Here is a 115,343-nt window from a genome sequence, read left to right as displayed (position 1 = left end):
AACGGGTTCATGCGGCGTTCTTACCGATATGCCTGAGAATGCATTTATTGTTCCCACAAAAGCGCTAAGGGGCGAGGGTACATCCTATATGTATCAGCCTGCTTCAAGATACATAGAGCTTGATAAAGTGCCGATAGAAGCTATTGAGAAGACTTTTGAAAAGCATGGACTTCCTTTTACTACCTGCACCACCTGGACTACGGACGGTTTTTTCAGAGAGACGAAGGATATGGTTAAATATCGACTTGAAGAGGGATGCTCGGTTGTAGAGATGGAGTGCTCTGCCCTTGCAGCCTGCAGCAGGAAAAGAGGTGCAAGCTTTGGACAGTTCCTGTTCACCGCGGATTCACTTGCAAATGTCCATGAGTATGATGCCAGGGATTTCGGCGGAGATTCCCACGAAAAGGCACTTTTGCTTGGCCTGGATATTCTAAGAAACTTCAAGTGATTTTGTTACGTATGGCATCTTTTGTTTTCTGATCCAAAATGTCATAATACTGAGTATAAAGGAGAACAATTATGGCAGTAAGATTTATGAGAACAGGGCAGCAGGGTATTATTTTGCAGAATACCGAAACAGGATACAAGATAGGTATTGATCTCTTTTTGTCCGATGATCCTGACAGACAGGTTCCTAATGTTGTGAATGCAGAGGATCTCACAGATGTCTCACTTATCTTTGGAACCCACGATCATCTTGATCATATCGACAGAGAGGCCTGGAAGAAAATCGCGAAGGTGAATCCGGATATCAAATTCGTGGCACCTAAGTTTTTTGAGAAAACACTACCGGGTGAACTTGGAATAGAAGAAGGTCGCTTTATATTTGTAGATGAAGGAGTAAGTGCTGATGAGGGAGAGGCTCATATTGAAGCAATCCCGGCAGCTCATGAATTCCTTGATGAATCTCCCGAAGGACTTCATCCATACCTCATGTATATTGTGACTATTAGTGGGAAAAAGATTTGCCATATGGGTGATACCTGTCTGTATGAAGGCGTCTATGCAAAGCTCAGAAAGATTGGGCCCTTTGATGTGATGTTTCCGCCGATAAATGGCAGAGATGCCAGAAGGTACAGCGAGAACTGCATTGGAAATATGACGTTCCAGGAGGCAGCAGACGTTGTAGGAGCCATGAAGCCTGCACTGGCAGTTCCGGGGCACTATGATATGTTTGCGGGAAACAGTGCAAATCCGGTAGATTTTACAGACTATGTTGAGGTTAAGTATCCCGGACAGAAGGTCATGATAGCTGAGCCCGGCGAGTTTATTGAAATCTGAAAACATCGCTGCTGCAATAAGCATTAATTGAATACATTAAGGCAAATAATGAGAAGAGTTTTGCAACAATCTAAGATAAGTTAATAATGAAGAACACACCAGAGTTCCGGGAAGGTTTTCTTCCCGGAATCGTTTTTTTATTAGGAGGAATTATGCTTAGACCCGACAAAATATCCGAGAACGGCCGTTTCAATAATTTTGATAATAAAGAGATTTTATATGGAAAAAAGAAGCAGCATCTTCCGGCTATGGGATGGAACAGCTGGAATGCTTTCGGAAGTGGCAACACAGAAGCGCTCACCAAAGCAATGGTAGATAAGATGGTGGAGCTTGGACTGGATAAGCTGGGCTATCAGTATGTGGTTCTCGATGATGGCTGTTATAAACCTGAGAGAGTCGATGGGAAGCTTACAAGTGAAGAGACCAAATTTCCCAGTGGCTTTAAGGCTATTTCAGACTATGTTCATGGCAAGGGCCTTAAGTTTGGTATGTATAACGACATAGGTGTTAAGACCTGCTCAGGAGCAAGAGTCGGCATCTGCGGCTATGAGGATGTAGATGCAAAGAGCTATATCGAGTGGGGTGTAGATTTTATGAAGGTTGATAACTGCTATTATCCTTTCGATAACGCGACCTTCTCAAACTCTGAGAATGCAGCATATACCTTCACTCCGAATATCAAGGCTATAAAAATCTGTGGCGATAATGAGGTTACTTTAAGCGCAGTAGCTGACGGAAAAATTACCGGAGATCGTGCAGTGGTAGAGGGTGATCATGTAACCGGACTTGGAACCTTTGATGGCACTGGCCCGGATGCATCACCTGTGGGAGTAAGAAGCAGTGAGCTTGTTTTTGAGTACGATGCTGCCAAGGCCGGAGAGTATAAACTTCAGGTTGAATATCAGTCCGGAAGAGTAGAAGGCTGCGGTGACTGGCTTCAGCTTGCAGTTGATGAAGAATACTTCTACGATGACTTCCTTACAGAGGGCCTTGCTGAAGAGCTTTCCGATAAGAACTTAAATGATCCGGACAAGAGAGATAATCCGGTGGATAACAATATGCCTGATCTTGATGAAGAGAATGCTAAGAAGGATGCAGCCGATAATGCATATAACTGGAGCGCGCCCATAAAGGTTACTCTTAAAAAGGGCGTAAATCATATAAGAGTAATGAATCACAGAAGACAGGAGAATACTCTGAATTCATATTCCAGAATTCTTAAGGCGCTAAACGATGCAGCTCCTGATCATGACATTTATTATTCAGCTTGTGAGTGGGGTAAGAGCCATCCTCAGAACTGGGCGTACAAGGTGTGTGATTGCTGGAGAATTCTTAATGACATCACATTCCGTGTTGGAAGTGATGGAGATCCGGGACACGGTGACTGGAAGGATGATTACACTCCCAGTGTGACAACACAGTACAACAAGGCGGTTATCATGGATGAGTTTGCAGGACTCGATAAGGGCTGGAATGACCCGGATATGCTTATGGTAGGAATGAACGGCCTTGATGAGACGCAGTGCAAGAGCCATATGACACTGTGGAGCGTGATGAATTCACCTTTGATGCTTGGACTTGACCTTAGAAGAGTGGAAAAAGGAGACTGGATATATAACATTATCGCCAACGAGGATCTGATAGCTCTTAATCAGGATGCTCTTGGAATCCAGGCTAAGCGTGTTTATTCAACCCTGGCAAAGGGAAGACCTGACAAGGAGTATATCAGAGATATTAACCGCGTTGATATTCTTGTGAAACCTCTTACAGGTGACAGATTAGCAATAACCTTCTTCAATGTCAGCCAGGAAGACAAGACCGGGACATATAAAGTAAGCATTGATGAGATTAAGAAGGCATTTGGAGACAAGATAAAAACCGGCGCTAAATACAGTGTTAAAGATGTATGGACCAAGGAAGAATCTGAGAATACAAGTGGTGTATTCGAGGCTAATGGTTTAAAGGCCTGCGACAGTATAACGGTTGTTGTGACACCAAACTGATTTTTATTTAATTAAGAAGTATGAAAACAGCTGAATTTATAGATTACATAATTGAACAATCTCCTGCTTCGGCAGGAGATACAGCTGCATTTTTTAAACATATGATGGCAGATAATTCAGATGCTATGTTGGAACAGTCTGTCACAAAGAAAAAAGCGGCTATGATTATTTATGCATTCATCAAAGATGTTCTGGGTTTAAAAGACATAGACTGGGGAGTTTCAAAAGCTCTTCGGGATATTTATGATTGCAGAATCTGTGCCAATGCGATTGCGCAGGTAGTTGAGAGAGGTATTTTAACACCTCAAAGCGAAAACCTTTTTGGAGGGGACATTATCATGAATGATGATGGGCTTCGCCTCGCGGCACAAAAACTGAAGGCATGCATCATATAAATATTATTTTGTGTTTATATAATTATTAGATTTATCTGCTACAGTAATGATAGATGTATATTGGCATGTTATGTGGATTCGAATAAGAGGACAGAACATGACTGCTCAAAGTCTGAATCATTACGGGTATGATAAAGCAATTGCAGATGAATGCTCAGAGCTCATTAACAGCACCAATAAGAAACATGTAATCATTTTGAATGTATGGTTTTTTATTGTTAATGTTCTTTGTGCGATTTTTTCTGCATTAGATATCTTTAGCGTAAATCAGAGTGGAATGGGACTGTATATAATCTATGCAGTTGTTTCTGCTTTGTTTTTTATTATATGCAGAGTTGTAGGAAAGAAGCAGACAACTGCCAGGATTACGGTTCTTGTTATTGCTAATATTATTATCTGGATTACATATGCAACTCAGATTTCCTGTGATCAGCCATACATGACAGCTACATTATTTATGGTTATGATTGTTGTTTTGTCATTTTCTTTTATTTCCACTATGCTTAGAACTTTAGCGGGTATCATAATTTGTTCTGCAATATTCCTCTTTTCATCATTTACTGTGAAAACAGCTTCTATAGCGAATCAGGATCTTTATAATATGATCATTTTTGTTTCGTTATCCATAGTTCTGCATTTTGCATTCCAAAGGACAAGAATGCAGCAGTTTGTTACCCTTCAAAGAAATATCCAGATTCAGCGGGAGCTTGAGATAAAATCAAGCTTTGACGCGCTTACCTCTCTGCTTAACAGAGGCAGATTCTTTTCAATTGCAAGTAATATTCTCTCAAATCCTCATGATGAATATATGGCAATGTGTCTCATAGACCTTGATGAATTTAAGCAGATAAATGACAAGCTTGGTCATCAGATGGGTGATAAGGCTATACAGATTGCAGGGCAGGCTATAATTGATGGCCTTCACCTGGATTTGTCTGAAAAGTGGGCTTTTCAGGAGAAGGTCCTGAAAGAGAAAAGCAGTTTTCCCGGAAGGCTTGGCGGAGACGAGTTTATTCTATTTCTGCGTGGAATGGAAAATCGTGAAAATGTTAAGAGGGTCTTGCAGAATATTTTGAAGACGCTTAATAGCGTTGAAGTCGGAGAGCTTCACGGGATACATGCATCTCTCGGAGTTACTGAGATAACACCAAACGACAGAGACATTGATTCTGCATATACGCGTGCTGATGAAGCTCTGTATGAATCAAAGCGTGCAGGTAAAAATCAGATACGCTTTATGGATGCGACAGAATAGGGCGGGGGAGGATACTTATGGATAATAGACTGATTGACCTGCTCATGTTTTTCCTTTTTGTATTTATTGCTTTATCAGGGGTAACTTTGTACAAAATACATGTTAGGAAAAAGAGAACAGCAGACATACTGGAGCTTTTGGTGGGTATCATCGAAGCTGAAAATCCTAATCTTGAAGGTCATTCACTTCATGTACATAATCTTACAATGCTGTTGTATGAGTTTATGCCACTTTGGGACAGACTGAGAGTGAATCAGACGGACCTTCATTATGCGTCACTGCTTCTTGACATTGGAAAAAGCGGAATACCGGATTCAATCATCGAGCGAGCAGGAAAGCTTGGAAAATCTGAATGGGAAATTGTCAGGCAGCACCCGGATATAGGTGTAAAAATGCTTGAGAATACGCCGGGAATGGGAAAGGCGCTTTCATATATTCAATATCATCATGAGAGAATTGATGGTAAGGGTTATCATCAGCTGGCAGGAGATCAGATTCCTTTAGGTGCCAGGATGATAGCGATAGCGGATACTTATTCCGCTATAACAATGAATCGTTCATATAAGGCATCATTACCTTATGCTGAGGCTATATCCGAGCTGAGACTTGCAGCAGGCACACAGCTTGATGAAGGATTAGTAGCATGTTTTTGCAATATTCCAATGAGCAGGATCGATGCATGCCGTGATGATGTTATGGATAAAATGCAGCGATATCTGGATGATAGAAAGGAGAGTGCGGAAGTATGAAGTTTAAACGGGCTTTGTGCATCATACTGGTGACTGTCATGGTCATGTGTGCACTGTCCTGTGGGAAGAATCAGAAGAGTCAGAGCGTTTCGAATGTTGATCCTGACACAGCAGAGCATATCACTCTTGCTTTGCGATCCGGAGTCTATTCTGATGCCATTAAATCGTGCCTTGTACCCTTTGAAGAAGAGCATCAGGTTATTTGTGACGTGCTTGAATTAGGAGAAGAAGAGCTTCATAAAGGTATCCTTGAAGAAGCTGAAAAACCAGAGGGACAGTATGATCTTTGTATGGTAGATGGATCATGGAAGGGCGAAATGACCGCGAAACAAGCGCTCATCAGTCTTACAAAGGAAGGCTATGAGCTTGATGATGATATTATAGATGCCACTAAGACGATCTGTTATAGCGAAGGCGAAGTCTATGTTGCGCCGTATTATGGAAATGTGACGGTATTGCTTTTCAATAAAAAGGTAGTTGAAAAGGCAGGATATGGCGTAGATCAGCTGACATCTCTTAGCGAGATTCATGATGTTTGTAAGGCGGCAAAAGAGAAGGGGAATCTTGGTTTTATGTACCGCGGTGATTCTCCCAATAATTATGTTGTGGATTTTTTGCCGATACTTAGATCCTTTGGTGGATGGGTTGTTGATGAAAACAATAATCCCACAGTTGATACAAAAGAATTTAAAGAAGCTCTGAATTTTTATCTTGAACTCATAGGAACAGGGAAATCTGAGAGCAGAGATGACCTCATAATGGCAATAGCTAATGGAGCTGCAGCCATGGCAATAGGATGGCCCGGGTGGTATACACCCACAGCCAGATCCTCGTCTGACTATATTGCACTCACAGGTAAAGCATCTGATGATGCGGAGGCACATAATGCCAATGTCTATGGAATATGGACAATAGGAGTTCCAAGGAGCAGCACAAAGAAGGAATTGGCAGTAGAGCTTCTAAAGTATCTGATGGACCCTGAGGTGCAAAAGAAAACAGTGGAATACGGCGGAGTACCATGCAGATATTCGAGTCTTGCCGATGAAAAAATTGTAGCAGAGAATCCTCCATTCAAGGCTGTATGTGCAGCATTGGAGAACGGGGTATACAGACCTGATATGGTTGAGTGGACAGATTTTTATACAATTCTCGGCAACGAGATGGGCAAGATAATTGACGGGGAAAAGACAGTTGATGCGGGTCTTGCGGATGCACAGGCTGAGCTTGAAAAAATGCTTGGAAAATAGATGGGCCTATAGATTTATGAGAAAAGAAAGTCACCCAAGAGGCAGAATTAAAATAGTGCTTCCTGGGTGATTTTTAAATTCTTGCAGTGATTCCAAGCTTTGCATGCATCAGCTTTTTGTTCTCATACATTCTCTTATCCGCAAGAAGATAAACGCTGTGAGAGTCCTGGCCTTCGACCTCGGTGCTGAATGCATAACCGGTTGCCACACTTCGCCTGTAATCCGGGTAAAGAACATTTTTTACCTCCAGAGCATCTTTGAGTCTCGTCAGCAAACTGTCGACTTCGTCAAAGTACTCTTTTTTCATAATGGCTACAAATTCATCTCCGCCAATTCTGGCTATGAAAGCCTTGTTCTCAAAGCACTGCTTAAGCACTGAGGAAAATTCCAAAAGATACTTATCACCTGTAGCGTGGCCGTCATGGTCGTTGATCTCTTTAAGTCCATTCAGATCCAGACTTATGATGCAATAATCTTCATTTCCAGAATCAAGATCGTTCATATACTTGTCGTATCTTGAACGATTTGGAAGGTCTGTAAGGCCATCTGCATATGCAAGGTGAGTAAGGGAAGCATATTCCTTTCTCATTGCAAAGGATTCTGAGATATAGATGAAGTAGTTGATCAGATTTGCAAAGACAAAGATAAGCCCTGCCATGGGGATCAGCCTTGTTGACAACAGGGATGAAGGCACGATATATCTTATTTCCAGTGAATACGTAACGAAATTAACCAGATACGATAAGGCAAAAAATGATAATCCTGCCAGCTGTATCTGCTCTGATTTCGAAAGCTTTTTCTGAACCAGCTCTCTGCGGAATATCGTCAGTATAAAAACTGAGCACATAATGGATACGCACTGGAAAAAGGGCAGAGTGCGGCTCATATGGATCACGTTAAGGAAATGAAGTGCTATAAGTAAAATACAGATAAATGAGCTTGTACAGGACACAACGAGGAAAATCCAGTTTTTATAATGCTGCTGAATACATCCTACTATAAGATAGATCATAGGAACCATCAGATAGAGGCATATGTATTCAACTTCAGTTGATCTGCTATTCGTGTAGACAAAGTAATCGATCAGTTTGAAATAGCAAAGAAGCCATATTCCCAAATTGATAAACAGAATTGAGGAAAACAGCTGCGAAAGAATATTTGGCAGGGTTTTGTAGAAACCCAGTGTTATTATGAAAAAGGCAGCACCGAATATGATAAGGAAAATACCTGTTGCCAGAGGAAACATATTATAAAAGACATTTGCCCTTACCACATCATGGTAATCTCCGTAAACCGGCGCAACAAAATAGTTATATGTGGCATCCTCTTCAATATACATGGTCATCTTAAGTAGGAGAGAATTGTCACTGTCGGGTACGCTCAGAACATTGTAGCTGCAGCCAATGTACTCATCTTTTTCTAAGAGATCCTTAAATCTTGACATAACAAGTTCGCCATCAATATAAATATCGAAAGCAGAATATCTTGAAAGGAACATAAGAGTTGGAAATGAGTAAACATTACTTGCAGGCAGGGATGTTGAGAGTGTTATTATATCTCCTTTTTTCGCACCATAGCCAAGTTTCTTCGGAATATCACGAAGCGAAATATCTGTATAAGCTTCACCTTTGTATTCGACAGACCATCCGTTTTCAATGTTATAAACATTCCCGCTAATAATGGGGCGGAAAAGAAAATGGCATATAGTGACAAGCAGGCAAAAAGTAAGGAAGGCTATCAGCAAAAATTTTATTCTTTTATACATTGTTCGTAGCACCTCCTTTCCCTGAAGGTGCATCGCCAATGATATCATTTACGAATCTGCCAAGCTTCATGGAGTGATGGATATCTTTTTCCTTATACATGCGGTTATCAGCCAGGACAAAAACACTATTAGCGTTGTTATCCGGTACTTCAAAGCTATAAGCAAAACCACAGGATGCAGAGAGGTTCAAGGTGGTCTCATGGCTGTTGAAGGCCTCAAGCCTTGATCTTAAGTCACTTATCATTTCTTCACATATGCCCGGGCGAGGATTCTCTATTGCAACCAGGAATTCGTCACCACCTGTTCTTCCCACAAGTTCTGCACTTGAAAAAGACTGCTTCATAATGTCTGCGAAGGTTTTTAGCATTCTGTCGCCTTCCTGATGACCAAGTGTATCATTAACAGGCTTCAGGTTGTCCATATCTATTGAAATTATTGCAAATTTGCCCTGCACAGCTGCCATATACTGCATGCATTTTGCACGGTTCATTAGACCTGTAAGGGAGTCCGTATAGGCAAGGCCTTCAAGGTGTTCACGCATGTAGGCAGAATTAATATGTTCAATTCCATGATAAAAATAGAATACGAACAGGCACAGAACAAAGCATAGTGCACCGATTGTCATGAAGCTGATGTCTGCATAGGCTTCACCACCGGCCAATAGGAATTTGAGAACGTTGTATTTAATTATGTCAATTACTGAGCAGACTATGAAAATAGCAAGGCCCATAATGAGGACACTATCGGAGGTCATTCCTGCGTATTCCGGAGAGTTTTTGCGTTCTCTGTAATGCTTTAGCACATTCGCTATGAGCTGAGGGAGAACTATTATAGTCTCGATCAGCGCAATGACATGTAAGGTCGAAACAAAAATATTTATATGAACAATCTTGAGAACATGGAGAATAGTAATGACTATCGGGAAAAGGAAATTGATTCCAACAAGGGATTTGTTCAGGTTCGAAGCAAGCTCCTTGTGGGAGGAAATAAGGAAGGCGATGATGGCGAACGGTATAGAGTAAAGCGTAAAATACTCAAGGAAATTAAAAAATGCTTCGTAATCCGAGAGGAAACAGAACAGGTCGTTAAAGGCCACATTATATGCGCCAAGAACGAAGGCAATGATAGATGTGAAGATCAAAGAAAGATCATGCCCATGATACATATAAAGATATGATGATAACGTCAGTAAAAGTAAGGCAAAGACGATTTGGAATCCGCCTATGAAAAGAGGAAGCCTTTTCTTTTGTAAGAAAGAGCGTTCAAGCTCATATCGATTTCCGAAGTAAACAGGAGATAATCCTGAAAAAGCTTTATTTTCCGTTACATCAAGAGTGATGGTGACATTTTTTCCGCAATAATCTTCGGGACTTCCTAAAGAAACAAAATTATAATGCTTGGGGATAAGTCTGTTATCTGCAAGATAATCATCTCCATACTTATAGATTTCCTGACCATCTACAGTAACTGTGACAACAGAGAGAACTGTCCTGAACATTAGACATGCTTGAGGAACCTGTTCCTCGGGTAAGGTATGACTCAGTATTACGACATCGCCTTTGTTGGCGCTGCCAATGTTTATTTCTTCAAGAGATGCGCTGCCTACGAAAAAATCACCATGCTTTACAGACCATCCCTCTTTTATGGTGGTCTGATAAAATGCGTTTGGTGTGGTCATGTAGGAACTGCCGAAAACTATGAGGATAACAGGGATAAGTACGATGAGTATAGGCAACAACCACACATTTATATGCATATAATCACGCAGTCGCATATTTGGTCACCTCAATAAACCATAATATAAGTATAGCAATAAATATATGCGTCTTTTATTAAAAAACACTTTAAAATTCTGAATTTTATATTATCAAAGCCGCATGAATGCAAAGAAAAAGGCCTCATTCCATAAGTGGACGAGGCCTTTAGATACGTATTTAGTTTTTAAAAATGTCCGCTGCTTCCACCATGGCTGGTTCCTGAAGAACCTGTATGAGTTGAGCTGCTTTCCTTCTGTATTTTGGTTCGGCTTGTGGTCTTTCTTACAAATCTGTCATGCTTTCCGGTAAGAGAAAGACCTTGCTGTGAGTAATTGGCAGCACCCTTTTCGGGATGAACTGTATGAAGCTGACCAATGAACCCCAACAGCGGAATCAGAGCCAGTAATAATCCGGCAATAATACAGATGGTGAGTTTTCCTGATGTGAAGGTGTGTGAATCCAAATCGGATTGCAATATCTTGTTACATTCGCTTATAAATTCGTCAAAGGACTGATAATAATTACCTTGTGACAGATTATATTTACAAGCGTCTATCAGATCTTCCTGAGCTGAATCGTTGTATACACCTATTGCTGAGCCGGTAGTTGTTATATGCCAGGATCTCGTTTCCATATCGATCAGGAAAAGGATACCGTCATGATTTTCTCCAAAGCCATATCCGTTGTAGTCATAGAAATCATCACCATATTCTTCAACAGTCCTTGTACCTAAGGTATCCACTGTGACCATAACGATAGCTGACTGAAACTGTTCTTCCACATCATAGATATGAGATGCAAGTGCGTTCTCTTCATCATCAGTAAGGAGATCCGCGGCATCTACAATGGGAAAGAGATAGCCGTCCACTGTCAGAACAGGCTCTACCATGCCTTGGCCGTCTGCCTTCACATTAAATGACAGGAGGACAGGCAATGCCAATATGATGCATACAAGCATGGCTGTAATAAAATTAAAATGTTTCTTATTCATGTTCCTATCCTTTAATGTGTTAAAAAGTAATTATAATGAGGCATACGATTATTGCCAGAAGCGTAAATCCCACTGCTGAGAGCACATACAGCAGTAAAGCCTTGAATTTATCCACAGGAAGGTTTCCAACAAATTTTCCGGTCTGTGCATTCATTGCAAAGAGGAAGTTTTTGCCGTTCCAGGATGTATTCAGAAGCCAGACAGGATATAGGGCATATTTATGAGAAAGTGATCTCACATTGTGATTTTTTGAAAGTACTCTTAGTGATGAGTAGCCACCTGCGGTTTCTCTTATGTCACTTTCTATTGTGTTGCCCATGCGTTCAACAATGTGGTCCTTTGTCGCCTCAGCATTAACGTCATACCTGTTTGCAAGAAAGCCTGCCAGGTAACCGCTGTTAAATGGAATTGCATCGGAAAAATCGAAGGGCTCGATTGATTCCATAAGGTCATCCGGCATCTCTTTTGATGCGTCATGAGGTACATGTGCAAAATCTTCAGAACCTGTCCTTGTGACATCGTAATAGCTGGTTTCTGTGTAGTGATAATCACTGTCACTCCAGGTTCTTACCTTTGTTCCTTCAAAGTGATAATCAGCATCTATTTTTGCATCGTAGAGCCAATAAGGAATGTAAATACCACGAATCTTATCGATGTGATTCTCAGCAAAGAAAACCTTTGGTAAAAGAAGCTTTCCCTTTACATAGCCGGCATAGGCATCCATAGCGTCCTTCTTGCTCTTCTTGAAGGGGATGACATAGTCCGGGCGAAGATCACCTGAAAACTTTTCCTTTACAACAACATTGTTGCTGCAGAAGGGACAAGTCAGGGAGCCCTCTGTTTCTGATGCGACAATCTCTCCACCGCAGGACTGGCAGGAGTAAACTACCATGCCATCGGTTTCGCCGGGCTTCCACTCATTTCCTTCATTAAGCCATTCATTACTGTCGGCCTTGGCGTCCTTATCCTGTTCCTCTTTTCTCGGAGCAGTATAATCGCTTACCTTGATCTTGGTGTCGCAGTACGGACACAAAAGCATCTGGCTTGCGGCATCAAAATTCATCACCCCTCCACAGGAGGGGCATTCATATTCGGTTAATCCCATAGATACTTTCCTAAATTATTCTATCTGCTCTTAAGTTATGGTCTGGGCTGACCGCAGTTTGAACAGAACTTGCCGCTGTTAACAGTTCCGCAAGAACATGTCCAGTCTGCACTGGGTCTGGGCTGACCGCAATTGGAGCAGAAATTGCCATTGTTAACGGTTCCACATGAGCATGTCCAGCCAGCCTGGCTCTGAGGCTGCATCTGAGGCGCCTGCTGAGGTGCACTCTGACCCATTGCAAAAAGGTTAGCAGCATTTGCGCCGCCTGCCTGCTGTGCCATGTTCATTCCTGCAAATGCCATCATAGGGCCTGTTGCAGTGTTCTTGGCAGCGTCCTGCATTGCCTGAGCTTGTGCACCGACAAGTGTAGCTGCAGCCATGTTGGGATTGGTAAGAACAGCATTTTTCTGCAGTTCTTTGATCATCTTCTCATCTTCTTCAGATGCGTTTACTGAGTTGATTCCGAAGGTTGAGATCCGGATACCATAGGTATCGCCCCATTTTGCTGAAAGAACTTCATTGAGAGCATCTGCGATCTCATTTGTATGTCCGGGAAGTGCGCTGTAACGAACACCTGTCTCGGAAATCTTAGCGAAAGCGGGCTGAAGTGCTGTAAGAAGCTCGCTCTTTAGCTGAGATTCGATGTTTTCTCTCTTGTATTCTCCTGTGAAATTGCCGCAAAGGTTTGTGTAGAAGAGAATAGGATCTACGATTTTGTAGCTGTATTCACCGTGGCAACGGATAGAAATATCAACGTCAAGACCGATGTTTCTGTCCACAACGCGGAAAGGAACCGGATTAGCGGTGCCATACTTGTTGCCGATGATATCCTTGGTATTGATATAGTAAATGCGCTGATCGTTTGCTGCATCTCCGCCGAAGCTGATACGCTTACCGATCTTCTTAAAGGTTTCTTTGATGTTCGAAGAGAGACTTCCATAGAAAAGAGAAGGCTCTGTGCTTACATCGTATACAAATTCGCCGGGCTCTGCGCAGATTTCAGTTACTTTTCCCTGATCAACGAGAATCATGCACTGTCCGTCTGCAACAGCAATGATTGAACCGTTTGAAATGATGTTGTCATTACCCTTGGTGTTTGAACTTCCTCTTCCTGTGCGCTTTACACCCTTTACAGCAAGTGTATCAGCGGGAATTGAATCGCAATAGAAATAATCTCTCCAGGAATCAGCGAGAACACTTGAAGCAGCTCCGACTCCAGCTTGTAAAATACCCATACAAAAATTTCCTCCTTATAAATAAGATTTAAATAAGATTATTTTTAGAATGATCTTTTTGTCAGACCATTCTTGAATACTGATAAAAATTATACCACAATTAAGATATAATTATTGAAAAAGATGGGCATAATAGAGCTTGTTAAGTGTATTTTGTAAGAAAAATACAAGATGATTGACAATAAGTTGTTGCGAGAAAGAATAAAACTTCTTTGGTGCAATGAATTTATAAATTGATTTATGACTCTGTTATACTTATAATAGAACGATAAAGTAAGAATCATTAGTTTGATATTTAATGAGGTAAGCAATGGATAACAACTATAATAACAACAATGGGGCCGGAGGTGAAGGAGGCCCTAAGAAACAAAATATATTGCTTCTGGTTGTAGCTGCTCTTGTGTCGGTTCTTTTCATGACATATATAATGCGTGCGGTTACAGGCACCAGCAATAAGGAGGTCACCTACTCCGAGTTTATAAAAATGATCGAGGACAAAAAGGTTGAGAGCGTCGTGATTGAGAGTGACCGCATCAACATTATCCCCAAGGTCAGTTCGGATGAGCTGAAGTTTAATCCTTTTTCGGGTTCGACAACAGTTCTGACATATTACACAGGAAAGGCGGAGGACGATTCCACTCTTACAAAGAGACTTCTCGATGCGGGAATCCCTGTAAGCAGTGAGGTTCCTGATTCTTCGAGCGCGATCATCTCCTTTGCGGTTTATTACGTGCTCCCTATTCTGCTGATGTGGCTGATTCTTTCGTTTGTTTTCAGGCGAATGTCCAAGGGAGGCGGACCGCTTGGTATCGGAAAAAACAATGCCAAGGTTTATATGCAGCGTGAAACCGGTGTCACCTTTAAGGATGTCGCAGGTGAGGACGAGGCTAAGGAATCCCTGGTGGAGGTTGTTGATTTCCTCCACAATCCCGGAAGATATGTGAAGATTGGTGCGAAGCTTCCCAAGGGTGCGCTCCTTGTAGGACCTCCCGGAACAGGAAAGACCCTTCTCGCCAAGGCAGTTGCAGGTGAGGCACATGTTCCGTTCTATTCACTTGCAGGTTCCGATTTCATAGAGCTTTATGTCGGTGTCGGTGCGAGCCGTGTTCGTGAACTTTTTGCAGAGGCCAGTAAGAATGCTCCTTGTATTATTTTCATAGATGAGATTGATGCAATCGGTAGAAGCCGTGACAGTAAGTACGGCGGCGGTAATGAGGAGAGAGAGCAGACGCTGAATCAGCTCCTTTCCGAGATGGATGGATTCGATTCTTCAAAGGGTGTACTGGTTCTCGGTGCTACAAACAGACCGGAGATACTTGATAAGGCACTTCTTCGTCCCGGTCGTTTCGACAGACGAATCATAGTTGATAAGCCTGATCTCAAGGGTCGTGAGGAGATCCTTAAGGTTCACTCCAAGGACGTTAAGATGGATGAGACCGTTGATCTTAAGGGTATCGCACTTGCAACCAGCGGAGCTGTTGGTTCTGATCTTGCAAACATGATCAACGAGGCGGCCATCAATGCTGTTAAGGCTCACAGAGAATATGTATGCCAGCAGGATCTTATGGAAGCTGTTGAGCAGGTTCTTGTAGGAAAAGAGAAGAAGGACAGAATCCTTAGTAAAGAGGAGAGAAAGATTGTCTCCTATCATGAGGTCGGTCATGCACTTATAAGTGCTGTTCAGAAGAATACCGAGCCTGTGCAGAAGATTACAATCGTACCCAGAACCATGGGCGCTCTCGGATACGTAATGCAGGTTCCCGAGGATGAGAAATACCTTGAGACCAAGGATGAGATCATCGATGATATCATCGTATCCCTTGGCGGACGTGCTGCAGAAGAGGTTATCTTCAACACTGTTACAACCGGTGCCGAGAATGATATCGAGAAGGCAACCTCAATGGCTCGCAGCATGATAACCATGTTTGGTATGAGCGATAAGTTCGGTCTTATGCAGCTTGAGTCCATACAGAACAGATATCTGGATGGAAACAGAGTGCTCAACTGCAGCCCTCAGACAGAGTATGAGGTTGATGAAGAGGTTAAAAAGCTTCTTGCCGACTGCTATGATAAGGCAAAGCAGATCATAAGAGATCATATCGATACAATGGATAAGATCGCACAGTTCCTTATCGAGAAGGAAACGATAACAGGTAAGGAATTCATGAAGATCTATCGTGAGGTTGAGAATATTCCCGAACCTACAGAAGAGGAGATGGAGGCTGCAAAGCATGGAAGAATCTATGCAACACGTCCCGAGTCTGCTGCAGTAGGTGAGAACGTTCCGATCAAGGAAAAGGAGAAAAAGTCAGAGGAGCCTGTTCCGGTAGCGACTGAGCCGCAGCCTGTGCAGCAACAGGGCTATATCAACTGGCAGCAGCCTCAGGGTGGAACCTTTGGTCAGCCCCAGGGCGGCAACTACGGTCAGCAACAGCAGGGCACTACTTTTGGTCAGCCGAACTATAATCAGCAGCCCTATGGCCAGCAGGGAACATCATATAACGGACAGCCTCAGAATAAGGACGAGGCAGATAGTCAGCAGACAGGTGGCGGACTTTTCTCACATGTTCCGGATGATTTTGATGAGAAGAAGTAAAAATGTTTATAAGCTTACGGTTTGGCAAATAGGTGAGAAGAAATAAGCGGGGCATATGCAATAAATACAATAAAAGCCTTCCCCCTGGGGGGAAGGTGGCACGAAGTGCCGGATGAGGGGAAAGGCTGTCGCGAAGCGGCAGCCTTTCTGATATTATGAGATTATGGAAGAGAAATTTAACGTACAGGAAGAACTGAAAAAGCTCCCCAATCAGCCAGGTGTCTACATCATGCGAGATGAATATGACACCATAATCTATGTGGGAAAAGCCGTGAACCTCCACAACCGCGTGAGGTCTTATTTTCGTAAGATTGTGGGAAGAGGACCGCAGATTGACCGCATGGTGCAGCAGATTGCGCGTTTTGAATATATAGTTACCGACTCAGAGTTGGAAGCTCTTGTTCTAGAGAACAATCTGATCAAGGAAAACAGCCCCAGATATAATACAATGCTCAAGGATGATAAGACCTATCCCTATATAAAGGTCACGGTATCTGAGGAGTTTCCGAGAATCCTTTTTTCGAGACTGATGAAGAAGGATAAATCCAAGTATTTTGGACCCTTTACAAGTGCTGCAGCTGTAAAGGATACGATTGAGCTGATAAATAAAATATATGGACTAAGGACCTGCAACAGGGTTTTGCCGAGGGACATAGGTGTGGACAGACCATGCCTGAATTTTCATATGAACAGATGCTCCGCCCCCTGTGACGGCAGGATATCCAAGGAAGAATACGCTGAGAGAATACAGGGCGCCCTCGATTTTCTTGAGGGGAATTACACTCCGATCATTAAGGACCTCACCGATAAAATGGAAGCGGCTTCCGAGGACCTCAATTTTGAAAAAGCAGCAACCTATAGGGATCTTTTATCGAGTGTCAGACAGGTTGCTCAAAAGCAGAAGATGACGGATGCTGCGATGGAGGATAAGGATATTCTGGCTATTGCAGCGGATGAAAATGATGCCGTGGTTCAGGTGTTTTTTGTAAGAGACGGAAGGCTCATCGGCAGAGAGCACTTCTATATGACGCATGTGGCTGAAAATCCCACCGCGGAGATTCTTCTGAATTTTGTAAAACAGTTCTATGCAGGTACGCCTTTTATACCAAGAGAGCTAATGCTTCCGGAAGCCATTGAGGACATGGAAATCATTGAAAAATGGCTTTCCCAGAGAAAGGGAAGCAGAGTGTATCTTAGTGTCCCTGAGAGAGGTCAGAAGAATAAGCTTATGGAGCTTGCTGCACAGAACGCTGAGCTTGTCCTTAGTAAGGATAAGGAGAGACTAAAGCGCGAAGAGGGCAGGACCATCGGAGCTGTCAAGGAGATAGAGAAGCTTCTTGGAATTAAGGATATTATCAGAATGGAAGCTTATGATATATCCAATATCAGCGGTTTTGCCAACGTAGGATCGATGGTGGTTTATGAAAAGGGAAAGCCTAAGCGCAGTGACTATAGAAAGTTCAGAATAAAGTCCGTTTCAGGGCCCGATGACTACGCATGCATGAAGGAAGTGCTGACGAGACGACTGATGCACGGACTTGAGGAAAAGCATGAACTGGAAGTTCGTGAGATAGATGCAAGGTATGGAAGCTTTACAAAGTTTCCGGATCTTATTCTTATGGATGGCGGCAGAGGTCAGGTTAATATCTGCCTTCAGGTGCTTGAAGAGCTTGGGATATCTATTCCTGTTTGCGGCATGGTCAAGGATGATAATCACAGGACAAGAGGACTGTATTTTAATAATGAAGAACTTCCGATAGACAGGAGATCCGAAGGCTTTAAGCTGATTACAAGAATACAGGATGAGGCCCACAGGTTCGCGATAGAGTATCACCGTTCACTAAGGAGTAAGGCTCAGGTAAAAAGCTCTCTGGATGAAATACCCGGCGTAGGTCCCGCAAGAAGGAAGGCTCTTATGAGGCATTTTAAGTCAATAGAGGACATTCGTAATGCTGACATTGATACATTGAAGCAAGTGCCTGAAATTCCTGAAAATCAGGCAAGGCAAATATACGAATTCTTTCATTCCTCTGAATTGTAAAAGCCCAGTGGGTGTGCTAAACTGTGGTAAGTTAAAAGGGGGTATTGTATGGCAACGGTAAAGCTTAAAACAGTCATTAAAAAGATGGAGCTTGAAAACCTCACCCCGGAGCTGGATGTTTCCAAAATCAGGATTCATCAGCCCGATATCAACAGACCTGCGCTTCAGTTGGCAGGTTACTTTGAGCATTTTGAGGCGACAAGACTTCAGGTAATAGGATTCGTAGAATATACCTATATGGAATCCATTCCGGCAGAGGATAAGGAAAGAGTATATCGTGAGTTTCTGGCATTTGATATTCCTTGCGTTGTTTTCTGCAGAAATCTGATTCCGGATCCGCTCTTCGTGAGAATTGCGATTGAAGAGAAGGTTCCGATAATGGTTACCAAGAAGCCTACATCATCATTCATGGCTGAGATCATCAGGTGGCTCAATGTTGAACTTGCTCCCTGCATCTCTATCCACGGAGTTCTTGTAGATGTTTACGGCGTAGGTGTTCTTATTACAGGTGAGAGTGGAATCGGTAAGTCAGAGGCAGCTCTTGAGCTTATTAAGAGAGGTCACAGACTTGTATCGGATGACGTTGTAGAACTTAGAAAGGTAAGTGATGTTACTCTGATCGGTACTGCACCTGATATAACAAGACATTTCATCGAGCTTAGAGGTATCGGAATCGTTGATGTTAAGACACTTTTCGGTGTGTCCAGTGTCCGTGATACACAGAACATCGACCTCGTTATCAAGCTTGAGGAGTGGGACAAGGATAAGGAATACGACAGACTCGGTCTTGAAGAAGAGTATACAGAGTATCTTGGCAATAAGATCGTATGCCACAGAATTCCGATCCGTCCCGGTAGAAACCTTGCGATAATCTGTGAATCTGCAGCTGTTAACCACAGACAGAAGATGATGGGATATAATGCGGCACAGGAGCTCTATAACAGAGTTCAGAATTCACTTGCCAAGGGTCGCGATGACGATGATTGATAAATTTTTAGAAAGAGGAAGTAATACACATGGAAAACCAGACAACAAGTTTAATTGAAAGATATGTATTCGGAGTAGATATAGGAGGAACAACCGTTAAGATCGGTCTCCTTGATATGGACGGTCATAAGATCGAGGTGTGGGAGATACCCACAAGAACAGAGGACGAGGGTAAAAACGTTCTTCCTGACATTGCTGAAGCAATCAGAAATAAGATGGAACAGAGAGGAATCAAGGACTCTCAGGTTGTCGGAGTAGGCGCAGGTGCACCCGGACCCTTCGGCGATGACGGAACAATCTTTAAGGCTGTAAACCTTGGATGGAGCGAATTCAATATGAAGGATGAGCTTCATGACCTCGTTAAGATTCCTGTAAAGTGCGGTAATGATGCTAATGTTGCAGCACTTGGTGAATATTGGTTAGGCGGTGGCCAGGGCTACAAGGATATGCTGATGGTTACTCTTGGAACCGGTGTTGGCGGTGGAATCATCCACAATGGCAAGATCTTCAACGGAGCAACAGGTTCAGGCGGAGAGATTGGTCACATTCATATCAATGATGATGAGACTAATGTATGCGGATGCGGTAACAGAGGATGTCTTGAGCAGTATGCCAGTGCAACAGGTGCGGTTCTTCTTATGAACAGAATTCTTGAGAAGAGTGACGAGGAGTGTGTTCTTCGCGGAACAGATTTCAAGTGCAAGGACATTTTCGATGCAGCTAAGAAGGGTGATAAGCTCGCAAATGAGGCGATCACACTTTACGGAGAATATCTTGGAAAAGGTCTTGCAATGATAGCATCAACCATCAATCCTGAGATCATCGTATTTGGTGGCGGAGTTTCAAAGGCAGGAGATGTTCTCTTTGATCTTGTTCGCCCTTCATTTGAGAAGTACGTATTCCCCGGTGCAAAGAGAACAAAGTTTGCGCTTGCAAAACTGGGAAATGACGCCGGAATCTTTGGTGCAGCTAAATTGGTTTTGGATTCGGTTGCTAAAAATGAGAATTGATTTAGATGACAGACTTTCGGAGATAATACCGAAGGAAAACATTATAAAAAATGAAGATATGAGCAGGCACACCACGTTTCGTACGGGTGGGCCTGCCGATTATTTTCTAAAGGTTAGTAAGCGCGAAGAATTAAAGGCACTTATAAAGCTTTTTTATGAAGAGGGGCTTGAGTTTTCAAAGGATTATTATGTCCTTGGAAACGGAAGCAATCTTCTTGTGTCAGACGAGGGCTTCAGAGGGATTATCCTTACACTTGAAGGTGAATTCTCTGAATGCAGAATGGAAAGTGACACAGAGATAAGGGCCGGTGCTGCAGTGCTTAATGTGGCAGTTGCTAATCTGGCAAGGGATAATTCACTTACAGGATTTGAATTTGCCCACGGGATACCCGGATCCATTGGTGGAGCACTTGTGATGAATGCCGGAGCATACGGCGGAGAGATGAAACAGGTTGTCAAAAGTGTCACAGCGATAATGGAAGATGGGACCGAGCGAGTATTTGGGGAAAATGAGCTTGGATTTGGCTATAGAACCAGTGTATTTAAGTCGACATGCTGCGTTATCACAGATACCTTACTGTGTTTGAAAAAAGGTGTGAAAGAAGAGATAGAAGAGGTCATGGATGACCTGAAAAACAGAAGAATATCAAAACAGCCCTTGGAATATCCAAGTGCGGGATCGACCTTTAAACGTCCGGAGGGATACTTTGCCGGAAAGCTTATTGAGGATGCCGGGCTAAAAGGATATACCATAGGCGGAGCTCAGGTTTCCGAGAAACACAGCGGTTTTGTTATAAATAAAGGACAGGCTACATCTCAGGATGTATACAGGCTTATCCTTGATGTTCAGAAAAAAGTATTGGAATTTTCCGGAGTGGAGCTTTCTCCGGAGGTGATTTTGTTGGGAGAATTTAAGGAATGAGAATTGTAATCGTAACGGGAATGAGTGGCGGAGGAAAATCAACAGCTATCCATATGCTTGAGGATGCAGGATTTTACTGTGTTGATAATCTGCCGCCTGCATTGTTTGAGAAGTTTTCTGAACTGATCTCGCAACCGGATAGTGAGATTACCAAGGTTGCTGTAGGTCTTGATGTAAGGTCAGGTCAGAAATTCGAGGATGCGCCCAGAGTTATTGAAGAACTCAGACAAAGAGGGCTTCCCGTTGAAATGCTCTTTCTCGAGTGTTCCGATAATGTTCTGGTCAAGAGATATAAGGAGTCCAGAAGAAGACATCCGCTATCTCCTGATGGAAGAATCGAGGATGGAATAAAAAAAGAGAGAGCGCTTCTTGCAAATCTTCGTTCTCAAGCCGATTACATAATTGATACATCACAGCTGTTAACCAGAGAGTTTAAAACTGAGATGGACAAATTGTTTGTGGCTAATGAGAAAAGAAATAATCTCATGGTTACTATATTGTCCTTTGGATTTAAGCATGGAATTCCTTCAGATGCGGATCTTGTCTTTGATGTGAGATTTTTGCCTAATCCGTTTTATATAGACGATCTAAAGCATCTAACCGGTAACGATAAGCCTGTACAGGATTATGTAAAGGGATTCCCGGAATGCGGGCAGTTTCTTGATAAGCTTCAGGACATGCTTGAGTTTTTAGTGCCGGGTTATATTAATGAAGGAAAATATCAGCTCGTGGTTGCTATCGGTTGTACCGGTGGACAGCACAGGTCCGTTACAATAGCAAATGAGATATACAATAGGTTAAGTAATGCTGATAATTTCGGGGTGAAGATATACCATAGAGATTTGAAGCATGCAAGGTGATATGAATGTCATTTTCAAGTGATGTGAAAAATGAACTTGCAAAACAGATAGCGTCATCGAGACATTGTCAGTTAGCTGAATTGTCCGCAATCGTATTGAGCTCGGGTTTAGTTAGGTGCTCGGAAAGCGGCATATTTACTGTGTTTTTACAGTCTGATGCGACGGCGCAAACTAGAAAGTTCTTTACAATACTAAAAAAAGCATTTAATATAGAGGCTAGCGTGCTTGAAAAAATGCCGCAGGAGCATTACGGAGGAAAGGTTTATGTGCCTGTTCTCTGCGGTGCGGATGAGATTTCGTCAGTTTTGAAGTCACTCCATCTTATTAAGGATGATGGTTATATCAGGACGGCGGATGACGGAGTCAGTCACAGAATTGTGAGGCAATCCTGTTGTAAACGAGCATTTTTGAGAGATACATTTTTGTGTGTTGGTTCAGTAAGTGATCCCAGTAAGTCATACCATCTTGAGTTTGTCTGTACGTCAGAGAAGTTTGCGGATGACTTAAAGGAGATGATCGAGAGCTTTGACATAGAGGCGCGCATAGTAATGCGTAAGAAGTACTATGTCGTTTATATTAAGGAGAGTACAGCGATTGTAGATCTGCTTAATGTTATGGAGGCCCCGATCAGTCTGATGAATATGGAGAATGAACGCATTGTTAAAGAGATGCGCAATTCTATAAACAGAAGGGTCAATTGCGAGACAGCCAATATTACAAAAACAGTCAATGCAGCATCGAGACAGACCACGGATATACTTTATTTGAGAGATCACTACGGATTTGAGAATCTTCCGAAGGGACTTGAGGATATGGCAAGGGTCAGGCTGCAATATCCTGATGCAACATTGTTAGAGCTTGGAAAATACCTGGATCCACCTGTTGGTAAGTCGGGTGTTAATCATAGGCTCAGAAAACTCAGCGAACTCGCAGATAAGATTCGAGGATGAGCAACGCTGCGTTCTTTGCAGTTAAGAGGAGGAAATTATGACAACAAAATCTATCGAGATCAAGCTTCCTGGTGGACTTGAGGCGCGTCCTGTTGCCGAGTTAGTTCAGCTTGCAAGCCGCTACGACAGCACACTTCACATTGAGGCACAGTCTAAGAAGGTCAATGCCAAGAGTATCATGGGCATGATGACACTGAATCTTAATGCCGGTGAAGAGGTTACCGTTATCGCTGATGGTTCAGACGAGGAAGATGCGGTTGCAGGAATGGAGAATTTTCTTTTAGGAAATCTTCAGCTATCATAAACTAATATTATGTGAATTCTATGGAAAGCCCTGGTTGCATTCATTATAATGAATGTAGTCGGGGTTCATTTTTTATTTTACTTACTCGATTAAGGGAGGGAATATGAATAAAAAGAAAATGCTTTTTGTTTATAATCCAAAGGCAGGGAAAGAGCGTATCAGAAGTAATCTTCTTGATATTATTGATATTTTTTCAAAGGCCGGATATGAAGTTACGGTTCACCCTACTCAGGAGAGAGGCGATGCTACTAAGGCTGTCAAAAGCAGAGAGAATATCTATGATATTGTTACCTGCAGTGGTGGGGATGGTACTCTTGACGAGGTTGTAAACGGAATGTGGAAGTCCAAAAAGCGTGTTCCTATCGGATATGTGCCGGCAGGATCAACAAATGATTTTGCCATGAGTCTTGGAATTCCCGCAGCTATGCACGCATCTGCTGAAGCACTTGTAAATGGCGAGGAGTACGCATGTGATATCGGTGTAATGAATAATGAGACTTTTGTGTACATCGCAGCCTTTGGGATTTTTACCGATGTGTCATATCTCACACGACAGGATATAAAAAATGTTCTGGGACATATGGCCTATATATTTGAAGGCGCTAAAAGACTTTCAGAGATCAGATCCTATCATCTTAAGGTTACAACGGATGAAGGCGTGATAGAGGATGATTTTGTTTTCGGAATGGTAACAAATTCAATCTCAGTTGGAGGATTTAAAGATATCACCGGCAAAAATGTAAAGCTCGATGATGGAGTATTTGAAGTTACATTAGTGAAACTCCCTGATAACATGCTGGATATGAGCAATCTGCTTGCGTCTTTCCTTAACAGGAATATCGATACTGAGCAGATGTACTGCTTTAAGACTAAGCATATTGAGTTTGAGTCAAAAGAGGAAATTGCCTGGACAAGAGACGGCGAATTTGGCGGTTCACATACCTATGTTGATATTAAAAATGTTAACAAGGCGATAAAAATCATGATACCACAGCGTTCATGATTTGTTCATAAAACGTTAAAAGACTATTAACCTCAGATTATTTCTTAGACATTTCTTTTAGGTATACTAAAGATGTCAGATGAAGAAAGGCAATACCAATTAAAAAATAACTTTTTCATAATAAGCCAAGGAAACAAAGTTTCCTTGGCTTCCTCCCTTTTTAGGGGTAATTACAGTGTCTCGGGTTCGGGATAATCAACACCGAATGTTTCAACAGTAACTTTTTCCATAACCTGTTCTGTAGTAGGTCTGTCCTGCCAGTCAGTCTCTGTCTCGGCAATCTTGTTTACTACATCCATTCCCTCAATAACTTTACCGAAAGCTGCATATGCGCCATCGAGATGAGGTGCGTTCTTATGCATGATGAAGAACTGTGAACCTGCTGAATCCGGAATCTGTGTGCGAGCCATTGAAAGGACTCCCTCAGTGTGGAGCAGGTCGTTTTTAAAACCATTCTGTGAAAACTCACCCTTTATTGAATATCCGGGGCCGCCCATGCCTGTTCCGTCGGGATCTCCGCCCTGAAGCATGAAGCCCTTAATAACGCGGTGGAAGATAACACCGTCATAAAAATTATGGTTAATAAGTGAAATGAAATTATTAACTGTGTTGGGAGCAATTTCAGGATAAAGCTCAGCTTTGATCACATCGCCGCCCTTCATGGTAATTGTAACTATAGGATTTTTTGTATCAGCCATTTTTCTCTCCTTTTTACTTATCTGACAGGCACTGACAGATGAGGGTTTTAGAAATTTGCAATTAATTATACAATATAGCTGAGGTATATAAAAGTTGCTAAGGGAAATCATTTTTTGCTTAAAAAATAAGACTGACTTAAGCGTCAGCGAAAAAGTTCAGAGTGCTGTGGACTACCTGAAAATGAATGGTGTTCATAGCAGAATTGTGTACCCCGAGCCTTGGATCGTGACAAAAGAGAAGCTTCTTTTGGAAATCGTGGAGAACAACTCGGAGCACAGTCTTAATGATATTCTTTTTCTCACAGATTCATCAGAAATTTCGGAGATACTCCTTTTAGGCGGAGCATATGTAGTCGGAGTTTTGCATGATAAAAATGCTGATGAGAATTTTCCCGGACTTCAATATGTTTTTACTGACATTGAAGAGGTTGGATTTGATTCATACGAAAAAGCATACCAGAGGTATGCTCATATTCCATGGACAATCTTAGAGACTGACAGATGCATCATCAGAGAGACCACAGTAGATGATGTTGATGAGTTTTACAAGATATATGCGGATCCTGAGATGACAAGATATATGGAAGGGCTTTTCAAGAATCCTGAAGATGAGAAAAAATATCAGGCGGATTATATTGAAAAGGTTTATGGACTACTGGGATTCGGTACGTGGACAGTTGTAAGGAAAGAAGATGGCCGCGTGATAGGCAGAGCCGGATTTAGTGTCCGCAATGGTTTCGACGATATCGAGTTGGGATTTTTGATCGGAACAGAGTATCAAAGACAGGGCTTTGCCTACGAGGTTTGTAAGGCTATCATTGAATATGGAAGAAAGATACTTCAGTTTGAGAGAATCATAACCTTTGTGAAGGCTGAAAATCTTGTCTCCATTCATCTGTGCGAAAAGTTGGGGTTTGTTAAAACAGATGAGGTTGATATAGAAGAAAATATATACGGAGATGAGTATCACGACGGGGTTAAAGTTCCCAGATCTGAGGCTCAATTCGGTAAATATATCAGAATGGTGCTTGCTATTTGATTTTTTTTCAGTTACCATACATTTGAAGAAGAAGGGATAAAAATACGTAGTACCCAAGATGTAGGAGGTATGGATGAGTTCTATGGATTTATTTTCACTAATTGCAGGGCTTCTCGGAGGACTGGCTCTGTTTCTGTATGGTATGAATGTCATGAGTGGTGGTCTCACCAAGACGGCCGGCGGAAAGCTTGAAGCTGCGCTTAGTAAGGTTACGAGTCACCCTATCATTGCTTATCTTTTTGGTGTGGGAGTCACTGCACTGGTTCAGTCATCATCGGCGTCAACCGTCATGGTTGTCGGTCTCGTTAATTCAAGTATATTGACACTTAAAGAAGCAGTTAATGTTATTCTTGGTGCCAACCTTGGTACAACATTTACGGCATGGCTGCTCAGCTTGAATGCTATCAGCAGTGATAACTTTATTATCAATCTGCTCAAGCCCACATCGTTTACGCCATTTTTGGCAATAATCGGTATTGTTCTTTATATGTTTTCCAAGAGCGATAAAAAGAATAACATCGGACTTATTCTGATTGGTTTTTCAGTGCTTATGTTTGGAATGAGCATGATGTCAGATGCGGTATCACCTCTTAAGAACAATGAGGGATTCCAGAGTGTGCTTATGTCATTCAGTAAGCCGTACATCGGATTTTTGGTTGGTGTGTTCTTTACAATGGTCATTCAGAGTTCTGCGGGAACCATCGGTATCATGCAGGCGTTGGCCATGTCAGTGCACATCACCTATAGCGTAGCGCTTCCGGTTGTAGTAGGTGCAGAGGTAGGAACCTGTATAACAGCTATCCTCTCATCACTTGGAGCTAATAAAAATGGTAAGAGAACAGCTCTTATGCATTTGTACTTCAATATAATAAAAGCCAGCTCTTTCATGATCATTTTCTACATATTACATTCAATCGTAGATTTTGCATTCATGCATCAGACAGCAGGTATGGTTGGAATAGCTTCTATTCATACACTTATCAATCTGGTGGCTACACCGCTTATGTTGCCGTTCTCGGGACTTCTTGTTAAGATGGCATACGCATCAATTCCGATTGATGAGAAAGAGCGCGAGGAGCAGGAGGAGATGCAGGGAATTACAAAGCTGGATCCCCGATTCCTCACGAACCCTCCCTTTGCTCTTGAACAGAGTAAGCAGGTTGCCATGGATATGGCTGAATTTGCAAGAGAAGGTCTTGAAAAAGCGGTTCCTCTTCTTGAGAACTATGATCCGGAGGTTGCTGAAGAAGTCAGAAGACTTGAAGAAAAGGTTGACCGATATGAGGATCAGCTTGGAACTTACCTCATGCAGATAAATAACCACCATCTTGCGGAGACTGATTCAAGAACACTTTCAATCATTCTTCACTGCATTACCGATTTTGAGAGAATCAGTGATCACACACTTAACATCGCTCAGATTGCAAGAACCATGCATGACAAGAAGGAGAAATTCTCTCCTAAAGCAAGTGAAGAGCTAAGGATATTTTCAAATGCTGTAAGGGAGATCGTTGATCTGGCATATACATCATTCCAGAATCAGGATCTTAAGTTGGCGCAGTCAGTTGAACCCCTTGAAGAAGTTATTGATGGCCTCAATATGGAGGTTAAGCGCAGACATGTGAGACGTCTTCGTAAGGGTAAATGTACCATAGATATGGGCTTCTCTCTCTCAGAGCTTGGTACTGACTATGAGAGAATTGCAGATCACTGTAGTAACATAGCTGTATGTCTTCTCGAAGTAAGCGAGGGAATGTTTGATACACATGAGTATATCGAGCATCTTAAGGAAGAGAAGAATCAGGAATTTGAGATTGCGGTTGATCTTTATGAGAGAAAATATCGCCTTCCTGCTATGAAGAAGGGATACGAAGAAGAGGATGAGATAGATCCTTCATTTGCTGAAAATCATCCCGCACTTATGGATATCATGAATGCTGATGATGCATCAATCATTGATGAAGCTATGGAAGCAGCCGGTGTAAGTAACGGCGAAAAGCTCAGTGAAAAGGTAAAAGAAAAGGTTAAGGATAAAGTAAAGAAGAACAAGACCAAGGACAAGAAGGAAAAGAAGGACAAAGCAAAAAAGTCCAAGGAATCTAAGACATCTAAGGATGATAAGGATTCAAAGGAAACAGAAGAACCAAAAGTAGTAAAAGAAGAAAAGGAAGTAGAATGAGTACAAGAATTATTGAATTAAAAAGAAGCGTATTTGAGAGCAATGATGAGAGAGCTGATCTCCTTAGAGGTGAGCTTAAGGATAAGGGAATCTTTCTACTTAATCTTATGTCATCACCGGGATCAGGAAAAACTACAACTCTTAAAGCAACTATTGCAGCACTTAAGGATAAGTACAAGATCGGTGTTATGGAAGCAGATATCGACTCTGATGTTGATACTCTGAAAATTGCTGAGACAGGTGTTAAGGCAATCCAGCTTCACACAGGCGGTATGTGCCATCTTGATGCTGATATGACAAGACAGGGCCTTGATGCTCTTATTGAAGGCGATGTTGATCTTGCAATCCTTGAGAACGTAGGAAATCTTGTTTGCCCTGCAGAGTTTGATACAGGAGCATCAAAGAATGCAATGATCCTCTCAGTGCCTGAGGGACATGACAAGCCTCTTAAGTATCCTCTTATGTTCAGCATCTGCGATGTTGTTCTCATCAACAAGATTGATGTGGCACCTTATTTCGATTTTGATCTTGAGAAATGTAAAGAGTACATCCATATGAGAAATCCTAAGGCAGAGATTATTCCTATCTGTGCAAAGACAGGCGAGGGCGTTGATAAGTTTGCGGAATGGCTCAGCGCTCAGGTTGAAGCCTGGAAGGCATAAGAATATTAAGATTTAATGCCTGGAAAGGCATAAGAATATTAAGATTTAAATGCCTGGAAGCATAGAGGTATAGAAAATTAAAGCCTTCCCCCTGTGGGGGAAGGTGTCAGCGAAGCTGACGGATGAGGGCAAAATGACACAAGGGCGAATTCATTCAATAGAAACCTTCGGCTCAGTTGATGGGCCGGGGGTTCGTTTTATCATATTTTTAAAAGGTTGTAACCTTCGCTGTAAGTACTGCCATAACGCAGATACATGGAATCCGGAATCTACGGATGTGAGATCTGCAGCTGAACTCCTCGATAAGGCAGAGCGCTATAGAAGCTATTGGGGAGAGGACGGTGGTATAACCGTGAGTGGTGGCGAGCCGCTTCTGCAGATGGATTTTCTTCGTGAGCTATTCAGAGAAGCCAAGCAGAGAGGTATAAACACCTGCATTGATACCGCAGCAGAGCCATTTACAAGGCAGGAGCCATTCTTTTCCGAATTCCAAGAGCTTATGAAGGATACGGATCTTTTACTTGTGGATATCAAGCACATAGACAATGATGAGCATATAAAGCTCACCGGAAAGCCTAATGAAAACATTAAGGACTGTCTGAGATACTTATCTGAAATAGGAAAGCCCGTCTGGATAAGACATGTGCTGGTTCCCGGAATCACAGACAATGATGAATATCTGAAAAAAACCAGAGAATTTCTGGACACGCTTACAAATGTTCAAAGGGTTGATGTTTTACCATATCATTCCCTTGGACAGTTTAAGTGGGAGGAACTTGGAATTCCTTATCAGCTTGAAGGTGTGGAAGCACCCAGTGCCGAAAGGGTAGAGAATGCAAGAAAAATCCTTGGCGCTAACTGATGAGGTGAAAGTTCAAAAATTCAGCCGAGTCAGGTGACATAATTATTTACAAGTAAATACATAAAAATCGTTAATTTATTGCCAAAGTTGACAAAAGTTGTCAACTTTGGCTTTTTTTCGGGGTTTATGGTTGAAAAGTGAGGCAGTATATGTAAAAATACACATTGGTGTCATATTTAGAATATACATATTGTGGTTTATGTATTACAATATACAATATATTGTGGTTCTGGTAATTGGCACACAAATAATTTCTTATTATGTTGCTTTTTGCAACTTGCTATAGATGCAACTCGAGGGTGGTATCGTTTTACAAGAGAGGAGTAGAAATTATGAGAGAACAGTGGAGAGGATTTAAAGGGAACAAGTGGACTGATGAAGTTAACTTAAGAGACTTTATCCAGAACAACTATACTATGTACGAGGGAGACGAGAGTTTCCTTGCTGATGCTACAGAGGCTACTGATAAGCTTTGGGGCAAACTCCAGGAGCTTCAGAAGGCTGAGCGTGCTAACGGCGGCGTACTTGAGTGCGAGACAGAGGTTGTATCAGGTCTTACAGCATATGGCCCCGGATATATCGATGAGTCAATGAAGGACCTTGAGACAGTTGTAGGTCTTCAGACAGACAAGCCCCTTAAGAGAGCATTCATGCCTTACGGTGGTATCAAGATGGCTGAGCAGGCTGCAGATACTTACGGCTTCAAGGTAAATGAGAAGTTCCACAAGATTTTCACTGAGTATCACAAGACACACAATCAGGCAGTTTTTGATGCATATACACCTGAGATGATGGCAGCTCGTCACAGCCACATCGTTACAGGACTTCCGGATACATACGGACGTGGACGTATCGTAGGTGACTACAGAAGAGTAGCTCTTTACGGTATTGATTTCCTTATCGAGCAGAAGAAGGAAGATCTTTCACTTTGCGGATGCGGTGTTATGACTGATGAAGTTATCCGTCAGCGTGAGGAGATCGCTGAGCAGATCCGTGCACTTCGTGGCATGAAGGAGATGGCTTCAGTATATGGTTTTGATATTTCACAGCCTGCAAACAACGCAAGAGAGGCAGTTCAGTGGTTATACTTCGGCTACCTTGCAGCTATTAAGACACAGAACGGTGCTGCAATGTCAGTTGGACGTGTTTCTACATTCCTTGATATTTATATCGAAAGAGACCTTAAGGAGGGTACACTTACTGAGTCTGAGGCACAGGAGCTTATCGATCACCTTACAATGAAGTGCCGTATGGTTAAGTTTGCTCGTATTCCCAGCTACAATCAGCTCTTCTCAGGAGATCCGGTTTGGGCTACTCTTGAGGTCGGCGGACTTGGTATGGACGGTCGTCACATGGTTACAAAGAACGACTACAGATTCCTTCATACACTTGAGAACATGGGTCCTTCACCTGAGCCTAACCTTACAGTACTGTATTCTTCAAGACTTCCTAAGAACTTCAAGAAGTATGCAGCTAAGATTTCAGTTACAACATCTTCAATCCAGTACGAGAACGATGATGTTATGAGACCTGTTTGGGGCGATGATTACAGCATCTGCTGCTGTGTATCTGCAACACAGACCGGTAAAGAGATGCAGTTCTTCGGTGCAAGAGCTAACCTTGCTAAGTGCCTTCTTTACGCTATCAACGGCGGTAAGGATGAGAAGTTCCTTGATAAGCAGGGTAACCGCATGCAGGTAGGTCCTGAGTATGCTCCTATTACTTCTGAGTATCTTGATTATGATGAGGTAATGGCTAAGTATGACAAGATGATGGATTGGCTTGCAAGCCTTTATGTGAATATCCTCAACCTCATCCAGTACATGCACGACAAGTATTACTATGAGGCAGCTGAGATGGCTCTTATCGATACAGATGTACGTCGTACATTCGCTACAGGTATCGCAGGCTTCTCACACGTTGTAGATTCACTTTGCGCTATCAAGTATGCAAAGGTTAAGACTGTTCGTGATGAGTCTGGTCTTGTAGTTGACTATAAGATCGAGGGAGACTTCCCTAAGTATGGTAATGATGATGAGAGAGCTGATGAGATCGCTGTATGGCTCCTTAAGACCTTCCTTAAGAAGGTTAAGAAGAACCACACATACAGAGACTCAGAGCCTACAACATCAATCCTTACAATCACATCTAACGTAGTTTATGGTAAGGCTACAGGAGCTCTTCCGGATGGAAGACCTGCATTTGCTCCTTTTGCACCCGGTGCTAACCCGGCTTACGGTGCTGAGCAGTCAGGACTCCTTGCTTCACTTAACTCAGTAGCTAAGCTTCCTTACGAGTACGCTCTTGATGGTATTTCAAATACTCAGACCATCAATCCCGGTGCTCTTGGTCACGATGATGAAGAGCGCGCAGAGAAGCTTGTAAACGTAATGGACGGCTACTTTGATCAGGGAGCTCACCACCTCAACGTTAACGTATTTGGTGTTGAGAAGCTCAAGGACGCTATGGAGCATCCTGAGAAGCCTGAGTATGCTAACTTCACAATTCGTGTATCAGGTTATGCTGTTAAGTTCATCGATCTCACAAGAGAGCAGCAGATGGACGTTATCAACAGAACTTGCCACAAGTCAATGTAATTCAATAAAGAATCCATTAGGGACGGTATCAGCTGATGATACCGTCCCTTTTTTATTTATTAAAAGTAAAGAAAAGATGAAAAGTATTAAATTTGAATAACAAATTATCGCAAAAAGAGAAAAGGACTGGCTGAGGATATATAATTAATTTGTCTTATAGTTTGCTTACTTGCTTTCTTTCGGAGGTAGAACTATGAAGAGTGGATTAAAGAATTTCTATTTTACAGGTATTGCTACTTTCTGCTTTTTGCTGTTATTCATCTGCGGGATGAGTGCCAAGGCGGCGTATGTTGAAGGCGAGCTTGAGGATGGATATCCGACAATTGTATGTGATGATGGCTTTGAATACCAGATAAAGGCAAATGAGGCTGTTGTGCGCGGATACAGGGGAAATGATCCTTTAATTACTGAAATTACAGTTCCTGAGTATGTAACATGCGCTGTGGGTGGAAGGGCTGAAGCGGTTTATCCTGTTGCAGCGATAGGTAAAAGAGCATTCTCATTAGAGAACAAAAGAAAAGTAATTGTAATTCCTAATGACCATAAAGCATTATTTCCTAATGTGGGGGATAAATATGCGGGTAAATATGGTGGGCCTGTTATTACAAAAATCAATCTGACATCTCATAAATTAGACACTATAGGAGAGTACGCATTTGATAAAAATTCCGAAATTGTTTCAGTGGATATTTCTCCTACAGTTGCAGTTATTGGCAACTATTGCTTTAGAAACTGTACGAAATTATTTTCTATAAATATTCCAAATATTGTAAAAGATATACCTTATGCATGCTTTTCAGGATGTATATCACTGAAAAGCTTACCGCTTCATTTAGGGATTACTTCAATTAGCGGATACGCATTTATGGGATGCACAGGATTAACTACTCTTCCTCTTCACAATGACATTACTTCTATCGGACTCGGTGCATTTGAAGGCTGTAGTAATGTTCTAAGTATTAATATTCCCACAGGAATTAAAGAGATTCCGCCAAATATGTGTAGAATGTGCTCTCGGCTTCAGGGAGTAGCGATCCCTAAAAATGTTAAAAGCATTGGCGGTGAGGCGTTTGCATATTGTTGGGATTTATGCAAAGCAGAGGGTACGGTTGTATCCTTGGAAGAAGGCCTTGAAAGTATTGGCGGTGGGGCATTTTATGATACTCCTGAATTAAAGAGTATAACAATTCCATATTCGGTGACTTCAATTTTAACCAGAGGAATAGGATATTACGATAGTGAAGCGGGTCCCAGGTTAGTCCCGGGATTTAGTATATATGGATATAATGATACCGCTGCAGAAAAATACGCAAAAGACAATGGCATATCATTTACAGGAACAGATAGGCTTGGAGATGTAGTCACTGCCAACAATGCGGAATATGTGACACTTGGCAAGTCAGAGGTTCTGCTAACCAAAATTAAGGATTTATCTGTGACTTCCTTTGAAGTTCCAAAGACAATAAAAGTAAATGGGATAACCTACAAGGTCACAGGAATTGCTGACAAGGCTTTTTATGAGTCAAAAAAACTAAAAAAAGTAACCATATTGGAAAATGTAAAGACTATAGGTAACAGTGCTTTCGAGGGTTGCTCGGCACTGACTGAAGTTACAATAGGTAAGAATGTTACAAGCATAGGAAAGAAAGCATTTTATAAATGTAAGAAGCTTCAGACAGTGACAATTAACTCAAAAAAGATAAAGACATTCGGAAAGAAGTGTTTTAAATCTATTGCTAAAAAGGCAAATATCAAGGTGCCAAAGGCTAAACTCTCAAATTATAAGAAAAAGATAAAGAAGTCCGGCATTGCGAAATCGGTCAGTGTTGTGAAGAAATGACCTGGGAGTAACAGAGAAATGAATAGTCTGTTTGCAAGCTTTGCGGTGATGGAGCTGCTGACGATGTACAGAGGCTGGAGAAGAGGACTCTATGGTGCAGTTTATGGGATTGTGACATGGGTGATCATTCTCGCGCTGATAACAACTATGGCTCCCAAAATGACAACCGCTTTAGAAAATAAAAGCAATCTTGGCAAGATTGTCTCGGAAGCGATAGAACCCTATGTATACGTTCTTGCGATGGGTGAGGATACAGAGACTGCTGAGGATACAGGTATACTCCAAAAGTATATCCAAAACTTTGTGGGCTCCGAGGAACAGCTTGAAGAATATGAAAAGATAGTCCTTGGAGAAGATGAAAGTACCAACTCAGAAGCCTATAGTAATTCGGATTATAGGAGTTTATCCGGATCGTCTATCACTGAAGAAAAGAAGCAGGAACTAACGGCCAAATACACCGAGTTTATAATCTACGCGGTAGCTCTGTTCATATGTTATATGGGACTTAAGATAATAACTTCCATTATTGGACTATTTATTAAAGGTCTCATGGTCAACCGTGAGCGGTCAGCAGCCGATATACTTGGAATAATATGGGGAGTCATAGAGGGCATATTATATATGTTCGTTGCGATGACCATAATAACCCTCATTGAGCCAACAAGTATAGGTTCGACTATGATGAAATGGATAGTTCAGGATCCTATCCTGAAATACATCTATGAAGTAAATGTTTTCAAAGGCTTTTTAAGTATGTAAATGGAGATGACGCTTATGGAAGATAAGATTAATAGCGAACTTGTTGATGTTTTCTTATATGAATACCAATTTGCCGATTGGGATGAGATAAATGAAGACATTCTGAAGGATGAAGATACACCTTCTGAGATTCTCGATATTCTCTATGAAGGAAATGCCGCTGACATTAGGGTTCTTAGAGGAATTGCAATTCATCCTAATGCATCTTCGGAGCTTTTGAAGAAACTCTCTGAAAATCAAAACGACGTTGTTAGATGGGGAGTTGCTGAAAATCATAGGACTCCGGAGAAGGTGCTGATAAAGCTCTCAAATGATAGCAGTGACGTCATAAGATATAGGATTGCGCTTAATCCACATACACCGGAGGCTGTTCTTTCAAGTCTCTTAAAAGAGGACAGTAAGATTGTAAGAAGCGGAGTTGCAGCAAATGTAAATGCCACTCCTGAAATGCTTGAGGAGCTTTCTCGTGACGAAAAGCGAACGGTGCGATTGGCAGTAGCGGAAAATGAAAATACAAAAGCGGAAATATTAGCAGTGTTGGCAGAGGATGAGGATAGAAATGTAAGAGCTGCTGTGGCTGAGAATAAAAATGCCAGTCCTGAGATTCTCACAAAGCTTGCATCTGATGAAAGGACACTTGTCAGAGAGAAGGTTGCCGGGAATGAAAATATTCCTCTGGTCGTTTTTCAAAAGCTCAAGGGGGACATGCAGACAGTTGTAAGAAATAGTCTGGCTTCCAATAAAAAAGCGCCTGTTGAGCTTTTATCAGAGCTTGCAAATGACCAGAAGCAGTCTGTTCGTGCAGGAGTTGCTGGGAATGTCAATTCCTCTGAACAGATTTTAAGACATCTGTCTGATGATATAGATGCATATGTAAGGAAGGCTGTTGCCGGTAATATCAATACTCCGGCAAGAGTGCTTACCAGACTATCTAAGGATGATGACTGGAGAGTATGTGAAAAAATAGCCGGAAACCCAAACACTCCGGACGAAGTACTTGAGTACCTTTCAAATTACAGAGACACATATGTAAGAAAAGCTGTTGCAAGTAACAGCAGCACCCCAAAAGATGTTCTCGAACGCCTCGCAGAGGATGGAGAATGGCTGGTTCGTGAGAATGTGGCAAAAAATGTTAATGCCCCCTCGGAGGCCCTTATGAAAATGAAGGAAGATGAGGATCTTCGTGTAACGAGGCTTGTTATTAAAAATCGAAACATGACTAAGGATGACCTTATGTATCTGTCAGTATCACGCAATTTCAGACTAAGATTTAAGGCATGTGTTCAGCTTTTGAAAATTAATTGCGAAGATAGTTTGTGAAGTTGTATAAAAATTTAATAAATTTATTCTTTTTTAAGAAAAATTCACTTAAGTATTCTTGTAATTATCCGAAATAAAGGATAGCATAAAACTATAAACATCAATTCATTATTGGTTTTCAAGCAAAGAAAAGGAGAAATGAAATGATTAAGAGATTAAATGAAAAGAAGGGCTTCACACTTGCTGAACTCCTTATTGTAGTTGCAATTATCGCAGTTCTTGTTGCTATTGCAATTCCGATATTTACCACTCAGTTGGAGAAGAGCCGTGAGGCTGTAGATCTTGCAAATGTTCGCTCTGCTTACGCTGAGGTAGTTGCTGAATATTTGGATAGTGGAGCGTCTGCTGCGACGTCAGTTACGGTTGCTGCTCAACAGACAAAAGGCAACTGGCAGTGCGCTAGTAGTGCAGCTACAACTACTATTGCTACTCCTATCGGTTCTGGCAGTTCAGTTAGTGTTCCTGCCAAGACAGCAGGCAATAATTATACTGTAACAATAAGTGCCAGTGGTAAAGTTACTGTAAATTAAGTTTATTGATTTGCTGAACTGGAATCATCAGGATAGTTCCGGTAAGCTAACAGCCATAAAGGCGCTGCCTTGCATGCAGGGGAGCGCCTTTATTTAATACGTTGGGGGAGGCGTATGAGATGACTGGTGTTATCAGGCGAAGATTACTAAGTTTTTTTATGGCTTTACCGCTGGTATTCGTTCTTCTGTTTTTTGGGTACTTTCCGCTACACTACGATATTGTCCTTCATACGGATAATGTTAAGGGTGAAGGAATTTGTCAGACTTATGTTTGCCCTACTGTAGGTATGGCCGCATTTTATACTGTGGGATTTTATTTTGGGAGCGAACTAAAAAAGGCAACAATCAAGGGCTACCATTATGATGTCAATCCAATAGAACTCATTATTTCGGATGTTTCTGAATTTGAGATAACGGGAATTGATTCATATTGCAAGGGAATACATTTAGGACATTTTAGGCCAACGGATATCCTTAATAGTGGTGAGACAGTTGAAGGTACCTTTTCAAAAATGGCCTCGCAAAATGGGGTTTTGCACATTGATGTCAAAGATTCTGATGTTGGAGCAACTATAAAGTTTTCTCTTCCTTTTATACCGGTTTGGTTCCGGATTGTATATTTTGCGGGTATAATCCTGATCTCACTAATCTTTTCAATAGTGTTCACGTACATTTTTGAACGGATAAAGTGGCTTCAGATTTTTGTGATGCACGCTACATGTATTGCGGTGACATTACTGGCCGGATGCTTTTTTTGCGGAAGTCTTCCTTATGTTACGTATAACAATTTTTTGTTAAACTGGCTTTTTCTATTCGCATTTAGTCTGGTTTTAAATGGTATTACGCTACCATTTCTAGGAACAATATTCACGATGGCTTTTACAACCATCTGGTATATAGCAAATTATTTTGTGATCACTTTGAGAAATAAGCCGATTATGCCGGCGGATTTAAAGGCCATAGGCACGGCAAAAGAAGTCATGGGCGGCTACACATTTGTTCCAAGCTGGCAGATGCTTCTTGGTATCGCGGTAGTGGTAGTTTATGCGGTATTACTGATCCTTATCTGGAAGGAAAATAAAAAAGAAGCAGAGAAGGATACCGTAAAAAGGGGTATTATCAAGCGCTGTTTGACTATCGGAACCGCTGCATTACTAATGGTTGTAGGAATAAATACACAGACCTTTAAATCTCTTTCATCTTTTGCGTGGGATGTGGTTTTACTTAAGAGCTTTCATGCGGAAGGTATGGTGACTACATATCTGAAAAGTGCTATCAATGCACATGTAAAGAAGCCGGATGGCTACTCATCAGAGCTTCTGAATAAATATCTTTCCGAATATGAGAGCAATCCAGGCAAAGATGATACGGCTATCCACCCAACAAATATCATAATGGTTATGAATGAAGCTTTTTCGGATCTTCGCATAGTTGGGATGGATGATAGCATAGATGTTATGCCGTTTATAGACAGTCTGGATGAAAACACAATCAAGGGAGAGCTTTCTGTAGGGGTATTTGGCGGCGGAACATGCAATACTGAGTTCGAAGCTCTTACAGGAAATACACTTGCTTTTCTTGGAGCGGGGGCATATCCATATACTGAGAATGTCACGGATAAGATGTTTTCTCTTGCGTCATATTTAAGGGATATTGGATATGACACCGAGGCATTTCATCCCAATGTGCCTCAAAACTGGAACAGAAATACAGTGTATCAGTATTTTGGATTTGACCGGTTTCATAGTATTTCGGATTTTGAATCCTTTGGCGAGATCACATATCTTCATAATCAGCCGGCAGATGTTACTGATTATCGATATATTGAGGCTGTCGACGAAAAAATCAAAGAAAGTCCAAGATTTCTGTTCGACGTAACAATGCAGAATCATTCAGGATATGAGCGCTGGCTTGACGTTGAAAAAGCAGGAACCGTAGAAGAAAACGGAAACAATCTTTACGTAGATACTCAGGTGTATTTATCTCTTATCAAAGCGTCTGATGATGCAGTAAAACAGCTGGTGGAGAAATATCAGGATAGCGATGAACCTACGATGATTGTCTTTTTCGGAGATCATCAGCCGGGACTTCCCGGAGCCGCGATTAATGAGATTTATACCGATTTGGAATCACAGCTTGACCTGTATAAATCCAAATTCTTTATTTGGACCAATTATGATACGGAGGAACAGAGCGATGTACAGATAAGTGCAAATTATCTACCATGGCTGATACTGGAACAGGGTAATTTCCGGCTTCCACCATACATACAGATGCTTAAAGAATTACATGAAAAATATCCTATCATTTCCTCCCAGGGAGTGATGGATAAGGATGGAAACATTTATACCGGCGTTGCTGAAGTTATGGATGATCCACTAATTAAAAAATATCAGTATATTCAGTATGCTAATTTGTTTGATGAGATCGATTCTGCCTGGTTTGAGTTCAAATAGATGAGAGCGGCAGATAGGACAACATTGATGTAATGCTGAAAAAAGTGATATAATATAAACGGAATAGTATTCATTTTTATCGTCTACAGGATAATGCCTATGGATAAGATAAGAGATAGCAAAGGAATAGCCCGAACAGTGGTGCTGTTTGCACTAATTGCAGTTGTGCTTGTTACAATAATTGCTATAAGGATTATTCGTAGTAATGCAGAAAATACTTTCAGAGATATGGACAATACAATAGTAACTTCTGCAGAACGGGAGGCGCTTGTCAATTACATGCAGGATGACTCCCTGACCGACACTGTGGCGGTATTTGATATCGAAACTAAAAAGTTCATAGAACCAGCAATGGCTAAGCAGACAGTTAAACCCTATGGAAACTCAAAAGAGCATCGGGGAAAATATCTGTTAATTTCATTTGGAGAAGACCATAGTATCTCTTCTAAATGGGTGGCACCGTAATTACTTAGTTTGTATATTTCAAGAGGGGGAAATATGCCAAAGAAGAGGATAGGTGACCTGCTTATTGAGCGAGGCCTAATTACTGAAAAAGAGCTTCAGTTTGCTTTGGATATGCAGAAGCAGACCCGTGAAAAGCTCGGTGAAGTTTTGATCAACAACAAAATAGTCACTCCGGAGGATATTGCGCAGACACTGGCTGTGCAGCTGGAGGTTGACTACATAGATCTGGGAAAGGTGAGCATTCCTCAGGAAATGGCAAAGCTTGTGCAGAGAAATACTGCAAAGCAGAATCACCTTGTTCCGGTTCAAAAGCAAGGGGACACTTTGTATGTGGCAATGGATGACCCCTTGAATTACTACGCTCTTGATGAGGTGCGCAAGGTTGCCAATCTTAAGATCGTACCTCTTATTGCGACTAATGCATCAGTTGAGAGAGCTATTAATACCCTGTATGGTAATGAAAATGCCAGACAGGCTATTGCAGACTATAAAAAAGAGCTTGGCACGCAGGGTGGTGAAGATAATGAACCGTCGCTGTCAAACTTTGACTTTGTAATAACTTCTAATTCTATCACCGGAGATGGGGAAGGTGCGCCCACCATCCGTCTTGTTAACTCGATTATTGAGCGTGCTGTTTCCGAGCATGCATCAGATATCCATTTTGAACCAAGAGAGCATGATATGGATGTTCGCATGCGTATTGACGGTGTGCTCAGAGATATTCTAAAAGTACCGAAGGACGTAACTGTTGCAGCTATCGCCCGTATTAAAACCATGTCCGGAATGGACGTTGCAGAAAAAAGAATTCCACAGGACGGCAGATTTGCTGTAAGTGTTCTTGGCAAAAGCATCGACATGCGTGTTTCCACACTTCCTATTGCCTGGGGCGAAAAAATCGTATGCCGTCTTCTTGATAAATCCAACACAGAAATTGATAGAGAAATGCTGGGACTTAGCCCGGAGGATATGGAGAAGTATGAAAAGCTTATCCATTACAAAAATGGCGTAATGCTGCTGGTAGGACCTACCGGATCAGGTAAGACCACCACCATGTATGCCATGCTTAACGAGCTGAATACCAGGGATGTCAATCTGGTAACCTTGGAGGATCCTATCGAGTATAACCTTGAAGGATTAAATCAGGTGCAGGTTAACACCAAGACAAATATGACCTTTGCAAACGGACTAAGGGCAATACTTCGTCAGGACCCGGATATCGTATCTATAGGTGAGATTCGTGACGGTGAGACTGCTGAGATAGCTCTTCGAGCTGCTCTTACAGGACGTTTTGTAATGAGTACCATCCACACCAATGACGCGGTTGGTGCAATAGACAGACTTATGGACATCGGTATCGAGCCATATCTGATATCAGCGACCCTTAGAGGCGTTATATCACAGAGACTGGTAAGACGCGTATGTCCTTATTGTGCTGAGGAATATGAGCCACAGAGAGATGAAATTGAAAAGCTTGGAATTAAGATCGAACCCGGTACAAGATTCAGATTTGGAAGAGGATGCCAGCACTGCTTCAATACAGGGTATTCAGGACGTATAGGTGTCTTTGAAATCATGATGGTTACGCCTGAGGTAAGGGAACTTATATATCAGAGAGCAGGAAGGACAGCTATTGAAAAGGAACTGAAAAAAGAGAGTGCAGGCTTCTTGTCACTAAAGGAAGCGGGAATAAAGCTTGTGCTTGAAGGCATAACAACAACCTACGAAGTACTGAGGGTAACAAACGAGAGCGACTAAGAAAACAGCAAATGCAATTGAAGCGTACTAGACCACGCTTATGAGGAATAGGCCATGATGACAATTGATGAACTGGTAGCAAGAGCTAAGGCAGATGGAGCATCTGATATTCATATAATATGCGGACTTCCACCAAAGTACAGAAGAGGCGGAGATCTTGAAAATATGGATGAGACTCCTGTCACACAGGAAGAGTGTCTCGAGCTTGCAAGAAAGCTTGCGGGAACAGAGGAAGCCTTTGATGAACTTATGACTACAGGTGAGCTTGACGCAGCGGATACCTTTGCTGATAACAGATGCCGTATTCATCTGTTTAAACAGCAGGGAGTGCCGTCGCTGGCTCTTAGAATTTTGTCAGAGCATATTCCTGAGCTTTCTACCTTGGGACTTCCCATTGCGGTTCAGGAGCTTCCGAAACTTCATAAGGGAATAGTGCTTGTAACAGGTGAGACAGGTTCTGGTAAGTCAACGACCCTGGCGGCCATTTTGGATAATATCAATCACAATTATAAGCGCCACATAGTAACGCTTGAGGATCCGGTTGAGTATATGTATAAGCCGGATTTATGCGCAATTAATCAAAGAGAAGTAGGTAAGGATACTAAGAGCTTTGCGATGGGATTAAGGGCATCTCTTCGAGAAGACCCTAACGTAATCCTCATAGGTGAAATGCGTGACAGGGATACCATCGAGACGGCAATAACGGCAGCAGAGACAGGACATCTTGTCTTCGGAACCTTGCACACCGGAAGTGCTGCTGATTCCATAGACCGTATGGTACAGGTATTTCCTGAGGCGGCGCAGCAGCAGATAAGACTGCAGCTTTCAATGGTACTGCAGGCAGTTCTCACACAGCAGCTTATTCAGAAGAAGGGCGGAGGCAGAGCTCTGGCATCTGAATACATGATAGTAACGGATGCAATCAGAAATCTTATAAGGACAGGAAATACACCGCAGATCGCGAACGCAGTGGCAACAAGTGCAGAGCTTGGCGGTCAGACGATGGATCAGTCAATAGTTATGCTTGTGAGAAGGGGCTTGATCACAAGAGAAAACGCACTTCACTATGCAGTTAATAAGGACTTCGTATCAAGAAATATGAACTAACGGGTTTAAGCTTTTTGCATTGAGAAAAGGTGTCAGCGGAGCTGAGAAGTGAGGGGTATATGAACAGCTACAAATATACGGCACTGACGTATTCGGGCGAGAAGATTGAAGGAATGCTGGAGGCAATCGACAAGCTCGAAGCCACAACTAAAATCAGACAACAGTATCATGTAGTCCTTTCGGTTAAGGAAATACAGGGAAAAAGCATCGATCTTCCGGAGTTTCTTGGAGCAGATATCGGAGGCAAGAAGCTTGACTCAAAGGGCTTTACCATCATGTGCAGTCAGTTTGCAACCATTCTTTCTGCAGGTATTCCCATTGCCAGAGCCGTAAAGCTGATAAGGGATAAGACTACCAATAAGGCTCTTAAGAAGATGCTTGGCAAGGTATTTGAGGATGTAGAAGCAGGAAGAGCTTTATCGGCATCCTTTAATGAACACGGAGCAGGTCTTCTTCCGCCAACCTTCTGCGAGACCTTGAGAGCAGGTGAAGAGGCAGGTGACCTGGCAGGTTCCTTTGAATCCATTTACAAGCATTTTGATAAGCAGACCAAGATGGGAGCCAAGGTTAGAAGTGCCATGTCGTATCCCCTGTTCGTATTGGCTGTGGCTGTAGTAGTTGTAATGATACTTATGGTGAAGGTAGTGCCTACTTTCACGGCAATATTTGAGGAAATCGGAGGCGAGCTTCCGCTTATGACAAGGATGCTCATAGGAATATCCAATTTCTTCAGTCACTATATTCTGGTGTTAGTATTCATAATCGCAGTTATAATGGTCGCTTATCTTTTGTATAAGAGGACCCCAAAAGGAGCGAGAAAGCTGGCGGAGATTCAGCTAAGGCTCCCTGTGCTTGGAAATATAGCTGAACTTAATGCGGCAAGCCTTTTTGCAAATACCATGGCTACAATGATAGGTTCAGGACTTCCTGTTACAAAATCAGTGAATATAACCTCAAGGGTTATGACTAATGAAGTGTACAAGGAAGAACTTGCCGGAATGGTCGGGAAGATAGAAGAAGGAAAAACCGTGGTGGACTCCATGCGTGAGACAGGAGTTATGCCCGATATCCTTACTGATATGGTGGGCGTCGGAGAAGAAACCGGTGAGCTTAAGCACACCATGGATGTTGTAGCACAGTATTACGACAATGAACTTGAGCAGGCAATCACAAGAGCAATAGCAATGCTAGAACCGGCTCTTCTGATTTTTATAGCAATAGTTGCAGGCTTTATAGTAATAGCAATCTACATGGCAATGTTTACGATGTATCAGGGAATGTGATGTGGCAGAGAACATATATTACAGCATATGCATAGCTCTATTCGGACTCGTTTTTGGATCTTTCTTAAACTGTATGGCTATGCGCATTGTGAGAAAAGAGGATTTTGTAAAGGGAAGAAGCCACTGTATGGAATGTGGCCATGAGCTTTCTGCCATTGATCTTATACCGGTATTTAGCTATGCGATAAGCGGAGGGAAATGCAGATACTGTGGAAAGAAAATATCAGCAAGATATCCTATCGCAGAGCTTAGTTTTATGCTAATGTCACTTGTTTTGTTTCTGCATACAGGATCCGACTTTATAGTGTTTTATAAAAACTGGATTCTTACAGGCTGTCTTTTCGCAATCGCACTGGTTGATCTGGAATCCTTCGAGATTCCGGATAAGCTGCTGATAACAGCTCTTGTAAGCTGGATAGTTTTTTCAATATTGGAAATTATTCTTGGCAGATATGGTCTTAGATATTTTGTCAGCAGATGCCTTACCGGGGTGGGAGTATTAGCGGTGATGCTGATTCTTAGCCTTGTAATGGATAAGCTATTAAAGAAAGAGAGTCTTGGAGGCGGAGATATAAAGCTTTTAGCACTTCTTGGATTATACCTTGGAGTAGCAGGCACCTATGAACTGATATTTTTGTCCTGTATTTTAGGACTGATATTTGCATTTATAAGAAAGAGAATAAATCCGAATGCAACAAAGGAATTTCCATTTGGTCCCGCGATTGCAATGTCGGCGTATCTAGTACTTATAGTTGGTGATTCCATAACAGCCTGGTATGTGGGGCTGCTGTGAGAGGGGAGAACTGATGGCTAAAAATCAGGGCATATTGGGAATAAGTGTTTCACATGGAAGACTGGCAATGACCTTGATGAGGGGCGGTGTTGTACGTAAATCCTATTGGGAGGAAATACCCGACAATATAGTAGAGGGTAATAAAATCCTCTCCTATAACCTTTTTGCTGAATTCCTGAAGGAACAGATGAAGGATAAGGGATTAAAGTGCAAAAAAGCTGCATATGTAATTCCTGACAGCGATATTTTTGTGCGAAAGGTTTCCATGCCCAAGCTTGAAGAAGAGCAGCTTAGAGATAATATCCCATTCGAGTTCAAGGACTTTATTCAGGGCGAATTAAACCAATATGTATTCGATTATGTAAAAAGATCAAACGATAATGAAGAGGAAGCCACAACGGTAGAACTTTTGGCATATGCAGTTCCGCTTGTGTTGATAAATGACCTGCGCGATATGCTTAAGATGGCAGGATTAAAGCTGGTAAGAACTCTTCCTGAAACTTCGGTTTATGAAATTCTCATAGGAGCTCTTGGCGATGAGGAGGAAGTAAAAAAAGAGAGATGCTTCATGGATATTGGTCGCCGTGGCACCAGAATGATGGTGTTTAAAAACGGTGAATTCAAGCTCTCACACATGATAGACATCGGTGAGGATCACATTATTCAGGCTCTGGCAGATGAAATGAATGTCGACGTTCATCTTGCGATTACTTACCTTAGAAACAAATATAACGATTGTGACAAACTACCTGTTGCAATTAATGCATATAAAGACATTTCCATAGAGGTATTAAAAGGTCTGAATTTCTATGAATTTTCAGATATGACATCTCGTCTTAATGACGTGGTTCTCTGCGGAACAGGTGCCATGACAGAACCTCTTGTTGAGATGTTAAAGGAACGTGTTGATAAAAATGTGCTGACTATGGACGAGCTGTTTCCTAAGTACAGTCAGCAGAAGGAAATAAATGTTACCTATGGTTCTGTTGGAATACTGCTTAGCGACGCAGTAGGTGTTGATACCAACAGTAATCTTGCAGCGGCCGGAAAGAAAAAGAAGACAAATATCTGGATCGCTGTATGGGTCGCAGTTGCAGTAATTGCTGCTCTTGGCATTATAGGTAAATTCACACTATGGGATAGAGTGCGAGTCCTGGTAAACGAAAGAAGTAAGGCTCAGAAGCTTCAGGAGCAGGTTGATTCCATAAGTGCAAGTATTGAGGGGGCAGGTGATCTTAAAAATGAGTATTATCACTACACGTGGGATACCATGAATGAAGAGGAAATAGGGAGAATAAGCAGGCTCGATGCTGCAAAGCTTGTTGACCTTATAGGAAAACAGAGGATGAAGGTTACCTACATGAATCTTGTGAAGGGTGTCATGACCATAGATCTAAAGGCTGACACTTTGGAGGAAGTAAGTAAGCTTACAACACTTCTCAAGGAGCAGGAGATAGTCGAGAGCTGTTCTGTTGCATCAGCCCAAACCATTGAGGATGATACAAAAACGGAGGAAGTTGAGTCGGGGGTAAATGCTGAAATAAAGGTATATTTAATTACGAGGTCTTCCACAAAGGAGGAATAACGTGAACATACTAAACAGAGCTTTTACTAAAACTGAAAAAATTCTTCTTGTTCTACTGCTGATAATTATTATCGGTGCAGGCTACTATCTGTTTGTGTCAACTCCTATTGAGCAGGGGATAGCAGCGGCGAAGAAGGAGCAAAATGCCCTTACCACGGAGCTTGCTGCAACTGAGAACAAGATAAACAGTATGCAGGCCATGTCGGAGGACATAGATGCCAATAAAAAGGCATCGCTAAGCTATCTGCCCAGCTATAATGCCGGAAAACAGGAGCTGGATTTTTTGCATGCAACACTTGATAAAACTATGGATTATTCGGTCAGATTTACCGATATAACTAGAGAGGGGGATCTGATTAGAAGACAATGGGAAATGAACTATACAGTGAAAAGTTTTGCTGCAGCGGAAAAAATCATAGAGGAGCTGGAAGGGTGTGAAATCAGATGCCTCATTGAGGATATGGTAGTAACACCGTTTGTGCTCGGGGAAAATTTAACCGATGATGAAGTAACGGTTAAGCTCACGGGAGCATTCTATGAAACCATGCACGATGGCATTCCCGATAAAGAGCTTCCGGAGGATTCTCTTAAGGAATAAAAATGACTCCTTTAAAGAAAACGACCAAATTAGTCAGAAAAAAACTAAATACCCGCGGAGCATCAATGGTGGTAGCTCTGGTGATATTTATTATCTGCTCCTTTGTGGCGCTTGCTATTGTAAATTCAGCAATTTTAAATGCGAAAAGAACAATTGCCGAGAGAAAGGGAGATATAGCGTTTAAAGCGACCACGCAGGCAATGAAGCTTATCACTGATTGCATTAAGGATGACTCAATCTACAGATATGAAGAAGGAGTCAGTGCAAATGATGATAATAATACCGTAAAGGGTATGGAGGAAACCTTTGGCCTGAAAATAAAAGAAATGGCTGAGACAGTAGCATCAAGCAATGACGAAACAAGTAGGACTATTACTTTTGAAAGCGAAGGTTTAGACGGATTAGACGGAACACTTAAAGGGAAAATAACAATGCAGTCGGATTTCACAATAAATGTGGATGTCTGGATAGATGGTGGTAAAGAAGATTATCCCCTTACGCTGACAATACCGGGATCGTCGCAAACTGTGCTGGAAGATAAAATTGGAAAAAAAATCAAACCTGAAGTTAATGCCGCAGTTGCTACTGGAACATTTGAACAAAAGGAAGTGACGTATATTTCCTGGTCGAAAATCGGAATGTATGTTACCGGAAAGAAAGCGAGTTCATAAGCTTTGGAGAAGGTTAAGGGAAATGCTTGATAAATCAAAAGTAAAACTTAAGAGTCGTGCCGGAGAGTCTCTTGCAGAGACTCTTATAGCGCTTTTGATAGCAGCCCTTGCACTTTTGATGCTGCCACAGGCAATGGCTGCTGCTACCGATGCAGATATAGCAGCCAGGAAAAAATCAATATATTACGATAATCCGACCCCGAGTACGGGAAGTGAAATAGAGGTTGTTGTTAATGGTTTTACTATAGGAAACTAGGTTTGCTTTTGGTATGAGTACTATAAAAAAACTAATAAGGCAAATTCATAGAAAAATGAGGCGATCCGGCAGTAAAGGGTTTTCGTTTGCGGAAATGCTTTTTGCCATTCTGATATTGCTTCTTGCCTCTCAGCTTATAGCAGAGTCGTTGAGGCTTGCAGCAGCACATTATCTAAACTATACCAACCATGCAAATGCTCAGATGATAATGCCTACGCTTTCTGGTTTTGTTAGATCGGAGATGACAACAGCCAGTGAAATCGAGAAGGTTGGAGATGAAATAACTTTTTTTGATGGAAGCGGACTGATTGGTGGTCGCTGCAAGATAGTGGATGGTGATTCACTATATCTTCAAAATGTTAAGTACACAGATAAGAAATATTACCCAATAGTTGGCATGAATGGCGAGAACGCTCACGACTTTGCCGAAAAACTGGAGATAGAGACCACATTTGAGGCAATAGATACGCCAACGAAAGCTAATCCATATTGGAAATTTGAATTAAATATAGAGGTGTTTGATAAAAAGGGAAAATCATTAACTAAAGGGAAATCTGAAATTATAGTACCGGGTGAAGTTCAAATAAATTGATCTAACTAGTTTAAAAAATACAGACTGGGAGATGTGGGGTATGAGAACAGTTAACACCAAGGCGAATTCTAAAAATACTCAAAATAGAGCAAAGGCTGGTTTTACACTTGCGGAAGTTCTGATAGCGATTGCTATAGTAATAATTCTGCTTGCTGTAGGGATAATTTCGGGTACCAGGTTGATCAGGAATAACAGGCAGGCTCACCTTGATAAAAGAGCGGAGTCTGTCTATTATGCTGCCCAAAGCAGAATGATGGAACTGTTTGCAACACAGGAAAAGGTTGAGAAACAGATTACCCAAAATGGAAAGACGGTGACTCTTTTCGTTGTAGATGAGCTATATAATACCTCTAACAAGTTTGACTATGGTGATAATGATCGTAAACTGGCATACGTTACATCAAATGATACAAACAGTATTGTATTCAAGGATAAGAGCCTTACTGAAGTCGGCGGAGCTTCATTTATCATAGAATACGATCCTATAAGTTTGGATGTTTATGCGGTAATACTCTGCGATGATCCGTCAAAGGCAGGGATATCAACCCTTGCTGGGCTTACTAAGCAGGATAGAGATGCAGCTTTGCGTGGCTCGGCTCAGGACAGAATTGGTGCATATAATGGCTATGTTGGTTACTATGCAGAGGGTGAGAATCCTGCAGTTGGCGCGAAGGTTGACGCAGGGATTTCTGCAGGTGCATGGATTGTTAACGGACGTGATCTTTTAGGAATAGTAAAAATCACTGTTGATAAAGAAACTAAGAATCTGTTAACAAATCTCAACTTCAAACTTACAGTAAGAGGCCCTGTAACAGCAAACGGCAGCAGTGAAGAATATGCGGAAATCGATATCTCTTCACGTCAGATAGTCTGGCAGAATTATCAGGGTGCGCCTGAAAACAATTATCTTGATATGGAGGGAACTGCACAGGGTTCCGGCCAAAGATTTATTACAACAAGTGGAACACTTGATCCGAGCTATCTTGGAGATGTGACTAATTCCAGTGATACATATGGTCTTATAGGTTATATCAAGTTAGATTCGCTTGATAAAAATTATCATCTGAGCGACCTTTTAGCTACTCCAAATAGTACAGGAAGCATTATCCCCGGTGAAGATATAAGCTTAACCTTTAAAGTATGGGAACCTTATCAATTAAGTAATAATACTTCAAGTGAAGTGGGATTAAATGCAAGAAGTGCAAGTGCTGTTTCAAATATTGAAAACAGCTTATTTGGTGACTTCGATTATCTAAGTAACATGAGTGTTGCTGAGATTGTCTATCCCAGACATCTTCAGAATCTTGATTATGAGTATTCGGAAGTGGTTGCATCCGCAGCTGATCAGGCTCCTACAAGCGGTGGGAAAATCGCAGCCGTCCTTGTTGAAGATATTGACTGGTCTGAGGATCTTAATCTCTATAAGGGTGAGGTGAGAAATTTCACACCTATATCAAATGATCAGCTTGCAACATTCACAGGCATGGGCACTGAGCTTGATATTACATCGGCAACGCCTATAATTGAGCAACTCGCACCGGTTGTTCTTACTTCCGCTGCCGACGTAACAGCCACGGATCCGGAAGCTGCTTATAATGATCCTAATTCTACGAATAAATATCACGTTATAGAGAACATCAAAATTGATACTGCAAATACTACCTATCCTATTGTTGGCACAGATAAAAACGTAGGATTGTTTGGTGCGCAGTCAGACATTACTATTGCAAATCTGGTCTTAAGAAGCTTTGACTTAACTAACACTGAGGCAGTACCTACCGGCATGCTGGCAAGTAAGCTTACAGGTACTTCGGCAGTTAAAAATGTATTTGTATATAACAAAGTAGATGACGCTATTGCTAAGGCAGTGAATGGACTTGCAAGCACAGGTGGTGTTATTGGTGAAGCAGAAAACTGCACTATCGATGGCGTGGTAATAAAGAATATCTGTGTTTCTTCAACGAATGGAGATGCGGGAGCACTTCTTGGTAAAGGCATAGGTACTATTAAGAATGTCCTTGCATATAACGGCGCTGTTACACCGGATGTTGGTAGCGGGGCTGCTACGACCATAGATTTTGATGATTCGACTTTTGAGATAACGGCTGCTCAGAGTGCCGGAGGACTTATCGGCGATATGACAGGTGGATCTGTCGATGGCTGCGGTGCGGCTCTTTATGTAAGGTCTACTACCGGAAATGCCGGCGGCCTCATTGGAACAAATGCGGCAACTGTTTCAAAGAGTTATTCCGGTGGACATACAATAACTAAAGATGGAAAAGCCGGTATATATAGTGATGAAGTCGCAGGCCTTGGCAGAATTAATGTACAGGGGACAAATGCCGGAGGTCTTGTTGGCGTATCTTCAGGAAGTATTGACAGCAGTTATTCTACCTGCTCTGCCGCAGGGTCATCTTCTACAGGCGGTCTTGTTGGAACATCCTCAGGAAGTATTGGTAACTGCTATGCAGTTGGACGCGTTCTTATGGGCGCAAATCCAGGAGCTATTGCCGGATCAGCATCAAGTATGTCCGGTTGTTATTACATAAGCCTTATAAATGAATCCTATGATACTACAAATGACGAATTTGTATATTTGTATGGTTTAGGCGGTGCTACAGAGGAAACTTCCGGAGCAACTGCCGTGGACGTTGACGAGGAGAACGGAATAGATGGAATCGTCAAATATAACATGTTCATGACTGATTCAGCGGATATGGCCGGTGTATCTGATAGAGTAGCCGCTCCATATGACCATTTGTATACAACCTATGGAATGAAAACAAATAATGATCTTGCGGGAACAGGTTCAGCCACTGATGAGTACTATTTTACAAAGTCTCATTACGGCGATTGGCCTGTACCTGAGCACATTATTTATAACGCTGATGGTTCCGGTTCTGCATCCATTAAAAATAGAAACAGTAATAACTTCTTCGTGATAAATGCTATGGCTATGGGCGGAGAAGCTCAGGAAGGAGTAGGGGAAGTACCTGCTAATGTCAGTGCTCAGGAACCTGAAATAGAAGAAGTTGTTTTTGAAGAACCTGAAGAGATTGAGCCGGAATCTTTGGGCGAAGCTTTTTTTGAAGATTTGGAAGAGGTTGAACCGGAAGCATTGGGAGAAGCTCCTTCTGAAGATACGGAAGAGATAGCTGCAGAAACACAGGAAGAGGCTGTATCCGAAGTTCAGGAAGAGACTGCGCCGGAAGTTCAGGAAGAGAGTCAGGAGGAGGCTGCTGAGCAGCCACAGGAGACGCCTGATGCTGAGGTTCAGGGGGAAGAGACATCAGAATCCCCGGATAGTGCGGCCACATCACCGGAGGGAGAAGCATCCTCTGAAAACACAAATGATGAGAATAATGATGCATCAACAGAAACAACTTCTGAAGAAGCAGCTTCATCAAGCGACGAAGCCTCATCAAACGATGCAGCTTCATCGGATGACACATCTGTTGCAGATGGTGCATCTTCAACGGATGATGCATCAGCAGAAACTACACCTGGGGAAACTCCCGGTGAACAGGATGCTGTAACTGATGATGCAACGCAGGTACAGCCTGAAAAGGCGGATGAGGAAGAAAAAGACAAAGAATTAGATGAAGAAGAATCAAAAGAGAAAGAAGAGGAAGAAGATGAGGTAGAGATTTCTGCGGGAGAACTTTACTCTCCTGAGGAACTCGTTAAGCTCATTTATGGCGAAGATGCTGAAATCCCTGAGGGGGCAGAGGTACAGGTTGTTGAGCTTACTCCTGATGATGATAAATATGATGAGTACGTTAATGGTGCGACAGATGCCCTTGAAATAGGAGGCGAGGAAGTTGCAAGCGTTAAGGTTCTTGATATAAAGATAATCAAGGACGGAGAAGAGATACAGCCTAAAGCCTCTGTAAATGTTGAGGTTAATACGCAGCAGCTGTATGAGAATAACGAAGTATTCTCAGATGACGAGATATTGGCTGTTCACTTTAATGAAGAGAGCAATGAAGCGCAGGTATTGAATACTGAGGTTAAGGTGAACGAAGAGGAAGAAGCGCCTCAGGAATCAGAAGAGAATACTGCCGTAATTGAGGCTGCGGATTCTGTAAGCTTTGAAACAGACGGCTTTTCAGTTTATGTCTTTGTTCAGCCTATTAAAGAAAAGGTAGTAACAGCATCTGATGACAATGTTTATGAGATTGTTGCAACTTATGATAATGCTTCAGGTATTCCTGCTGGTGCTGAGCTTGTAGTAGAAGAAATCGAAAAAGGCGGGGATGGATACGATCAGTATGTTGAAGAAGGAAAAGAGTGCCTTGGAATTGGTGACAGACTTTTAACATACGCACGTGCCTTTGACATATCCTTTGTAGATCAGGAGACAGGAGATAAATATCAGCCTACTAAGGATGTGAATATATCAATAAGGCTGCTTCAGGATGATCTGTCTGAGGATGATGAAGACAGCATGATTTCTGTTGCTCACTTTGGTGATGAGGCAGAGGCAGTAGGATTTACACTTGAAGATGGAGCAATTAACTTTAATACCTCAGGATTTTCAGTATACCTTGTAGCTCACACAGTAAAGGAGAAGGTAGTAGAGTGTAGTGATGGCAGCAGATTTAAGGTGACCGTTACCTACGATGGAAGAGCAGGTATACCCGGAGATGCTGAGCTTTCAGTTGATGAGATTATTGAAGGCGATGATAATTACGATGATTATGTTCAGATAAGCGCTGACCTTCAGGAAAAGGAAGTTGAGAGCTTTCTATTTGCGCGTCCTTTCGACATCAAGCTGATAAATCCGGACACAGGAGAAGAGTATCAGCCCGGTGAAGGTGTCAGGGTCAGCATGGAGCTTCTGGACACAGAGCTTAGAGAAGATGCGGATCTTTGTGTTGTGCATATTCCTGATGATGCGGAAGATGCTAACATCATGGATTTTGAAGTAAATGATGGATCTATTGATTTTGAGACAGATGGATTCTCAGTATTTGTATATACTGACAGCACATTTTTACGTACATACAGATTCTTTACATATGTAAGCAGTACAGATACAAGATATATAGAATACTCTATTTATACAGATGCAGGAAGCACAACATTTACTCAGAAGCTGAAGAATAATACAGAACAATTGGTAGTTCCGAGACTTCCATCACTCCAAGGAAGTGATACTTCAACGTTCTCGGGGTGGTTTGAAGGAACAGGTGTTACTACTGAAACTATCGGAGAGACAACATATTTTACACCGTCATCTCTTTCAACCACGGAATTTGACTTCGATGATATTCCTGAAGTAACTCAGACTGAGACAATATATGTGTTTGCAAAATTTGCTGACTATGCATATGTGATTTTCCACGATCAATATAACGGAGCAAGTCAGTCGTTCCCTGTTGCACAGACTAGAAGAGGGGAAAAGACTAACGGTGTTGCCACAATTCAAATAAGTGATGTAACAGTTGCCTATGATGATGATACTCAGGGCAGCGAGAACAGTGCGCCTAGTTATGCATTCTATGGATGGTCGTATACTCCGATAACAATTCCCGGGTCGCCTACTGATGATAAGGGACAGCTTGTGTCCAAAATTGATACTGATTCTATTAGCATCACAGATAAAACGGAACTGTATCCGATATTCCAGTCTATATTCTGGCTGAGCTATAATGCAGGACCGTCAGGATCCGGAGCAACTTATGTACCTGCTAAATATTACTATAGCGGAGAGGGCCCCACATCACTTACTGTGCCTGTTCGAAGCGGTTATACCTTTGCGGGATGGTATGCGGATGCTACAACAGATGCTGATGGAAAAGTAACAAGTGGTAGTCGAATTTCAGATGAAAATGGTGTACTTCTTGATGGAGCTTCTGGCGATACTGTGCTAGTAAGCGGTGGAAAGCTTGTGCTTTCCGGTAGCACGAAGTTGACTGCAGACTGGGCTGAGGCGAGGGTACAGTATTCACTTGTTTTCTGGAGACAGAAAGCAACAGATGCGCCTGACCTTGCTGATGATGCAAAGACATATGATTATGCCGAGAGTATAACAAAATATGAAAATTCAGGTGTAACAGTGGGTGTTGATGCGCAGTATAAGAACCTTTCAACAGGAGATTATAAAGGATTCCATTTTGATCGATGTGATGATAATAAGGTGGTTAATAGTAATGGTTCAACTGTTCTGAATGTTTATTATGACAGAAATGTGCATACCTTTACATTCAGGGCAAATAACAGCACATCTAGTAGTAGTAATGCAAACAGTCCAATTGTCCATACAGTCAGACGATTGTATGGATCAGATATTAATAATATTTGGTCGTTTAGAGGAAGTAATGGAATCAATTATCCTATAACTGGAAGTTCTAATAATACTTCATGGGAACCTATTAATTCTTCTTCATTTTCAGGGCGACTTACAAGAATAGCGATCATGCCGGATGAAGACATAGCGTTTTACCATACTATAACGAGGAATACTACACGATATTTCTATTATTATGTAGAATCACTTCCCGGGGATACCAATATTCGTACCTTTGATGGCAGACAGTTTACTTTATATACAGATCTTACAAATGATTTTAATAGAGTAATTTATGATGTAGACTTCTGGGAACTTGAAGGATATACAAGATATAAGATAGGTACTCAGAACGGAACTGATGTAACAACCACAATTAGAAATGGTGGTACTCAAGGTGCGCAGTGGAACAATAGCTGGAATAATATATTGTATTTCTATTATTTACGTAATGAGTACACAATAGATTTCTATGATTCATATACGAATAGCTATGCATATGTTAATGGAGCACAGCTTGGTTCAATAGGCATTAAATATGGTTACGAAACGAAGGGGTATGTTCCTGATGATCCCTCTCCGGTAGAAATACTGACAGGAAATACCTTTGTACCGAGAGAAGGCTGCACATTCCGGGGCTGGTTTGCAGACAAAGCTTGTAGTACGCGAGTGTTCTTTGAAAATAATGACGAATACAGGAACTATACTGAAAGTAAGGTCCTATATGATACTATGCCCACAGAGAATATCAAGGTCTATGCCGGATGGGAAGAAGAATATTATCTCATACAGATTGACCCCAATTACGGACAGTTAAGCTCTGAAGAGGCAACATGGTTCTGGGAAAAGTATAATGGAGATCTTGTACAGGAGTATACCGATGTAACCAGGGATTATGTAGAGTCTTCTTCCGGTACAAGTTATTATGTAAAGAGAGACAGAGCTTATTATAATCTGGGAGATGAGTGGACATCGCAAGAAGAAGGATTGAACAGACGGGCGAATTATACAACCAGCCTTGACGGTGTGAAGGATTTCACAAGATATAAGTATGTTCAGAATGCTTACAGATATGCCGGCTGGTATGAGGTAGATGATCAGGGAAATGAAACCCTGTATAACTTTAACAGCCCAATAACGCATAACTTAAAGCTTGTACTTCACTGGAAGAGAATAGGAACATACAATGTTCAGTACAATCCGGTAGTTGAGCAAGATGGTGTTACCCTAACTGGAACAATAGATGGTGGCGATAGTAATGAGACAGTATTTGCTGAACTTGACGGTGATGATTACTCTGATAATGCAGATGTTGTTGTAACAAGAACAGCAAAGGCTCCTGAAGGGTATAATTTCGTTGGCTGGAAGATAAGGGGAGATGACTCAGGTAAAGTTTACCATCCTGGCGAATCATTTATCATGAAGGCTAAATATACTGTTTCAGTCGGTGGAAAAGATGTAATTTATCTTGACGCTGTATATACGAGGATACCTACAGCCAAGATTATTTATGATGCAAATTGCGGAATTATAGATGAAAGCATTATAGATTTTGGTTCACCTACGGAAGAAAATGCTCCAACTCCCTCCACAACTGTGGATGAAAATGCTAAAACAGCAACTATCGGACAGCTTGTTAATAACAGTGCGATTCGTCTGTCTGATGGAACAGGTTTCTCACTTGGATCTGCAGAGCTTATGGGATGGAATACTGCACCGGATCGCTCAGGTGATCATTTTGATCTGAATGGTGATTACTACGTTGATACAGAAGATCCTGTTACTCTTTATGCTGAATGGAGAGTAAAGGTATACTTCGATAAAAACTGGCCTGAAGCAGGATGGGGAGGAAGCTGGAACGATACCGATACACAGGGAAATAGAATATTTACTTATGATAGTGATTTGGACAGATACTATACATATGTCTATGTAAATAATTTGGTTCCTGTGCCTTCATGTATCCCGGAATCTCCGGATCCCACTAAGATGTTCTATTACTGGTCCAGGGAGAGATACACTGAACATCCCACACAGTATAATTTCAATGCTCCTCTTACAGATGGAGACGTAATTTTGTATGCTCACTGGGATAATGTAAAATCCATACCTGCACATGCAGTAGATACATCAGAACCTACCTTTGTCAGAAAGGATGAGGATTGGCTTGTAAATGGAAGAAATACAGTTGTTGATGTCAGCAATGAAGAGGTAATGCTTGCCACGGCAACAGATGTATCTCCATATGTAACGGGCGTAAGCAGTGACTATGAGTTTGCATTTACATGCGTAAGTAATAGTGTTGCTAACTGTTCAGAAGACAAGGCCATAACGAAAGTCTGGTATAACATAAATGCTGGATGCGTATATGTTGCATATCAGAATGGATTAACAGGAGAACTGGACAGTGATGATGAAATATACTTTGTATACTTCAAGAATCCTAAGATTGTCGATATAGGATATGTGTGGATGAATACGGACAGATCGCTCAGTTCTGTCGCGGTTAATCAGAATGCTCCATTAACCGCAGAAGTCGGTAATTACAGCGTTAATGGAAATATTACAGCTCCACTGTCTTATCAGACAACGACTAATTATGGATATTATGCATATGCGATAGGAAGTGTCAATGCAACATCTGATGCTGATCTTAAGCAGATAACTGAGGCTTCAGGCACCAATGCCAACCGACCAATCCTCACGACTAAGAATAGTTGGAATGGATTCAGATATTCAACGGATGGAAATACCTGGACAAATGTTGGATATGAAATGAAGCTTTATGTAGTCTACTTCGAAACAATACCATATGTTCTGACTCTGAAGGAAAAAACCGTTGGAACACAGAGCGATATGGAGGAGTATTTTACCTATAACATAACTATTGTTGAGAATAAGACCATTGTAACTCAGCAGCAGACCAGAACCCAGACTAGGACTAGGAGTATTTGGACGGGTGGTAGATGGAGCGATTGGAGCGATTATTCAGGCTACCAGAATGTTGGAGTGGCAACTACAACGACTACCTCAAAGGAAAAAGAATACCCAGAACCCCCTGATGGGCCTATACAGTTGAAGAATGGGGAGAAGGAAGCAATTTCACTGTTTTATGCTCCTGGTAATGAGGAAAGAACAGTGACAAATACTACGACATCCACGTCAAATAATGGCAACACGGAGACTCGGACAGAGTATTCAACACGTACTATAACTACAATCACACAGACCATCACAATAACCCAGACTAAAAAAACAGATTTTGATGTTGATAATGAGGCAGTTGATGGCAATACTGGTACGGCTGTGGGAATCGAGATCAACGAAAGAACATATAAATATTCAACTGACCCGAATGACCCTGCAGGCAGTGCAAATGGTACACTTAGCAATCCTAATGTTACATTTACCAACATCAGGAAAAAAATCAAGGTCGAGATACATGTAGCGGTTGTTGATGCTGATGAGCAGGGAAATACTGTGATTTTCCAGCGAGACGAAACCATGCGTACCGATGGTGAAGATACTACCGTAAATAACAGCTTTGATGTGGAAATCAACTATCCTACCGGTGATCATACAAAGGTATTTGACCTCGACGATGAAGGTATTTTGCATGATCTGCCTCCGATTGCGACTGTGGATACTTCAGGTATCCTTAAGACAGGTTATGATGGATACGGTTTTGCGGGTGTTGCATATGGCTGCGAGGATGCCGATAAGAAGGTAGAATTAAAGTGGCCGCGCAGTACCCTTGACGGAATTACCTCCCTCGAAAAAATAACCTATGGTAAGCTAGTTGAGAATAAAGATAATTTATATGATCTGTACTTCAACCAGAATAAGGATTTTAAGGTAGATGAAGATTTCCAGGATACAGACGTGCATCCTCTATACAGATTGTATTATGTATATTACAGATTGCCTAAGGTTGTATATGTAAAGGAAAGTGAAGGCGGCGTTCTAACAAGAGTTAAGGGATCACTGGATGGAACGAATGTAGTTGATAATATCACTTACAACGGAAGCGAACAGACTATAACAAGCGGACTAAATAAGTATTCGAACGGAGGATTGTTTGCTCAGGAGCAGCTTCTTCCGGTAACCAGTGATCTGTTTACCATAAGCCAGACCTCGTCAGAGTACTTCAATATGCTTCCGCTGATGGATGATGACACCAACAAGCTGTATCTGACATACTCGATGGTTGGTATAGGTAAGACCTCGGATCTCACCAAGATCACTGATCTGGATGGTTATGTGGAGTCGGGAACGGGACCTAATTATGCACCTTTGTATCTGAGGCTTTTGGATAATCAGCTACAATGGAGTAAGGATAACGTCACCTGGAGCAATTTCATTGGTGAAGCACCTACCATATATGCAATTTATAAGGAGAAGGGATTCCATCTTAATATAGCCAAGGTTCTGAAGAATTGGTCAGGATCAAGCAAGGATTTCAAGATCAGAATCAGCTCCCTTGCAATTATGGAAACAGTTTATGAGGTTGAAGGAACAGGTGCTGCAACCATAACTGCTACGCCTATATCTGTGAATGATCAGACAGGTGAGACACTTCCCGGCACGATTGATATAACTGTCAAGAGCATCGGAGATCTGGGTACAGAAGGTACTAATGGAAATACCATTAGAGCTCAGGATATTCAGAACAGCGGAGTAGTGATAAAGGGACTTGCGAAAGGACATTATACTATCAGCGAGATTCTTGCTGATGGCAGCGGCTCCTTTGAACTTGAGGCAGAAGCCGGAGATAAATGGGAAGATATCTGGGAAGTATATGGTACAGAGAATCCTTCCACCAAAGTGACAAGAATAAAGAAGGATCAGATTGTTAAGACGACGGAGACGGAAGGAAAATTCATGACTCTTCCGGAACTTGATTTCACAGAGCTGATCATTGTAGGTGAAGGAGAAAATGCTGTAGCATCCAAGATGGTTCTTCTCGTAAATACGTCCGATAAGACAAGAAGAGTTATCTTAAGAAAAGAGGTTAAAGACAAGAACAAGCCAATACCTGGCGTTGTATTTGATATTCATAATGCTGACGGATCTCTGTTTGAAGAGAATTGTACATCAGGATCAGCCGGTGCATATTATGTGGGAGAGATGCCATATGGAACCTTCTACATACATGAAAAGTCACCTTCCGGTGGATATTACGAGCTTAAGATCTACGATAAGGATGACGGATCAGAGTACGGTGTAGTTGAATTATCAACGGAGTCAAAAACGTCGATAGAAGCTTGGAAAAATTAAAGTTAATATTTGCTGTGATCACAATAAGTGAGAGCGGAAGGATGGGGAGCCAAATTGGCTCCCCATTAACTATGGCAAAAATCAGAGAATGGTGTTAAACTGAATTGTACGCAGAAAGTTTCTGGAATTTCCGTGTCGAAATTTCACTTTGGATTTTGCGTATTCTTATTCCATATCCCATTATTTGGTGGGAAATCTCCGGAAGAAAGGTGGTGGTTTTATGAAGCAGGATAATCATATATGTAGCGATAGCCCTGTGCCTCGAAGTACGAACTTAAGAAAAAACCACACCGAAAGGAGATTAAATCCATGGAAGAAAACACAATCATGGAAGTAATTCGTGAACTCCTTGAGAGCAAGCAGTATACAAAGCTCCGCCAGACCTTTGCGGATATGAATACTGCGGATATCGCTGCGATCATGGATGACATGGAAAATGAAGATTCATTAAAAATGTTCCGCATCCTGCCTAAGGATATGGCTGCGGATGTTTTTGCCGACCTCGAAATTGAGGATCAGCAGTATATTATTCAGTCTCTGTCAGATAAAGAAGCTGGCAACATCATCGATAACCTGATGGCCGATGATGCTACTGACCTTTTGGAGGAGATGCCGGCAAGCGTTGTTAAAAAGATTCTTGCCAATGCCCGCCCTGATACGAGAGCTGATATCAATCATCTTTTGAGATATCCTGAGGATTCCGCAGGTTCCCTGATGACAGTGGAGTATGTAGACCTCAAGGAGTATATGACAGTTGGTCAGGCTATTGAGCGAATTAAGAAGATAGGACTTGACTCAGAGACAGTCAATATCTGTTATGTAGTAACAAACCAGAGAATACTGGTTGGAACTGTGGCACTGAGGTATCTCCTTATTAAGGATGACAATGAGAAGATTGGTGATATCATGAACACCAATGTCATCAGTATCAACACCATGACTGACCAGGAAGAAACGGCCCACATGTTCCAGAAGTACGACTTCACGGCCATGCCTGTAGTCGACAATGAGAATCGAATGATCGGTATCATCACCATCGATGACGTTGTAGATATCATCGAAGAAGAGGCTACCGAGGATATCGAGAAGATGGCAGCTATCATCCCTTCCGATAAGCCCTATTCAAGAATTGGTATTCTGGATACATATAAAAATAGAATGCCCTGGCTGCTTTTTCTCATGATAAGTGCTACATTTACAGGCGCCATAATTACAAGATTTGAAGATGCATTATCTGCATATGTGGTCCTTACTGCTTACATTCCTATGCTTATGGATACCGGAGGAAATGCCGGTTCTCAGGCCAGCGTATCTATTATTCGTGGTATTTCCCTTGGGGAGATAGAATTTTCTGAGATTTTCAAGGTTTGGTGGAAGGAAGTAAGAGTTGCAGTCCTTTGCGGACTTACACTTTCTCTTGCGAACTTTGTAAAGCTCCTTGTTATAGACCGGTTGCAACTGTCTGTGGCAGCAGTTGTATGCCTTACACTTTTCCTTGTAGTAATAATTGCCAAGAGTATCGGATGTCTCTTGCCGATGTGTGCAGACAAGCTCGGATTCGACCCTGCGGTTATGGCGTCACCTATGATCACAACCATCGTGGATGCAGTATCACTTCTTGCATACTTTACAATAGCAACACAGCTGCTACACTTAGCAGTATAGAAAAACGGAAGCGCTTGGCGCTTCCGTTTTGTTTAAACATTTAGGTTAATTATTCCCGTTTTGTTTAAAAGCATTATTTTTGTATTTTTCGATTGTTTAAAAAGCATCAATATTATAGGATGAGTGGTAGAAAAACTATAGCCTTCCCCCTTCCAGGGGGAAGGTGTCAGCGAAGCTGACGGATGAGGGTCCATAATTATGCCGGATAAGAAACTAACACAGAATTCTCAAAAACTCAGAAAAGAAATGACAAAAGAAGAACGTCATCTTTGGTATGATTTTCTTAAAAATTTAAATATATCTATCAGGCGACAGAAGGTAGTGGGAAATTATATTTTGGATTTCTACTGTCCGAGCAAAAAGACTGCTATAGAATTGGATGGCTCTCAGCACTTTGAAAAAGAAGGTAAAGAAAAGGATATTGTTCAGGATACGTTTTTAAAGGATCGTGGCATTACCGTTTTGAGGTATTCGAATTATGATATAAATAAAAATTTTACGGCTGTTTGTGAAGATATTGCTAGGAAACTTGGGGTTATTGAGTAAGGACCCTCATCCGGCAGCTTCGCTGCCACCTTCTCCCTGAAAGGGAGAAGGCTTTAATTCAAAACGGAAGCGCGACGCGCTTCCGTTTCCTTTTTAGAATACTTTGATTTCTTTTTTGCCGGTTCCTGCAGCGAAGGGTCCGGGAATAGCAGCGGGATCTCTGTGAGCTCCGAAGTAGTCCTTATTAAAGGTGATGGGACTGCCATCGGGATTCTCGAAACACTGCTCGGGTTCAAATGCCTTGCCGAGAGATTCGGTTGCGAGGATATCGCAATTAAAGTCTCCAAGGTGATCGAAATAGTTGGTTTTTACGAACCAGCTTCCATTTTTCTCCTTGATGGTTACATCAATCTTGGATTTCTTGTCTACAAGATTATCTTTTTCATGCTTGCAAACCGTAGCACCACCAAAGTAAGCGTTGCCGCCGACCCATACAGGAAGGTGACCGAAGTGAGCCTCGGCAAGTCCACCCATGTCGGGATTTTTCTCGAAGTCAAACTGACCTATCCACTCTTCATAGGTGGGGAAGATATCGAAAGGTGCAGTTCCTACAACCTCATAATCTGCATCGGCAGCGGTTTTCTTCTTATCTGTTATCTTGTATTTCTGAAGGAATACGTTGTTGTAAATTCTGTCATCACCGTGAAGAATTGTCATAAAGCCTGCTACCTCGGTGCGGTGACGGATGTGGTAAGGTGTGTATCTGGGCTCTCTCTGGCCGTTGACAATGCTGTCTACACCTGAGTTGATAAGGCCAAAGCTTCCAAGAACAAGGTTGTGGAGAATGGCGATACCTTCACTGGGTATTATGATTGAAACAGGTGAGAGCAGAAGGTTGTTGTCGATAAGGGTCGGGCCGTGTCCAACCTCGATAAATACGTCACAGTTGAACATTGCACCGGGAGCCTGAGCAAGGCCTTCGGGACGACAGTTGTCATGCATGAAGTTCTGTGTGACTCTTGCACCCTGTGCCTGCCAGTCGAGCCATACGCCCATGATGCAGTTGTGGATGTGATTTCGTCTGATGGTCACATCGATTGCTGCGTGGAGCTTTATGCCTGCTGTCTCAGCGCCGCCGAGCTGCTGAGAGTTGCAGATATGATGAATGTGGCAGTCCTCAATTGTTGAGAATACTCCGCCCATACGTCCAACAATACCGGTCTGCTCGCAGTGGTGGATATGGCAACGTCTTACGATGTGATGTCCAATCTTTTCCTTGAGCCAGCCGTGATATTGACCGCGGCAAACGGCATCACGTTCCATCTGAGTGGGGCTCTTTACGTGGTTCTTGGTGAAGTACATATCATTCTCGGGATCTAAGTATTTTCCAAGAGAGATACCACAGCATCTGCTGTTCCAGATTTCGCAGTCCTCGATGATCCAGCCCTTACTCCAGTGAGGGCCTATCATTCCGTCCTGATAAGCTGCGGGGGGAGCCCAAGTTGTGGCAGCCTTGTTTAAATCAAAACCACTTACTGTGATGTAATCAACACCGTTCTTGTCGGGCATAAAGCAGTTGCGTCTTACGCTGATCTCTGTCTTTTCTTTATTCGGATCAAGTCCATGGAAATTGGCATAGATGACAGTTTCGTCACCGTCCTGCTCTGTGTACCACAGATATTTTGCTTCTTCCGGATGCCATGCGAAGGGATCCGGCTCACCTTTCTCGCACTCCTTAAGGGAGTCTGTCTCGTACATCATCAGGTCATTTATGAAGACAGAACCAGTGTGACGGATTTTTGGTGAAAAGTACCAATCGCCATAAACCCTTTCTTTATAAGGATTGAAGTCTCCAAAAATTGTGTTTTTAATTCTTGCACTCCAAACGTTTCCTTTGATTTTTTTCCAACCGGTTATGAGCTCTGCTCCTGTTATGACAGCTCCAAGAGGCTCTTCTGAGCGATAAGTAATGCGAGCGTCCTCTGTTCCTGCATTTACGGGTATTACGTGCTCTCTATAGATACCGGGTTTAACAATTACCTCATCGCCTGGTTTGGCAATTTTTGCTGCATCATTTATGCTTTTAAATGGTGTTTCCTTGCTTCCGTTTCCATCGCGGAAGCTATTTGCATCAACGTAATAGATCATTATAAAACCTCCTGATTTTTGGGTAACTTGTTCAAAAATTTGTTTTCAGCGTACGACCGCGGAACAAAGATGTCAATAAATTGCACAAAAATATTCAAAAATAGCAAGAATAATATACAAAATGACAAAAATTGATTAGCGTTTATTGCTTTGGCTGACTACTATTTAGGTATAGTATGAATTAACTCGCACTTTGAGGGGAGGAGCGAGATGGGGAGGTAAAAATTTGTCTAAGAAGAAACTATACTCATTCAAGCTTTTTCTGCTGGTACTTCCGTTTATTATTCTGGTTTTACTGTTCTGCTACTATCCGCTATACGGATGGCTCTACGCGTTCTATGATTACAAACCACCGAGAACGTTGGCAAACAGTGCATTTGTCGGGGGCAAATGGTTTGCATCACTGGTTAGTAGCAAGGTAAAAATGAAACAGATTCTTCAGGTTTTGAAGAATACATTTGCAATGAGTGGATTGACTCTCGGTACCAGCTGGTTACCGATGCTTTTTGCAGTATTTCTCAATGAGATCAGAGGCGTTAAGTTCAGAAAGTTTGTACAGACAGTTACAACGCTTCCTAACTTCGTCAGCTGGGTAATGGTTTATTCAATTGCCTTCTCACTGTTTAACAGTACAGGTATGATGAACTCTTTACTTATGAAGCTTGGCTTAATATCACAGCCGATTCTTTTCCTTCAGTCATCTTCACATGTATGGTTTACACAGTGGTTATGGCTCACATGGAAAAACCTTGGATGGGCAGCCATCATGTACATAGCGGCTATCTCGAGTATTGACGATGAGATGATTCAGGCAGCAAGAGTTGACGGTGCTACAAGAATGCAGATCATATGGCACATAACAATCCCCAGCCTGTTGCCTACATATTTCGTCCTTCTGGTACTTAATGTTGCTAACTTCCTTAATAACGGAATGGAGCAGTACTACGTATTCCAGAACGCATTTAATAAAGAATATATTCAGGTTCTTGACCTTTATGTATTTAACCTTGCCATGGGTAACGGTGGTTACTCCGTATCAGTTGCAATCAGTATGCTGAAGAGTCTTGTCAGTCTTGTTCTTCTTTTCATAGTTAACAAGGCATCTAAGATAATTCGCGGCGAGAGTATTCTGTAATTGGAGGAGAACGATCATGGCAGCAAATAATAAATCAAAAATGAAAATGAGTGCCGGGGACCTTACCTTGGAGATTGTATGCTACATCATCTTTGCAATCGCTGCGTTCCTGTGCCTGTATCCTTTTTACTACATTCTGATCAATACGATCAGTGCTAACGACATAAGTGCAAGAGGTGATGTTCTTTTCTGGCCTCAGGAATTGCACTTCCACAACTACATATCAGCTTTCAGAATTGACGGACTTCCGCAGGCGTTCAAGATCTCACTTATGAGAACTGTCATCGGAACAGCACTTACGGTTTTTGCATCTGCATTTCTTGGATTCATGTTTACACAGGAAAAGATGTGGTGCAGAAAGTTCTGGTACAGACTTGTAGTTGCAACAATGTATTTCAATGCAGGTATCATCCCGTGGTTCCTGGTAATGAAGACAATGCACCTTACAAATAATTTCTGGGGATACATACTTCCGGCAATCGTATCACCCTTCAACCTCATCCTGACCAAGACCTTCGTTGAATCAGTTCCGAAGGAACTTCAGGAAGCGGCTGAGATGGATGGAGCGGGAGTACTTACTGTATTTTTCAGAGTTATCATACCGGTTATCAAGCCGATCATGGCAACGGTTGCAATTTTCTCTGCAGTAGGACAGTGGAACGCATTTCAGGATACACTGCTCCTCATGACAGATACCAAGCTGTATCCTCTGCAGTTCGTGCTTTATCAGTATCTGAATCAGGCAAGCTCACTGGCTTCCCTGGCACAGAGTACAAGTAGTACAGCATCACTTGCAGCTGCTGCAGCAACAGCTCAGACAACCACCAGTGTACGTATGACAATCACAGTTATCGTCGTACTTCCTATCATGCTTGTTTACCCGATTTTCCAGAAGTACTTCGTAAAGGGAATCATGATTGGAGCGGTAAAAGGCTGAGAACACTTGGCGAGGTCTTTCCGAGCCTAGTGTGAACGTGTTCCGGCGAGCGAAGCGAGAGCGGAACTTCCTTATGAAAAATGGATTATTCTTGAATCTTTACCCCTCCGGGGTTTAGATAGAAACGTTTCTATATGAAAAAGGAGGAATGAAAAATGAAACTGAAAAAACTTTCATCTCTGGCACTTGCTACTGTAATGACAGTAAGCATGATCGCTGGTTGTGGCGGCGGAAGTACAGGCGCAGATACTGCTGCAAGTACTGACACAAAGGCTGATTCAACCGAGACAACTACAGAGACAACTACAGAGACAACAACTGAGAGTACAGACGCAGGGGAGACCACAGAGGCATCTGACACAGCTGAGGCAGCTCCTGAAGCAGATCATAGCGAGCTTTACAACGTAGAGTTCTATGATGTAGCAGCTAACTATCAGGGTGACCAGCCCGGATGGTACGGCAAGATCGTACAGGACAAGTTCAACATGAACCTTAACATCATCGCACCTCAGGTATCCGGTGATGGCGCAGCTCTTTATCAGACAAGATGTGCAGCAGGCGCACTTGGTGATCTTATCATCCTTGACAACGCTGATGCATCAGAGTGTGTAGAGTCAGGTCTTATCCATGATCTTACAGACGCAATTACAAAATATCCTAACCTTATGAGATATGAGAAGCAGATTAAAGACTTCAACTCACAGGTTGGTGACGGATCCAAGATTTATTGTATCCCGCTTGAAATGAACAACAATGGTCCTACAGACTACAAGCAGCTTCATGTTTATTCATATCCTCGTATGGGATGGGATATGTACAACGAAGTTGGTGCTCCCGAGCTTAAGAACCTTGATGATCTTCTTGCTTGCTTAAAGCAGATCCAGGATGCTCATCCTACAAACGACAATGGCGATCCTGCATACGCAATCAGCCTTTGGAAGGATTGGGATTCACAGTACATGGAGAACGTAGCTCAGCTTACAAAGTGGTATGGCCAGGAAGTTAACGGCTCCGTACTTATCGGAACAGATAACTCCATCGCTCCTATCACAGATAAGGATGGCGCTTACTACAAGATGCTTAAGTTCTTCTATCAGGCAAACCAGATGGGTCTTGTTGATCCCGATTCTGCAACTCAGGACTGGAACGCAATCGTTTCCAAGATGCAGGATAAGAGAGTTTACCTCTACTGGTACAGCTGGCAGTATGGTTTCTGGAACAGCCCTGCAAGAGGTGAAGAGGGAACTAACTACGTTGAGATCCCTGTAGCTGATACAAACCTTTACCAGGCATCTGACACCTACTATGGTGATGGCCGTGTTCTTTGCGTAGGTTCTCAGGTTTCTGACGAGAACTTTGACAGACTTATGGAGTTCCTTGACTGGTATGCTTCACCTGAGGGTGTTCAGATCCAGCACGCTGGTACAGAAGGGCTTACATACACAATCGAAGATGGCAAGTACACACTTACAGAAGATGGTCTTAACAGATTCTCAGCAGAAGTAATCGTTCCCGATGAACTCGGCGGCGGTAACTGGAACGATGGTAACAACCAGATCAACCAGTGGATCGTAGCTTCTTGCGATGTTAACCCTGAGACAGGCGAGCCTTATGCTTCTGATATGTGGTCAACAACAATCGAGATGAACCAGACAAAGACAACCAAGGAGTGGTCTGAGAAGTTTGGCGCAGCTGACGACGTTGAGTATCTCAAGAACAATGGCATGATGACAGTTGTTCCTTCAATCAACATGGCTCTTGCAATCGATGATACAGATATCAGCCTTATCCGTAAGCAGTGCGGCGATATGATCAAGGATTCTTCCTGGAGAATGGTATTCGCTAAGGATGACGCAGATTTCGATGCTCAGTGGGATGAGATGGTAGCTCAGCTCGAGGGTCTCGGATTCGAGGATCTTGTAGCATTCGATACAGAGAAGTATCAGCCTATGCTTGACGCTAGAAAGGCAGCTCAGTAATTATTCAGAACCGATATAATTCTGATAAAACTGAATAAAGAATAAAATAACCCCGGCAGTCCGATTTTTGGATTGCCGGGATTTTTTTGTCAAGTACGAAATATGAAATCTTTTCTGCATAAATTGTAAACATCAAAAAAGGATTTAAGGATATAATCTTCTTTGCCGATATTTGGACTTCATCTGTATCAAATATTGGCGAAAGGAAGTAGTTTTAGGGAGGTTTTATTTATTTATGAAGAAAAGTGTCAATTATTTTGGCAAAAGAGCACTGGCTTTCTTATGTGCATTTATCTTTGCCTTTGGTAGTTTAGCTGTACCGATTACGGCGCGAGCAGCAACTGTACTGAAGGAATCAACAATTCGCGATTATCTTAATGCTAAAAATGGAAGAACAGAATCCTCATACGGTGGATTATGTCTCAAGTGGGCATTTACGCAGTTCAAAAACATGGGTGCATCCAATGCATCAGTTGGTACATCCAGCTGTTGTGCTCATTATGCAGCTACAAAGATGAATCTCTCAACAGATTCCAATATTCCGATTGGAGCAGTTGTATTTTTCTCAGGCCCTGCCAGTCAGGGAACATGTCGCAGCTGTCATCAGCACTACGGACATGCTGGTATTCATGTAGGCAATAATATTGTTTCAAGTATTCATGGAAAAGGTCAGATTAAAAACGAGGCTATTTCTTTATGGAATAGCTGGGGCTATAGCTACATGGGATGGGCAATTCCCAAGAATGTTGAGATTGATAGAGATGTTACAAGACCTATTGTAACTCCTGTCGTTTCAGATGTGAGAGTGGAAAATATTCAGTGGGATGGATATGATGTTTCATGTGTTGTAACTGACGATACAGATCTTACTAAGGTTGAATTCCCTACTTGGACAGCTAATAATGGCCAGGATGATCTTAAGTGGTTTGAGGGCCATAAAGAGAATGGCCGTTGGGTTTATCACGTATCTATCGGTGATCATAATAACGAAAACGGATTATACTACACTCACGTTTATGCATGGGCTTCAAACGGATCACACGGATTTGGAGAAACTTCTGTAGAGGTTCCTGAGAAGGACACACAGTCTCCTTCTATCACTGATATCAGAGTGGAAAATGTAAACGCATATGGTTACGACATTTCATGTAAGGTAACTGATAATACAAGTGTTAAGAAAGTACAGTTCCCTACATGGACAGCTTATAACGGCCAGGATGATATGGTTTGGCATGATGCTGAATTAAATGAAGGCCGCTACGTTGCGCATATCGATATTGCAGATCATAATAACGAGCGCGGAAATTATACAAGTAACGTTTATGCCTGGGATACAATGGACAACCCGGCAAATGCAAGTGCAGGAAACATTTTTGTTCCTGAACCCAGTATTGATGTAGCAACAATTGAGTTTGACAAAGAAACAGCTGAACTCACAGAAGGTGAGAAGGTAACAATTACAGCTACAATAGAACCTGAAGATGCAACTAATAAGAGTGTCAGATGGGCAAGCAGCAATGAATCTGTAGCAACTGTTAATACCAATGGTGAGGTTACTGCTATAGCTGCAGGAACAGCAGAGATCACAGCAACATCTATTTCAAATCCTGATGTTAAGGCAGTTTGCCAGGTGACTGTTGTAAGACCTGTAAGTTCTGAGCCTTCAGACAATCCGAATACTAATCCGGAAACTGGCGCAGATACAAATACAGATACCAATACAGATGCAAACACAGGTACAAATACAAACACAGACACAAATGCAGATACTGAGACAAACAAACCTGCTAAGGTTGAAAATAACGACGATATTGAAGTAGGCACAGAATTCCAGCAGGGTGACTTCAGCTACATCGTAACAAGTGATGACGAAGTAGCATTCGATGGTTGGTTAGTGGAAGACAGAGCAAATCTTGTTATTCCGGCAACAATCACTGAGAATAACAAAGAGTTCAAGGTTACATCAATTGTTGAAGATGCCTTCAAGGGCAACAAGAAGCTTAAGAAGGTTACAATAAGCGCAAATATTGAGACAATTGGAAGAAATGCATTTTCAGGATGTAAGAATCTTAAGACAGTTATTATTAAGACAACATCTCTTACAAAGAAATCTGTTGGAAAGAATGCGTTTAAGAACATTAATCCCAAGGCAAAGGTAAAGGTTCCCAAGAAGAACTTCAGGGATTATAAGAAGATTCTTAAGGCTAGGGGAATAAACGGTAAGTCACAGAAGATTTCAAAATAATCGGATAATATGAAATAAAGTAGAACCCGGGAAAGTTTGATCTGGTATCAGACTTTCACGGGTTCTTTTTGTTCAAAAAGGCGTCATTCTTTTGTGTTAATGTTATACTGATATTTACTAAAGTAATTCTAGAACGTAATAGAAATTAGGAGTGAAACGAAAAAAGTTAAGGGGAGAACTTGTGCGAAAAAAGAGGAAGATAAGGAAAAAAGGTAAATCCCCAATATTTATTTTTTTGATAGAAATATTGGTTGTAATAATTCTTGGGATTATTGTTTATCATGTAAACAAACCTATAGACTACGTGGAGAAGGCAGAAACCCTGGAGATACCTGAGTGGATTGATGTTCAGTATATAGATGTAGGCAATCCCTCCAGAACAGGGTTATTACTTGATGGAGTTCATGATATTGTAATTCATTATGTCGGCAATCCGGGAACGACAGCTCAGCAGAACAGGGATTTTTATAATCAGGAGGAGTCTAATGTTTGCTCGCATTTCGTAATTGGGATGGAAGGCGAGATTATTCAATGTGTTCCTCTTAATGAGAGATCTGCCGCAAGCAATCATAGGAATCACGATACGATTTCGATTGAGGTCTGCCATCCGGATGATACAGGTAAGTTTACGGACGCATCCTATGAATCGTTGTTACAGCTTACAAGATGGCTTATGAAGGAATTTAATCTGAAAAAAGATCATGTCATAAGGCATTATGATGTAACGGGGAAGGAGTGCCCAAGATATTTTGTGACCCATGAGGATGCGTGGGAGCAGTTTAGGGAAGATTTATAGTAAGAGACCCTCATCCGGCACTTCGTGCCACCTTCCCCCTAGAAGGGGGAAGGCAGGGGATGCTTCCGGGGGAATGTAGAGTGTTTTGCTCCGGGGGAAGGCAGGTGGTGCTTTCGGGGGAATGTAGAGTGTTTGCTCCAGGGGAAGGCAAAGAATAATAAAGGAGATAAATATGGCAACAAAGGGCCAGGCAAAAGAGAAGACTAAGAACAGGGTTAAGGAACCCAGGCAGTTCAATGTGATCATGTACAACGATGATTTCACCACCATGGAGTTCGTGGTAGAAATTTTGATGGATATTTTTCATAAGGATGAAGTGACTGCGCAGTCTATCATGATGAACGTTCATAAGAAGGGACAGGCTGTTGTCGGGAAATATCCCTACGACATAGCAGCGACCAGGGTCAACGCTGCTCTTATGAGAGCAAAGCAGGAAGGGTTTCCTTTTAGAATGAGTGTGGAGGAGGCATGAGATGAATCTTTCAAAAGAAGCCATGCTGGTACTTCAAAAGGCAATTGAACTGGCGAATAAAAAGCACTACGAGTATGTTACACCTGAGATGATTCTGCTGATGATATTGGATGATCCTGCCTTTGCAGAAGCATACGACGTATGTGGCGGAGATATTCTGACATTAAGTAAAAAGCTGATGAAGTACATTAAAAAATATATTGAAAAGACAAAGGAAAGAGAGCCGGAATTTTCACTTGCTACGCAGCAGCTGATGACCTTCGCGGGACAAAGTGCTTATTCCAGCGGCTGTTCGGAAATCCATGTAAGGCACCTGATACATTCATTATGGAATCTGGACAACAGCTATGCTGTCTATTTTATGGAACAGGATGGAATTACTGAGGCTGAACTTCTTCAGGAGCTTTCATACATTGAGGATGAGCGCAAGATAGGCGGAGGAAGTGCTACAACAGGTGGTAAGCCTGTTAATAAGGAGGATACCGGCAATCTCAAGATTTTTGCACCGTGTCTTAATGAGACCCTCGAGGATGTAAATCCTCTGATTGGCAGGAAGGAAGAGCTTGAGAGAACTATCCAGATTCTGTGCAGGAAGGATAAGAATAATCCGCTTCATATCGGAGAGCCCGGTGTCGGTAAGACAGCTATTACCTATGGATTGGTGGAGCTTCTTAGAAAAGGAGAGGTTCCCGATGCCATAAAGGGTGCGAAGGTGTTTTCACTTGATCTTGGAGGAATGCTGGCCGGAACGCAGTACAGAGGCGATTTTGAAAAGCGTTTCAAGAAGGTTCTGACTGAGATAGGAAAAGAAGAAAAGCCTATTATATATATTGATGAAATTCATAATCTTTCCGGAGCAGGAGCTGTAGGAGAGGGTTCTTTTGATGCCTCAAATATGCTAAAGCCCTATCTTGCAGATGGTCATATCAGATTTATCGGAGCTACGACTTATGAGGAATACAAGAAGTATTTTGAAAAGAATAAGAGCCTTGTAAGACGTTTTCAGAATGTGGAAATAAAGGAGCCAACTGAGGAAGAGAGCATCAGAATCCTCGAGGGATTAAAGGAAAAATATGAGCAGTACCACGGCGTTAAATATAAGGACGATGTGCTTTCCTATGCCGTTAAAATGAGTGCCAAGTATATCAATGAAAGGTTCCTTCCGGATAAAGCGATAGACATAATTGATGAGGCCGGATCCTTTAGAAAGCTTCATCCTACAGATAAGAAAATCCAAAAGGTAGATAAGGAAGTCATAAACGAGATACTTACCAAGATATGTCGTGTGCCCATTGAGACGGTGGAAACCGATGATATAACCGGACTTGCAACCTTGGAGGACAGACTTAAAGGTAAGGTATACGGACAGGATGAGGCAGTAAAAGAAGTGGTAAATGCCGTGAAGTTCTCAAAAGCAGGGCTTACTGAAGAGAATAAGCCTCTGGCAAGCCTTCTTTTCGTAGGACCTACCGGTGTCGGAAAAACAGAGATTGCTAAAAGGCTGGCTGCTGAGCTGGGAGTAAAGCTTGTAAGATTCGATATGAGTGAGTATGGTGAAAAGCATGCGGTGGCAAAGCTTATCGGCTCTCCTGCGGGCTATGTCGGTTACGAGGAAGGCGGTATACTGACGGAAGCCATCAGGAAGAATCCGTCATCAGTACTTCTTCTTGATGAGATTGAAAAGGCTCATCCCGACATTTACAATGTTCTGCTTCAGGTTATGGATTACGCTACACTTACGGATAACCAGGGAAGAAAAGCGGACTTTAGGAATGTGGTTGTGATAATGACATCCAATGCCGGCGCCAACAGACTTGGTAAGAGCGGAATTGGATTTGTCAGCGAGGGTCACGACAACAGTGTTCTTATGGAAGAGGTTAAGAGAGTTTTTCAGCCTGAATTCAGAAACAGGCTTAGTAAGGTTGTCGTTTTCAATAGCATGGATGAACATATGGCTGAGCTTGTTGTGGATAAAAAACTCGCTGAGTTATCGGAGCAGCTTGAGGCTAAAAAGATATCCTTTGAAGCGGATAAGGCAGCAAGGAATCTCATAAAGAAGCGCGGCATCAGCCAGGAGTTTGGTGCGAGAGAGGTTGACCGCGTCATAAGAAATGATGTTAAGCCGCTGTTTGTGGATGAGATTCTCTTTGGAAAATTGAAAGATGGTGGTAATATATCACTTACAGCTATTGACGGTGAATTTTCGATAAATAGGAAGGATCAGTAATTTGAGTATTTTAAATGTTGAACATCTGACACATGGATTTGGTGACAGAGCTATCTTTGATGATGTGTCATTCAGACTTCTTAAGGGAGAACATATCGGACTTGTCGGAGCTAATGGTGAAGGTAAGTCGACTTTTATGAATATTATAACGGGTAAGCTGATGCCTGATGCAGGAAATATCGAGTGGGCGAAAAATGTTAAGGCAGGATATCTTGATCAGCATGCCGTTCTTAAAGAAGGCATGACAATAAGGGATGTTCTGGCTTCAGCCTATGAGCCGCTTTTCGAAATGGAGCGCAGAATGAATGAGATCTGCGATGCCATGGCTGAGGCTGATGAGAAGCAGCTGGAGGAATATATGGAAGAGCTTGGAACTATCCAGGATCTTCTTACAAATCACGATTTTTATCTTATTGATTCTAAAATAGACGAGGTTTCAAGAGCGCTGGGATTTCTGGAGCTGGGACTGGACCGCGATGTTACTGAGCTTTCAGGAGGACAGAGAACCAAGATCCTTTTGGCAAAGCTCCTTCTTGAAAAGCCGGACATTCTTCTTTTGGATGAGCCTACAAACTATCTTGATGCAGAGCATATCGTATGGCTCACAAGATATCTTCAGGAATATGAGAACGCCTTTATTCTTATTTCGCATGATGTCCCGTTCCTTAACAGTGTGGTAAATATCATTTATCACATGGACGGAACAACTCACAGTCTCGACAGATATGTGGGTGACTATGACAAGTTCATGGAAGTTTATGAGATGAAAAAAGCTCAAAGAGAGGCCGCATACAACAGGCAGCAGCAGGAGATAGCAGACCTTAAGGACTTCGTTGCAAGAAATAAAGCCAGAGTAGCCACAAGAAACATGGCGATGGCAAGGCAGAAGAAGCTTGATAATATGGAGTTAATTGAGAAGATACAGGAAAAGCCGAAGCCGGAGTTTTATTTCAAGACCGCAAGGACTCCCGGCAAAGTTCTCTTTGAGACCAAGGATCTTGTCATCGGTTATGATGAGCCCTTGTCCAGTCCTCTTAATCTGATGATTGAGAGAAACAATTTTTATGTGCTGACCGGAGCAAACGGAATAGGAAAGACAACTCTTTTAAAGAGTCTTCTTGGCATAATTCCTTCTTTATCCGGATGGGTTCAGCGCGGTGAACATGTGGAAATAGGCTACTTCGAACAGGAGATGTCACCTGACATAGAGACAACATGTCTTGAGGAGATATGGAATGAGTTCCCGTCCTTCTCGCAATATGAAGTGCGCTCTGCTCTTGCAAAATGCGGACTGACAACCAAGCATATAGAGAGTAAATGCAAGGTTCTTTCCGGAGGAGAGCAGGCAAAGGTCAGACTTTGTAAGCTTATGAACAGGGAGTCAAATATCCTTGTTCTCGATGAGCCTACAAACCATTTGGACGTTGATGCTAAGGAAGAGCTTCACAGAGCGCTCAAGGAATATAAGGGAACGGTAATTATGGTCTGCCATGAGCCTGATTTTTATGCAGACCTTACAGACAATGTAATTGACTGCACCAAGTGGACAACTAAGATTTAAGAAGTTATTTTAGCTATTGTTTCCATACATCTGGCAGTACAATGAAGTTGGTATATGCAAAGACAGACGCTAGCCTGATTTACAGGTCCAGCGTCATTTGTTCAAAATCTTTTTTGGAAGAAAACATCGGCATCTCCCGCTTAAGGAGTTCCGGTGTTTTTTCGTTTGAAAACAACCAGTCATTTATCTCAGGTTTCTCAATTACGACAGGCATCCTGTCATGGAAGCCTGACACAGAAGCGTTAGCTGCAGTTGTGAGAATAGTAAAACGGTCTTCGTTGTCGAAGCGATTGAATATACCCGCAAGAAAAATGGCCGAACTATCTTTTCGAGAGAATGTGACTTTATCTTTATGGCTATCCCATTCATAGAAGCATCTTGCCGGTATCAGGCATCTTCTATGGGAGAGACTGTCCGAAAACATAGGACGCTGATGGGCTGATTCCGAGCGGGCATTGATAATGAGATTTTTCTTCTCTTTTCCGGGAAATCCCCAAGTAATCTGCCTCGGAATAATTTCCGATTTCTCGGGTATAAGGATTAGTCCTTTGGATCCTGGGAAAATATCCTTTTCCTCGAACCTGAGCTTTTTGATATTATCGCTTATGATTTCCTGAACTTCTAATGCAAGTTCGGGATCTATATGATATCGTCCGCACATAATAAATCTCCTTATGATTTCCTTTTATTTATCACATAATTTTATTGGTGTCGAGTCATTTTATGATGCATATATGTTTAGAAAATCTTAATATCAGAAAACTTTGTATATGCCTTTTGGTTTATGATTGCAAGCAAAATGTGAACAAATTGTGTTCTGGTGTGTAGTTGCGAAATATCGAAAATATTAATTTTGTATAAATTCTATTAAATTCCTGAAAACCGCAAAATTACTAGGGTTGACATTTATTTTGGTGATGTTAGAATTAAACTTGTCACGAAAATACGGTACGTTATACCGTTATCTTTTATGAGCGGAGGTAATTTTTTATGAGGAAATTCTCTAGAATTGGTGCAACAGCTCTTGCCCTTGCACTGTCTGTAACATTTTTAACCCCTACAACAGCTATGGCTGCTAAGTCAACAAAGTCAAGTAAGGCTAGTACAACTGAGGAATTAGGTAAAGTTGGAAGTGATACGCTGTATGTAAATGAAGATGTTAAAGTACTTGGAGAATATACAGGTACAGGTAGTAGTATTGGAGAAGCAAGTGATAATGCGGAATTACAGGTGGTTAATGCAGGAATACCTGGTGGATGGCTTAGTGCGACTCAAACTGGCGATTTTATCCGTAAGATATATTTATGGAATGGAACAAACTACACATCTTATTATTACAAGGATGGCATCCATATTAGTCAAGAACAAACCAGCGTATATGGAGATGCTACACAGTCTTATAAGATTACCGTAAAGCAGACAACATATGTAAATCCCGTAACAGGAAAAACAAGCGTTAAATCATCAACTGATGTGTATACAAATGATAATGCTGCTCAGCAGAAGTTTGTATCCGGTATAAGAATTAAAACCGGTGAAACAACTTACTTAGAAGTTCCACTTAAAAATGGCGATACAAATATTACAGCTGTTAAGTCTTCAAAGAAGAAGATTGTTACAGCTACTCGTTTTACAAAGAAGGATAGAGTAGTCGAAAGTAATGATAATATCGATGTACAAACTGAGACTGTTGACGGAAAGACAACGAATTACTATTATACATCTACTGGTGATAAGGTTATTCTTGGTGAAGATTATTCTAAAGATGTAAATTATCTTACAAAAACAAATTCCAGAGCTAATGTATATATCAAGCTTGAGGCAAAGAAGAGTGGTAAGTCCACACTTTCCTTCAATATTGTAAACGCTCAGGGAGCACAGACCGGATCAGTTAAGGTAACAGTTTATTCCATGGCTGATACTGATGTTTTAAAGACATTTACATTCGGTGGAAAGTCTCTTCTTCACGATTACAGTAGTTCAAAGAACTTCTGGTATGGCAAGAAACCAGGCGATACACTTTATGATGTTTCAACAGCAAAGAGTGGAAAGCTTGTAGTTAAGGCTAACAAGACATACAAAATCGTTAAGATAGAGGTTGGTAAGCTTTTCACAGAGCCATTAACTTCTGAAAAAGCAGCTAAAGAAGGCTATAATTATGGATATTCCTATAATGCTTCCGGAACTACTGTTGAAGGTCATAAAGTTGACTTAAATGGTGATGGAGATACTGATGATACAATCGGTGGAATCGATGAATCAGATGTGGACTTTAAATATTCTACTGTTAAATCAGGAAAGAAGATTACACTGAGTACAGTTGGTTATGATCAGTCTCATACTGTTGAAAAAACTGCAAGAGCAAACAGTGACGGAACAGGATATTATTATGAGAATGAGGCAAAACAGGCTGTGAAAGAAAAAACTACAAATAATGGATATAATCTTTATGCACCTACTCACATCAAGATTACATATTATGATACACTTGGAAAGACCTATGGTACTGTTGGCAGAACAATTTATCGTGTTGTTAAGAAATAATTGAATCTTTACTTTGGCCCCGGAGAGAAATCTCCGGGGCTTTTTTGGCTTTATGCATTTTTCTGTTTTTTCGTGGCAAAAGAAAAGGGAAAAGGATCGTGATTGGCATTGAAAATATACTTCCATAGAAGTATATTTTAGATAGATACTTCTATGGAAGTATATTAAATTGTTTAGGTGATGGAAATAATTAAGCAGGAGTAATGTGGCTTATGGGAAGAACTATATACCACGGTTCAGAAATGATTGTTGGGGAACCGATTTATGGATATGGGAGAACTGACAATGATTATGGAAAGGGATTTTATTGTACCGAAGATGTGGAGCTAGCACGGGAGTGGGCATCTAATACGGAAAAAGGCGGCTTTCTTAATAAATATGAGATATTGGAAGATGGTCTTAGAATAATTAATCTTAGAAGTCCGGAATATAACATATTAAATTGGCTTGCAATATTATTAAGCAATCGTAGAATCAGATATTCCAGTCCGATAGAAAAAAGAGGAGCAGAATATATTATTGAGCAGTATTTTCCTGATTTGAAAAAGGCTGACATATTAGTTGGATACCGTGCTGATGATTCATACTTTTCTTTTTCCAGAGCATTTATTAGTAATACTATTACATTGGAACAGCTTGCACATGCTATGAAATATGGTGACCTTGGTGAACAGGTGGTTCTTGTCAGTAAGAAGGCATTTGAGAGAATAGAATTCAATGGGGCAGAAGTTGTTGACGGAAAAGTATATTCGCCCCTTAGAACTAAAAGGGATGCTACTACAAGAGAGGCGTATCAGTTAATGCTGGAGGAAGAGCAAAAGACGGGAATCTATCTAAGTGAAATTATGAAAGAGGGGATAAAGGATGAGCAACTGCGCATACTCTGAATCATATTTATATGATGCCATGAGAAATATGGGAGAATTGGTAGAGTATCTGGTAGAGGCTACTCCGGAGATTGATCCTGATGAATTTTTCAAAATGATGATAATAAGCGGTTATGCCGAAAGGTTCGAAAAAGGTGATCCGATGGTTGTCAGCGGGATGTCAGGTACGGAGCTTCATGAACGTGTTATGGAGGTTTGCGGTGTAAGACGTAATGACTGGCCTGCTCCGCTTGTGAGATATGATACAGGTGAGTCTTACTGGTGCGGATATATATTGGCATATTATCAGTGGAAAACAGGATTATCATTTGCCAATATTTTCGGATTTTTGAATTATGAGAAGCTTTGTAGATTATATAAGACGGGACATACTGCTTCTGAAGATAAAGTGGTTTTGATGATAGAGGGGATAAGAAATGGAAAAACCGATGCAATAACAAGAATACAAGAATATAGAAAGAGATTGGGAATGTCGCAGCGTGCGCTGTCTGAGGCATCAGGTGTTAATTTAAGGACACTTCAGCAATATGAGATTCATGACAAGGATATAAATAAGGCATCAGTGGAAAGGGTTGTTGCACTATCAAAAGTTTTGGGGTGCAGGCCCGAGGATATCATGGAGTGATTTGAATAAATATAAGTGTTTGTGAGTGACACGATAAAATGAATAATAATATTAAAAAATAATGTATTCTCTCCTTAGAATATAAGCGTATCAAAAATGCTCACAAGCCGCATGAATGCTGATTTGACAAATAAGTAATGAATGGTAAAATGAGTAAATGCGGTCACGAGATACCGTGTAATTATTTACAAAACGGAGGGAACAAAATGGGGAAATTCTCAAAACTTGGCGCTGCTGCCTTGGCAATAGCGCTGTCATTAACTACGCTTGCGCCCATAAGCGCAAATGCTGCAGGATATCCAACAGTGGATATCGAATTGTCTACTACCAAGACAAATCAGACATTTGACGATGCTCTGATCACCGAGAACAACACAGTTATCTATTCTACAACTGATAGAAATGCGTTCACGGTTGAATGGGACAAGTATAAGAATCTTCAGGGCTATAGCCGTGATTCATCTTCTACAGATGGAAAGAACTATACTTACTACATTATCCAGAAAACTTATAAGAATGAGATCACAGGTGCTGTAGGACTTTCAAAGGCTGATGTATCACCTAATTCTCAGTATACAGAGGAGAAAACTCTTACAAAGGAAGTTTATGTTGTTGCAGGAGAGCCTACAATTCTTAATGTGGAGCTGATGAATGGTGATACCGCAATTAAGAAAGTAAAATCTTCAAAGAAGAAGGTTGTTACAGCAGCTCTTGATAAGAAGCACAAATCAGTAACTATTACCAGCTCTCATCCGCAGATTTATTCAGACAATACCGGATATTACTATCGCAAATCAACAGGAGAAAAGGTTTACATTCCGAAGAGTGCAAGTGGCTATTCTTATGATAAGGAGTCTGCTGAATACAAGAATTCAAATGCATCAAGTGCATCAATCGGTATCCTTTTAAATCCCAAGAAGGCCGGAACATCCAAGGTTTCCTTCAGTATTTACAACAAGGATGGACAGCAGACAGCAAGAGTATCTGTTAAGGTTATTGTAAGATCTGATAATGACGTGTTTAAGACACTTTCATTTGGCGGAAAGTCACTGATTCAGAAGAAGTATGGTAACAGTGATTATATCAACTATGGCAAGAGAACAAGTGCATATGATCTTAATGTGACAACTAAGGCTAAGGGTAAGCTGATAGTTAAGCCCAATAAGGGATATAAGATTGTTAAGATCCAGGTAGGAACATATACAAAGCCCACAAAGATCGGCGGTTATTCTTATGATGTATATACTAATACCTACCACAACAGTCAGAGCGAGTATTCTTCCAAGACCAGAAGCGGTAAGGGATACTTCACACACCATGACCGCAACAAGGACGGAGATTATCTTGATAAGGTTTATGGCAGCTATGAGAGCGAAGTAGGAATGAAGTATCAGACTGTTAAATCCGGTAAGACAATTAAGCTCGGACAGTACGCTTACAATGCTGATTCGGTTACAACAGCTTCCACTTCAACATACACAAGCGGAGGCGGATGCGGCTGTGACAGCACACCTGTAACTACTACTACTGAAGCATCAACAACTACAAGATCTTCATATGATCAGTATGCTAAGACAAATATTCTTATAACATACTATGACCAGAGAAGTCGTGCATATCGTGTTACAACTTACTCACTTTACAGACCTGTTAAGGGTAAGAAGAAATAATTAGTATGAGATAATAATATAAACAGAGGACAGACTAGCCTGATTAAGGCTCGCCTGTCCTTTGTTTTTGTTAGTTGTTCCTATCTGACCAGAAAATAGTCTTTACCATCCATACAAGAAAAACAAAAACCAGTATCGGCACGATACAAGCGGTAACTATCATTACTGCTAAAGACTCCAAAAGACTGGTGATAAAGGATGTCATCTTATCGACTGTTTTACTTGTCAGTGTGGTAAGTTCACCAAGGAATCCCTGATCTGAATCTTCACTCAAATCGAGTTCGTTATATTGTGTTATTGCTGAGTCGACCTTTTCTGCCTGAGTTTGGTAGATTTTATCTGACAAAATTACACTGGCAGGGACTATTAAGTATATCACCGCACCGATAAGTGCAATTCTAAAGGCTATGGAATAAAGGGTCTTTTTTCCAAGAAGAATACCGGCAATGATAATTAGGCAGGCAATCGGTATGAGCACCCTGAAGGTGACATACCCCGATAGTGTTATCATGAATTTTTCAAGGTACAGGGCGCTGAGTATAAGAAGAAAATATGTTGCCAGTTCAGCCAACTGCTCTGAAAGTGGTGTACACATATCGCCTGGGAGCAGGGAAAGTGTTGCTGATGCTCCGGCAGCTCCGCCCGATAAAGTCATGACGGTTTTTATCTTGTCATTGGTCTGCGTGATTGAATGGGTGTGAGTTGCGGGATCGGCTGCCCAGTTTGAAACCTTTGTAAAGGATATTACTGCTATAAGAAGGACGACTATTATCAGTGTGACTTTTTGTAGAGTAATTTTGGGTGTAGCTTCTGTATTGTTTGGCATCTGTTTATCCTTCCTTATCTGAATTCAATTTTAAATCCGCTTACGGATGGGAAGTTCTTTATAAAATTCCCGATAAGAGTTTTTGCCTGTTCATCCGAGCGTTCTATTATTCCGTTTTCAAGAGCTTTCTTTTTTGCTGCTTCTTCGAATTCAGCCAGTGAAACATTGTAGTCCTCAAGCTTCATGGGATTCCATAAGGAGTCTTTTTCCGAATATACCTTAAAAGTGTTTTTATCAACACTTACTGTCTGAATTTCTGAATCCGGGATATCTACAATGATTGTCTTTTTGGCTTCGTCTTTTGATATAGTGATCTTCTCAAAATCAACACCTGCGGTAACGGTTCCGTCATAGCTGTAAGCAATTTCAGAGGATGAGGGAATAAAGCCGAGCAGGTTCTTTTCCTTGGTATAGGTCTCTACCTGAGTGAAGTAGTATTCCTGGGTTATCAGGGTTCCCATGTTTTGCAAACCATCCTGTATGGTTTCTACATTTACTGTGATAAGGACTTTGTCACGTTTCTCAATTGAAGCTGCTGTTGTCGCTGTATCCGGTACTTCCTTTTCATTTTTGCTGTTTTTGGAAAAATCAATACATAAAATTAGTATTGCTATAAGAGATGCTGCAATGATCACCGAATATATGATATTTCGGGGCTGTTTAAGATTGTCCATGGGGATCCTCCTCAAAAACTCATTACTCTTTTCATTATAGTTGTAATTAAAGGGGCTTTACAACTATAATAAATCGAATGAGAGAGGGAGATATGGTGGTTTGTGATTGGGCTATGGAAGTTGGAGGAGCTTAACATGAAACGGATAAAAGTAGCATTGCTTGCTATGGGGATAACTGCTATGATGACAGGCTGCACTCCCACTATGCAGAATGAGGCGGTCATTACAGATGATGGGGCATATGAAGCTGTTAGTACCGAGGATGATATAGTTGTTAATGATGATGAAAATAATGTGAGTGCTGAGAGTTTAGATGCCGGCGAAAATGCTGATGAAAGCTCAGAGAATGAAGAAACTTCTGAGGTAGCAGAGATAGAAGAAGAGAGTGCTGGGGCTTCTTCGGATGAGGCTGCAGAGCCGGATAATAATGCTGATTCAAATGCAGATGCCAAGGTAGATGATGAGGATTCAAGCACAGACTCCGCGGCAGATTCAGATGCGGAAGCTCAGGCTGAGGAAGAGTTGGGAACAATTCAAAAAGAGCTTGCTGAGGTTGAGGCAAAGTCGGTTGAAATAGAGAAAAAGACCTGGGATGTTCTCCCGCAGCAGGATTTGAATCAGCTCACAGGTGAGTGGTATGAGCTATGGGATGCAGAGCTTAATTCTCTTTGGAGCAGGATAATAGAGAAGGTGACACCTGAGAAAAAGGAAGAACTTCTTGCGGATCAGAGGGAGTGGATAAAGCGAAAGGAAGCGGCGATCAAGGCATCCGGCGAAGAAGCTCTTGGCGGTTCACTTCAGCCGCAGCTTGAAAACGGAACAGCAATGAGATACACAAGAAAAAGAGCATATTTTCTTGCGGGTGTCCTGGCTGAAGAGCTTGGAGAGAAATTTGAAATTCCTGCCGAGGTTGAACCCAGTCTTGTGGATGTGGATTCTGAGCCTGAGCCCCAATAATTTCATATAAATAATGCAAACTGGTTCCCGGGATATTGATGTCCCGGGAATTTATAATTTCTTTATGATTTCTTGCCAGATGCTTCATTGAGTGCCCTATTTTCCGGTGATAGAATTAATCTGTAATATTGCGAATATTATTCACGAATATTTGTGAATTTGAAAAGGACACATGATGGATAAGTTTAAGAGATGGCAGACCTATGCGCTGATGATTGTCTGCGTTCTTCTTAATCTCATAGGCAGATATATTGCAACTACGCTTCAGCTTCCTTTCTGGCTTGACGCGATAGGTACGCTTATTGTGGCCATTGAGCTGGGGCCTGTTTGCGGCGCTATTTGTGGTGCGCTTTTAAATATTATCCTTGGATTTTGGGAAGCCAAAACCTTTGCATATGTTATTGTGTCAATTTGTATTGGTGTGTCTGCGGGCATTTTCTTTTCAAAATCCAAAAACTTTTCAGTGTTCAGAGTTCTATCCTTTGCAATCTTCACGGGATTTCTTTCCGTGATTTTATCCACAACACTCAGTCTTAGGCTTTATAACGGAAGGACAGGAAATATCTGGGGTGATGGTCTTATCGACATGATATCCCGGGATGTGAATGTTCCGCTTGTGTGCTCGTTTTTAGGCGATGCTTTTGTTAATGTTCCGGATAAGGTACTGAGTGTTCTTGCTGCTGTAGGGGTGGTGCTTCTTTACAGAAAGTGTACCGACAGAAGGAAAAAGCCGGCAGCAGAGAAGATGATACTGCTTTTCCTTGTTCCGCTTGCTTCACTTATGGTTACCACGCGCGTTAAAGCATTCGATATGAAATCGGAGTATTCAGCCGTTTTGTATGATACAGATGACGGCCTTGATACCATGGAAATAAATGCGATCTGTCAGACTCCGGATGGATACGTGTTTGCCGGTACTTACGCTGGACTCTACAGGTGCGACGGAAATAAATTTGAAGAGGTCGTCCTTGATGACAGAATTAACAATGTAATGGCTCTCTTTGTTGACTCAAAGGGGTTTCTTTGGATAGGCACTAATGATAGTGGAATGGCAAGGTATAACCCGGAGACAGGGCAGACTCTGTTTTATACAACATATGAAGGGCTCTCTTCTAATTCAGTTAGAGGATTTTGTGAGGACTTAAAAGGAAATATTTTTGCGGCTACTGCTACTTCACTCTGCATGGTTGGAGTGGACGGAAGAATAAAAGTTTTTTCTGATGAAGAGCTGTATGGCGTCAGGTCCCTTGCATGTAACAGGCTGGGTATTGTAGCCGGAGTAACAAATGGAGGTGAGCTGTTTTTTACAGAAGGCGATGTACTTATTAAGAAGCTTCGACTAAATGAAGATAATGCTTCCTATGCTGCAGTAGGAACCGGAGATAATGAACAGTTTATCGTGGGTACCACCTCGGATTTTGTCATTAGAATGACTGTTGTGAACAAGCAGGTCATTCCCGGAAAAAAATACACGATACAAAATGCGGAGTACTTTAACAAAATATATTATTCGGAAGAGAATAACGGTTATTTTTATTGCTGCGAAAAGGGCAATGGCTTTTTGACCAAGGAAGGGAAAAGCACGGATATGTCCACTACTGAGTTTACGAGCAATGTAATGGATATCGTGGTGGACTATCAGGGTAATGCTTGGTTTGCGTCCAATAAGCAGGGGATCCTCAGATATTCCTGGAATCCTTTTATGGATATTTTTGCAAAAGCCAATGTTGAAAAAGCTGTGGTGAACTGCGTTCTTGTAAAGGATGGACTGCTTTATGTAGGGACAAACAGCGGGCTTATCACTATAGATCTGAAGACTTATTATGCTGTTCCTATTGATTATCCCGGTTATTTCAAGGATGTCAGTATCAGGGATCTGATGGAGGATTCAAAGGGTAATATCTGGGCGAGTACTTACGGAAGACACGGTCTTATAGAGCTTAAGGCAGACGGCGGAATTGAAACATACAATGAGCATAATCGTGGGACACTTGGAGGAAAATTCAGGACCTGTCTGGAGCTTGAGGATGGGACAATGGTTGCGGCTACGACAATGGGTCTCAATTTTATCAGAAATGGCGTTGTGAAAAGGACAATGGGTGAAGAAGAGGGGCTTACTACTCAGGTTCTTAGTATAGTTGAGATTGCGGATGGGGATATTCTTGTCGGAACTGACGGCGATGGAATCCTCATTATTTCAAATGGGAAAATAATACACCGTTATGCCAAGGATGATGGCATGGAATCGTTGGTTATTTTAAGGATTGTTCCCTGTGGCGAGGGTGAGTATATCTATGTCACCAGTAATGCGCTTTATCATTATAAGGACGAAACTATAACGAGGCTTACGAATTTCCCTTATAACAATAACTATGATGTGCATTTTACAGAAGACGGAAAGGCATGGGTGGAATCCAGTGCCGGTATTTTCATTGTTGATCGGGATGATCTTATTAACAATGTTCAAAATCTTAACTATACACTTTTGAATAGAGTCAGAGGCTTGTACTCGACGCTGACTGCAAATGCGAGAAATGCTTATTATGGCGGGAATCTGTACTTGTGCTGCACGGATGGAGTAAGGAGGATATCTGACGGCGAAGATAATTTTGTGGATAAGTACTATGACATAAGAGTAGGAAAACTCGTTGCGGATAATGTTGTGATAGAACCGGATGAGAAAGGCGATTATATTGTACCTGCTACATCGGGGCGTATCGTGTTTGATGTGGCAGTTCTCAATTTTACATTATCAAATCCGCTCCTTCATATATATCTTGAGGGCAGTGGTGATGAGGGAATTTTGTGTACCCAGAGGGAAATGCAGCCCCTTAGTTATATGAACCTGCCCTACGGAAATTATAAGCTGAATGTTGAGGTGTATGATCAGGCGGGAAAAGAGATTATCCGTAAAGAAACCTTCAATGTTTTTAAGGACTCGCAGATCTTTGAAAGAGGATATTTCAAGGCATATCTTTTTACGGTATGTACTCTTTTTGTAGTCTTTGTAGGATGGTTTATCGGAAGGATCGGAGTCGGTATAAATAGCCTTGAGAGATGGCAGAAGGAAGCAAAAATTGATCCTATGACCGGTTTTTGGAATAAGGGATATTCCCAGGAGGCACTTGTGGATATCTGCAAGAACACAGAGGGTATCCTTATGGTCATCGATCTTGATAATTTTAAACTTGTAAATGACGTGTTCGGACATGAGATGGGCGATAAGGTCCTTGTTGAGTTCGCTGACCTTGTGCGCTCATGTATCAGAGATGATGATTTTGTCGGAAGAATCGGCGGTGACGAATTTGTGGCCTTTATAAGAGGCGCTACGGAGGAGCCTGCTGTTGCGGAAAAAGAAAAATACCTTAACGAACAGATCTTAAAGAGTGGTGAAGATCTCATGGGAAAAGAGATGGGCATACCGCTTGGTGTTTCTATTGGAGCAGTTTCAACAGACAGCGAGGGAGGCGATTATACGGAAATGTTCAGAAAGGCAGACAAGGCGCTGTATAGCGTTAAACAAAACGGAAAACACGGGTATGCAATTTACAGAAGTGAGAGTCTGAATCTTGGCGAGGAAGGCGAGATTAAGGCAAACGGTGTTGCCGGGATAAAGATGATCCTCGAGGAGAGAGGCGCTCATAAGGGTGCATATCTTGTTGATCTTGATAAGCTTCAGATGATTTACAGACTGTTTTCAAGAATGGCCAAGAGAACCATCGTGAATGTTTGGATCGTGCAGTTTATACTCACGAAAAATGATGGCGGAGAGGTTGATAAGGATATGATGCAGAATCTTATCGATGTACTTACCACAAATCTGAGGAGCAATGATGTGATGGCGCCAAACGGCAAGAATCAGGTGATACTGATCCTGACTGATATCAGCGCCGAGAACGGGCATACTCCGATTGACAGAATAATGAACGCCTGGAATAAGGTTAACGGACATGAGGAGTATACATTAACCTACGAGACGGAAGGGATGAGTTAAGCCTTCTCCCTTTTAGGGAGAAGGTGTCAGCGAAGCTGACGGATGAGGGTTATTTTTTCTTCACACAAATGCACTATATGTGCTAAAATGGTTTCTGATATTAATTACGCGCCCTGAATATCGGGCGCTTGTTCATGTTAAGGAGTGATAGAAATGCAGTCACGTACACATACTTGCGGCGAGCTTAGAGCCGAGAACGTGGGAAATAAGGTTAAGCTTGTAGGCTGGCTCGAGAATTTTCGAGAGGTTGGATCAGAGCTTGGCTTTGTGGTTTTGAGAGATTTTTACGGAACAACTCAGATTGTCGTTGAGACAGAGGACATGATGAAGGTTGTTAAGGGAATCAACAAGGAATCAACTATTTCTGTTGAAGGAACTGTAAGAGAGAGAAGTTCCAAGAATCCCAAGCAGGCAACCGGTGATATCGAGGTTGTTCCCGAGAAGATAGAAGTACTTGGACGTTGCAGATACAACGAGCTTCCTTTTGAGATAAACAGAAGCCGTGAGGCTGATGAGACAGCACGTCTTAAGTATCGTTACCTTGACCTTAGAAATCCTGAGGTTAAGAAGAATATTATCCTTAGAAGCAATGTTATTGCAGCTCTTAGAGCATCAATGATAGAGCATGATTTCATGGAGATTACAACACCTATTCTTACAGTGTCATCTCCTGAGGGAGCAAGAGATTATCTTGTACCTGCAAGAAAGCATCCCGGAAAGTTTTATGCACTTCCCCAGGCTCCTCAGCAGTTCAAGCAGCTCCTTATGACATCAGGTATCGATCGCTATTTCCAGATCGCTCCCTGCTTCCGCGATGAGGATGCAAGAGGAGACAGATGTCCCGGTGAGTTCTATCAGCTTGACATGGAGATGGCTTTCGCATCTCAGGAAGATGTATTCGAGATCTGTGAGGATGTTCTTCCTCCTATCTTTGCTAAATATGGTACATATGACAGAGCATCAGGTGCTCCGTTTGCAAGAATTCCTTATCGTGAGGCTATGGAGAAGTATGGTTCAGATAAGCCTGATCTTCGTATCGACCTTACAGTTCAGGATGCTACAGAGGTTCTTAAGGATTGCGGATTTGGTCCTTTTGCAACCAAGGCTGAGGATGGCAGCGATACAGATGTAAGAATTAAGGCTGTTGTAATCTCAGACTTCAAGGAGAGCCGCAAGTTCATCGATAAGACTATCGGTGATGTAGAGGTTCAGGCAGGTGTTAAGCCTTACTGGTTCAGAATAGATGAGAATAATGAAGTAGTTGGTGGTATCGCTAAGTTCGTACAGGAGAACAAGGACGCTGTTATCTCAGCGCTTGGTCTTAAGGCCGGTGATCTTGTAGTTCTCAGTGCAGGAAAACTGCTTCAGGCTCAGAAGACAGCAGGTGTTGTTGTTAAGACCTTTGGTGCTGCTGTTCCCGGACATATGGACAAAGAGCAGTACTCCTTCTGCTGGATCGTTGACTTCCCGATGTACGAGATCGGTGAGGAGTCAGGTGAGCTTGAGTTCTGCCACAATCCTTTCTCAATGCCTACTGGCGGAATGGAGACACTTCTTAAGGCAGAGCGCGGCGAGTTGGATCCTCTTGAGATCATGGCTGATCAGTATGACCTTGTATGTAACGGTATCGAGCTTTCATCAGGTGCTGTTCGTAACCATGATCCTGAGATCATGATCAAGGCATTTGAGCTTGTTCGTCTCGGTGAAGAGGACGTTAAGGCTAAGTTCCCTGCTATGTACAACGCATTCTGCTATGGTGCACCGCCGCACGCAGGAATTGCTCCCGGCGTTGATCGTATGATCATGCTCCTTTCAGGTGAGCCTACAATCAGAGAGGTTATTCCTTTCCCGATGAACAAGAACGCTCAGGATATCATGATGGGCGCTCCCGGAGAGGTAACAGAGAAGCAGCTTGAGGAGCTTCACATTAAGACTGTAGTTGACGAGCAGTAAGCAATAAAGAATATCAAGAAGCGAGACAGAATCGACTGTCTCGCTTCTTTTTTTATACAAACCCAGTGTCTGTGCGGAATATAATGAAATAAAACTAAAATGTTTGTAAAATCGAATACAAAGAATTGTTTTTTCTGACTAATACTTGTATTATTGAAATATATGTTGCGTTATTGCGCTCATTTTTAAATTTTTTCTGAAATGAGATGCAAAAACATAGCCGATTTCTTTACAAATTGAGTTTAAAGCAGAAAGCTAAAGACAATATAAATGATCAAAAAAACTACTGATTTTTCAAAAATAATGACCCAGTTCGCGATGGTTGGTCAGCTGGGCTTATCCCTTGTAACACCGCTTCTTATTTGCATATTTGTGTGCTACATGCTAACAACAAAGCTCGGCGTAGGTGGCTGGGTTTATATTGTCGGCTTTTTCTTTGGGCTCGGAGGCTCTTTTATGACAGCTTACAAGGTTTATCTTGAGGTTGAAAAGAAGAACGAAAAGAAAAAGCGCTCGGAAAATGAAGTGAATTTTAATAAGCATATTTGAAGACGCAGATAGCGCAGAGCTACAGATAAATTTGAGGAGAAAAGAGTTTTGTTATGGTAATTCAGGACGCAGTTAAGAAAGAGACCAAGTTCATTGCTGTGGGGACAGCGGTGGCGAGTCTTCTTGTAATTGTTTTGTTTTTTGTGTTGCATCAAGTGGTGCCTCAAGATGCGCCTTTTGGCTACAAGGTACCTTTTGATTATACAGTCTTCTTAGGAGCGATAGGCGGAACGCTTGTCGCAGTGGGTAACTTCTTCTGGATGGGACTCACGGTACAGAAGATTACAGGAATGAGTGAAGAGGAGACAGATAGGGCAAGAAGTACCATGGCAGCCAGTCTTCGTTATCGTACGATGATGCAGCTTTTGTGGGTGATCTTGTCGATATTTGTACCGGCCATTAACCTTGTGACCGGGGTGGTTCCTCTGTTTATTCCGAGTATTTTAATAAAAATTCGCGGGATTTTATCTGCGAGGAAAGGAAGGTGAAAATAAAGTATGAACTTTGAAGTAGCCGGCAGTAAGATCTATTACACCATTCACACCGGCATACCGATTCTTGGTGATTTCAATATCACTGAGACTCTGGTAGTAAGCTGGATCGTAATGGCGATCATAACGCTGCTGTGTATCTTCCTGACGAGAAACCTTCAGGTCGAGAATATTTCAAAGCGCCAGGCGGTTGCAGAGATGATTGTCGAAGCGGCTCACAATCTGGTTCGAAGCAATACGGGCGGCACCAAGTTTGATTGGCTGATTCCGCTGGTATCCGCGATATTTGCAACAAGTATCGTATCGAACCTCATATGCCTCGTTGGACTTAGAAGTCCGACAGCCGATCTTTCAACAGAAGCGGCATGGGCTGTAGTCGTATTTGTAATCATTACTGCATGCAAGATCAAAGCTGGAGGATTCCTTGGATATCTGAAAGGATTCACCACTCCCATCGCTGTAATGACACCGTTCAATATTCTTTCCGAGTTGGCAACGCCTGTAAGTATGGCTTGCCGTCACTTCGGTAACATCCTTTCGGGTATAGTTATTGACGGACTGATCTATGCAGCACTTGCCATTGCGTCTTCCGCATTATTCGGACTCATACCAGGCGCTGTGGGTGATGTACTTTCAAAAATTCCGATCCTGAGCGTCGGTCTTCCGGCAATTCTGGGCGTTTATTTTGACTGGTTTACAGGATGTATGCAGGCGTTTATTTTCTCAATGCTGACGATAATGTATATCGCAAATGCAGCAGAGGGGTAAAGAATTAGAAAATTAAATATTTTAATTGCTTTACCCCTCATCCGCCCTTCGGGCACCTTCCCCCCAAGGGGAAGGCATAGAATAAAGCCCTCCCCCCAGGGGGAAGGCATAGAATAAAGCCCTCCCCCCAGGGGGAAGGCATAGAATAAAGCCCTCCCCCCCCAAGGGGAAGGCATAGAATAAAGCCCTCTCCCCAGGGGGAAGGCATAGAATAAAGCCTTCTCCCTGGGGAGAAGGTGGCACGAAGTGCCGGATGAGGGGAAGCATACAAAAAAATCTAGGAGGATTTCAACATGAGTGATTTTCAGATTTTAGCAAAAGGTATTGCACTTGCAGGATGCGGTATTGGTGCCGGATGCGCACTGATCGCCGGTATCGGACCTGGTATTGGTGAAGGAAATGCCGTTTCTAAGGCTCTTGAGGCAATTGGACGCCAGCCTGAGTGTAAGGGTGACGTAACAAGTACCATGCTCCTTGGTTGTGCTATCGCAGAGACAACAGGTATTTATGGTTTCGTTACAGGCCTTCTGCTTATCTTCGTAGCACCGGGCACATTCATGAACTACCTGAACTAATTAGATCAGTAGTTTATAGCCCCGCAGTAGAAATTATGGAGGTAAACGAATGGGCACACAGGACTTAGTAACACTCGTTCCGTGGACGTTCATAGCTCAGATCTGTAACCTTTTCATTCAGCTCTGGCTTATAAAGAAGTTCCTTTTCAAACCTATTAACGAGGTAATTGAGAAGAGAAGACAGCTCACCGAGCAGGAAATCAAGGGAGCAAGAGAAGCCAAGGCAAAAGCTGAAGAAATGAAGAAGGAATATGAGACAAGCTTATCTTCCGCACAGTCAGAGGCAGCAGAAATTGTTGCAAAGGCTCAGAAGGAAGCACAGGGCAAGGCTGACAACATCGTTAAGGATGCTGAGCAGCAGGCCAAGGGTCTCATCGAGAGAGCTGAAGCTGATATAGAACAGTCAAAGAAGAAAGCCATTAACGAGGCTAAGGATACCATCGGCGGACTTGCAATGGATATTGCAGGAAAAGTTGTGGAGAAAGAAATCAACGAGAACGACCATAAGAAACTTATTGACGAATTCATTAACAATGTAGGGGAGGCGTCATGACCAAGGCTGGAGATTTATACGGACAGAGTCTGTATGATCTGGCGCTTTCGGAAAACCTTACGGATGATATCTTAAGTCAGATGGAATCGGTTAAGGAAATTTTCAAGGAGAATCCCGATTATGTAACTCTTTTGTCAGAGCCATCGGTTCCGAGAAAAGAGAGACTAAAACTGGTGGATGAAGCATTTGACGGACAGCTCCAGCCGTACCTGCTGAACTTTATAAAGATCCTTATTGAGAGAGGACTCCTTAGACAGTTTTCAGCATGTACAAAGAGATTTAAAGAGAGCTACAACAAGGATCACGGCATTGCGGAAGCAGTGGTGACCAGTGCGATAAAGCTTAATGATTCACAGCTTAGCGCGCTTAAGTCAAAGCTTGAATCTGTCAGCGGAAAGAAGATTCTGCTAACTGAAAAAACCGATGAAACTGTTCTCGGAGGAATCCGGGTGGAGATCGAAGGCAAGCTCTATGACGGAACAGTACAGGGCAGACTTGATGAACTCCGCAAAAAGGTTGACGAGACAGTCCTATAAGTAAGAATAAAACCCACGGAGGCTTTTAGAATGGAATTAAAACCAGAAAAAATATCCGAGGTGATTCGAAGCCAGATCAAAAACTATCAAAATGCGATCATTCAGAATGAGACCGGAACAGTTCTTACCGTCGGTGACGGTATTTCAAGAGTTAGCGGACTCCTGAATTGTATGTCAGGAGAGCTTCTCGAGTTCGAGAACGGCACATTCGGAATGGCTCAGAACCTCGAAGAAACAGTAGTATCCGCGGTTCTGTTCGGAGAAGATGTTGGTATCAGCGAAGGACAGACCGTTAAGCGCACCGGACGCGTTGTTTCCGTTCCGGTAGGCGATGCAATGATAGGCCGTGTTGTTAACGCTATCGGACAGCCGATCGATGGTGCAGGCCCTATCGAATCAGATGATTACAGACCTGTTGAAATTAAGGCACCCGGCATCATCGAGAGACAGCCCGTTAAAGAGCCGCTTCAGACCGGTATCAAGGCTATCGACTCAATGATCCCGATCGGACGTGGACAGCGTGAGCTGATCATTGGTGACCGTCAGACAGGTAAGACCACGATCGCTATCGATACGATCATCAACCAAAAGGGTAAGGATGTTATCTGTATCTATGTAGCTATCGGACAGAAGAGATCCACAGTTACAGGCCTTGTGGCAGAACTGCAGGCAGCAGGCGCTATGGAGTATTCCATCGTCGTTGCAGCTACGGCTTCAGAGCCGAGCCCTCTGCAGTACATCGCACCTTACACAGGCTGTACCATGGGTGAGTACTTCATGAACAAGGGTAAGCACGTGCTGGTTATTTATGATGACCTTTCAAAGCACGCTGTTGCATACCGTGCTCTTTCACTTTTGATCAGAAGACCTCCGGGACGTGAAGCTTATCCCGGTGACGTATTCTATCTGCATTCAAGACTTCTTGAGAGAGCAGCTAAACTTTCAGATGAAAACGGCGGCGGTTCACTTACAGCGCTTCCTATCATCGAGACACAGGCCGGTGACGTATCTGCTTACATTCCTACAAATGTTATCTCCATCACAGATGGACAGATATTCCTGGAGACCGAGCTTTTCCATTCAGGTATCATGCCTGCGGTTAACCCCGGTATCTCCGTATCCCGTGTAGGTGGTAATGCGCAGATCAAGGCCATGAAGAAAGTTGCCGGAACCTTGAAGCTTATCTATTCACAGTACAGAGAGCTGCAGAGTTTCGCACAGTTCGGATCAGACCTTGACGAAGATACAAAGTCACGTCTTGCACAGGGTGAACGAATCGTTGAAGTTCTTAAACAGGATCGTAGTTCACCGGTTGCTGTTGAAAAACAGATTGCCATTCTGTACGCAGTTATTAACAACGTGCTGACAGAGGTTGCTGTTACTGATATTGCTGAGTACGAGGCAGGACTCTTCGAATTCCTCGACACAAATCCTGACGGAAGCGATGTTATGAAGACAATCCGCGAGACAGGAAAGCTTGAGGCAGAGACAGAAGAGAAGATGAAGAACGTGCTCAAGGCATATACGGACAGCTTTTTAAGCCGTAAATAAAACACGGAGGAATGATACATGGCTGCTAATATGAAAGCTGTGAAGCTCCGGATAAAAAGCGTACAGAGCACCATGCAGATTACTAAGGCGATGCAGCTGGTTGCAGCAAGTAAGCTGCGAAAGGCTAAGGAGAAGGCAGATAATTCAAAGCCATATTTGGATACACTGCTTGCAACTCTTAGAGACATTGCCGGCGGCAACACTGATTTCCAGTCACCTTACACCAAGGTTGGAAAAAGTGATAAATGGCTTTACGTTGTAATCGCGGGTGACAGAGGACTTGCGGGAGGATATAACTCCAACCTGTTTAAGTTCATGGAAAGCGAGACAAAAGGACGCGATATCGAAGTGCTTCCGATAGGTAAGAAATCAGTTGAGTACTTCAAGCACAGAAATGTTCCGATTTTCACAGAAGAGTTTGCGGAGGTTGCAAAGGTTACGGTTTCCGAATGCTTTGCAGTTGCCAAGCTCCTTTGTGAGGCCTATAAGGAAGAGAGATTCGGACATATTTTCCTGTGCTATACGGATTTCATATCCATGATGTCGCAGGTTCCGAAGGCAAGTTCAATTCTTCCGTTATCCGATCTTAAGGTCGAGGAAGAGGAGAAGAAAAAGTCGAAATCGCTGATTCTGTACGAGCCGGATAGTGAGACTGTTTTCAATACAGTCGTTCCGGAGTATTTGGCGGGAGTGCTTTATTCGAGTATCAATATCTCAGTTGCGAGTGAGCTTGCAGCTAGAAGAACTGCGATGGAAGCTGCTACCGACAACGCAGAAGAAATGATAGAAACGCTTAGTTTGTATTATAACAGAGCACGACAGGCAAGCATTACGCAGGAGATCACTGAGATCGTTGCCGGTGCTGAAGAACCATAATATTAAAATCCTAATCCGAAGGCTATGACCTAAGCCTTCCCCTTGGGGGGAAGGTGTCAGCGCAGCTGACGGATGAGGGGAAAAAGGAGTACTCACAATGAGTGAAAAACATATTGGAAAGGTAATACAGGTAACAGGACCTGTCCTTGACATTCGTTTTGGCGAGGGTGAGCTGCCGGATCTGCATAGCGCTATTGAGATTAAAAATGGTGATGCAAACCTTGTTGCAGAGGTTGCACAGCAGATTGGTGATGACGTAGTTCGTTGTATTGCCATGAGTTCCACGGATGGACTTGTTCGTGGAATTGATGCGGTTGATACAGGAAATCCCATCTCCGTTCCGGTAGGTGACGAGTGTCTCGGAAGAATTTTCAATCTTCTTGGTGAGCCGGTTGATAATCAGCCTGCTCCCACAACGCAGGAGAGATGGCCTATTCACAGACCTGCTCCTTCCTTTGAAGATCAGGTTCCTGCAACCGAGATTTTTGAAACAGGTATTAAAGTCGTTGACCTTATCTGCCCTTATGCTAAGGGTGGTAAGATCGGTTTGTTCGGTGGTGCGGGAGTTGGTAAAACTGTCCTCATCATGGAGCTTATCAATAACGTAGCAAAGGCGCACGGTGGTATTTCAGTATTTACCGGTGTCGGTGAGCGTACTCGTGAAGGTAACGACCTTTACGGAGAAATGAAGGAAAGTGGAGTTTTAAATAAGACTGCACTGGTTTACGGACAGATGAATGAGCCTCCGGGAGCTCGTATGAGAGTTGCTCTTTCCGGACTGACAATGGCTGAGTATTATCGTGATGTGAAGAATCAGGACGTGCTTCTTTTCATCGATAATATCTTCCGTTTCACACAGGCCGGTTCTGAGGTTTCAGCGCTGCTTGGCCGTATGCCTTCAGCCGTTGGTTATCAGCCTACACTGGCTACAGAAATGGGTGCTTTGCAGGAGAGAATCACTTCCACAAAGAAGGGTTCCATCACATCAGTTCAGGCTGTATACGTGCCTGCCGATGACTTGACTGACCCTGCACCTGCAACCACATTCACGCACTTGGACGCTACCACCGTTTTGTCCCGTGATATCGCATCTAAGGGTATTTATCCGGCAGTTGATCCGCTTGATTCAACCAGCCGTATCCTTTCTCCCGACGTAGTTGGTAAAGAACACTACGAGGTAGCAAAGGGTGTGCAGCAGGTTCTTCAGAGATACCGCGAACTGCAGGATATTATCGCAATCATGGGTATGGATGAGTTGTCTGATGAGGATAAGCAGACAGTATTCAGAGCACGTAAGGTTCAGAACTTCCTGTCACAGAGCTTCTCAGTTGCTGAGCAGTTCACAGGACTTCCGGGCAAATACGTTCCGCTGAAGGAGACCATCCGCGGATTTAAGATGATTCTTAACGGCGAGTGTGATGATCTTCCGGAGTCAGCTTTCCTGCTTGTCGGAACAATTGATGAAGTGTTCGAAAAAGCTAAGAAGAACGGATGAGGTTAACTTATGGCTACTTATCATTTACAGGTCGTATCCCTGGATGGAATGGAATATGAGGGCGAGGTAGAGAGGATCCTGCTTCGTACAGTAGATGGTGATGTTGAGATTTTAGCGAGACATACCAACTACTGCACCGGAATAGGCATGGGCACTGCTCGCGTAACTCTCGGTAATGGCACAGAGCGCAAGGCCGCCTGCATCGGCGGAATGCTTTCGGTAATGGACGGCGAAGTTCGTGTGCTTCCTACCACCTGGGAGTGGAGCGACGAGATAGATGTGGAACGCGCGCGTTCAGCGAAGGCCAGGGCAGAGGAAGCGCTGAAGGATGCGCAGCTCACCAAGGAAGCGAGAGTTCGCGCTGAAGCCAAGCTTTATCGTGCACTGGTGCGAATCGGTTCCGCACAGTGATAAATTATCCGGCTTGAATGGTGAATTATTACCGTACTTGTCAGATAAGGAATATTTGGTCTTGCGGTTTTGAGGGTTGATGGTTGCTGGTCGTGCTTTTCCCACACGAAGTGACTAATGATTTACATTCTCGGGGGAGATGTGAATTGACCTTAAGGGTACACGCTCGGGGGAGATGTGAACCTTTGCCGGAGGCGGCTTGCTGAGTTGAAAGCTAAACCTACCGGATAGAATTGAGACCTGAATAAGGCGCTGTGGCTTGCCTATATGGCTTGCTGCAGCGCTTTTCTGCGGAGGTTCGGCGTGAAAGTGCTGCATACGTCGCTTGCGGGAAGAGTGCTACATACGTCACTTGCGGGGAAAGCGCTACATACGCTACTTGCAGGAAGAGTGTTACATACGTCACTTGCGGGAAGAGCGCTATATGTACCACTTGCGGGGAAAACGCTGCGGTAGGTTGTTGGTAGCGTCGCGAACAAATTATTTCTCTATGTGTTTTTCAGCACAAGTTGTAAGTTGTAAGGCGAAAATTTACTATGATGCGGAAATTGATTCAATGGTACCCTTTTTGGCTTTTTATATGGCCTCCAGAAGTCTATGCCTTTAAATATATGGGACTTTTGGAAAATTTGGTAGGTAAAATGCGCAAACTATTCAATGTAGAATGGCTTGTTATTAAATAGATGCCAGAATTATAAGATTTGGTAGGTATATGCGTTAAAAAAGTACATACCAAATCTTCGAAAACGAGTCACTATTTAAAAAGCAAGAAGAAAAAAGGCCTATAAGAAAGAAAAATGCCTACCAAAAATATATTATTAACCACTTATTTAAAGAAGTGATACATTATCAAATTCTGAACATAACTTATATCGAGTGGACAATTCTTGGTTTCAAAGGTGAGTATTAAATTATCACCAGGGATATATCCGCAGTCAATGTAATTTCTGATCTTGCTGAACATGGTGTTCTGATAAGAAGACAGATCGGCTAATCCAAAGTGCTCCCAAATAATTAGCTTGCCAGTATGTGGATGACGGATTGTGAAGTCTGGATAAATAGTAAATTCACCGGCTTTAAATGCACATTCATATTTGTATGACAGCTGATTATTAAAAAGCTCATGAGCAATGATTGCTTCCGACTTAGATCTGACAAACTGTCCTTTAGGAGCTTTTACTGTAAGTGCCTCAGGATGAGTAGGATTTGAATCATATTGCTCATCACTAAGCCAGTCAAATTGATCACCTAGCAGAGGTAGGTAAGGTGAGTGCTCGCTTAGGATATTTCTTAGTTTTCCTGAAGTTCTGGCACTAGCATATGCTTTTATGGATTTTAGCTCATTTTTCATATCAGATATATAATCTGTAAGAAGCGTTTTCCTGGCAAGCTTCTTTGCATAAGTAATGTTCCCTCTAGGTATATAAGTTCTTGTGAACTTGTTATTTTCTTTCTTTTGGCAAAACCATTGAGAACCTTTGGCATAACAGACCAAAGTTCCCTCGGGAAGAGTTGCTGCTTCTTTTTCATATTCTTCAATTTTCGTTTTTAGCCATTCTTGGCGTATAGCAAAATAATCTAACATAACAAATCAAACCTTAAAAAACTATTAGTTAATTAGTAAATGGAATCTTCGGACGAAATGTCCCTGAAGTATTTAAGAGAATAACATATAATTACAAAAATGTAAAATATTCTTTTTAAAATGATAGCACAGGAAGACTCATACAGCAGAAAAGTGGGAATATAAAATGAATACAATGACTTAACATACTTAGGAATTATGATGTGATTTAATATGATATAATATATAGACAAGAAAATTGAACACAATTAAAATGGAATGATGATTAATGACAATTTTCATAATCTAGTTCATTACTGGTGAAAACATGAAAAATGCATTAAAAGCCAGAAAAGGCTTTTACCACGAACTCTTCGTGATCGTAATTCCAATAGTAATACAAAACCTCATAGCATCCGCTGTAAGCATGGCGGATGTTGTTATGCTGGGCAGAGTTGACCAGACATCAATTTCAGCATCAAGCCTTGCAGGGCAGGTTATGTTCCTTCTGAATGTGGTGTTCTTTGGGCTGAGCTCTGCGCTTACGATTCTTGCTGCACAGTACTATGGAAAACGCGACAGGAATACTATATCCAAAATTCTGGGAATTGGCCTTATAATCTCGCTTGTGATAACAGTGACTGTGGCGCTTCTTGCATTTTTCTTCCCGGGGAATGTGATAAGAATCTGGACAAATGTGCCGGAACTTATTGATGCAGGCGCAGTCTATTTGAGATATGTTGCGGCATCTTATGTATTTCTTGGGCTTACTCAGCCATATCTCACTATTCTGAAAAGCTGTGGGCGAATCAAATTTGCGGCGGGGCTTTCGGTAATGACGCTGATTCTTAACGTGGTTCTAAACGCGCTTCTCATCTTTGGACTTGGACCGTTCCCGGAGATGGGCATCGCTGGAGCAGCGCTTGCAACAACGATTTCCTGGGCGATAGGGTTGGTAGTTTGTATCGTTGATTACACCGGGCAGACAACGATTCCAAGAGACTTTGGTGTAATGTTCAGCATTCCCAAAGAGCTAATCGCAGATTTCATAAAGTACTCTCTTCCTGCATTTATCAATGATGCCATGTGGGGGTTGGCTTTTAACATGAATTCAATAATCATGGGCCATCTCGGTTCTGACATTGTTGCCGCCAACTCGGTGGTTTCTGTAGCAAGAGATCTTGTGACTGTGGTTGGTTTCGGAATCTCTGCGGCTGCGTCAATCATGCTCGGAAAAGAGATTGGCGAAAATCGAATAGAAGAAGCAAAGAAAGATGCATCCTCAATTATGAGGGTGGCGATTTTTTCGGGAATCATATCCGGACTTGTACTTTTTGCAATAAGTCCGATTGTTCCGGGACTTGTAAAAATATCACCTACGGCAACAGGGTACCTCAAAATCATGCTCTATATAAATGTTTTTTATCAGATGGGGCAGATAATCAATACAGTACTGATTGCTTCGCTATTCAGATGCGGAGGTGATTCCAGATTCGGAATGATACTGGATACTTCCTGCATGTGGGGCTTTGCGGTACCGCTTGGGCTCATCAGTGCATTTGTACTTAAACTGCCACCGCTAACGGTATACATTCTTATGTGTACGGATGAGCTTGCTAAAATGCCATTTGCAATTCACCATTATCTGGCAGGAGATTGGATTAAGAACATTACCAGAGACAATCTGTAGTGGATAAAAATATCCCCGGAAATATGGATTAAGAAGATGTGATAATGATTTTATAATTCCGGAAAATAGAAGAAACGATAGGGCAGTGTGCTTTTATTATTAGCACGTTGCCTTTTTTGTTTAATAAGAAATTCGTACGGAGATCTTGTTGGTAAAGGTTTTGGGGGCCTGAAATATACTGAAAGCCGCTGTCTTGTGAGGGATGCAAGAAATGAGAGGGTGAAATTTGTATAATTCTGATAATTGAAGTAAGTGGGCTTTTCACATATAATGTGTGTACGTTAACGGAAATGCACAAGAAATACACAATATAACACATTTTATTAAGAAAAAGCGGGGTAGGAAAGATGGTAATTAAAAGCGTAACAGACAAAGAATTCAAAGAGTACGGCAGAATCGTTGAGGGATACAGCGTAGCTGAGATCCTTAAGACACTTGAGAACGATACACCCTGTCCGGACGACGTAGTTTACGTTGCAGAGGATGAGAAGCTGATGGCTACAGCTGACACCAAGGATCTTGGCACAAGCCTTTTCGGCGGTATGCCTTTCCAGTTTGGTTACTGCAACGGTCACAACACAAAGATGAACTGCATGGAGTATCACAGAGACAGCGAGTTCAACCTTGGTACAGAGGATTTCATTCTTCTTCTTGCTAAGCTTAGCGACATCGAGGATGGCAAGCTTGATTCTTCAAAGGTAGTAGCTTTCAAGTGCCCTAAGGGTGTGCTTGTTGAGGTTTATGCTTCAACTCTTCACTATGCACCCTGCCACGCAGATGCTTCAAAGGGCTTCAAGGTTCTCATCGCACTTCCCAAGGGAACAAACGTAGGAACCACAGAGACAGCAGGCAAGAATCTTGATGACAGAACACTTTTCGCTACAAACAAGTGGCTTCTTGCACATAAGGATGCATCTGAGATCGCTGATGGTGCTTATGAAGGAATCACTGGCGAGAATATCGATATTGCAGGACTCATCTGATCCTAGGTGATAAAACAGACTTTCTTCCCGGGAAAGTTGTCCCCTATACAGTTTTTGTATCAGGGAGAAAATGTCACAAAGTGACGGATGAGGGGTTAGAATGGCAACAATTAACGAGATAGCCGAGCTTGCAGGTGTTTCCATCGGAACGGTGGATCGCGTACTGCACAATCGAGGCTATGTGAAGGCCGAGACTCGTGAACGTGTTGAGAAGGCCTGTGAAGAACTGCATTATGAGCCGAACAGGGTGGCACAGGGCCTGGCGGTCAGAAAAAAGAAGCTGAAATTTCTTTTTATGATTCCCAAGACCCAGTATAGTCCGTTTTTCATTCCTGTCAGAGAGAGCGCTGAGAAAAAGGCAAAATCTCTCGAGGCATATGCGGCAACCACAGATATTATCGAGTATCCCGACACGGCAGCTGAGGAAGCGGCTCTTATAAAAACACTTAAAAAATCTATCGGTGAATACGATGGCGTGTGTATCACAGGTACTGTATCACCAATAAATGATCTCATTATAGAAGAGCAGAAAAAACGTGATTTTCCGCTTGTTTTCTATAACAGCAGACTTGATGGAGTGGAGCATCTTGCATATGTGGGATGTGACTACATTGCATCAGGAAGATTGGCAGCAGGGCTTTCCGCTATGGCCGGAGGCGATGCAGCCAAGATATGCTTTTTCACGGAGTATGACAGCATCAAAGAGAGTGCTACCGAGCGTATCAGAGGTTTTTCAAACGAGATGAGCTCAAGGTATCCGGATATGGAGCTCCTTGGAAAATGGAGTATTTCTCTTGATCGCGAGGAGAATAAGCGCGCGGTAAGGGAGATGTTTATCAAGTATCCCGAGACCAATGTGGTCTATGTCATAAATCCCAGAGATTATGACATATGCAGACTTATTGCTGCGGAGGACACAGAACACAAGATTAAGATCATTACTAATGACCTTGTTGCAGTCCAGTATGAGATGTTCCACAAGGGGCTTATCAGCGCGACAATCTGTCAGGAACCTGAAAAGCAGGGCAAGCTGTCGCTGGAGATTTTGTTTAATTATCTGGCGTACGGCACAGTGCCTAAGAAGGTGAATTACACTGAACTCAGCATACATATTGAGCAGAATTTGTAGACCCTCATCCGGTGCTTCGCACCACCTTCCCCCAAAGGGGGAAGGCAAAATAATAAAGCCTCCCCTTGGGGGGAGGAAAAAAATAAAGCCTTCCCCAGAGGGGGAAGGTAAAAAATAAAGCCTTCCCCAGAGGGGGAAGGTAAAAAATAAAGCCTTCCCCAGAGGGGGAAGGTAAAAAATAAAGCCTTCTCCAGAGGGGGAAGGCAAAAAATAAAGCCTTCTCCAGAGGGGGAAGGCAAAAAATAAAGTCTTCTCCAGAGGGGAAAGGCAAAAATAAAGCCTTCCCCTTGGGGGGAAGGTGTCAGCGAAGCTGACGGATGAGGGGACATAGTTACCATATTTTATCCCTCAAATATGTGAAATATGTCGTGTTGACAAAAAAGCCTTCAAAACTTATGATTTAGGAGTGTGTGAACGTACACACAATTTGTGTTAAAGAACACAAATCAGGCTGAACAAACCACTAAAAACGTTCATTTTTCGCAGTTTTCATAAAAACTGTAAAGCAATAAACACTATTTAAAGGGTAGGAGGAAAAAATGATGAATAACATGCCCCAGGCAAAAATTGGTATCGTTGCAGTCAGCCGTGACTGCTTCCCGGCATCACTTGCAATCAATCGTAGAAAGGCACTTGTAGAGAGCTACACAAAGCTTTTCAATAAGGATGATATTTATGAGTGTCCTGTTTGCATCATCGAGAGCGAGATTCAGACACTTGAGGCTCTTGAGGATGTTAAGAAGGCAGGATGTAACGCACTTTGCGTATACCTTGGCAACTTTGGTCCTGAGATTTCAGAGACACTTCTTGCTGAGAAGTTTGGTGGTCCTGTAATGTTCTGCGCAGCTGCAGAGGAGTCACAGGGTGACCTTATCGATGGTAGAGGAGATGCTTACTGCGGTATGCTTAACGCAAGCTACAACCTTCACCTGAGAGGCGTAAAGGCATATATTCCTGAGTATCCTGTAGGAACAGCTGATGAGTGCGCTAAGATGATCAACGAGTTCGTTCCGATCGCAAGAGCACTTTATGGTCTTTCAGAGCTCAAGGTTATCAGCTTCGGTCCTCGTCCGATGAACTTCCTTGCTTGTAATGCACCTATTCAGCAGATCTACAACATGGGTGCTGAGATCGAGGAGAACTCAGAGCTTGATCTTTTCGAGAGCTTCAACAAGCACGCTGGTGATCCCAGAATCGCTGACGTTGTTAAGGATATGGAGAACGACCTTGGCGCAGGTAACAAGAAGCCTGAGATCCTTTCTAAGCTTGCTCAGTACGAGCTTACACTTCTTGACTGGATCGAGGAGCACAGAGGCGGCAAGAAGTTCGTATGTATCGCTGGTAAGTGCTGGCCTGCATTCCAGACTCAGTTCGGATTCGTTCCCTGCTATGTAAACTCAAGACTTACAGGCCGCGGAATTCCGGTATCTTGCGAAGTAGATATCTACGGCGCTATCTCAGAGTTCATCGGAACATGCATCTCCGGTGACGCTGTTACACTTCTTGATATCAACAACTCTGTACCTGCTGACATGTACGAAGAGTCCATCAAGGGCAAGTTCGACTACAAGCACACAGATACATTCATGGGCTTCCACTGCGGAAATACTTGCACAAGCAAGCTTGCTAGCTGCGAGATGAAGTTCCAGAGAATCATGGCTAGAAACCTTCCTGAGGAAGTTACACAGGGAACACTTGAAGGTGACATCATGCCTGGTGATATCACATTCTACAGACTGCAGAGCACATCTGATAACCACCTCAAGGCTTATGTAGCACAGGGTGAGGTTCTCAACGTACCTACAAGATCATTCGGTGGTATCGGTGTATTCGCTATTCCGGAGATGGGAAGATTCTACAGACACATTCTTATCCAGCACAACTTCCCTCACCACGGTGCAGTTGCATTCGGTCACTTCGGAAAGGCACTCTTCGAGGTATTCAAGTATGTTGGAGCAGAAGTAATCGGCTACAACCAGCCTGCATCACTTCCTTATCCTACAGAGAATCCTTTCGCTTAATTGCAGGATAATAAATAATAAAAAAATCATGGCCGCAGATGTTTACCAAAGGTACGCATCTGCGGCTTTTTTTAAGTCAAGAGAACCGTCCCCGTGTCTCTAAATGGAGTATAATGATTGTGGAGGGGGATTCACATGAGAGTATACAAAGCAGTGGATTACAATGACCTTAGCAGGAAAGCGGCTAATATAATCTCGGCACAGATAATCATGAAGCCTGATGCTGTGCTTGGGATGGCAACTGGTTCGTCACCTATTGGAACGTATAAACAATTGGTCGAATGGTACAAAAAAGGTGACCTGGATTTTTCGGAGATAAAGACCATAAACCTCGATGAATATATGGGAATTGGCCCTGAAAATGAGCAGAGCTATCACTTCTATATGCGCACAAACTTATTTGACCATGTAAACATCAAGCCTGAGAACACATTCATTCCAGACGGTCTTGAAGAGGATGGGGAAAAAGAGTGTGCAAGATATGATGAAGTAATAAATTCCTGTGGAGGTATAGATTTACAGCTCCTTGGTATAGGGGGCAATGGTCATATTGGTTTCAATGAACCGGGGACTTCTTTTGGAAAAACAACTCATCAGGTCGCACTCTCGGAGAGTACGATCGAGGCAAATTCCAGATTCTTTTCCTCAATAGACGAAGTGCCAAAATACGCCTACTCAATGGGAATTAAGAATATCATGCAGGCGAAGAATATTCTTCTTATTGCCTCCGGGATAAATAAAGCAGAGGCACTTCAAAAAGCTTTCTTTGGACCGATAACACCGGCGGTGCCTGCCTCTATTTTACAGCTTCATAATAACGTTACCATTGTTGCGGATGAGGATGCTTTATCGGCGGCGAAGTGGTAGAATGACATTGCACAATTAAAAAGCAAACAAAAGAATTACCTGATTTAAGGAGGATTATTGAAATAATGAAAATCGTAGCAGCAGAGATTGATAGCGTAGGAAATGACCTTGATTATACAGAGTTTTCAAAGCTTGGAGACGTTACATATTATAAGAATAAGATTACGGTAGAGAATGCGAAGGATCGTCTTGCAGGCGCCACTGTTCTCTGCATAAATAAATCCAGGATAACAACAGAGGTGCTCGATGAGGCACCTGACCTCAAGCTAATCTGTGAGTTTGCAACAGGTTTTGACAATGTTGATATCAAAGCCTGCAAGGAGCGTGGAATTAAGGTTGCCAATGTTGCAGGATATTCCACAATGTCAGTTGCACAGCATACATTTGCTCTTCTGTTCTATCTGATGGAGAGTCTTAAAGATTATGACGAATTTGTAAAAAGCGGTGACTACGCTGCACAGGAGTATTTTTGCAAGCTTGATATTCCCTATCATGAAATTGATGGCATGACCTGGGGAATCATCGGCATGGGTAACATCGGAAGAAAAGTTGCCCAGATAGCAACAGCTTTTGGAGCAAAGGTAATCTTCTATTCAGCTTCAGGAAGAACAGAGCACAAGGATGAGGACAAGGCTTATGAGATGGTAAGCTTTGATGAGCTTCTTGAGAGAAGTGATGTACTTTCACTTCACTGCCCGCTTACAGACAACACAAGAAATCTGATCGATGCTGCTGCATTTAAAAAGATGAAGAAGACAGTTTACCTTATAAATGTTGCAAGAGGTCCTGTTGTAAATGAAGACGACCTTGCAGATGCCATCGAGTCAGGAGAGATCGCAGGAGCAGGTCTTGACGTTCTGACAGCCGAGCCTATGAAAAAGGACAGCCCTCTTCTTAGAATTCAGGACAGCAAGAAGCTCTTTGTTACACCTCACATGGCATGGGCCAGTGTAGAAGCAAGAATTCGCTGCGTGGATGAAGTAGGAAAAAATATTCAGGCATTTGAAAAGGGCGAGAATAGAAATATCGTTAATTTATAAGTCCATGTGATTAGGTAAGAAGCAAAATATTTAAGCAGGAAAGGATTCGGGGATTATGAGGATCAGTCTTGGTAACAACATTATCACCGCAGAGATAGATACAGCCGGTGCAGAGCTTAAGAGCGTTAAAAAAGAGAATAAGGAGTACATGTGGTGCGGAGACGCCAAGTTTTGGGGACGCACTTCGCCGGTACTTTTCCCTTTTGTAGGCGCGGTTGCAGATGGAAAATACAGAGTAAGCGGAAAAGAGTACAAGATGGGGCAGCATGGTTTTGCCCGTGATATGGAGTTTGAGGTGGTGGAAAAAGCTGAAGACTATGCGCTTTTCGAGCTTTCGTCAAACGATGAGACTCTTCAGAAATATCCTTTTGATTTCAAGCTTTTCATCTCATACAAGCTTGATGGCGATAGCGTAGTAGTCGGCTGGAAGGTTGAAAATACCGGAAAAGAGGAGATGCCGTTTGCGATAGGCGCGCATCCCGCCTTTAACTGTGAGCTTAGTGATGATGGTACGCTAAAGGGCAATTCTGTAGTGCTTAAGACTGACAAGGATGTCCTCACCGTGAGGAAGTTCCATGATCCCCTTGCAGCAAATGAAACCTATGAGCTTTCTCTTAAGGCTGACAAATCCTTCGATGTTGATGAGCACACCTTCGATGGTGGAGCGATCATCCTTGAAAACAGCCAGGTAAACGGTGTTTCCATAAAAGATGCAAATGGCAAGATTTTCGTAGAGCTGACCTTTGATGCACCGCTTCTTGGTATCTGGTCACCGGTTGGAAAGAACGCTCCTTTCATCTGCCTTGAGCCCTGGTATGGCAGAGCTGATGCAGAAGGATTTACAGGGGAATTAAAGGATCGCGAATGGGAGCAGAGCTTAAATCCCGGAGATTGCTTTGAAGTAGCATATACAGCGAGATTTCATTAAATATTTTTTAATACAGAATTTTGAATCAAAAGCCACCGGTTATGTGTAAAGACCGGTGGTTTCTTATTTGCTACGAAGAAATTCCTTCGAATTTTTTATGGAGTATAATAAGATATGGGTGAAAAGTGACATATTATAATTGGATTTGATTGTTTTTATTTTTTCAGTGAGATATCATATAATAGGTTTTTATCACATTGAGGATTTGGTGTGTAATAAAGTTTATATAACAAAAATATTCTGCAGGTATGTAAAGATTGGGGCTTTGGTGAGTCCTGCGGGATACGCTTAGAAAAGGAGAAGTTACTATGACATTAGAAGAAGCTAAGAAGAAGCTTGAGGCAGAAGGACAGGAACATGTTCTTAAGTATTATGACGAGCTTTCAGAAGCTGAGAAGGCAGCTTTGCTTCAGCAGATCGATGAGACAGATTTCGATGTTTTGAAAAATGCAAAGAATCTTGGAAAGGGTTCTGAGAGAGGAGAGTTTTCACCTCTTGCCTGCATGCAGCTTTCAGAGATTGAGAAGAGAAAGGATGAATTCAACAGCATCGGTGTAGAGGCTATCAAGCAGGGTAAGGTTGCAGCATGTCTTCTTGCAGGTGGCATGGGAACAAGACTTGGTTCCGATGATCCTAAGGGAATGTACAATATCGGTCTTACAAAGGAAGTTTTCATTTTCCAGCGTATCATAGAGAATCTTATGGATGTTGTTAACGCAACAGGAACATGGATTCATCTTTTCATTATGACAAGTGAGAAGAACCACGAGAAGACAGTTAATTTCCTTACAGAGAAGAATTTCTTTGGCTATAAGGCAGATAAGGTTACTTTCTTCAAGCAGGATATGGCTCCCGCTTCAGATTATGAAGGTAAGGTTTACATGGAGGAGAAGGGACGCATCTCCACATCACCTAATGGAAATGCAGGTTGGTTCTCTTCAATGATCAAGGCAGGTCTTGATAAGACTCTTCACGCTGAGGGTATTGAGTGGGTCAACATTTTTGCAGTTGATAATGTACTTCAGAGAATCGCAGATCCCTGCTTCGTAGGTGCAACAATCGCACAGAAGGCAGAGGTTGGTGCTAAGGTTGTTAAGAAAAATGCTCCCGATGAGGGCGTTGGTGTTATGTGTCTTGAGGATGGCAGACCTTCAATCGTTGAGTACTATGAGCTCACACAGGAGATGATGGATGCCAAGGACGAGGCAGGAGAGCCCGCTTACAACTATGGTGTAATCCTTAACTATCTCTTCAATGTACCTGCACTTGAGCGTATTGCTAAGAATGATCTTCCTCTTCATGTTGTTGAGAAGAAGATTCCTTATATAAATGAGAATGGTGAGCTTGTTAAGCCCGAGACACCTAACGGATGCAAATTTGAGCAGCTTGTTCTCGATATGATTCATGAGCTCGACAGCTGTGTTCCTTACGAGGTTGTTCGTGAGTATGAGTTTGCACCTATTAAGAACAAGACTGGTAAGGACTCTGTTGAGTCAGCAAGAGAACTCTGCAAAAAAAACGGAATTGAACTTTAATTGAGAACCCTCATCCGGCGCTTCGCGCCACCTTCCCCCATAGGGGGAAGGCAGAAAGAAAAGTTCCTCTTCAGGGGAAAGGCAGAAAGAAAAGTTCCTCTTTAGGGGAAAGGCAGAAAGAAAAGTTCCTCTTCAGGGGAAAGGCAGAAAGAAAAGCTCCTCTTCAGGGGAAAGGCAGAAAGAAAAGTTCCTCTTCAGGGGAAAGGCAGAAAGAAAAATTCCTCTTCAGGGGAAAGGCAGAAAGCAAAATTTCTCTTCAGGGGAAAGGCAGAAAGAAAAGTTCCTCTTCAGGGGAAAGGCAGAAAGAAAAGCTCCTCTTCAGGGGAAAGGCAGAAAGAAAAGTTCCTCTTCAGGGGAGAGGCAGAAAGAAAAATCCTCTTCAGGGGAAAGGCAGAATATTTAAGCCTTCTCCCTATGGGAGAAGGTGTCAGCGAAGCTGACGGATGAGGGTATTATGGGAGGATAAAAGTATGGCAATTTTAGTTACAGGCGGTGCCGGATACATCGGAAGCCACACAGTAGTTGAACTTCAGAACGCCGGATATGACGTTGTTGTAATGGATAATCTTGCAAACGCAAGCGAGAAGGTTATTGGCCGCGTTGAGGCTATAACAGGCAAGAAGGTTCCTTTTTATAAGGCAGATATCCGCGACAGAGAAGGCCTTGAAGAGATTTTCACAAAGGAAAAGATTGACAGCGTTATCCATTTTGCAGGTCTTAAGGCAGTTGGTGAGTCAGTTCAGAAGCCTTGGGAGTACTATGATAACAACATTACAGGAACACTTACTCTTGTTGATGTAATGAGAAAGCATGGATGCAAGAACATTATCTTCTCATCATCTGCAACAGTTTACGGTAACCCTGCATTTATTCCGATCACAGAGGAATGCCCCAAGGGACAGTGCACCAATCCTTACGGATGGACTAAGTCAATGCTTGAGCAGGTTCTTTCAGATATTCAGTTTGCCGACAAGGAATGGAATGTAGTTCTTCTCAGATACTTCAACCCTATCGGAGCTCACAAGAGTGGCACAATCGGTGAGAACCCCAATGGTATCCCGAACAACCTGATGCCTTACATCACACAGGTTGCAGTAGGAAGACTTCCTAAGCTCGCTGTTTTCGGCAATGATTATGATACACATGACGGTACAGGCGTCCGCGATTATATCCATGTTGTGGATCTCGCAGTTGGACATGTTAAAGCTCTTAAGAAATTAGAGCCAGGCAGTGGCCTTTCAATCTACAATCTTGGAACAGGTGTTGGTTACAGCGTTCTTGATATCGTTAAGAACTTCGAAGAAGCTAACAATATCAAGATTCCTTATGAAATCCAGCCCAGACGTCCCGGCGATGTCGCTGCCTGCTACTCAAATGCTGACAAGGCTGAGAAGGAGCTTGGATGGAAGGCACAGAACGGCATTCGTGAGATGTGCGAAGATTCCTGGAGATGGCAGAGTCAGAACCCCAACGGATATGAGGACTAAGGTGCTTTATGTTCAGACTTTGGGTACGACTTATAGAAGACAATCATCTTCTAAAAGATACTGTAATTGAAGATGCGTCAATGGAGACCAGGACTCATAAGGTTATGAATGCTATTGAAAAAGCATGCTACGAGCTTGATCTTAGTAAACCTATATGGCTAAAGTCCACGGTTCATGACTTTCAATTACATAGTAAATGCAGATTTACAAAGGATGCATTTATTGAAGAGATTCCATTTGATTATATGGAAATCCAGGTGATTGAAGAGGATGATTTTTATTACTAAATACGATCAATACGAATAAATGCGTATTTATGAGATATTTCCCAACTTTAATGACACAAACTTTTAGTTTGGATTAAGGTGCGGGAAATATTTTTTTGATACTTTTATCACAATTTCGTCACAATCTCTTTCTATACTGTGAACATACAAAAAGAAATCGATAAACATTTTATCAAAAAATTATTCTAGAAAAGAGGTAATGAGTGATGTTTGATAATGAAAATAACGAGCAAAACACTAATCAGGATTTGGGGTTTGGAAGGGAGTCTGAAACTAACAACGCAGGAAATAAGAATGATTCCTCAAACACTTCATCAAACGGCTATGGGGTAAATTCCCAGAATAACACCTACGGCCAGGGCGGAAGCACTTATGGCCAGGGCGGAAGCTCCTATGGTCATGGAAATAATACATACGGTCAGAACAGCACCTATGGACAGAACAGTGGAAGCTATGGTCAGAACACTTATGGCCAGAACGGAAATTACGGCAACTACAATTACAACAATCAGGGAACTTATGGTAATTACCAGTACTCTTATCAGCCCGGTATGAATGGTGGAAACGGTCCTAAGAAATCAGGAACAGGCAAGAAGGTAGCAGCGGTCATTGCAGTTGCACTTGTCCTTTGCCTCGGACTTGGCGCAGGTTACTATAGCATGACAAAAATCGCTCAGATACCTGCTACCACAGCGAATGATAAGGCAGCACTTCCTGATACTAAGGAAGAGATTAAGGATAGCATAGCTTCTTCTGATTCGGATGCTGAGAGTTCAGAGGATACTGCAAAGAGTGAAACACCTGCAGCTACAAACGGAGATAACGCAGGAATCGCTCAGACAGAAGTGATCGAGAATCCCAGAACAGTTGTAACTGATGTTACTGAGGTTGTTGCAAAGGCGATGCCTGCAATGGTTTCCATCAATAACAATTTCACACAGGCTTATAACTATTTTGGACAGACATACAGCCAGGAACAGACTGCATCAGGTTCAGGCTTTATCGTTGGAACAAACGAAACCGAGCTTTTGATTGCTACTAACTACCACGTAATTGAGGGTGCAGATTCTCTTGAGGTTCAGTTTGTTGACGATAATACAGCAAAGGCTGAGGTTAAGGGTACAGATTCAAATATGGACCTTGCTGTAATCGCAGTACAGCTTTCAGATCTTAGCGCTGATACCAGAAATGCAATAGCAATCGCAACATTAGGCGACTCCGATTCACTTACACTTGGTGAGCCCGCTATAGCAATCGGTAATGCACTTGGATATGGTCAGTCAGTAACAACAGGTGTTATAAGTGCCGTAAACCGTGTAATCGATCTTGATGACAGCAAGCAGGGTACATTTATTCAGACTAACGCCGAGATCAACCCCGGTAATTCAGGTGGTGCTCTTTTGAACATCAACTGTGAGGTTATTGGTATCAACTCCAATAAGATTGGTGGATCAACAATTGAAGGAATGGGTTATGCAATCCCGATTTCAACAGCTAAGCCTATCATCGAACAGCTTATGACTGAGAAGACACGCTCTAAGGTAGCTGAGGAGAACAGAGGTTATCTTGGAATATCTGGTGTAAGTGTAACTTCAGATGTTTCAAAAATGTACGGACTTCCTCTTGGAGTATATGTTGCAGGCGTAACAGATGGCAGCGGAGCAAAGGCAGCAGGTCTTCAGGAAGGCGATATCATCACAAAATTTGATGGCAAAGAGATATCTTCTATGGATGACCTTCAGAACAGACTCGCATACTATGAAGCCGGTGAAGTAGTTAATATCACAGTAAAGAGACAGGCTGATGGCGGATATCAGGATCACGACATTGAGGTTACTCTTGGAACAAAGCAGACTGTTGAGTCTGACAGTGACAATACAGACGGCCAGAAGTATGATGGCGAAAAGCAGCCTGATGCTAAGCAGGAAGAAGGCATGGAAGGACAGGAAGGTTATGATCCCTTCTCAAATCCTTTCGGATTCGGATTTGGTTTTGGTAACTAAATAGAAATAGATAGTCAAAGTAAAGACTGCCTTTGAGTATTACAGCTCGGGGCAGTCTTTTTATTAAATGTTTCCTTTTTAGCAAATTACTGATATTTAAGCCTGAAATTTCTATATTGCTGATGGAGTAATGCACGAATATAATATATTGTGTGCATTCTATTTTTTGTAAGGAATTAAGAATTAGAAAATACGGAGAAATGAAATGACAGATAGATACGATAATGACGATCTGGATTTTAGAGAGGTAATGGATTCCTCTGTGGATGAAAGCCCCTATGATAAGAATACGGATTCATCAAAGGATAACACTGTAGATACGACAAAGACAGAGAAGACATCGTCAGACTCAGAGCATAAAGAGAGTGAGTATGAGGATATCTGCTTTATGTGCAGAAGACCTGAGAGCAAGGCTGGGAAAATGTTCCATCTTCCCAATAATATCTGCGTCTGCCCTGATTGCATGCACAAAACAATGGATACGATAAGCCAGTTTGATTATCAGAATCTTTTGAATAATCCTACACTTATGAATGAGCTGAATAAGCATAACGGCATGCCAAATCTTGGTTTCATGGATTTTGGAGATTTTGGAGGTACCGGCGGAATTCCTAATTCTCAGAAGATTAAAAAGAAGAAAGAGGAAGACATTAAGATAAAGCCGGAATTCAATATCGAGAATATTCCTGCTCCGCATAAGATAAAGGCGAAGCTTGATGATTATGTAATAGGACAGGAAAAGGCTAAGAAGATAATTTCCGTTGCTGTGTACAACCACTACAAGAGAGTGAAGACCGGAACCATGGACGATATCGAGATTGAGAAGTCCAATATTCTCATGATCGGTCCCACAGGTAGCGGTAAGACATATCTGGTAAAAACGCTTGCCAGACTTCTTGATGTGCCGCTTGCTATTACCGATGCAACATCTCTTACAGAGGCAGGATACATCGGTGATGATATCGAGAGCGTAGTAAGTAAGCTTCTTGCAGCTGCCGGCAATGATATAGATAAGGCGCAGCAGGGTATTATTTTCATCGATGAGATAGATAAGATTGCGAAGAAAAAGAACACTACATCAAGAGATGTAAGCGGTGAGTCAGTTCAGCAGGGAATGCTAAAGCTCCTTGAGGGTGCTGACGTTGAGGTTCCTGTAGGTGCCAGCAGCAAAAATGCAATGGTGCCGATGGCTACTGTAAATACCAGAAATATTCTGTTTATCTGCGGTGGTGCGTTCCCTGATCTCGAGGATATCATTAAGCAGAGACTGAACAAGCAGACTTCAATCGGTTTTGATGCAGACCTTAAGGATAAATGGGACAAGGACCCTGATCTTATCACCAAGGTTACTGTTGATGATCTGAAAAAATTCGGAATGATTCCGGAATTCCTTGGACGACTTCCTATTATCTGCTCCCTTAAGGGACTTTCCAAGGATATGCTGGTACAGATATTAAAAGAGCCCAAGAACGCTATCCTCAAGCAGTATCAGAAGCTCCTTGCCCTCGACGAGGTCAATCTGGAGTTTGATGATGAGGCGCTTGAAGCTATTGCTGAAAAGGCAATGGAAAAGGATACCGGAGCCAGAGCACTCAGGGCTATCATTGAGGAATTTATGCTTGATATCATGTATGAGATTCCTAAGGATGACAATATCGGAAGCGTCACAATTACCGGAGATTATATCAATGGAAAGGGTGGCCCGAAGATTGAGCTTAGAACTACGGAGGTGCCGAAGGCAATCTCCATGAAGGGTGAGAGTATATAAATAGGACCCCTCATCCGGCAGCTACGCTGCCACCTTCCCCCGCAGGGGGAAGGCTTTTTTAGTTTGCGCGCCATGGGCGCACTCTAACAGGTGAAAGTCCTGAACACGCCCAGATAGTGGGAAGTGTATAGCCGAACAGCAAGGGTGTCCATCGCGAGATGGAATCTGAAGGAAGCTGTAAGCAAATCTCTGGTCCGACGGACAGAAATCACATATAAGGCTAGGCTACGAGAGATAAGTTGGCTAAAAGCAACGAAGTCTTATAACTATCACCTTTGTAGTAGCAGAGTAAATGTGGCGGATATATGGAGAGAAAGAGCGTGCACCTTAAGCGTGGAGGTCTCACAGAGGTTTCATTAGCCTAGTAACAACGAACTGTGAGA

The 115,343-nt window shown here is 42.3% G+C and carries 87 protein-coding genes (1 of these 87 running past the window's edge); 76 read left to right on the top strand and 11 right to left on the bottom strand.

Annotated elements, in window-relative coordinates; genetic code table 11:
* From G586_RS0100445 to G586_RS0100415, 7 genes are all read left to right on the top strand, one after another.
* On the top strand, positions 1 to 448 hold the 3' portion of the coding sequence (locus G586_RS0100445; RefSeq protein WP_026526100.1) for a nucleoside phosphorylase. The gene continues 320 nt to the left of window position 1, outside the view; 448 of the gene's 768 nt are visible here — the last part of the coding sequence; the start codon falls outside the window, past its left edge; the stop codon is at positions 446 to 448.
* Positions 449 to 519: 71 nt separating this feature from the next.
* A complete protein-coding gene (locus G586_RS21175; RefSeq protein ID WP_051204306.1) occupies positions 520 to 1,281 on the top strand; it encodes an MBL fold metallo-hydrolase in 762 nt (253 codons plus the stop codon).
* Positions 1,282 to 1,433: 152 nt separating this feature from the next.
* The gene (locus G586_RS26845; protein ID WP_035771999.1) at positions 1,434 to 3,284 is read left to right on the top strand and encodes a glycoside hydrolase family 27 protein; all 1,851 of its coding nucleotides are present in this window, start codon (positions 1,434 to 1,436) and stop codon (positions 3,282 to 3,284) included.
* Between the two features lie 20 nt (positions 3,285 to 3,304).
* Positions 3,305 to 3,679 carry a hypothetical protein gene (locus G586_RS0100430; protein ID WP_026526098.1) on the top strand — a complete coding sequence of 125 codons (375 nt, stop codon included), beginning with the start codon at positions 3,305 to 3,307 and terminating at the stop codon, positions 3,677 to 3,679.
* Between the two features lie 97 nt (positions 3,680 to 3,776).
* The gene (locus tag G586_RS0100425) at positions 3,777 to 4,934 is read left to right on the top strand and encodes a GGDEF domain-containing protein (RefSeq protein ID WP_026526097.1); all 1,158 of its coding nucleotides are present in this window, start codon (positions 3,777 to 3,779) and stop codon (positions 4,932 to 4,934) included.
* Between the two features lie 17 nt (positions 4,935 to 4,951).
* Positions 4,952 to 5,683 carry an HD-GYP domain-containing protein gene (locus tag G586_RS21170; RefSeq protein ID WP_051204304.1) on the top strand — a complete coding sequence of 244 codons (732 nt, stop codon included), beginning with the start codon at positions 4,952 to 4,954 and terminating at the stop codon, positions 5,681 to 5,683.
* Positions 5,680 to 6,930 carry an extracellular solute-binding protein gene (locus G586_RS0100415; protein ID WP_026526096.1) on the top strand — a complete coding sequence of 417 codons (1,251 nt, stop codon included), beginning with the start codon at positions 5,680 to 5,682 and terminating at the stop codon, positions 6,928 to 6,930. Before G586_RS21170 ends, G586_RS0100415 begins: the two co-directional genes overlap by 4 nt.
* Positions 6,931 to 7,003: 73 nt before the next feature.
* Here G586_RS0100415 and G586_RS0100410 read toward each other — a convergent pair whose 3' ends face one another.
* The 5 genes from G586_RS0100410 to G586_RS0100390 all read right to left on the bottom strand — a co-directional run bounded on the left by G586_RS0100410 (position 7,004) and on the right by G586_RS0100390 (position 13,783).
* Positions 7,004 to 8,695 carry a GGDEF domain-containing protein gene (locus G586_RS0100410; RefSeq protein WP_026526095.1) on the bottom strand — a complete coding sequence of 564 codons (1,692 nt, stop codon included), beginning with the start codon at positions 8,693 to 8,695 and terminating at the stop codon, positions 7,004 to 7,006.
* Entirely contained in the window at positions 8,688 to 10,469 is a 1,782-nt protein-coding gene (locus G586_RS0100405) for a GGDEF domain-containing protein (RefSeq protein WP_026526094.1), read from the bottom strand. The genes G586_RS0100410 and G586_RS0100405 overlap by 8 nt, the downstream gene beginning before the upstream one ends.
* 167 nt (positions 10,470 to 10,636) lie before the next feature.
* A complete protein-coding gene (locus G586_RS0100400; RefSeq protein ID WP_442852451.1) occupies positions 10,637 to 11,341 on the bottom strand; it encodes a TPM domain-containing protein in 705 nt (234 codons plus the stop codon).
* A 121-nt stretch (positions 11,342 to 11,462) separates the two neighbouring features.
* Positions 11,463 to 12,506 carry a hypothetical protein gene (locus tag G586_RS0100395; RefSeq protein ID WP_242831945.1) on the bottom strand — a complete coding sequence of 348 codons (1,044 nt, stop codon included), beginning with the start codon at positions 12,504 to 12,506 and terminating at the stop codon, positions 11,463 to 11,465.
* Between the two features lie 77 nt (positions 12,507 to 12,583).
* Positions 12,584 to 13,783: an SPFH domain-containing protein gene (locus G586_RS0100390; RefSeq protein WP_026526091.1), complete on the bottom strand. Its 1,200-nt coding sequence runs from the start codon at positions 13,781 to 13,783 to the stop codon at positions 12,584 to 12,586.
* Positions 13,784 to 14,093: 310 nt separating this feature from the next.
* On the opposite strand from G586_RS0100390, the gene ftsH reads away from it, so the two are divergent.
* The 9 genes from ftsH to G586_RS0100345 all read left to right on the top strand — a co-directional run bounded on the left by ftsH (position 14,094) and on the right by G586_RS0100345 (position 24,456).
* Positions 14,094 to 16,379 carry an ATP-dependent zinc metalloprotease FtsH gene (ftsH, locus tag G586_RS21165; protein ID WP_081674044.1) on the top strand — a complete coding sequence of 762 codons (2,286 nt, stop codon included), beginning with the start codon at positions 14,094 to 14,096 and terminating at the stop codon, positions 16,377 to 16,379.
* A gap of 163 nt (positions 16,380 to 16,542) precedes the next feature.
* Positions 16,543 to 18,420, top strand: coding sequence for an excinuclease ABC subunit UvrC (gene uvrC, locus G586_RS0100380; RefSeq protein WP_026526090.1), 1,878 nt, complete (start codon positions 16,543 to 16,545; stop codon positions 18,418 to 18,420).
* Between the two features lie 48 nt (positions 18,421 to 18,468).
* Entirely contained in the window at positions 18,469 to 19,407 is a 939-nt protein-coding gene (gene hprK, locus G586_RS0100375) for an HPr(Ser) kinase/phosphatase (protein ID WP_026526089.1), read from the top strand.
* A gap of 29 nt (positions 19,408 to 19,436) precedes the next feature.
* Positions 19,437 to 20,417 carry an ROK family glucokinase gene (locus G586_RS0100370; protein ID WP_035771995.1) on the top strand — a complete coding sequence of 327 codons (981 nt, stop codon included), beginning with the start codon at positions 19,437 to 19,439 and terminating at the stop codon, positions 20,415 to 20,417.
* Positions 20,407 to 21,339: a UDP-N-acetylmuramate dehydrogenase gene (gene murB / locus G586_RS0100365; protein ID WP_026526087.1), complete on the top strand. Its 933-nt coding sequence runs from the start codon at positions 20,407 to 20,409 to the stop codon at positions 21,337 to 21,339. Before G586_RS0100370 ends, murB begins: the two co-directional genes overlap by 11 nt.
* Positions 21,336 to 22,199 (top strand): RNase adapter RapZ, encoded by an 864-nt coding sequence (rapZ, locus tag G586_RS0100360; protein ID WP_026526086.1) that lies wholly within the window; start codon positions 21,336 to 21,338, stop codon positions 22,197 to 22,199. The genes murB and rapZ overlap by 4 nt, the downstream gene beginning before the upstream one ends.
* Positions 22,200 to 22,204: 5 nt before the next feature.
* Positions 22,205 to 23,149: a DNA-binding protein WhiA gene (gene whiA, locus G586_RS0100355; RefSeq protein ID WP_026526085.1), complete on the top strand. Its 945-nt coding sequence runs from the start codon at positions 22,205 to 22,207 to the stop codon at positions 23,147 to 23,149.
* A gap of 37 nt (positions 23,150 to 23,186) precedes the next feature.
* Positions 23,187 to 23,453, top strand: a complete 267-nt coding sequence (locus tag G586_RS0100350; RefSeq protein WP_026526084.1) for an HPr family phosphocarrier protein — start codon at positions 23,187 to 23,189, stop codon at positions 23,451 to 23,453.
* A 103-nt stretch (positions 23,454 to 23,556) separates the two neighbouring features.
* Entirely contained in the window at positions 23,557 to 24,456 is a 900-nt protein-coding gene (locus tag G586_RS0100345) for a diacylglycerol/lipid kinase family protein (protein ID WP_026526083.1), read from the top strand.
* Positions 24,457 to 24,626: 170 nt separating this feature from the next.
* Here the strand turns inward: G586_RS0100345 and G586_RS0100340 are convergent, their stop codons facing one another.
* The gene (locus G586_RS0100340; RefSeq protein WP_026526082.1) at positions 24,627 to 25,154 is read right to left on the bottom strand and encodes a peptidylprolyl isomerase; all 528 of its coding nucleotides are present in this window, start codon (positions 25,152 to 25,154) and stop codon (positions 24,627 to 24,629) included.
* A 166-nt stretch (positions 25,155 to 25,320) separates the two neighbouring features.
* On the opposite strand from G586_RS0100340, the gene G586_RS24395 reads away from it, so the two are divergent.
* The 23 genes from G586_RS24395 to G586_RS0100225 all read left to right on the top strand — a co-directional run bounded on the left by G586_RS24395 (position 25,321) and on the right by G586_RS0100225 (position 62,283).
* Entirely contained in the window at positions 25,321 to 26,193 is an 873-nt protein-coding gene (locus G586_RS24395; RefSeq protein WP_155833992.1) for a GNAT family N-acetyltransferase, read from the top strand.
* Positions 26,194 to 26,266: 73 nt separating this feature from the next.
* Positions 26,267 to 28,372, top strand: coding sequence for a Na/Pi cotransporter family protein (locus G586_RS21155; RefSeq protein ID WP_242831944.1), 2,106 nt, complete (start codon positions 26,267 to 26,269; stop codon positions 28,370 to 28,372).
* A complete protein-coding gene (gene hypB, locus G586_RS0100325) occupies positions 28,369 to 29,034 on the top strand; it encodes a hydrogenase nickel incorporation protein HypB (protein WP_026526081.1) in 666 nt (221 codons plus the stop codon). The genes G586_RS21155 and hypB overlap by 4 nt, the downstream gene beginning before the upstream one ends.
* Before the next feature lie 133 nt (positions 29,035 to 29,167).
* Positions 29,168 to 29,896 (top strand): pyruvate formate-lyase-activating protein, encoded by a 729-nt coding sequence (gene pflA / locus G586_RS0100320; protein ID WP_026526080.1) that lies wholly within the window; start codon positions 29,168 to 29,170, stop codon positions 29,894 to 29,896.
* A gap of 332 nt (positions 29,897 to 30,228) precedes the next feature.
* Positions 30,229 to 32,493, top strand: a complete 2,265-nt coding sequence (pflB, locus tag G586_RS0100315) for a formate C-acetyltransferase (protein ID WP_026526079.1) — start codon at positions 30,229 to 30,231, stop codon at positions 32,491 to 32,493.
* A gap of 373 nt (positions 32,494 to 32,866) precedes the next feature.
* Positions 32,867 to 34,333: a leucine-rich repeat domain-containing protein gene (locus tag G586_RS0100310; RefSeq protein WP_196811520.1), complete on the top strand. Its 1,467-nt coding sequence runs from the start codon at positions 32,867 to 32,869 to the stop codon at positions 34,331 to 34,333.
* A gap of 18 nt (positions 34,334 to 34,351) precedes the next feature.
* Positions 34,352 to 35,092, top strand: coding sequence for a CvpA family protein (locus G586_RS0100305; protein WP_026526077.1), 741 nt, complete (start codon positions 34,352 to 34,354; stop codon positions 35,090 to 35,092).
* Positions 35,093 to 35,107: 15 nt separating this feature from the next.
* Positions 35,108 to 36,412: a hypothetical protein gene (locus G586_RS0100300; protein ID WP_026526076.1), complete on the top strand. Its 1,305-nt coding sequence runs from the start codon at positions 35,108 to 35,110 to the stop codon at positions 36,410 to 36,412.
* Positions 36,413 to 36,555: 143 nt separating this feature from the next.
* Positions 36,556 to 36,942 (top strand): type IV pilin protein, encoded by a 387-nt coding sequence (locus tag G586_RS24390; protein WP_051204301.1) that lies wholly within the window; start codon positions 36,556 to 36,558, stop codon positions 36,940 to 36,942.
* Between the two features lie 158 nt (positions 36,943 to 37,100).
* Positions 37,101 to 39,398 (top strand): LTA synthase family protein, encoded by a 2,298-nt coding sequence (locus G586_RS0100290; protein ID WP_196811519.1) that lies wholly within the window; start codon positions 37,101 to 37,103, stop codon positions 39,396 to 39,398.
* A 99-nt stretch (positions 39,399 to 39,497) separates the two neighbouring features.
* Positions 39,498 to 39,863, top strand: a complete 366-nt coding sequence (locus G586_RS0100285) for a hypothetical protein (protein WP_026526074.1) — start codon at positions 39,498 to 39,500, stop codon at positions 39,861 to 39,863.
* Positions 39,864 to 39,896: 33 nt separating this feature from the next.
* Positions 39,897 to 41,618: a GspE/PulE family protein gene (locus G586_RS0100280; protein WP_026526073.1), complete on the top strand. Its 1,722-nt coding sequence runs from the start codon at positions 39,897 to 39,899 to the stop codon at positions 41,616 to 41,618.
* A gap of 54 nt (positions 41,619 to 41,672) precedes the next feature.
* Positions 41,673 to 42,725 carry a type IV pilus twitching motility protein PilT gene (locus G586_RS0100275; RefSeq protein WP_242831943.1) on the top strand — a complete coding sequence of 351 codons (1,053 nt, stop codon included), beginning with the start codon at positions 41,673 to 41,675 and terminating at the stop codon, positions 42,723 to 42,725.
* 59 nt (positions 42,726 to 42,784) lie between these two features.
* The gene (locus G586_RS0100270; protein ID WP_026526071.1) at positions 42,785 to 44,008 is read left to right on the top strand and encodes a type II secretion system F family protein; all 1,224 of its coding nucleotides are present in this window, start codon (positions 42,785 to 42,787) and stop codon (positions 44,006 to 44,008) included.
* Between the two features lies 1 nt (position 44,009).
* Positions 44,010 to 44,801 carry a prepilin peptidase gene (locus tag G586_RS0100265; protein ID WP_026526070.1) on the top strand — a complete coding sequence of 264 codons (792 nt, stop codon included), beginning with the start codon at positions 44,010 to 44,012 and terminating at the stop codon, positions 44,799 to 44,801.
* Positions 44,802 to 44,814: 13 nt separating this feature from the next.
* Positions 44,815 to 46,386, top strand: coding sequence for a pilus assembly protein PilM (gene pilM, locus G586_RS0100260; RefSeq protein ID WP_026526069.1), 1,572 nt, complete (start codon positions 44,815 to 44,817; stop codon positions 46,384 to 46,386).
* Between the two features lies 1 nt (position 46,387).
* The gene (locus G586_RS0100255) at positions 46,388 to 46,984 is read left to right on the top strand and encodes a hypothetical protein (protein ID WP_026526068.1); all 597 of its coding nucleotides are present in this window, start codon (positions 46,388 to 46,390) and stop codon (positions 46,982 to 46,984) included.
* Positions 46,985 to 46,986: 2 nt separating this feature from the next.
* Entirely contained in the window at positions 46,987 to 47,655 is a 669-nt protein-coding gene (locus G586_RS0100250; RefSeq protein ID WP_026526067.1) for a hypothetical protein, read from the top strand.
* Between the two features lie 22 nt (positions 47,656 to 47,677).
* Positions 47,678 to 47,911 (top strand): hypothetical protein, encoded by a 234-nt coding sequence (locus tag G586_RS0100245; RefSeq protein WP_026526066.1) that lies wholly within the window; start codon positions 47,678 to 47,680, stop codon positions 47,909 to 47,911.
* A 13-nt stretch (positions 47,912 to 47,924) separates the two neighbouring features.
* Positions 47,925 to 48,503: a hypothetical protein gene (locus G586_RS0100240; RefSeq protein ID WP_155833989.1), complete on the top strand. Its 579-nt coding sequence runs from the start codon at positions 47,925 to 47,927 to the stop codon at positions 48,501 to 48,503.
* Positions 48,504 to 48,543: 40 nt separating this feature from the next.
* Complete coding sequence (locus tag G586_RS0100235) at positions 48,544 to 60,072, top strand: InlB B-repeat-containing protein (RefSeq protein ID WP_026526064.1); 11,529 nt, start codon at positions 48,544 to 48,546, stop codon at positions 60,070 to 60,072.
* A gap of 309 nt (positions 60,073 to 60,381) precedes the next feature.
* Positions 60,382 to 61,737 (top strand): magnesium transporter, encoded by a 1,356-nt coding sequence (gene mgtE / locus G586_RS0100230; protein WP_026526063.1) that lies wholly within the window; start codon positions 60,382 to 60,384, stop codon positions 61,735 to 61,737.
* Positions 61,738 to 61,935: 198 nt separating this feature from the next.
* The gene (locus G586_RS0100225) at positions 61,936 to 62,283 is read left to right on the top strand and encodes an endonuclease domain-containing protein (RefSeq protein WP_026526062.1); all 348 of its coding nucleotides are present in this window, start codon (positions 61,936 to 61,938) and stop codon (positions 62,281 to 62,283) included.
* A 93-nt stretch (positions 62,284 to 62,376) separates the two neighbouring features.
* On the opposite strand, the gene G586_RS0100220 is transcribed toward G586_RS0100225, so the two are convergent.
* Positions 62,377 to 64,371 carry a right-handed parallel beta-helix repeat-containing protein gene (locus tag G586_RS0100220; RefSeq protein ID WP_026526061.1) on the bottom strand — a complete coding sequence of 665 codons (1,995 nt, stop codon included), beginning with the start codon at positions 64,369 to 64,371 and terminating at the stop codon, positions 62,377 to 62,379.
* Between the two features lie 226 nt (positions 64,372 to 64,597).
* On the opposite strand from G586_RS0100220, the gene G586_RS0100215 reads away from it, so the two are divergent.
* From G586_RS0100215 to G586_RS0100180, 8 genes are all read left to right on the top strand, one after another.
* The gene (locus G586_RS0100215; RefSeq protein ID WP_026526060.1) at positions 64,598 to 65,506 is read left to right on the top strand and encodes an ABC transporter permease subunit; all 909 of its coding nucleotides are present in this window, start codon (positions 64,598 to 64,600) and stop codon (positions 65,504 to 65,506) included.
* A 16-nt stretch (positions 65,507 to 65,522) separates the two neighbouring features.
* A complete protein-coding gene (locus G586_RS0100210) occupies positions 65,523 to 66,443 on the top strand; it encodes a carbohydrate ABC transporter permease (RefSeq protein ID WP_026526059.1) in 921 nt (306 codons plus the stop codon).
* Between the two features lie 155 nt (positions 66,444 to 66,598).
* Positions 66,599 to 68,422 (top strand): sugar ABC transporter substrate-binding protein, encoded by a 1,824-nt coding sequence (locus G586_RS0100205; RefSeq protein ID WP_026526058.1) that lies wholly within the window; start codon positions 66,599 to 66,601, stop codon positions 68,420 to 68,422.
* A 235-nt stretch (positions 68,423 to 68,657) separates the two neighbouring features.
* Complete coding sequence (locus G586_RS24385) at positions 68,658 to 70,667, top strand: GBS Bsp-like repeat-containing protein (protein WP_026526057.1); 2,010 nt, start codon at positions 68,658 to 68,660, stop codon at positions 70,665 to 70,667.
* Positions 70,668 to 70,902: 235 nt separating this feature from the next.
* Positions 70,903 to 71,463 carry a peptidoglycan recognition protein family protein gene (locus G586_RS0100195; protein ID WP_242831942.1) on the top strand — a complete coding sequence of 187 codons (561 nt, stop codon included), beginning with the start codon at positions 70,903 to 70,905 and terminating at the stop codon, positions 71,461 to 71,463.
* Positions 71,464 to 71,635: 172 nt separating this feature from the next.
* Complete coding sequence (locus G586_RS0100190) at positions 71,636 to 71,935, top strand: ATP-dependent Clp protease adaptor ClpS (RefSeq protein WP_026526055.1); 300 nt, start codon at positions 71,636 to 71,638, stop codon at positions 71,933 to 71,935.
* A gap of 1 nt (position 71,936) precedes the next feature.
* Positions 71,937 to 74,162 carry an AAA family ATPase gene (locus G586_RS0100185; RefSeq protein WP_026526054.1) on the top strand — a complete coding sequence of 742 codons (2,226 nt, stop codon included), beginning with the start codon at positions 71,937 to 71,939 and terminating at the stop codon, positions 74,160 to 74,162.
* 1 nt (position 74,163) lies between these two features.
* Complete coding sequence (locus G586_RS0100180; protein ID WP_026526053.1) at positions 74,164 to 75,723, top strand: ABC-F family ATP-binding cassette domain-containing protein; 1,560 nt, start codon at positions 74,164 to 74,166, stop codon at positions 75,721 to 75,723.
* Positions 75,724 to 75,802: 79 nt separating this feature from the next.
* On the opposite strand, the gene G586_RS0100175 is transcribed toward G586_RS0100180, so the two are convergent.
* The gene (locus G586_RS0100175; RefSeq protein WP_026526052.1) at positions 75,803 to 76,384 is read right to left on the bottom strand and encodes an SOS response-associated peptidase; all 582 of its coding nucleotides are present in this window, start codon (positions 76,382 to 76,384) and stop codon (positions 75,803 to 75,805) included.
* A 329-nt stretch (positions 76,385 to 76,713) separates the two neighbouring features.
* Between G586_RS0100175 and G586_RS0100170 the strand changes: the two genes are divergently transcribed.
* The 4 genes from G586_RS0100170 to G586_RS0100150 all read left to right on the top strand — a co-directional run bounded on the left by G586_RS0100170 (position 76,714) and on the right by G586_RS0100150 (position 81,449).
* Positions 76,714 to 78,267: a hypothetical protein gene (locus G586_RS0100170; RefSeq protein WP_026526051.1), complete on the top strand. Its 1,554-nt coding sequence runs from the start codon at positions 76,714 to 76,716 to the stop codon at positions 78,265 to 78,267.
* 212 nt (positions 78,268 to 78,479) lie between these two features.
* On the top strand, positions 78,480 to 79,154 hold the full coding sequence (locus G586_RS0100160; protein ID WP_051204382.1) for a DUF3990 domain-containing protein: 675 nt from the start codon (positions 78,480 to 78,482) through the stop codon (positions 79,152 to 79,154).
* Complete coding sequence (locus G586_RS0100155; protein ID WP_026526049.1) at positions 79,132 to 79,779, top strand: helix-turn-helix domain-containing protein; 648 nt, start codon at positions 79,132 to 79,134, stop codon at positions 79,777 to 79,779. The genes G586_RS0100160 and G586_RS0100155 overlap by 23 nt, the downstream gene beginning before the upstream one ends.
* A 206-nt stretch (positions 79,780 to 79,985) precedes the next feature.
* On the top strand, positions 79,986 to 81,449 hold the full coding sequence (locus G586_RS0100150; RefSeq protein ID WP_026526048.1) for a hypothetical protein: 1,464 nt from the start codon (positions 79,986 to 79,988) through the stop codon (positions 81,447 to 81,449).
* A gap of 70 nt (positions 81,450 to 81,519) precedes the next feature.
* Here the strand turns inward: G586_RS0100150 and G586_RS0100145 are convergent, their stop codons facing one another.
* Positions 81,520 to 82,275, bottom strand: a complete 756-nt coding sequence (locus tag G586_RS0100145) for a hypothetical protein (RefSeq protein ID WP_026526047.1) — start codon at positions 82,273 to 82,275, stop codon at positions 81,520 to 81,522.
* Positions 82,276 to 82,289: 14 nt separating this feature from the next.
* Positions 82,290 to 82,949 carry a DUF4230 domain-containing protein gene (locus tag G586_RS0100140; RefSeq protein ID WP_026526046.1) on the bottom strand — a complete coding sequence of 220 codons (660 nt, stop codon included), beginning with the start codon at positions 82,947 to 82,949 and terminating at the stop codon, positions 82,290 to 82,292.
* Between the two features lie 135 nt (positions 82,950 to 83,084).
* Here G586_RS0100140 and G586_RS0100135 point away from each other — a divergent pair, with 135 nt between their 5' ends.
* The 13 genes from G586_RS0100135 to atpC all read left to right on the top strand — a co-directional run bounded on the left by G586_RS0100135 (position 83,085) and on the right by atpC (position 97,658).
* The gene (locus G586_RS0100135) at positions 83,085 to 83,906 is read left to right on the top strand and encodes a lysozyme inhibitor LprI family protein (protein ID WP_026526045.1); all 822 of its coding nucleotides are present in this window, start codon (positions 83,085 to 83,087) and stop codon (positions 83,904 to 83,906) included.
* 172 nt (positions 83,907 to 84,078) lie between these two features.
* Positions 84,079 to 87,900, top strand: coding sequence for a diguanylate cyclase (locus G586_RS0100130; protein WP_026526044.1), 3,822 nt, complete (start codon positions 84,079 to 84,081; stop codon positions 87,898 to 87,900).
* Between the two features lie 153 nt (positions 87,901 to 88,053).
* On the top strand, positions 88,054 to 89,853 hold the full coding sequence (gene aspS, locus G586_RS0100125; protein ID WP_026526043.1) for an aspartate--tRNA ligase: 1,800 nt from the start codon (positions 88,054 to 88,056) through the stop codon (positions 89,851 to 89,853).
* 270 nt (positions 89,854 to 90,123) lie between these two features.
* The gene (locus G586_RS0100120; RefSeq protein WP_026526042.1) at positions 90,124 to 90,402 is read left to right on the top strand and encodes an AtpZ/AtpI family protein; all 279 of its coding nucleotides are present in this window, start codon (positions 90,124 to 90,126) and stop codon (positions 90,400 to 90,402) included.
* Between the two features lie 53 nt (positions 90,403 to 90,455).
* The gene (locus G586_RS0100115) at positions 90,456 to 90,890 is read left to right on the top strand and encodes an ATP synthase subunit I (RefSeq protein WP_026526041.1); all 435 of its coding nucleotides are present in this window, start codon (positions 90,456 to 90,458) and stop codon (positions 90,888 to 90,890) included.
* Positions 90,891 to 90,899: 9 nt separating this feature from the next.
* Entirely contained in the window at positions 90,900 to 91,661 is a 762-nt protein-coding gene (locus tag G586_RS0100110) for a F0F1 ATP synthase subunit A (protein ID WP_026526040.1), read from the top strand.
* A gap of 293 nt (positions 91,662 to 91,954) precedes the next feature.
* Positions 91,955 to 92,236, top strand: a complete 282-nt coding sequence (atpE, locus tag G586_RS0100105; protein WP_026495813.1) for an ATP synthase F0 subunit C — start codon at positions 91,955 to 91,957, stop codon at positions 92,234 to 92,236.
* Between the two features lie 49 nt (positions 92,237 to 92,285).
* Positions 92,286 to 92,789, top strand: a complete 504-nt coding sequence (gene atpF / locus G586_RS0100100; protein WP_026526039.1) for a F0F1 ATP synthase subunit B — start codon at positions 92,286 to 92,288, stop codon at positions 92,787 to 92,789.
* On the top strand, positions 92,786 to 93,325 hold the full coding sequence (gene atpH, locus G586_RS0100095; protein WP_026526038.1) for an ATP synthase F1 subunit delta: 540 nt from the start codon (positions 92,786 to 92,788) through the stop codon (positions 93,323 to 93,325). The genes atpF and atpH overlap by 4 nt, the downstream gene beginning before the upstream one ends.
* Positions 93,326 to 93,355: 30 nt before the next feature.
* Positions 93,356 to 94,876 carry a F0F1 ATP synthase subunit alpha gene (atpA, locus tag G586_RS0100090; protein WP_026526037.1) on the top strand — a complete coding sequence of 507 codons (1,521 nt, stop codon included), beginning with the start codon at positions 93,356 to 93,358 and terminating at the stop codon, positions 94,874 to 94,876.
* Positions 94,877 to 94,894: 18 nt separating this feature from the next.
* Entirely contained in the window at positions 94,895 to 95,752 is an 858-nt protein-coding gene (gene atpG, locus G586_RS0100085; RefSeq protein WP_026526036.1) for an ATP synthase F1 subunit gamma, read from the top strand.
* Positions 95,753 to 95,849: 97 nt separating this feature from the next.
* Entirely contained in the window at positions 95,850 to 97,247 is a 1,398-nt protein-coding gene (gene atpD, locus G586_RS0100080) for a F0F1 ATP synthase subunit beta (protein WP_026526035.1), read from the top strand.
* A gap of 9 nt (positions 97,248 to 97,256) precedes the next feature.
* A complete protein-coding gene (atpC, locus tag G586_RS0100075) occupies positions 97,257 to 97,658 on the top strand; it encodes an ATP synthase F1 subunit epsilon (protein WP_026526034.1) in 402 nt (133 codons plus the stop codon).
* A gap of 826 nt (positions 97,659 to 98,484) precedes the next feature.
* On the opposite strand, the gene G586_RS24380 is transcribed toward atpC, so the two are convergent.
* Positions 98,485 to 99,243: a hypothetical protein gene (locus G586_RS24380; RefSeq protein ID WP_051204299.1), complete on the bottom strand. Its 759-nt coding sequence runs from the start codon at positions 99,241 to 99,243 to the stop codon at positions 98,485 to 98,487.
* 307 nt (positions 99,244 to 99,550) lie between these two features.
* On the opposite strand from G586_RS24380, the gene G586_RS0100060 reads away from it, so the two are divergent.
* From G586_RS0100060 to clpX, 12 genes are all read left to right on the top strand, one after another.
* On the top strand, positions 99,551 to 100,912 hold the full coding sequence (locus G586_RS0100060; RefSeq protein ID WP_026526033.1) for an MATE family efflux transporter: 1,362 nt from the start codon (positions 99,551 to 99,553) through the stop codon (positions 100,910 to 100,912).
* 347 nt (positions 100,913 to 101,259) lie between these two features.
* Entirely contained in the window at positions 101,260 to 101,895 is a 636-nt protein-coding gene (locus G586_RS0100055; RefSeq protein WP_026526032.1) for a DUF4867 family protein, read from the top strand.
* 100 nt (positions 101,896 to 101,995) lie between these two features.
* Positions 101,996 to 103,024, top strand: a complete 1,029-nt coding sequence (locus G586_RS0100050; RefSeq protein ID WP_026526031.1) for a LacI family DNA-binding transcriptional regulator — start codon at positions 101,996 to 101,998, stop codon at positions 103,022 to 103,024.
* A gap of 542 nt (positions 103,025 to 103,566) precedes the next feature.
* The gene (locus tag G586_RS0100045; protein WP_026526030.1) at positions 103,567 to 105,045 is read left to right on the top strand and encodes an L-fucose/L-arabinose isomerase family protein; all 1,479 of its coding nucleotides are present in this window, start codon (positions 103,567 to 103,569) and stop codon (positions 105,043 to 105,045) included.
* 135 nt (positions 105,046 to 105,180) lie between these two features.
* Positions 105,181 to 105,912, top strand: a complete 732-nt coding sequence (gene nagB / locus G586_RS0100040) for a glucosamine-6-phosphate deaminase (RefSeq protein ID WP_026526029.1) — start codon at positions 105,181 to 105,183, stop codon at positions 105,910 to 105,912.
* Between the two features lie 65 nt (positions 105,913 to 105,977).
* On the top strand, positions 105,978 to 106,952 hold the full coding sequence (locus tag G586_RS0100035; RefSeq protein WP_026526028.1) for a D-2-hydroxyacid dehydrogenase: 975 nt from the start codon (positions 105,978 to 105,980) through the stop codon (positions 106,950 to 106,952).
* A 55-nt stretch (positions 106,953 to 107,007) separates the two neighbouring features.
* Entirely contained in the window at positions 107,008 to 107,880 is an 873-nt protein-coding gene (locus G586_RS0100030) for an aldose 1-epimerase family protein (RefSeq protein ID WP_026526027.1), read from the top strand.
* Positions 107,881 to 108,188: 308 nt separating this feature from the next.
* Positions 108,189 to 109,415: a UTP--glucose-1-phosphate uridylyltransferase gene (locus G586_RS0100025; protein ID WP_026526026.1), complete on the top strand. Its 1,227-nt coding sequence runs from the start codon at positions 108,189 to 108,191 to the stop codon at positions 109,413 to 109,415.
* Positions 109,416 to 109,885: 470 nt separating this feature from the next.
* Positions 109,886 to 110,902: a UDP-glucose 4-epimerase GalE gene (gene galE / locus G586_RS0100020; protein ID WP_026526025.1), complete on the top strand. Its 1,017-nt coding sequence runs from the start codon at positions 109,886 to 109,888 to the stop codon at positions 110,900 to 110,902.
* An 8-nt stretch (positions 110,903 to 110,910) separates the two neighbouring features.
* A complete protein-coding gene (locus G586_RS0100015; protein ID WP_026526024.1) occupies positions 110,911 to 111,189 on the top strand; it encodes a hypothetical protein in 279 nt (92 codons plus the stop codon).
* A 206-nt stretch (positions 111,190 to 111,395) separates the two neighbouring features.
* Entirely contained in the window at positions 111,396 to 113,192 is a 1,797-nt protein-coding gene (locus tag G586_RS21135; RefSeq protein ID WP_051204298.1) for a trypsin-like peptidase domain-containing protein, read from the top strand.
* A 205-nt stretch (positions 113,193 to 113,397) separates the two neighbouring features.
* Positions 113,398 to 114,960 (top strand): ATP-dependent Clp protease ATP-binding subunit ClpX, encoded by a 1,563-nt coding sequence (clpX, locus tag G586_RS0100005; protein WP_196811518.1) that lies wholly within the window; start codon positions 113,398 to 113,400, stop codon positions 114,958 to 114,960.
* Positions 114,961 to 115,343 lie beyond the last annotated feature (383 nt).

The organism is Butyrivibrio sp. VCD2006, from assembly GCF_000423925.1.
In the GTDB taxonomy this organism is placed as follows: domain Bacteria; phylum Bacillota; class Clostridia; order Lachnospirales; family Lachnospiraceae; genus Butyrivibrio.
This window is presented reverse-complemented; position numbering and strand designations above follow the sequence as displayed.

What these genes read in the sequence shown, in the direction of transcription:
- G586_RS21175 (WP_051204306.1), top strand. Translation starts at nt 520, where the DNA reads ATGGCAGTAAGATTTATGAGAACAGGGCAGCAGGGTATTATTTTGCAG.
- G586_RS26845 (WP_035771999.1), top strand. Translation starts at nt 1,434, where the DNA reads ATGCTTAGACCCGACAAAATATCCGAGAACGGCCGTTTCAATAATTTT.
- G586_RS0100430 (WP_026526098.1), top strand. Translation starts at nt 3,305, where the DNA reads ATGAAAACAGCTGAATTTATAGATTACATAATTGAACAATCTCCTGCT.
- G586_RS0100425 (WP_026526097.1), top strand. Translation starts at nt 3,777, where the DNA reads ATGACTGCTCAAAGTCTGAATCATTACGGGTATGATAAAGCAATTGCA.
- G586_RS21170 (WP_051204304.1), top strand. Translation starts at nt 4,952, where the DNA reads ATGGATAATAGACTGATTGACCTGCTCATGTTTTTCCTTTTTGTATTT.
- G586_RS0100415 (WP_026526096.1), top strand. Translation starts at nt 5,680, where the DNA reads ATGAAGTTTAAACGGGCTTTGTGCATCATACTGGTGACTGTCATGGTC.
- G586_RS0100410 (WP_026526095.1), bottom strand. Translation starts at nt 8,695, where the DNA reads ATGTATAAAAGAATAAAATTTTTGCTGATAGCCTTCCTTACTTTTTGC.
- G586_RS0100405 (WP_026526094.1), bottom strand. Translation starts at nt 10,469, where the DNA reads ATGCGACTGCGTGATTATATGCATATAAATGTGTGGTTGTTGCCTATA.
- G586_RS0100400 (WP_442852451.1), bottom strand. Translation starts at nt 11,341, where the DNA reads ATGGTAGAGCCTGTTCTGACAGTGGACGGCTATCTCTTTCCCATTGTA.
- G586_RS0100395 (WP_242831945.1), bottom strand. Translation starts at nt 12,506, where the DNA reads ATGAATTTTGATGCCGCAAGCCAGATGCTTTTGTGTCCGTACTGCGAC.
- G586_RS0100390 (WP_026526091.1), bottom strand. Translation starts at nt 13,783, where the DNA reads ATGGGTATTTTACAAGCTGGAGTCGGAGCTGCTTCAAGTGTTCTCGCT.
- ftsH (WP_081674044.1), top strand. Translation starts at nt 14,094, where the DNA reads ATGGATAACAACTATAATAACAACAATGGGGCCGGAGGTGAAGGAGGC.
- uvrC (WP_026526090.1), top strand. Translation starts at nt 16,543, where the DNA reads ATGGAAGAGAAATTTAACGTACAGGAAGAACTGAAAAAGCTCCCCAAT.
- hprK (WP_026526089.1), top strand. Translation starts at nt 18,469, where the DNA reads ATGGCAACGGTAAAGCTTAAAACAGTCATTAAAAAGATGGAGCTTGAA.
- G586_RS0100370 (WP_035771995.1), top strand. Translation starts at nt 19,437, where the DNA reads ATGGAAAACCAGACAACAAGTTTAATTGAAAGATATGTATTCGGAGTA.
- murB (WP_026526087.1), top strand. Translation starts at nt 20,407, where the DNA reads ATGAGAATTGATTTAGATGACAGACTTTCGGAGATAATACCGAAGGAA.
- rapZ (WP_026526086.1), top strand. Translation starts at nt 21,336, where the DNA reads ATGAGAATTGTAATCGTAACGGGAATGAGTGGCGGAGGAAAATCAACA.
- whiA (WP_026526085.1), top strand. Translation starts at nt 22,205, where the DNA reads ATGTCATTTTCAAGTGATGTGAAAAATGAACTTGCAAAACAGATAGCG.
- G586_RS0100350 (WP_026526084.1), top strand. Translation starts at nt 23,187, where the DNA reads ATGACAACAAAATCTATCGAGATCAAGCTTCCTGGTGGACTTGAGGCG.
- G586_RS0100345 (WP_026526083.1), top strand. Translation starts at nt 23,557, where the DNA reads ATGAATAAAAAGAAAATGCTTTTTGTTTATAATCCAAAGGCAGGGAAA.
- G586_RS0100340 (WP_026526082.1), bottom strand. Translation starts at nt 25,154, where the DNA reads ATGGCTGATACAAAAAATCCTATAGTTACAATTACCATGAAGGGCGGC.
- G586_RS21155 (WP_242831944.1), top strand. Translation starts at nt 26,267, where the DNA reads ATGAGTTCTATGGATTTATTTTCACTAATTGCAGGGCTTCTCGGAGGA.
- hypB (WP_026526081.1), top strand. Translation starts at nt 28,369, where the DNA reads ATGAGTACAAGAATTATTGAATTAAAAAGAAGCGTATTTGAGAGCAAT.
- pflA (WP_026526080.1), top strand. Translation starts at nt 29,168, where the DNA reads ATGACACAAGGGCGAATTCATTCAATAGAAACCTTCGGCTCAGTTGAT.
- pflB (WP_026526079.1), top strand. Translation starts at nt 30,229, where the DNA reads ATGAGAGAACAGTGGAGAGGATTTAAAGGGAACAAGTGGACTGATGAA.
- G586_RS0100305 (WP_026526077.1), top strand. Translation starts at nt 34,352, where the DNA reads ATGAATAGTCTGTTTGCAAGCTTTGCGGTGATGGAGCTGCTGACGATG.
- G586_RS0100300 (WP_026526076.1), top strand. Translation starts at nt 35,108, where the DNA reads ATGGAAGATAAGATTAATAGCGAACTTGTTGATGTTTTCTTATATGAA.
- G586_RS24390 (WP_051204301.1), top strand. Translation starts at nt 36,556, where the DNA reads ATGATTAAGAGATTAAATGAAAAGAAGGGCTTCACACTTGCTGAACTC.
- G586_RS0100290 (WP_196811519.1), top strand. Translation starts at nt 37,101, where the DNA reads ATGGCTTTACCGCTGGTATTCGTTCTTCTGTTTTTTGGGTACTTTCCG.
- G586_RS0100285 (WP_026526074.1), top strand. Translation starts at nt 39,498, where the DNA reads ATGGATAAGATAAGAGATAGCAAAGGAATAGCCCGAACAGTGGTGCTG.
- G586_RS0100280 (WP_026526073.1), top strand. Translation starts at nt 39,897, where the DNA reads ATGCCAAAGAAGAGGATAGGTGACCTGCTTATTGAGCGAGGCCTAATT.
- G586_RS0100275 (WP_242831943.1), top strand. Translation starts at nt 41,673, where the DNA reads ATGATGACAATTGATGAACTGGTAGCAAGAGCTAAGGCAGATGGAGCA.
- G586_RS0100270 (WP_026526071.1), top strand. Translation starts at nt 42,785, where the DNA reads ATGAACAGCTACAAATATACGGCACTGACGTATTCGGGCGAGAAGATT.
- pilM (WP_026526069.1), top strand. Translation starts at nt 44,815, where the DNA reads ATGGCTAAAAATCAGGGCATATTGGGAATAAGTGTTTCACATGGAAGA.
- G586_RS0100250 (WP_026526067.1), top strand. Translation starts at nt 46,987, where the DNA reads ATGACTCCTTTAAAGAAAACGACCAAATTAGTCAGAAAAAAACTAAAT.
- G586_RS0100245 (WP_026526066.1), top strand. Translation starts at nt 47,678, where the DNA reads ATGCTTGATAAATCAAAAGTAAAACTTAAGAGTCGTGCCGGAGAGTCT.
- G586_RS0100240 (WP_155833989.1), top strand. Translation starts at nt 47,925, where the DNA reads ATGAGTACTATAAAAAAACTAATAAGGCAAATTCATAGAAAAATGAGG.
- G586_RS0100235 (WP_026526064.1), top strand. Translation starts at nt 48,544, where the DNA reads ATGAGAACAGTTAACACCAAGGCGAATTCTAAAAATACTCAAAATAGA.
- mgtE (WP_026526063.1), top strand. Translation starts at nt 60,382, where the DNA reads ATGGAAGAAAACACAATCATGGAAGTAATTCGTGAACTCCTTGAGAGC.
- G586_RS0100225 (WP_026526062.1), top strand. Translation starts at nt 61,936, where the DNA reads ATGCCGGATAAGAAACTAACACAGAATTCTCAAAAACTCAGAAAAGAA.
- G586_RS0100220 (WP_026526061.1), bottom strand. Translation starts at nt 64,371, where the DNA reads ATGATCTATTACGTTGATGCAAATAGCTTCCGCGATGGAAACGGAAGC.
- G586_RS0100210 (WP_026526059.1), top strand. Translation starts at nt 65,523, where the DNA reads ATGGCAGCAAATAATAAATCAAAAATGAAAATGAGTGCCGGGGACCTT.
- G586_RS0100205 (WP_026526058.1), top strand. Translation starts at nt 66,599, where the DNA reads ATGAAACTGAAAAAACTTTCATCTCTGGCACTTGCTACTGTAATGACA.
- G586_RS24385 (WP_026526057.1), top strand. Translation starts at nt 68,658, where the DNA reads ATGAAGAAAAGTGTCAATTATTTTGGCAAAAGAGCACTGGCTTTCTTA.
- G586_RS0100190 (WP_026526055.1), top strand. Translation starts at nt 71,636, where the DNA reads ATGGCAACAAAGGGCCAGGCAAAAGAGAAGACTAAGAACAGGGTTAAG.
- G586_RS0100185 (WP_026526054.1), top strand. Translation starts at nt 71,937, where the DNA reads ATGAATCTTTCAAAAGAAGCCATGCTGGTACTTCAAAAGGCAATTGAA.
- G586_RS0100175 (WP_026526052.1), bottom strand. Translation starts at nt 76,384, where the DNA reads ATGTGCGGACGATATCATATAGATCCCGAACTTGCATTAGAAGTTCAG.
- G586_RS0100170 (WP_026526051.1), top strand. Translation starts at nt 76,714, where the DNA reads ATGAGGAAATTCTCTAGAATTGGTGCAACAGCTCTTGCCCTTGCACTG.
- G586_RS0100160 (WP_051204382.1), top strand. Translation starts at nt 78,480, where the DNA reads ATGGGAAGAACTATATACCACGGTTCAGAAATGATTGTTGGGGAACCG.
- G586_RS0100155 (WP_026526049.1), top strand. Translation starts at nt 79,132, where the DNA reads ATGAGCAACTGCGCATACTCTGAATCATATTTATATGATGCCATGAGA.
- G586_RS0100150 (WP_026526048.1), top strand. Translation starts at nt 79,986, where the DNA reads ATGGGGAAATTCTCAAAACTTGGCGCTGCTGCCTTGGCAATAGCGCTG.
- G586_RS0100145 (WP_026526047.1), bottom strand. Translation starts at nt 82,275, where the DNA reads ATGCCAAACAATACAGAAGCTACACCCAAAATTACTCTACAAAAAGTC.
- G586_RS0100140 (WP_026526046.1), bottom strand. Translation starts at nt 82,949, where the DNA reads ATGGACAATCTTAAACAGCCCCGAAATATCATATATTCGGTGATCATT.
- G586_RS0100135 (WP_026526045.1), top strand. Translation starts at nt 83,085, where the DNA reads ATGAAACGGATAAAAGTAGCATTGCTTGCTATGGGGATAACTGCTATG.
- G586_RS0100130 (WP_026526044.1), top strand. Translation starts at nt 84,079, where the DNA reads ATGATGGATAAGTTTAAGAGATGGCAGACCTATGCGCTGATGATTGTC.
- aspS (WP_026526043.1), top strand. Translation starts at nt 88,054, where the DNA reads ATGCAGTCACGTACACATACTTGCGGCGAGCTTAGAGCCGAGAACGTG.
- G586_RS0100120 (WP_026526042.1), top strand. Translation starts at nt 90,124, where the DNA reads ATGATCAAAAAAACTACTGATTTTTCAAAAATAATGACCCAGTTCGCG.
- G586_RS0100115 (WP_026526041.1), top strand. Translation starts at nt 90,456, where the DNA reads ATGGTAATTCAGGACGCAGTTAAGAAAGAGACCAAGTTCATTGCTGTG.
- G586_RS0100110 (WP_026526040.1), top strand. Translation starts at nt 90,900, where the DNA reads ATGAACTTTGAAGTAGCCGGCAGTAAGATCTATTACACCATTCACACC.
- atpE (WP_026495813.1), top strand. Translation starts at nt 91,955, where the DNA reads ATGAGTGATTTTCAGATTTTAGCAAAAGGTATTGCACTTGCAGGATGC.
- atpF (WP_026526039.1), top strand. Translation starts at nt 92,286, where the DNA reads ATGGGCACACAGGACTTAGTAACACTCGTTCCGTGGACGTTCATAGCT.
- atpH (WP_026526038.1), top strand. Translation starts at nt 92,786, where the DNA reads ATGACCAAGGCTGGAGATTTATACGGACAGAGTCTGTATGATCTGGCG.
- atpA (WP_026526037.1), top strand. Translation starts at nt 93,356, where the DNA reads ATGGAATTAAAACCAGAAAAAATATCCGAGGTGATTCGAAGCCAGATC.
- atpG (WP_026526036.1), top strand. Translation starts at nt 94,895, where the DNA reads ATGGCTGCTAATATGAAAGCTGTGAAGCTCCGGATAAAAAGCGTACAG.
- atpD (WP_026526035.1), top strand. Translation starts at nt 95,850, where the DNA reads ATGAGTGAAAAACATATTGGAAAGGTAATACAGGTAACAGGACCTGTC.
- atpC (WP_026526034.1), top strand. Translation starts at nt 97,257, where the DNA reads ATGGCTACTTATCATTTACAGGTCGTATCCCTGGATGGAATGGAATAT.
- G586_RS24380 (WP_051204299.1), bottom strand. Translation starts at nt 99,243, where the DNA reads ATGTTAGATTATTTTGCTATACGCCAAGAATGGCTAAAAACGAAAATT.
- G586_RS0100060 (WP_026526033.1), top strand. Translation starts at nt 99,551, where the DNA reads ATGAAAAATGCATTAAAAGCCAGAAAAGGCTTTTACCACGAACTCTTC.
- G586_RS0100055 (WP_026526032.1), top strand. Translation starts at nt 101,260, where the DNA reads ATGGTAATTAAAAGCGTAACAGACAAAGAATTCAAAGAGTACGGCAGA.
- G586_RS0100050 (WP_026526031.1), top strand. Translation starts at nt 101,996, where the DNA reads ATGGCAACAATTAACGAGATAGCCGAGCTTGCAGGTGTTTCCATCGGA.
- G586_RS0100045 (WP_026526030.1), top strand. Translation starts at nt 103,567, where the DNA reads ATGAATAACATGCCCCAGGCAAAAATTGGTATCGTTGCAGTCAGCCGT.
- nagB (WP_026526029.1), top strand. Translation starts at nt 105,181, where the DNA reads ATGAGAGTATACAAAGCAGTGGATTACAATGACCTTAGCAGGAAAGCG.
- G586_RS0100035 (WP_026526028.1), top strand. Translation starts at nt 105,978, where the DNA reads ATGAAAATCGTAGCAGCAGAGATTGATAGCGTAGGAAATGACCTTGAT.
- G586_RS0100030 (WP_026526027.1), top strand. Translation starts at nt 107,008, where the DNA reads ATGAGGATCAGTCTTGGTAACAACATTATCACCGCAGAGATAGATACA.
- G586_RS0100025 (WP_026526026.1), top strand. Translation starts at nt 108,189, where the DNA reads ATGACATTAGAAGAAGCTAAGAAGAAGCTTGAGGCAGAAGGACAGGAA.
- galE (WP_026526025.1), top strand. Translation starts at nt 109,886, where the DNA reads ATGGCAATTTTAGTTACAGGCGGTGCCGGATACATCGGAAGCCACACA.
- G586_RS0100015 (WP_026526024.1), top strand. Translation starts at nt 110,911, where the DNA reads ATGTTCAGACTTTGGGTACGACTTATAGAAGACAATCATCTTCTAAAA.
- G586_RS21135 (WP_051204298.1), top strand. Translation starts at nt 111,396, where the DNA reads ATGTTTGATAATGAAAATAACGAGCAAAACACTAATCAGGATTTGGGG.
- clpX (WP_196811518.1), top strand. Translation starts at nt 113,398, where the DNA reads ATGACAGATAGATACGATAATGACGATCTGGATTTTAGAGAGGTAATG.